The organism is Kitasatospora sp. NPDC092286 (assembly GCF_044755565.1).
In the GTDB taxonomy this organism is placed as follows: domain Bacteria; phylum Actinomycetota; class Actinomycetes; order Streptomycetales; family Streptomycetaceae; genus Kitasatospora.
This window is the reverse complement of the sequence record NZ_JBIVRD010000032.1, coordinates 1-102826: the sequence shown is the minus strand read 5'-3', so window position 1 is coordinate 102826 and position 102826 is coordinate 1. Positions and strand designations below refer to the sequence as shown.

The 102826-nt window shown below is 73.0% G+C and carries 74 protein-coding genes and 1 pseudogene; 36 read left to right on the top strand and 39 right to left on the bottom strand.

Features of this window, described 5'->3' with window-relative positions; genetic code table 11:
- Positions 1–243 precede the first annotated feature (243 nt).
- Entirely contained in the window at positions 244–1617 is a 1374-nt protein-coding gene (locus ACIQIB_RS28260; protein WP_400761465.1) for an ATP-binding protein, read from the bottom strand.
- On the bottom strand, positions 1614–2300 hold the full coding sequence (locus ACIQIB_RS28255; RefSeq protein ID WP_363610137.1) for a response regulator transcription factor: 687 nt from the start codon (positions 2298–2300) through the stop codon (positions 1614–1616). Before ACIQIB_RS28255 ends, ACIQIB_RS28260 begins: the two co-directional genes overlap by 4 nt.
- Before the next feature lie 205 nt (positions 2301–2505).
- Here ACIQIB_RS28255 and ACIQIB_RS28250 point away from each other — a divergent pair, with 205 nt between their 5' ends.
- Genes ACIQIB_RS28250 through ACIQIB_RS28240 form a run of 3 tightly spaced genes read left to right on the top strand, consistent with a single transcriptional unit; the run spans position 2506 to position 4669 of the window.
- On the top strand, positions 2506–2661 hold the full coding sequence (locus ACIQIB_RS28250) for a hypothetical protein (protein ID WP_400761463.1): 156 nt from the start codon (positions 2506–2508) through the stop codon (positions 2659–2661).
- Positions 2658–3422 (top strand): DUF2993 domain-containing protein, encoded by a 765-nt coding sequence (locus ACIQIB_RS28245; protein ID WP_363610133.1) that lies wholly within the window; start codon positions 2658–2660, stop codon positions 3420–3422. The genes ACIQIB_RS28250 and ACIQIB_RS28245 overlap by 4 nt, the downstream gene beginning before the upstream one ends.
- A 20-nt stretch (positions 3423–3442) precedes the next feature.
- Positions 3443–4669, top strand: a complete 1227-nt coding sequence (locus ACIQIB_RS28240) for an alpha/beta fold hydrolase (protein ID WP_363610131.1) — start codon at positions 3443–3445, stop codon at positions 4667–4669.
- Positions 4670–4800: 131 nt separating this feature from the next.
- Here ACIQIB_RS28240 and ACIQIB_RS28235 read toward each other — a convergent pair whose 3' ends face one another.
- The 3 genes from ACIQIB_RS28235 to ACIQIB_RS28225 form a co-directional block, all read right to left on the bottom strand.
- Entirely contained in the window at positions 4801–5886 is a 1086-nt protein-coding gene (locus ACIQIB_RS28235) for a hypothetical protein (RefSeq protein WP_400761458.1), read from the bottom strand.
- Positions 5887–5900: 14 nt separating this feature from the next.
- The gene (locus tag ACIQIB_RS28230) at positions 5901–6848 is read right to left on the bottom strand and encodes an NAD-dependent epimerase/dehydratase family protein (RefSeq protein WP_400761457.1); all 948 of its coding nucleotides are present in this window, start codon (positions 6846–6848) and stop codon (positions 5901–5903) included.
- Between the two features lie 78 nt (positions 6849–6926).
- Positions 6927–8051 carry a DegT/DnrJ/EryC1/StrS aminotransferase family protein gene (locus ACIQIB_RS28225; protein WP_363610125.1) on the bottom strand — a complete coding sequence of 375 codons (1125 nt, stop codon included), beginning with the start codon at positions 8049–8051 and terminating at the stop codon, positions 6927–6929.
- 357 nt (positions 8052–8408) lie between these two features.
- Here ACIQIB_RS28225 and ACIQIB_RS28220 point away from each other — a divergent pair, with 357 nt between their 5' ends.
- The 7 genes from ACIQIB_RS28220 to ACIQIB_RS28190 all read left to right on the top strand — a co-directional run bounded on the left by ACIQIB_RS28220 (position 8409) and on the right by ACIQIB_RS28190 (position 17081).
- Entirely contained in the window at positions 8409–10598 is a 2190-nt protein-coding gene (locus tag ACIQIB_RS28220) for an MMPL family transporter (protein ID WP_400761454.1), read from the top strand.
- A 151-nt stretch (positions 10599–10749) separates the two neighbouring features.
- On the top strand, positions 10750–12036 hold the full coding sequence (locus tag ACIQIB_RS28215) for a sensor histidine kinase (RefSeq protein WP_400761451.1): 1287 nt from the start codon (positions 10750–10752) through the stop codon (positions 12034–12036).
- Positions 12033–12710, top strand: a complete 678-nt coding sequence (locus ACIQIB_RS28210; protein WP_400761449.1) for a response regulator — start codon at positions 12033–12035, stop codon at positions 12708–12710. Before ACIQIB_RS28215 ends, ACIQIB_RS28210 begins: the two co-directional genes overlap by 4 nt.
- 363 nt (positions 12711–13073) lie before the next feature.
- On the top strand, positions 13074–13529 hold the full coding sequence (locus ACIQIB_RS28205) for a hypothetical protein (RefSeq protein ID WP_400761447.1): 456 nt from the start codon (positions 13074–13076) through the stop codon (positions 13527–13529).
- Between the two features lie 53 nt (positions 13530–13582).
- Complete coding sequence (locus ACIQIB_RS28200; protein WP_363610115.1) at positions 13583–14521, top strand: hypothetical protein; 939 nt, start codon at positions 13583–13585, stop codon at positions 14519–14521.
- 166 nt (positions 14522–14687) lie between these two features.
- Positions 14688–15704 (top strand): alcohol dehydrogenase AdhP, encoded by a 1017-nt coding sequence (gene adhP / locus ACIQIB_RS28195; protein WP_400761445.1) that lies wholly within the window; start codon positions 14688–14690, stop codon positions 15702–15704.
- A 333-nt stretch (positions 15705–16037) separates the two neighbouring features.
- On the top strand, positions 16038–17081 hold the full coding sequence (locus ACIQIB_RS28190; protein ID WP_400761442.1) for a BadF/BadG/BcrA/BcrD ATPase family protein: 1044 nt from the start codon (positions 16038–16040) through the stop codon (positions 17079–17081).
- A gap of 16 nt (positions 17082–17097) precedes the next feature.
- On the opposite strand, the gene ACIQIB_RS28185 is transcribed toward ACIQIB_RS28190, so the two are convergent.
- Positions 17098–17820, bottom strand: coding sequence for a DUF4097 family beta strand repeat-containing protein (locus tag ACIQIB_RS28185; protein WP_400761440.1), 723 nt, complete (start codon positions 17818–17820; stop codon positions 17098–17100).
- 251 nt (positions 17821–18071) lie between these two features.
- On the bottom strand, positions 18072–18902 hold the full coding sequence (locus ACIQIB_RS28180; protein WP_400761438.1) for an SAM-dependent methyltransferase: 831 nt from the start codon (positions 18900–18902) through the stop codon (positions 18072–18074).
- A gap of 498 nt (positions 18903–19400) precedes the next feature.
- On the opposite strand from ACIQIB_RS28180, the gene ACIQIB_RS28175 reads away from it, so the two are divergent.
- Positions 19401–19667, top strand: coding sequence for a metal-sensitive transcriptional regulator (locus ACIQIB_RS28175; protein WP_363610377.1), 267 nt, complete (start codon positions 19401–19403; stop codon positions 19665–19667).
- Positions 19668–20099: 432 nt separating this feature from the next.
- Complete coding sequence (locus tag ACIQIB_RS28170) at positions 20100–21428, top strand: cryptochrome/photolyase family protein (protein ID WP_400761436.1); 1329 nt, start codon at positions 20100–20102, stop codon at positions 21426–21428.
- A 76-nt stretch (positions 21429–21504) separates the two neighbouring features.
- Here the strand turns inward: ACIQIB_RS28170 and ACIQIB_RS28165 are convergent, their stop codons facing one another.
- Positions 21505–22365 carry a DUF4328 domain-containing protein gene (locus ACIQIB_RS28165; RefSeq protein ID WP_400761433.1) on the bottom strand — a complete coding sequence of 287 codons (861 nt, stop codon included), beginning with the start codon at positions 22363–22365 and terminating at the stop codon, positions 21505–21507.
- Between the two features lie 362 nt (positions 22366–22727).
- On the opposite strand from ACIQIB_RS28165, the gene ACIQIB_RS28160 reads away from it, so the two are divergent.
- Positions 22728–23141 carry an SsgA family sporulation/cell division regulator gene (locus ACIQIB_RS28160; RefSeq protein WP_363610371.1) on the top strand — a complete coding sequence of 138 codons (414 nt, stop codon included), beginning with the start codon at positions 22728–22730 and terminating at the stop codon, positions 23139–23141.
- 148 nt (positions 23142–23289) lie between these two features.
- On the opposite strand, the gene ACIQIB_RS28155 is transcribed toward ACIQIB_RS28160, so the two are convergent.
- From ACIQIB_RS28155 to ACIQIB_RS28140, 4 genes are all read right to left on the bottom strand, one after another.
- Positions 23290–23778, bottom strand: a complete 489-nt coding sequence (locus ACIQIB_RS28155) for an ATP-binding protein (protein WP_400761431.1) — start codon at positions 23776–23778, stop codon at positions 23290–23292.
- Positions 23779–24022: 244 nt separating this feature from the next.
- A complete protein-coding gene (locus ACIQIB_RS28150) occupies positions 24023–24415 on the bottom strand; it encodes an STAS domain-containing protein (protein ID WP_363610367.1) in 393 nt (130 codons plus the stop codon).
- Positions 24416–24535: 120 nt separating this feature from the next.
- Positions 24536–25486, bottom strand: a complete 951-nt coding sequence (locus tag ACIQIB_RS28145) for an RNA polymerase sigma factor SigF (RefSeq protein ID WP_363610365.1) — start codon at positions 25484–25486, stop codon at positions 24536–24538.
- A 100-nt stretch (positions 25487–25586) separates the two neighbouring features.
- Positions 25587–26681, bottom strand: a complete 1095-nt coding sequence (locus ACIQIB_RS28140) for a mechanosensitive ion channel domain-containing protein (RefSeq protein ID WP_363610363.1) — start codon at positions 26679–26681, stop codon at positions 25587–25589.
- A gap of 318 nt (positions 26682–26999) precedes the next feature.
- Between ACIQIB_RS28140 and ACIQIB_RS28135 the strand changes: the two genes are divergently transcribed.
- The 3 genes from ACIQIB_RS28135 (at position 27000) to ACIQIB_RS28125 (ending at position 31235) form a co-directional block, all read left to right on the top strand.
- Entirely contained in the window at positions 27000–27446 is a 447-nt protein-coding gene (locus ACIQIB_RS28135) for an SRPBCC family protein (protein ID WP_363610361.1), read from the top strand.
- 284 nt (positions 27447–27730) lie between these two features.
- Entirely contained in the window at positions 27731–29173 is a 1443-nt protein-coding gene (locus ACIQIB_RS28130) for an endonuclease/exonuclease/phosphatase family protein (RefSeq protein ID WP_363610359.1), read from the top strand.
- Between the two features lie 85 nt (positions 29174–29258).
- Positions 29259–31235 (top strand): phosphocholine-specific phospholipase C, encoded by a 1977-nt coding sequence (locus ACIQIB_RS28125; RefSeq protein WP_400761427.1) that lies wholly within the window; start codon positions 29259–29261, stop codon positions 31233–31235.
- 244 nt (positions 31236–31479) lie between these two features.
- Here ACIQIB_RS28125 and ACIQIB_RS28120 read toward each other — a convergent pair whose 3' ends face one another.
- The 3 genes from ACIQIB_RS28120 to ACIQIB_RS28110 all read right to left on the bottom strand — a co-directional run bounded on the left by ACIQIB_RS28120 (position 31480) and on the right by ACIQIB_RS28110 (position 35245).
- Positions 31480–32712 carry an aromatic acid exporter family protein gene (locus tag ACIQIB_RS28120; protein ID WP_400761424.1) on the bottom strand — a complete coding sequence of 411 codons (1233 nt, stop codon included), beginning with the start codon at positions 32710–32712 and terminating at the stop codon, positions 31480–31482.
- A gap of 84 nt (positions 32713–32796) precedes the next feature.
- Entirely contained in the window at positions 32797–33531 is a 735-nt protein-coding gene (locus ACIQIB_RS28115) for a polyprenol monophosphomannose synthase (protein ID WP_363610353.1), read from the bottom strand.
- A gap of 133 nt (positions 33532–33664) precedes the next feature.
- A complete protein-coding gene (locus tag ACIQIB_RS28110; RefSeq protein WP_400761421.1) occupies positions 33665–35245 on the bottom strand; it encodes a N,N-dimethylformamidase beta subunit family domain-containing protein in 1581 nt (526 codons plus the stop codon).
- A gap of 288 nt (positions 35246–35533) precedes the next feature.
- Here ACIQIB_RS28110 and ACIQIB_RS28105 point away from each other — a divergent pair, with 288 nt between their 5' ends.
- Positions 35534–37504: an amino acid transporter gene (locus tag ACIQIB_RS28105; protein ID WP_363610349.1), complete on the top strand. Its 1971-nt coding sequence runs from the start codon at positions 35534–35536 to the stop codon at positions 37502–37504.
- Positions 37505–37527: 23 nt separating this feature from the next.
- Here ACIQIB_RS28105 and ACIQIB_RS28100 read toward each other — a convergent pair whose 3' ends face one another.
- The 5 genes from ACIQIB_RS28100 to ACIQIB_RS28080 all read right to left on the bottom strand — a co-directional run bounded on the left by ACIQIB_RS28100 (position 37528) and on the right by ACIQIB_RS28080 (position 42228).
- Positions 37528–37797, bottom strand: coding sequence for a GlsB/YeaQ/YmgE family stress response membrane protein (locus ACIQIB_RS28100; RefSeq protein WP_363610347.1), 270 nt, complete (start codon positions 37795–37797; stop codon positions 37528–37530).
- A 121-nt stretch (positions 37798–37918) separates the two neighbouring features.
- Positions 37919–39097 carry a sn-glycerol-3-phosphate ABC transporter ATP-binding protein UgpC gene (locus ACIQIB_RS28095; protein WP_363610345.1) on the bottom strand — a complete coding sequence of 393 codons (1179 nt, stop codon included), beginning with the start codon at positions 39095–39097 and terminating at the stop codon, positions 37919–37921.
- A 61-nt stretch (positions 39098–39158) separates the two neighbouring features.
- Positions 39159–39992, bottom strand: coding sequence for a carbohydrate ABC transporter permease (locus tag ACIQIB_RS28090; RefSeq protein WP_400761418.1), 834 nt, complete (start codon positions 39990–39992; stop codon positions 39159–39161).
- On the bottom strand, positions 39989–40903 hold the full coding sequence (locus ACIQIB_RS28085; RefSeq protein ID WP_363610386.1) for a sugar ABC transporter permease: 915 nt from the start codon (positions 40901–40903) through the stop codon (positions 39989–39991). The genes ACIQIB_RS28090 and ACIQIB_RS28085 overlap by 4 nt, the downstream gene beginning before the upstream one ends.
- 50 nt (positions 40904–40953) lie before the next feature.
- Complete coding sequence (locus ACIQIB_RS28080; RefSeq protein ID WP_400761415.1) at positions 40954–42228, bottom strand: ABC transporter substrate-binding protein; 1275 nt, start codon at positions 42226–42228, stop codon at positions 40954–40956.
- A gap of 305 nt (positions 42229–42533) precedes the next feature.
- Between ACIQIB_RS28080 and ACIQIB_RS28075 the strand changes: the two genes are divergently transcribed.
- A complete protein-coding gene (locus tag ACIQIB_RS28075) occupies positions 42534–45653 on the top strand; it encodes a phosphocholine-specific phospholipase C (protein ID WP_400761412.1) in 3120 nt (1039 codons plus the stop codon).
- Positions 45654–45762: 109 nt separating this feature from the next.
- On the opposite strand, the gene ACIQIB_RS28070 is transcribed toward ACIQIB_RS28075, so the two are convergent.
- Positions 45763–45966 (bottom strand): hypothetical protein, encoded by a 204-nt coding sequence (locus ACIQIB_RS28070; protein WP_363610337.1) that lies wholly within the window; start codon positions 45964–45966, stop codon positions 45763–45765.
- A 270-nt stretch (positions 45967–46236) separates the two neighbouring features.
- Between ACIQIB_RS28070 and ACIQIB_RS28065 the strand changes: the two genes are divergently transcribed.
- Together ACIQIB_RS28065 and ACIQIB_RS28060 are read left to right on the top strand one after the other, a co-directional pair.
- Complete coding sequence (locus tag ACIQIB_RS28065) at positions 46237–48357, top strand: MMPL family transporter (RefSeq protein ID WP_400761467.1); 2121 nt, start codon at positions 46237–46239, stop codon at positions 48355–48357.
- A gap of 76 nt (positions 48358–48433) precedes the next feature.
- On the top strand, positions 48434–48943 hold the full coding sequence (locus ACIQIB_RS28060; protein WP_400761410.1) for a MarR family transcriptional regulator: 510 nt from the start codon (positions 48434–48436) through the stop codon (positions 48941–48943).
- Between the two features lie 79 nt (positions 48944–49022).
- Here the strand turns inward: ACIQIB_RS28060 and ACIQIB_RS28055 are convergent, their stop codons facing one another.
- The 4 genes from ACIQIB_RS28055 to ACIQIB_RS28040 all read right to left on the bottom strand — a co-directional run bounded on the left by ACIQIB_RS28055 (position 49023) and on the right by ACIQIB_RS28040 (position 55066).
- Positions 49023–49394, bottom strand: coding sequence for a nuclear transport factor 2 family protein (locus ACIQIB_RS28055; RefSeq protein WP_400654951.1), 372 nt, complete (start codon positions 49392–49394; stop codon positions 49023–49025).
- Positions 49395–49448: 54 nt separating this feature from the next.
- A complete protein-coding gene (gene car, locus ACIQIB_RS28050) occupies positions 49449–52850 on the bottom strand; it encodes a carboxylic acid reductase (RefSeq protein ID WP_400761407.1) in 3402 nt (1133 codons plus the stop codon).
- Between the two features lie 124 nt (positions 52851–52974).
- Complete coding sequence (locus ACIQIB_RS28045; RefSeq protein WP_363610329.1) at positions 52975–54171, bottom strand: cytochrome P450; 1197 nt, start codon at positions 54169–54171, stop codon at positions 52975–52977.
- Between the two features lie 148 nt (positions 54172–54319).
- A complete protein-coding gene (locus ACIQIB_RS28040; RefSeq protein WP_400761405.1) occupies positions 54320–55066 on the bottom strand; it encodes an SDR family oxidoreductase in 747 nt (248 codons plus the stop codon).
- Between the two features lie 407 nt (positions 55067–55473).
- Between ACIQIB_RS28040 and ACIQIB_RS28035 the strand changes: the two genes are divergently transcribed.
- Entirely contained in the window at positions 55474–56562 is a 1089-nt protein-coding gene (locus ACIQIB_RS28035; RefSeq protein ID WP_363610325.1) for an NADH:flavin oxidoreductase, read from the top strand.
- 96 nt (positions 56563–56658) lie between these two features.
- Here the strand turns inward: ACIQIB_RS28035 and ACIQIB_RS28030 are convergent, their stop codons facing one another.
- From ACIQIB_RS28030 to ACIQIB_RS28000, 7 genes are all read right to left on the bottom strand, one after another.
- Positions 56659–75726: an SDR family NAD(P)-dependent oxidoreductase gene (locus tag ACIQIB_RS28030; RefSeq protein ID WP_400761402.1), complete on the bottom strand. Its 19068-nt coding sequence runs from the start codon at positions 75724–75726 to the stop codon at positions 56659–56661.
- The gene (asnB, locus tag ACIQIB_RS28025; protein WP_363610322.1) at positions 75723–77717 is read right to left on the bottom strand and encodes an asparagine synthase (glutamine-hydrolyzing); all 1995 of its coding nucleotides are present in this window, start codon (positions 77715–77717) and stop codon (positions 75723–75725) included. Before asnB ends, ACIQIB_RS28030 begins: the two co-directional genes overlap by 4 nt.
- Positions 77718–77728: 11 nt before the next feature.
- Positions 77729–77980: an acyl carrier protein gene (locus ACIQIB_RS28020; protein WP_363610320.1), complete on the bottom strand. Its 252-nt coding sequence runs from the start codon at positions 77978–77980 to the stop codon at positions 77729–77731.
- Between the two features lie 3 nt (positions 77981–77983).
- Positions 77984–78829: an ACP S-malonyltransferase gene (gene fabD, locus ACIQIB_RS28015; protein WP_363610318.1), complete on the bottom strand. Its 846-nt coding sequence runs from the start codon at positions 78827–78829 to the stop codon at positions 77984–77986.
- Positions 78830–78937: 108 nt separating this feature from the next.
- Positions 78938–79921, bottom strand: coding sequence for a LysR family transcriptional regulator (locus ACIQIB_RS28010; protein ID WP_363610316.1), 984 nt, complete (start codon positions 79919–79921; stop codon positions 78938–78940).
- A 531-nt stretch (positions 79922–80452) separates the two neighbouring features.
- The gene (locus ACIQIB_RS28005; protein WP_400761398.1) at positions 80453–82342 is read right to left on the bottom strand and encodes a hypothetical protein; all 1890 of its coding nucleotides are present in this window, start codon (positions 82340–82342) and stop codon (positions 80453–80455) included.
- Positions 82343–82408: 66 nt separating this feature from the next.
- Positions 82409–83941: an SDR family oxidoreductase gene (locus tag ACIQIB_RS28000; protein ID WP_400761396.1), complete on the bottom strand. Its 1533-nt coding sequence runs from the start codon at positions 83939–83941 to the stop codon at positions 82409–82411.
- A 361-nt stretch (positions 83942–84302) separates the two neighbouring features.
- On the opposite strand from ACIQIB_RS28000, the gene ACIQIB_RS27995 reads away from it, so the two are divergent.
- Together ACIQIB_RS27995 and ACIQIB_RS27990 are read left to right on the top strand one after the other, a co-directional pair.
- A complete protein-coding gene (locus ACIQIB_RS27995) occupies positions 84303–84929 on the top strand; it encodes a CBS domain-containing protein (protein ID WP_363610310.1) in 627 nt (208 codons plus the stop codon).
- A 118-nt stretch (positions 84930–85047) separates the two neighbouring features.
- A complete protein-coding gene (locus tag ACIQIB_RS27990; RefSeq protein WP_363610308.1) occupies positions 85048–85698 on the top strand; it encodes a beta-glucanase in 651 nt (216 codons plus the stop codon).
- Positions 85699–85743: 45 nt separating this feature from the next.
- On the opposite strand, the gene ACIQIB_RS27985 is transcribed toward ACIQIB_RS27990, so the two are convergent.
- A complete protein-coding gene (locus tag ACIQIB_RS27985) occupies positions 85744–86115 on the bottom strand; it encodes a hypothetical protein (protein WP_400654975.1) in 372 nt (123 codons plus the stop codon).
- A gap of 150 nt (positions 86116–86265) precedes the next feature.
- On the opposite strand from ACIQIB_RS27985, the gene ACIQIB_RS27980 reads away from it, so the two are divergent.
- Positions 86266–86601, top strand: coding sequence for an SHOCT domain-containing protein (locus ACIQIB_RS27980; RefSeq protein WP_400761394.1), 336 nt, complete (start codon positions 86266–86268; stop codon positions 86599–86601).
- Positions 86602–86775: 174 nt separating this feature from the next.
- On the opposite strand, the gene ACIQIB_RS27975 is transcribed toward ACIQIB_RS27980, so the two are convergent.
- Complete coding sequence (locus tag ACIQIB_RS27975) at positions 86776–89352, bottom strand: SdrD B-like domain-containing protein (protein ID WP_400761392.1); 2577 nt, start codon at positions 89350–89352, stop codon at positions 86776–86778.
- Between the two features lie 369 nt (positions 89353–89721).
- On the bottom strand, positions 89722–90132 hold the full coding sequence (locus ACIQIB_RS27970; protein ID WP_400761389.1) for an organic hydroperoxide resistance protein: 411 nt from the start codon (positions 90130–90132) through the stop codon (positions 89722–89724).
- A 113-nt stretch (positions 90133–90245) separates the two neighbouring features.
- Here ACIQIB_RS27970 and ACIQIB_RS27965 point away from each other — a divergent pair, with 113 nt between their 5' ends.
- The 3 genes from ACIQIB_RS27965 to ACIQIB_RS27955 all read left to right on the top strand — a co-directional run bounded on the left by ACIQIB_RS27965 (position 90246) and on the right by ACIQIB_RS27955 (position 92424).
- Positions 90246–90722: a MarR family transcriptional regulator gene (locus ACIQIB_RS27965; protein ID WP_363610299.1), complete on the top strand. Its 477-nt coding sequence runs from the start codon at positions 90246–90248 to the stop codon at positions 90720–90722.
- 287 nt (positions 90723–91009) lie between these two features.
- Complete coding sequence (locus tag ACIQIB_RS27960; protein ID WP_363610297.1) at positions 91010–91609, top strand: sigma-70 family RNA polymerase sigma factor; 600 nt, start codon at positions 91010–91012, stop codon at positions 91607–91609.
- The gene (locus ACIQIB_RS27955; RefSeq protein ID WP_400761386.1) at positions 91606–92424 is read left to right on the top strand and encodes a hypothetical protein; all 819 of its coding nucleotides are present in this window, start codon (positions 91606–91608) and stop codon (positions 92422–92424) included. The genes ACIQIB_RS27960 and ACIQIB_RS27955 overlap by 4 nt, the downstream gene beginning before the upstream one ends.
- Before the next feature lie 149 nt (positions 92425–92573).
- Here ACIQIB_RS27955 and ACIQIB_RS27950 read toward each other — a convergent pair whose 3' ends face one another.
- Both ACIQIB_RS27950 and ACIQIB_RS27945 read right to left on the bottom strand, forming a co-directional pair.
- Complete coding sequence (locus ACIQIB_RS27950; RefSeq protein ID WP_400761384.1) at positions 92574–92879, bottom strand: hypothetical protein; 306 nt, start codon at positions 92877–92879, stop codon at positions 92574–92576.
- Positions 92858–93217 carry a hypothetical protein gene (locus ACIQIB_RS27945; RefSeq protein WP_400761381.1) on the bottom strand — a complete coding sequence of 120 codons (360 nt, stop codon included), beginning with the start codon at positions 93215–93217 and terminating at the stop codon, positions 92858–92860. Before ACIQIB_RS27945 ends, ACIQIB_RS27950 begins: the two co-directional genes overlap by 22 nt.
- Here ACIQIB_RS27945 and ACIQIB_RS27940 point away from each other — a divergent pair.
- The 7 genes from ACIQIB_RS27940 to ACIQIB_RS27910 are packed head-to-tail and all read left to right on the top strand — an operon-like array spanning position 93200 to position 100928.
- Positions 93200–94021, top strand: coding sequence for an ABC transporter substrate-binding protein (locus tag ACIQIB_RS27940; protein ID WP_400761379.1), 822 nt, complete (start codon positions 93200–93202; stop codon positions 94019–94021). The two genes, ACIQIB_RS27945 and ACIQIB_RS27940, sit on opposite strands and share 18 nt — an antisense overlap.
- Positions 94022–94027: 6 nt before the next feature.
- Positions 94028–95989, top strand: coding sequence for a S9 family peptidase (locus tag ACIQIB_RS27935; protein WP_400761376.1), 1962 nt, complete (start codon positions 94028–94030; stop codon positions 95987–95989).
- A 60-nt stretch (positions 95990–96049) separates the two neighbouring features.
- The gene (locus ACIQIB_RS27930) at positions 96050–97426 is read left to right on the top strand and encodes a serine hydrolase domain-containing protein (protein ID WP_400761373.1); all 1377 of its coding nucleotides are present in this window, start codon (positions 96050–96052) and stop codon (positions 97424–97426) included.
- Between the two features lies 1 nt (position 97427).
- On the top strand, positions 97428–98597 hold the full coding sequence (locus ACIQIB_RS27925; RefSeq protein WP_400761370.1) for a M20 family metallopeptidase: 1170 nt from the start codon (positions 97428–97430) through the stop codon (positions 98595–98597).
- Complete coding sequence (locus tag ACIQIB_RS27920; RefSeq protein ID WP_400761367.1) at positions 98594–99508, top strand: GNAT family N-acetyltransferase; 915 nt, start codon at positions 98594–98596, stop codon at positions 99506–99508. The genes ACIQIB_RS27925 and ACIQIB_RS27920 overlap by 4 nt, the downstream gene beginning before the upstream one ends.
- Positions 99505–100611, top strand: coding sequence for an o-succinylbenzoate synthase (gene menC, locus ACIQIB_RS27915; protein WP_400761364.1), 1107 nt, complete (start codon positions 99505–99507; stop codon positions 100609–100611). Before ACIQIB_RS27920 ends, menC begins: the two co-directional genes overlap by 4 nt.
- On the top strand, positions 100608–100928 hold the full coding sequence (locus tag ACIQIB_RS27910) for a hypothetical protein (RefSeq protein WP_400761362.1): 321 nt from the start codon (positions 100608–100610) through the stop codon (positions 100926–100928). Before menC ends, ACIQIB_RS27910 begins: the two co-directional genes overlap by 4 nt.
- Here the strand turns inward: ACIQIB_RS27910 and ACIQIB_RS27905 are convergent.
- Positions 100925–101125: pseudogene (locus tag ACIQIB_RS27905) on the bottom strand (IS630 family transposase); the annotation flags it as partial. The gene ACIQIB_RS27910 and the pseudogene ACIQIB_RS27905 sit on opposite strands and share 4 nt — an antisense overlap.
- Before the next feature lie 84 nt (positions 101126–101209).
- Between ACIQIB_RS27905 and ACIQIB_RS27900 the strand changes: the two are divergent.
- Positions 101210–101500 (top strand): transposase, encoded by a 291-nt coding sequence (locus ACIQIB_RS27900; protein WP_400761360.1) that lies wholly within the window; start codon positions 101210–101212, stop codon positions 101498–101500.
- Entirely contained in the window at positions 101497–102132 is a 636-nt protein-coding gene (locus ACIQIB_RS27895; RefSeq protein WP_400761357.1) for an IS3 family transposase, read from the top strand. The genes ACIQIB_RS27900 and ACIQIB_RS27895 overlap by 4 nt, the downstream gene beginning before the upstream one ends.
- Here ACIQIB_RS27895 and ACIQIB_RS27890 read toward each other — a convergent pair.
- Positions 102104–102826: IS30 family transposase (locus ACIQIB_RS27890; RefSeq protein WP_400761354.1), on the bottom strand; the 723-nt coding region annotated here is incomplete at its 5' end. The two genes, ACIQIB_RS27895 and ACIQIB_RS27890, sit on opposite strands and share 29 nt — an antisense overlap.

Here is a 102826-nt window from a genome sequence, read left to right as displayed (position 1 = left end):
CCGTTCCGTCAGGAACCGACCCGATCTGGTGATCCGTCAGCGAGCTCATCAGTGTCTCCCTTGATCAGGGTGTCCACCTGATTCATGACACTCCCGAGCACAACGCTTGACACCTACAGGAGGCCGGGGCAGCCGGCGGGCAGGAGCCCGAACGTGTGGAGCACGTGGATCGTCCGGGCCGCGTTCGCGGCGCCGAGGTGAGAACAGGCGCACCGGCTTCGGCTTTCCTCCGTCGTACAGCGGTCAGACCCCTTCAGGGAGGGTGATGGTGAAGTGGGCGCCGCCTTCGGGGCCGTGGCCGCGGAGGGTGATGACGGCGCCGAGTCGTTCGGTGAGGCGGTGGGTGATGGCCAGGCCGAGGCCGGTACCGGTGGGGCGGGTGGCGGTGTAGCGGTCGCGCAGGGTGCCGGGCTGGAAGGCGATGCGGACGTCGTCGTCGGTGAGGCCGGGGCCGCCGTCGCGGACCTGCAGTTCCGCCCGGCCGGTGTCGGTCCGTCGCAGGGCCAGCACGACGGGTGCGCCGGGCGGCGTGTGGCGGACGGCGTTGGCGAGGAGGCCGTCGAGGAGCTGGCGGACGCGGAACGCGTCGGTGGCCGCGATCACCGGTTCGTCGGGGTGTTCCAGGCTCAGGTGCAGCCCCTGCTGCCGCGCCTGCTGGGTCCAGGCTCGCGCGGTCTCCTGGACGAGGGCGCCGAGGTCGGTGGGTTCACGGGTGATGCGGAAGTCGTCGGCGTCGAGGCGGGCGAGTTCGAGGAGGTCGGTGACGAAGCGGTCCAGACGCCTGGTCTCGGCCAGGAGGATCCGTCCGACCTCCTCCTGCTGTCCGGGTTCGACCACGCCGTCGGCGAGGGCCTCGGCGTAGCCCCGGAGTGCGGTGAGGGGGGTGCGGATCTCGTGGGAGACGGACGTGAGGAACGCACGCTGGCGGCCCTCGCTGTGTTCGAGGGCGGTGCCGAGGGTGTTGAGGGCGCGGGCGACCTCGCGGGCCTCGGCGGGGCCGTGTACCGGGCAGTGCAGGGCGCGTTCGCCGCCCGCGAGCCGGTGGGCGACGGCGGCGGCGCCGACCAGGGGCCGGGCGATACGCCGGGCGAGGAGGGTGCCGGCCAGCGCCGCCCCGAGCAGCCCGGCGATCAGGGGGACGGTGAGGCCGGCGCGGATGCGGTCGGCGGCGGCGTCGACCTCGGTGAAGGGCTGGGCGAGGACCACGGCGCCGTCGCGTGCCGGGCGGCCCTCCACGAGGACCCGCACACCGCTGAGCACGGCCGTGGTGGAGATGTCCTCACCGGCCAGCAGGGCGTCCCGGTCCCTCGGGGTGACGGCCTCCGCCGATGGGCCCGCCACCTGGCCGTCGGGGGCGATCACCGCGACCCGGACACCGGTGGCGCCGGTCAGCCGCTGCGCCTGGTCGAGCAGCAGCACGGAGAGGTTGGGGGCGACGGACAGCACGGCGGCCTGCCGGGTGAGCCGTTCCCGGTACTGGGCCTCGGCGTTGGAACGGGCCGTGCGCCAGGCCGCGAACCCGGCCAGCAGCACCGCCACGGTCGCCACGACGGTGGTGAGCAGGACCAGGTTGCCGGTCAGCGAACCCCCGGGAGCACGGACGGACGGACGCCTCATCGGCCGCTCTCCTGGGCGCTGTAGCCGACGCCGCGTACGGTCCGGATCGGGCTGGCGTCGCCGAGCTTGGCGCGCAGCTGGGAGACGTAGACGTCGACGACCCGGCTGTCGCGGTAGTCGGCGTACCCCCAGACCTGGGAGAGCAGTTGATCGCGGCCGAAGACCTGGCCCGGCCGGGCCAGCAGGTGGGCGAGCAGGTTGAACTCGGTGGTGGTCAGTTCCAGCGGCTCACCGTCGCGGTGCACGGTTCGGCGCAGCGAGTCCAGACGCAGACGCCCCACGCTGTGCACGCCGGCTGTCTGCGGCCCCGCGGTCCGGCGCAGGACCGCCTTGACGCGGGCGACGAGTTCACGCGGTGAGAACGGCTTGGTGACGTAGTCGTCGGCGCCGAGCTCCAGACCGAGGATCCGGTCGGCCTCCTCGTCGCGCGCGGTGACCAGGATGACCGGTGTCCAGTCCTCGGCGGCGCGCATGCGCCGGCAGAACTCGGTGCCGTCCAGACCGGGCAGGCCGATGTCGAGGACGACCGCCACCGGCCGGAGCCGCCGCACGGCGGCGAGACCGGCCGCGCCGTCGTGCTCGGTGTGGACGCCGAAGCCCTCACGGGTGAGATAGAGGCGCTGGAGGTCGGCGATGTGACGCTCGTCCTCCACGACCAGGACGAGGCCCTTGCTTGGTGTCATCGCAGTTTTCTCCCGTGCCCGCCACCGCGCACGCTCCGGCCGTGGTCTCGAACTGTTCGATGCTAACGCGCGCGATGAGCCGGCCCCGGGCGGCGGCCGTGATCCTTACACGCCCCGAACAGAAGCCGAACCTCCCACTTGCAGCCCCGGTGCAGCCTGCTTCCGGGCCCGCCGACCGGCGGGCCCGGAACGAAGGAGGGCACCGGTGGTCACGGACCCGACGGCGCTCGTGGTCGCCGGCGCCGCCGTCACGGCCGTCCTGGTCACCGCCGCCGCGGCGCTCCTCGCCCGTACCCGCACCGCGACACCCGCCGAGCCGCGGACCGTCAGCCGCCCCGAGCCCACCCGAGGAAGACCATGACCCGCCGCCCCGTACCGGCCCGCACACCCGCCCGCCCGCCGAGCCGTCCGCGCCGCCTCCTGCGCCCGGCCACCCGGCGCGGCCGGATCGTGCGCGCTGTCGCAGTGCCCGTGGCCGCGCTCCTGGTGCTCGCCGCCGGGGCGGAGGCCGTCGCCGGGCACGTGCTGGAGAGCCGGATCACCGACAGCACGACGAAGGCCCTCGGCACTCAGGTGAAGGTCGACACCGGCAGCGGTCCGGCCCTGCTCAAGATCCTCGACCGGCACCTGGAGCACGTCACGCTGAGCGCCGACAATGCCCGCCTCGGCGGTCTGAGCGGCGCCTCGGCGCGCATCACGATGAACGACGTGCGCATCGCCGAGCCCGCGCCCAGCGCGGCCGACGTGAAGGCGGACATCACGATCCCCGCGGACGCCCTGGCGGCCGCCGTCCGCGACGGGGGCCAGAGCCTGCCCGTCGGCACCGCCCGCACCGACCCTGCCGCCGGCACGATCGAACTCGGCCTGGGAGCCGGCGGCACCGGTCGACTCACCCTCAAGCCCGCACTCACCGAGGGCCGCGTCACCATCACCGCCACCGCCCTCCAGTTTCTCGGCCGAACCGTCACCGGACCCCAGCTCGACCGGATCAACGAGCGCCTCACCGCCAAGAAGCAGTCCGCCGACTACCCGCTCGGCCTCAAGCCCACCGCCCTCACCGTCACCCCGGCCGGCCTCGCTCTCACCCTCACCGCCGGCCCCACCACCCTGAAGCACTCATGAACCGGGAACCGTCACCAGCCATGCCCCGCGACCACGCCCCGCACGAGCCCGTGTCCGCCGTGCCACCCGAGCCCCCCGCTCCCGGCCCGACCGCTCCCGGCCGCCGAACCCGCCGTTCCCGGCTGCGCCGGCGCCTGTTGGCCGGCCTCGCGGGCGCCCTCGTCCTCGCGCTCGGCGCCACCGCTGGCCTGCTCTGGCTGGCCGCGGGCAGACTCGTCCGCCCCATGGACGACACCCCGCTCAACACCCACATCGTCGCCTCCGCCCCGGGCACGGTGACCCTCCCCGCCACCACGGACAGCCGCTACGCCGGTACCTACGGCCTGATCTGGCAGGACAAGGGAACCGACCAGCGCCACCACGGCACCCTCGGGCCCGTCCTCGCCTCCGACGGCGACACCGTCACCCGCGCACTCACCGCCGGCACCCCGCCCACCCCGGGCGCCAAGGCAAAGATCATCGTCACCGTCTGGGCCACCGACCCCCGACAGGCCATCGGACTCGGCTACCAGGACGTCACCTACCCCGGCGAACTCGGCCCGATGCCCGCCTGGTTCCTTCCCGCCACCGGTACCACCTGGGCCATCCAGGTCCACGGCCTCGGCGCCGGCCGCGCCGCAGGACTGCGCACCATGCCCCAACTGCACGACCTCGGCCACCCCGTCCTCGACATCACCTACCGCAACGACCCCGGCGCGCCCCAGGACAGCAGCAACACCCGGCATTTCGGCGACACCGAGTGGCGCGACCTCGACGCCGCCGTCCGCTACGCCCGCGACCACGGGGCCACCGGCGTCGTCCTGCTGGGCTACTCCATGGGCGGAGGCATCGTCGAGACCTACCTCCAGCGTGCCGCCGACACCAGCGCCGTGCGCGCCGTCATCCTCGACTCACCCGCCCTCGACTACCGCGCGGCCCTCGACACCATCGTCACCGGCCTTGGCCTGCCCTCACCGGTCGCCGCCCTGGAAACCGTGATCGTCGGCCTGCGCGCGGACGTGGACTTCCGCGATGTCGACGTCCTGGCCGCCAACCGGCGCACCGGCGGCCCCAAGCAACCGGTCCTGCTCTTCCACGGCACCGGCGACACCGTCGTGCCGTACGCCACCAGCGCCGAATTCGCCCACGACTGGCCCGACCAGGTCAGACTCGTCACCGTGGAAGGAGCAGGCCACACCGGCTCCTGGAACGCCGACCCCGACGCCTACAACGCCGAACTCGCGGCCTTCCTCCAACAGCACACCTGACGGCGTGGCCGTACACCTCGTGCAGCCGAACCGGCCCACGGCGTCACCGGAAGAATTGCCATGACCACCGAGCTGAAGCGGCGCCCGTCGGTCTCAGCGGTGTCGTGCGGTGCCGGACCGGGCGTCCCCCGCTACTCCGCCGCCAGGCCCACCCGTTCCAGGGCCGCCGCGAAGCCCGTCCGCCAGGCTTCGGGGGAGGCGCCGGGTGACGGGGCCGGGGCGGGGCGGGCCAGGGCGGCGAGGGCGCTCCGGACGACCTCGGCGGGGCGGGCGGAGGTGACGTCGGCGTGGCCCAGCTCCAGTTCGTGCTGCAGGTTGTCGCGGCCGTGGCCCTGGACGACGTCCAGCAGCAGCAGGCGCCGGCCCAGTGCGCGGGCCTCGCTGCAGGTGTCGCCGGAGCTGGTCACCACCAGGTCGGCGGCGGCCATCAGGGCGGGGATCCGGTCGGTGTACCCGAACGGGTGCAGACGGGGGCGGCCGTCGGCGGCCCGGCGCAGCCGGCGCTCCAGCTCCCGGTTGCGTCCGGCCACGGCCAGCACGTGCGGCCCGGCGTCGGCGAGAGCGGCCGCCGTGCGGGCGAGCGGGCCGAGGCCCCAGGAGCCGGACATCAGCAGCACGCACCGGGCGTCCGCCGGCACGCCCAGCCCGGCCCGCGCCGCCGCCCGCCCGGGCGGGCGGTAGAACGGCGCGCGCAGCGGTGCCGGCAGTACGGCGATCGCCGCGTCCGGCCGGTAGCGCCGCACCGCGCACGCGGCGACCTCGGAGGTGACCAGGAACAGGTCGGTGCCGTCCTGCACCCAGAGCCGGTGCGGCGTCACGTCCGTGCAGAGCACCAGATGCCGGAACCCCCGCCCCGGCAACCGGTTCACCGCCGAGCTCGCGGTCGCGAACACCGACACCACCAGCTCCGGGCGCTGCCGCGCGACCAGCTCCCGCAGGGCCGGCACCAGCCGGGCCCGCGCCGCCGCGTCGGCCAGCAGCGCGAGCCGCGCGCCCGGCCGCAGCGCCGAGAAGTGGAGGGCGTCGTACACCCCTGGCAGGTCGAGCAGCCGCCGGAAGACCGCCTCCCCGGCCGCGCCCGCGCGCTGCCCGAGCAGCGCCATCGCGTCGACCGTGGACGTCGTCCAGCCCCGGGCCCGCAGCGAGTCCGCGCACGCCTGGGCCATCACGTCGTGCCCCTGGCCGAGCGAACCGGAGACCAGCAGGGCGTGTGGCACGGCGGCGCCCCGGCTCAGGACGGGTCGGGCCCGGTGCCGGTGGTGTCCCGGTACCAGTCCGCGTACCGCCGCACCCCGTCGGCGAAGTTGGTCCGCGGTGACCAGCCGAGCAGCCGCTTCGCCTGGGCGGACGAGATGCGGCGCCCGGCGTAGTCGGCGGCGCGCGCCTCGATGTGCGAGATGGTGACCGGTCCGAGCAACCGGTCGACGGTGTCGGCGATGTCCCGGACGGAGACCGCGGCCGAGCCCTCCAGCGCGAAGGTCTGGTCCTCGGCGGCGGGGGAGAGGGCGCGGACGTGGGCGTCCGCGAGGTCCTCCACGTAGACGAAGTTGCGGCTCTGCCGGCCGTCGCCCGCGATGGTGATCGGCCGCCCGGCCAGGGCCGCCTGCACGAACCGGGCCACCACCAGCTCGTCGCGCATCCGCGGGCCGTACGGGATGCCGTAGCGCAGGATGGTGAAGTGCCGCCCGTACAGCTCCCGGTAGCTGTGCACCAGCATCTCGGCGGCGAGCTTGGTGGCGACGTACAGGTGCCCGCTGCGCTCCAGCTCGACCGGGACGTGCTCGTCCACCTCCTGCTCCTCGCCCTCCGGCCCCTCCCCGGCGAGCGCGGCGCCGTACACCCAGACGGTGCTGGCCAGTACGGTCCGGCTGAGGCCGCTGCGCCGGGCCGCCTCCAGGACGGTCGCGGTGCCGTCGATGTTGGTCCGCACGGCCCGGACCGGGTCGGCGGAGACCTGTTCGACGTCGGCCATCGCGGCGAGGTGGAAGACCACCTCGCTGCCGTCGAGGGCGGTGGTCAGGGCGGGCAGGTCGAGGACGTCGATACGGGAGTGCTCGGCGTCGGGGTTGAGGTACTTGTCGGTGGCGTCCACCGCGAGCACCTCGTGCCCGGCCGACAGCAGCCGGTCCACGACGTGTGAGCCGATGAATCCGCATCCCCCGGTGACGGCTACGCGCACGTTCTCTCTCCTAGTCCGGTCTCTTCGGTCGGTGCGGGCGGCCGGTCCCGGGCCTGCCGGGGACCGGCCGCCCGGGGGTCATCCCGCGAACCGGCGGTGGACGGCCGAGACCGCCTCGATCACCTGGTCGGTCTCGTCCGCGGTCATGTCGGAGTGCACCGGCAGGCAGATCTGCCGCGCGCAGAGGTCCTCCGCCACCGGTAGCGGCGCCGTCCGGTAGGGCGCGAACACGGGCTGCAGGTGCAGCGGCAGGTCGTACACCTCGCCGGAGAGCCGGACGCCGTACTCCTCGGCCACCGTCCGCTTGAACGCGGCGCGTTCGACGCCGTGCGGCAGCAGCGCCACGTACTTGTAGTAGTTGCCGCGGCAGCCGGCCGGTTCGGCCACCGTCCGCAGCCCGTCCAGCCCGGCGAGCGCCGCGTCGTACCGCTGGGCCACCGCGCGCCTGGTCTCCACGAACTCCTTGAGCCGGCGCAGGTGCACCGCGCCGGCGGCCGCGTTCAGCTCGCTCATCCGCCAGGACGCGCCGAAGCGGACGTGGTGGTTGGTGGTGAACGAGCCCTTGCCCTGGTCGCGGTAGATCCGCGCCTCGTCGCGCAGCTCGGCCGACTCGGTGAGGATCATGCCGCCCTCGCCGCTGGTGACGACCTTGGTCGGGTAGAAGGAGAAGGCGCCGGCCAGGCCGAACGACCCGGCGGGCCGACCCTGGTAGCTGCTGCCGTGGGCGTGGGCCGCGTCCTCGACCAGCGGGATGCCCCGGCGGTCGCAGACCGCGCGCAGGGCGTCCGCCTCGGGTGTGATCAGCCCGCCGATGTGCACCAGCACCACGGCGGCGGTGTCCGGGGTGAGGGCCGCCTCCAGGGTTTCGGGGCTGAGCGCGAAGGTCGCCGGGTCCACGTCCGCGAGGACGGGCCGGCCGCCCGCGTGGACGACGGCGCCCGCGGTCGCGTAGAAGGTGACGGCCGGGACGACGACGTCGCGGTCCCGGACGCCGACGGTGCGCAGCACCACCTCCAGGGCCGCCGTGCCGCTGGCCACGGCGACCGCGTGCGAGGCGCCGTGTTCGGCGGCGAACGCCTGCTCGAAACGCTCGGTCCACGGGCCGAGCGTCAGCGCGCCGGTGGCGAGGATCTCCGTCACCGCGTCCGCGACGGCCGTACGGTCGCTCTCGTCGAACACGATGCGAGCGGCTGGAACCCCCATTGGGCCACCTCCGGCAGCGGGATGAGCACATCATCGAAAAGGGTCGGATCTGGACGGACCGGACAAAAGGGTCAGGCCAGGCACATCACGCTACTTCGCCCGGTCGCCCACGGCCCGTCGTCACCGCCCGCCCGGGTGACGCGACCGGGGGCGCGGCGCCGTAGGGGGAGGCCCGCCGTACTCCGTTCGGGACCGCTTCCTACTGCATGCGCAGTACGGAAAGTGTCTGCGGAGCGAGGACGACCCGACGGCCCCGGCCGACCGAGGATGGCCATGCTGCGGGCGACCCGGGCCGCGAGGCCACCGGGGGCGCCCCGGCGCGCACTGTGATCGTCCTTCGAAGGAGTCTGCTCTTCCGTGGCCACATTCCTGTACCGCCTGGGCCGATGGGCCTTTCTCCGGCGCCGCCTGGTGACCCTGCTCTGGGTCGCGCTGCTGGCGACCGCCGGTGTCCTGGCCGCCAAGGCGCCGGCCGCCCCCGACGACGGCTTCGCCATGCCGGGCACGGAGGCGCAGAAGGCCTTCGACCTCATGGAGGAGCGCTTCCCCGGCGCCAAGGCCGACGGGGCCTCGGCCCGCCTGGTCTTCGTCGCACCGTCCGGGCAGAAGATCACCGCCACCGCGAACCAGCAGGCGGTCGAGCGGACCGTCGCCGAGCTCGCCCACGGTGAGCAGGTCACCGGCGCGGTCAGCCCGTTCCAGGCCGGCGCCGTCTCCGAGGACGGCTCCACCGCCTACGCGACCGTGGGCTACGACGCCAAGCCCGGCGCGCTGTCGACGGCCGCCACGGACGCCCTCGAACAGGCCGCGCAGCACGGCCGCGACGCCGGCCTCACGGTCGAGATCGGCGGCAGCGCGCTGCTGCCCAAGTCGGAGATGGGCGGCAGCAGCGAGGCCATCGGCATGGCGCTGTCCGCCCTCGTCCTGCTGATCACTTTCGGCTCGCTCGCCGCCGCCGGACTGCCGCTGCTGACGGCGGTGGTCGGGGTCGGCCTCGGCATCGCCGCGGTCACCGCGCTCGGCAGCACGCTCGGCCTCTCCAGCACCACCAGCACCCTGGCGATGATGCTCGGCCTCGCGGTCGGCATCGACTACGCCGTCTTCATCGTGTCCCGCTACCGCGCCGAACTCGCCGAGGGCCACGAGCCCCGGGAGGCCGCCGCGCGGGCCGCCGGCACGGCCGGCTCCGCCGTGGTCTTCGCCGGGCTCACCGTCGTGATCGCGCTGGCCGGGCTCTCCGTGGTGGGCATCCCGGTGCTCGCCAAGATGGGCATGGCCGCCGCCGGGACGGTCGTGATCGCGGTGCTGGTCGCCCTGACCCTGGTGCCGGCCCTGCTCGGCTTCCTCGGCCGCCGCGTCCTGCCCCGCCGGATACGGAACGGCGGCACGGTCCGGCAACGGGCCAACGGTGGCGCCCGGTGGGCCCGCTTCGTGCTGCGCCGCCCGGTGGCCGTACTGGTGGGCGGCGTGCTGGGCCTCGGCATTCTCGCCGCGCCCGCCCTCGACCTGCGGCTGGGGCTGCCGGGCGACGAGTCCAAGCCGACCTCCACCACCCAGCGGCGCGCCTACGACCTGCTCTCCGACGGTTTCGGCCCCGGCTTCAACGGCCCGCTGAGCGTCCTGGTGGACGTCAAGGGGGTGGCCGATCCCAAGGCCGCCGCCGACCGGGTCGCCAAGACCGTCTCCGGTCTGCCGGGCGTCGTCTCGGTCACGCCCGCGATGTTCAACCGGACCGGTGACACCGCGGTGCTCACCGCCGTGCCGTCCACCGGGCCGGCCGCCGCCGAGACCAAGGACCTGGTCCACGCCATCCGCGGCAAGGCGGCCGACCTGAAGACCGCCACCGGCGCCACCGTTCTGGTGAGCGGTGCCACCGCGATGAACATCGACGTCTCCCAGAAGCTCACCGACGCGCTGGTGCCCTACCTCGTCGTCGTCGTCGGCCTGGCGGTCGTCCTGCTGCTGGTGGTCTTCCGCTCCGTCCTCGTCCCGCTCAAGGCGGCGCTCGGCTTCCTGCTGTCGGTGGCCGCCGCGCTCGGCGCGGTCGTCGCGGTCTTCCAGTGGGGCTGGCTGGCCGGGCTGATCGGAGTCGATCAGACCGGTCCGGTGATGAGCATGATGCCGATCTTCATGGTGGGCGTGGTGTTCGGCCTGGCCATGGACTACGAGGTCTTCCTGGTCACCCGGATCCGCGAGGCCTACGTCCACGGCGAGGAACCCGGCGAGGCCGTGGTCACCGGCTTCCGGCACAACGCCCGGGTCGTCACCGCCGCCGCGTTCATCATGATCAGCGTCTTCGCCGGCTTCATCGGGATGAACGAGCCGATGATCAAGATGATGGGTCTCGGCCTCGCCGCCGCCGTCGCCTTCGACGCCTTCGTGGTCCGGATGGCGATCGTGCCGGCCGCCCTGGCACTGCTCGGGCGCAGGGCCTGGTGGCTGCCGCGTAGCCTGGACCGGATCCTGCCCGACATCGATGTCGAGGGCGCCCGGCTCCAGACCCCGGCGCCCCGGCCGGAACCGGTTCGGCACTCCGTCGGCGTCTAGATCGTTCCCCTCCCGTCCGGGGGCCGTCGACCAGCGCGCCGACGGCCCCCGGCCTGCCGGTCACCGCCCCGCGGCGGCGGCCGGCGACCGTACTGGCAGAACCCCGGCCAAGGGTGCCGCCAGGGCATCCCTGGATTCGGAGAGCACGAGAATGACCGACCTCTGGCAGCGCGTGCGGCGCCGCCACCCCCGCTTGCTGGACACCCTGGCCGTGATCGTCCTGACCGCGCTGACCTGCGTGAGCACCATGGTCGACCGCGCCGGCCACTACGGCCCGCCCGACCCGGTGGCCGTCGTCCTCGCGGCCGTGTCCAGCCTCACCCTGCTCGCCCACCGCCGCTACCCCCGCGCGGTGACCGCCGTCACCCTCGGCTTCGGCATCCTGCTCACACTGACCGGCCTCCGGCTCACCCCCGCCCTGGTCGGCCCCGTGGTGCTGGCCCTCTACTTCCTGGCCGTGCGCACCGACCGGTCCACCGCGCGCAACGCCACGGTGATCGCCGCCGTGCTGCTCAGCACCACCGCCCTGGCCGTCCAGTCCGGTGCGCCGCTGAGCGACAAACTCGGCGTCATCAGCTGGGTCCTGCTGCCCGGCGCCATCGGTGACGCGATCCGGACCCGCCGCGCCCACCTGGCCGCGATCGAGGAACGCGCCGAGCGCGCCGAGCGCACCCGCGAGGAGGAGGCCCAGCGACGGGTCGCCGACGAGCGGATCCGGATCGCCCGCGACCTGCACGACGTGGTCGCCCACCACATCGCCCTGGCCAACGCCCAGGCCGGCATCGCCGTCCACCTGATGGACACCCACCCCGCCCAGGCCCGCGAGGTGCTCAGCCACCTCACCGAGGCCACCGGTTCGGCGCTCCAGGAGCTCAAGGCCACCGTCGGCCTGCTGCGCCGCGCCGACGACCCGCAGGCGCCGCTGGAGCCGGCCCCCGGGCTCGGCGAGCTCCCGCGCCTGATCAACTCGTTCGAGCGCGCCGGGCTCGCGGTCCGGCTCGCCGTCGAGGGCGAGCCGCGTCCGCTGTCCCCGGGGGTCGACCTGACGGCCTACCGGATCGTCCAGGAGTCCCTGACCAACGTCGCCAAGCACGCGCACGGTGCCACCGCCGACGTGACCCTCGCGTACTCCGGCAGCCGGGTCGCCCTCACCGTCGCCAACGGCGCGTCCGCCGTCCGGCGCCCGGGGGCGCCCCGCCCGCCGGGCCCCCGGCCCGCGGCCTCCCGGCCCGCCGCCCCGCGATCCGCGCCCCCCTGGCCCGCGATCCCCGGCCCGGCGGCCGACGCGACCGGCTACGGCCTGATCGGCATGCGCGAGCGGGCCTCCGCCGTCGGCGGGCGGCTCCACGCCGACCGCCGCCCGGACGGCGGCTTCCTGGTCTCCGCCGAACTGCCCCTGCGCACCGCCGCCGCCCGAGAGGACAAGGACCAGTCATGACCATTCGCGTACTGCTCGCCGACGACCAGGCACTGCTGCGCGGCGCGTTCCGGGTGCTGATCGACGCGGCCGAGGACATGGAGGTGGTCGGGGAGGCCGCCGACGGCCGCGAGGCGGTCGAACTCGCCCGGGCCACCCGGCCCGACGTCGTCCTGATGGACATCCGGATGCCCGGCGTCGACGGCCTGACGGCGACCGCCGCCATCTGCGGCGACGAGGAGCTCACCGGGACGAGGGTGCTCATCCTCACCACCTTCGAGATCGACGAGTACGTGGCCAAGGCCCTGCGGGCGGGCGCCGGCGGCTTCCTCGGCAAGGGCGCGGACCCGAAGGAACTGCTCGCGGCGCTGCGCACGGTGGCGGCGGGCGAGGCCCTGCTGTCGCCCGCCGCCACCCGGGCCGTGATCGACCAGTTCCTGGCCCAGCCCGACCCCGCCCCCACCGGCACACCCGAACGGCTGTCCGTCCTCACCGCCCGCGAGCGGGAGGTGATGGCCATGGCCGCCACCGGCCTGACCAACGAGGAGATCGCCGAGCGGATGTACGTCAGCCCCTTCACCGTCCGCACCCACGTCCACCGCGCCATGGCCAAGCTCGACGCCCGCGACCGGGCCCAACTCGTCGCCATCGCCTACCAGTCGGGCCTGGTCCGCGGTGGGCGGCCGACGCCCTGACCCGGGCCGCCGGCCCCGCTGCCGGGGTCTGCCGTGCCACCCGCTCGGCGGACAGACGGAACGTGTGCGAACGGGTAGCGTGCGGCGGGGCGGACCGACCGGCCCCGCCCGTGCTCTTCTCGTCCCTGGATGGGGGACCGCATGCCCGGAACACCGCGAACCGCACCGCGCGGCGCAGCAGGAGGACCGGTCCGGTGGCTTCTGGCGGCACTGGTGGTATCGACGCTCGCGGCCTGCTCCGGGGGCGGCGGTGCCGGGCCCGCGTCCCCGGCCGCATCGGCCGGGGCGTCGGGAACGGCCGAGCCCGAGTCCTCGCCGCCCGTGGAAGGCGGGGGGCGGCAGCCCTCGGAGAACCGGACCTCGGTGGGTGGGAACCAGGGCGGGTTCAATGCCGCGGGCGAGGTGTCGGCGAGCGCCAGCGGCATCTGGCCGACGGTCCGCGTCTTCCTGGAGAGTTCGTCCCGGAGCACGTTCACCACCGAGATCAGCCAGGTCGTCGACTGCACCGGGAACACCAGGTCCGCGCCGGCGAGTCCGCGAAGCCGGACGGTCACCGTGGTCGGCGGCAGCAGCACCACGGTCACGTTCACGCTCCCGGGGCCGAGGCCACCGGCCGGCAGTGAACGCGTCATCTGCCTCACCGTGACCGTGGGCGGCTCCAGCCGGAACGCCACCGCCTCGGGCCACGTCGTGGTCGAGAGCGCGTCGGAGGGCCAGAGCGGCAGCCCGGGCTCCGCCTCGCCCGGGGGCGGCAGCTCCTACCCGCCGGCCACGCCCGGGGCGCCCGGTGGCGGAACAGCGTCTGCGAGCACGCCCTGAGGCCTGCGGAGCAGGAGCCGCCCGGAGGCACCGGGGCCGGCGGTCCGGAGCCGGTGGCGCCCGAACCGGCGGCCCCTGAACCGGCGGCCTCCGCACCGGGGAGCCCGTCGCAGGAGGGGCCGCCGCAGGAGGCGCCGGCGGCGCGGCCGGAGACCTGGAGCGGCTGGATCGGCCGGATCGCCTCGTGGATCGCCCCCACCACCTTCGTCACCGCCCTGCTGCTCTTCTTCGGCTACGCCTACACCGACGCGCTCTACAGCTTCTTCGGCGTGGACGCCGCGACGCTCGGCTTCGCCACCCAGGACTACCTGCTCCGCAGCTCCGCCGCGCTCTACCTCCCGGTGGGAGCCGTCCTCTGCGGAGCCCTCCTCGCGGCGCTGGCCTACCACTTCGCGACCAGCGCCGTCCGCGACGACCCGGGTGCCTCCCGGGCCGTCCGCCGCTTCTGCCGCGTCATCGGGCTCCTGGCCGTTCCGCTCCTGGTGCTCGGCTTCCTCGCCGGATTCCAGACCATCGACGCGGGCGCGATGGGCACGCCGCTCCTGCTGGGCGGCGCCCTGCTGCTGGCCGTCCTCGCCCGGCTGCTGGCCGTGCGGAGCGCCGGCGCCCCCTACCCGTTGCCCGGGGAGCGGGCGGCGCTCGGCATCAGCGTCGCGATCATCGCGCTCTGCTCGTTCTGGGCCGCCGGGGGCTACGCCCACGAGAAGGGCACCAGCGACGCGCACCGCCTCGCCGGCAACCTCGCCCTGCGCCCCGCCGTGATCGTCGACACCACGGAGCGTCTCTACCTCCAGTGGCAGGGCGTGGACGAGCGGGCACTGCCGGACCCGGGGCCGGCCCAGCGCTTCCACTACCGCTATCGCGGCCTGCGTCTGCTGGCCCAGTCGAACAACCGGATGTTCCTCATTCCGTACACCTGGACCTGGAACGAGGGCAACGTGCTGATCCTGCCCGTCGACGCCGACGTCCGGGTGATCTTCCACCCCGGCTGACCCGGGCCGGGGTCTGGCCGGGGGCGACCTTGGCCGGGGCGACCTTGGTCAGGGCGGGCGGGGACCATCGGCCCGGGTGGGTGGGTCCTCTTCGGCCCTTACGGGACGGGCGCGGTGGGCGTGGGATGGAAACAGCCCAAGTCCTCCCGCTCGAAAGGCAGAGACCATGAAGGCCGCCGTCGTCCAAGACTTCGCCCAGCCGCTGGTGATCGAGGACCGCCCGGTCCCGACGCCCGCGCCGCACCAGGTGCTGGTCCGCCTGGAGGCGTCCGGGATCTGCCACACCGACATCCACGCCGCCCATGGTGACTGGCCCGTCAAGCCCAGTCCGCCGTTCGTGCCCGGCCACGAGGGTGTCGGCATCGTCGAGGCGGTGGGTGAGCAGGTCCGCCACACCAAGGCGGGGGAGCGGGTGGCGATCGCCTGGCTGGCCGACGCCTGCGGGCGCTGCGACCACTGCGTCTCGGGCTGGGAGACGCTCTGCCTCGGCCAGCACAACAGCGGCTACTCGGTGGACGGCGCCTACGCCGAGTACGCGCTCGCCCACGGTGACTACGTGGTGCCCGTCCCCGACGGCATCGACCCGCTGGACGCCGCACCGCTCACCTGCGCGGGCGTCACCACCTACAAGGCGCTGAAGGTCTCCGGCGCCCGCCCCGGCACGCGCGTCCTGGTCTCGGGCATCGGCGGCCTCGGCCACCTCGCCCTGCAGTACGCCCGCGTCTTCGGCGCCGAGACCATCGCCGTCGACATCACCGACGACAAACTCGCCCTCGCCCGGGAACTCGGCGCCGACCACGTCCTCGACGCCCGCACCCAGGACATCACGGCCGAAGTCCAGAAACTCGGCGGCGCCGACACGGCCATCGCGCTCGCGGTGAGCAACGCCTCCTTCCAGGCCGCCTACGCCTCGCTGCGCCGCGGCGGCACACTGGTGCTGGTCGCCCTGCCCGCCGGAGGGAAGCTCGAACTCCCCGTCTTCGAGACCGTGCTGAACGGCACCAAGGTGACCGGCTCGATCGTCGGCACCCGCCAGGACCTCGCCGAGGTCTTCCGCCTGCACGCCCTCGGCCGCACCCGCGTCATCCGCGAAACCCGCAAACTCGACGACGTCAACACCTGCATCGAGGAGGTGCTGGCCGGCAAGGTCTCGGCCCGCCTGGTCTTCGACCTCCGCTCCTGAGCCGCCACCAAGCCGTCACCGCGCCGCGCGGGGCCGTTCCCGGCTCCGCGCGGCGGTCTGCCCAGAGGTGACTGGACCTCAGATGCCGGTGTCCCCGCCGGCCGCCCGGACCCTGGGCAGGCGCGGCGCCGTGACAGGCGGCGGTGATGGCGCGGCAGAAGTCCACGTGCGCCCGGGTGGTGAGGGCGGCGGCACGGTGTACGGCGCGGCCTCCTTCCCGGGGCGGTGATGGCACACTTCGGACACACCTGAGGTTGACACCCGTCGGGATGTCGAGGCTTCTCGCACAGAAGTCTCGGGATGTGGAAGAGCAACATCACTGGGAGGAGTGCTGTGGACCGGACATCGGCCCAGGCCGAAGCCGCCGGAGGCTCCTGGGTGATCGGCATTGACGTCGGAGGCTCCGGCATCCGGCTCGCCCTCGCCCCCGACGCCTGGCCCGCCGACCTGTCCCGGGCGCGCACCGTCGAACTCGCGAGCCCTGCCCGGATCTCCGGCGCCGGCCACGACGCGGACGCCCTGCTCGGCCGGCTGCTCCCCGCCCTCGGCCCGCTGGCCGCCTCGGTGCGAGCGGACGGGCGAGCGGACGGGCGAACCGGTGGGTGCGTCAGTGCCGTTGCCATCGGAGCCACCGGGATGGCACTGCTCGGCCGCGACCTGGCGGCGAAGCTGCCCGCCCCGCTGGCCCGCGCCACCGGAGCGGGCCGGCTGGTCCTGGCCGGCGACGCGATCTCCGCCTACGCGGGCGCGCTCGGGGCGCGGCCGGGCGTGGCCGTGGCCGCGGGCACCGGCCTGGTGGCGATCGGCTTCCACCCCGACACCGGCTGGCGACGGGCCGACGGCTGGGGGCAGTTGCTCGGCGACTGCGGCGGCGGCGCCTGGATCGGCCGGGCCGGTCTGGAGGCGGCCCTGCGCGCGTACGACGGCCGTGCGGGTGGCTCGCCGGCCCTGCTGGAGTCGGCGGAACGCCGCTACGGCCCGGTGACCGGCCTGCCCGCCGCGCTCCAGCCGCGCCCGGACCGTGCCGCCCTGCTGGCCGCGTTCGCCCCGGAGGTCGCCATGGCGGCGGAGGCGGGCTGCGTGGTCGCGGGCGGGATCGTCCGGCGGGCGGGGGAGGAGATCGCCGTCAGCGCGGCTGCTGCTGCCGGAGCCGCCGCGCTGACGGAGCCTCAGATCGCTTTGACCGGAGGCCTGTTCAACCTACCATCGGTTCGCGGGGCCGCCGTGGCCACCCTGGCAGCCGTCCTGCCGGCCGCCCGCCCGCGTCGGCCCGACGGCCCGCCGCTGCTCGGCGCTCTCCGCCTCGCGGCCACGGCCGCCGCCCCGCCCTGGCCGCTCGACCCGCCACTTCTGGACGTGCGGACCTGGACCGGGTGAGCTCCCGGCCCGGCCGTCAGGAGGTCCGGACGGTGATGCCCCCGTTGGAGGTGCGGAGGTCGAGCCGGTACCGGCCGTTCGGGTCGTTGCCGACACCGATGTTCTTGCTGCCGTTGTCGGTGTCGGCCGAGACCTTGTAGGCGTCGGCCGGGACGGTGAGGGCGATGCCGCCGTTGGAGGTCTTCGCCTTCACGTCCTGGGCCCTGACCGGGGTGAGGTCGATCCGGCCGTTGCTGGTCTCCGCCTGGACGTGGTCGCCGTTCAGCCCGGTGCCCTTGATCGCGCCGTTGGTGGTCCTCACCTCGGCCGGGCCGGCCACGCCGTCCAGGGTGATGCCGCCATTGGTGGTGGACACGTTCACCTGGCCGACCTGGGAGAGGCTGATCGCCCCGTTCGAGGTCTGCCCGCTGATCGGCAGCCCGGCCGGGAGCTCCACGGTGTAGCCGACCGAGCAGTGGCGTCCGCAGCCGTGCAGGACCAGCGCGCCGTTCTCCACCGTGACGGTGGTGCCGGGCTTGTCGCCGGAGTAGTCGACCGAGCGGTGGACGGAGACCGTGTCGGCTCCGGCCCGGCCGTGCAGGGTGACGCTTCCGGTGGTGCTGTCCAGCCGGACGGAGGTGATCTTCTCCGGGATCGCGGAGTCGTCCTTGAAGTTCTTGTCGGGTGAACAGGCGCTGAGTCCGCCCACGGTGATCCCGGCGAGCACGACGGCTCCGACGTAGCGGCGCTGCTGGCGCATTCCTCTACCCCACATCTGAGAAAGTCGCTGGTGAAGGCCCCCCCTGTGGAGCCGGTTCGAGTACGGTATCCCGGTGCTGACGGTCCGGGGCATGGGGCTAACCCCCCGATCCCCGCTGGGGATTACTGGCGCGTTGGGGTGGTGCGGAGTGCACCGGCTGGACGGCCTGTCCGACGGCTTCGGCGGGGCCTCGCCGCGCGCCGCTCGGGGCCCCTACCGCTCAGGCCCCTACCGCTCGGGGCCCGTGCCGCCTACGCCTTGCGCGCCAGCGCGCCGTACATGCTGACCCGCTCCGCGCCCTCGCCGGGAGCGCCGTCCGGCCGCCAGAGCGGGACGGTGACGACTCCGGGGTCCAGCACCTCGAGCCCGTCCAGGAACGCCTGGACCTGCTCCCGGCTGCGGCCGACCAGTGGGGCGGTGGCCCTGTCGTAGACCCCGGTGACCCGGTCGCGGACCTCGGCGGGGATGAAGTCGGCCGTGCCGTGCGACAGGATCAGACAACTGCCGGGCGCCAGTGCGTCGAGCAGCGTGTGCACCACCTCGTACGGCCGGTCCTCGTCCGGCAGGAAGTGCAGTACGGCGGCGAGGACCAGTGCCACCGGGCGTCCGAAGTCGAGCAGGTGCTCGGCCTTGGTGGCGGAGAGGACGTCGGCCGGGTCGCGCAGATCGGCCTGGAGCACGGCGGTCCGGCCGAGGGGCGTCCCGGCCATCAGGGCGCGCGCATGAGTCAGCACGATCGGGTCGTTGTCCACATAGACGACCCGCGATCGCGGATTGACGGTCTGCGCGATCTCATGGGTATGGCCGGCCGTGGGGATGCCGGTGCCGATGTCAAGGAACTGGTCGAGGCCGAGGGCCGCCGCCGTCCGCACCGCCCGGTGCAGAAAGGCCCGGTTGGCCCGTGCGGTGGACCGGAACTCGGGGTTCGCCGCCAGCGCCCGTTCGGCGGCGGCGCGGTCGGCGGGGAAGTTGTCCTTCCCTCCCAGGTAGTAGTCGTACATCCGGGCCGGATGCGGGATCTCGGGGTGCAGATCGGCGGGGACGGAGGGCTCACCGTGCTCCCGCATCGTCTCGTACTCCACCGTTGCCTCCCCGCACCTATGATCTGATGATCTATTGGCGGACAGCCTAGGTGTTCAGGTGGATCCCCGTGCACGGATGGTCACTTCACCCGCTGTTGTGCGGAAATGGCTCACTTGCCTCATATGTGACGCCCCTTCAGCGGCCACCGGGCGCCGGGCGTCGGTGATCGGCCCACCGTCGGGGACGGTCACGCGCGGGCGCGGCGGCTCGTCCGCGTTCTCGGGGTGGGCGGGACGTGCGCCATGGATCGTGGATGTCATGAGTGGTCCTCCCTGTCGATCCGGACGCCGGGCGGCCCGGATGTGCGTTCGGGTGACTCAAGGTAGATCGACTGTCGCTCTCCGCGCACGCGATTTTTCCGCTTTCACCTGATCGGGTGAGCCCGTGCTCGTCGGGCGAGCCGGGCCCTGCCCGGAGCCGGTCCTTTGCCGCAAGGGCCGCGATACCCCGCGGGGTACACTGGGGGACTGGTCATCACCATGAAAGGCGGCCCGGACATGCAGGTGGACGAGGAAGCGGTCGGAGCGGTCCTGAACCGCCTCCGCCGGGCGCAGGGCCAGCTGGCCGGAGTGATCGCGATGATCGAGGCCGGTCGGGACTGCAAGGACGTCGTCACCCAGTTGGCGGCGGTCTCACGGGCCCTGGACCGGGCCGGGTTCAAGATCGTGGCCAGCGGCATGCGTCAGTGCATGGCGGCCGCGGACACCGACGCCCCGCCGATGAGCGAGGCCGAGCTGGAGAAGCTCTTCCTCACCCTGGCCTGACCCGGCCCGCCCCGGGCGCCGGCCCCGCATCCGCCGATCCGGACCGGCCGGTACACACCCGGCCGGTCCGTCTGCGGTGACCACCGTGCGACGGGCTCGGTACAGGGGGCGGCGGCCCCCGGTGCCGGTGCGGCCCGGGGAGGTCATGGCCGGACGCCGCCCGGCCGAGCTGCGCCCGCCCCCGCAGGGGCCCGCGACGACGAGACGACCGCCGCCGTTCCGGCAGACCCGTCCGCACCGTCGCCGGCTCCGAACAACCGCCGGACGACGGCCCGGTACCGGCCCGTCGTCCGGCGCGCCGCCCTGCCGTGTGCCCGGCCGGGTGACAGGCTCACATGCCTCGCCGTGGCGCCCACCCAGGGCGCCGTCCCCGCCGACCCCCGACCCCGACCCTGTTCCGGAACCGTCACCACAACCACCGGGCCGCCACTGATGACCGTCTCCATCGCCCTGTTCACCCAGGACCTGCGCCTGCACGACAACCCCGTGCTCCGGGCCGCCGCCGACGCCGCCGACGAGGTCGTGCCGCTGTTCGTCCTCGACCCGGCCGTCGCCGCCGTGGGCTTCGCCCCGCCCAACCGGTCCGCCTTCCTCGCCGACTGCCTCACCGACCTGGACGCCTCGCTGCGCCCGCTCGGCGGCCGGCTGGTGCTGCGCGGCGGCCCCGTCGCCGCCGAGACCGCCCGCCTCGCCGCCGAGGTGGACGCCGTCTCGGTCCATGTCGCCGCCGGTGTGAGCGGCTTCGCGCACCGTCGCGAGCAGGCCCTGCGCGAGCGGCTCGGCGAGCGGCTGCGTGTCCACGACGGTTCCCTGACCGTGGCCGTGCCGGGCGCGGTGACCCCCGAGGGCAAGGACCACTACGCCGTCTTCACCCCGTACTTCCGGGCCTGGCAGCAGACCCCGCGCCGCACCCTGCACCGGGTGCCGAGGGTGCTGCGCACGCCCGACGGGATCGCGAGCGAGCCCGTCCCGGTCGCCACCCCCGACTCGCCGGGCCTGCCGCCCGGCGGCGAGAGCGCCGGGCGGCGGCGGTGGCAGGCCTACCCGCTCGAACAGTACGGGGACCTCCACGACGACCTCGCCGCCGACGGCACGTCACGTCTCTCGCCCTACCTGCACTTCGGCTGTCTCTCGGCCGCCGAACTGGTCGCGGCCGCCGAACGCCGGGGCGGCAGCGGCGCCGAGGCGTTCGTACGGCAGCTGGTCTGGCGGGACTTCCACCACCAGGTGCTCGCCGCCCGCCCGGAGGCCGCGCACCGCGACTACCGGCCCCGGGGCGACCGCTGGCTGCCCGACGACGAGGAGTGCGAGGCCTGGCGCCAGGGCCGGACCGGCTTCCCGCTGGTGGACGCCGGGATGCGCCAGCTCGCCGAGGAGGGCTGGATGCACAACCGCGCCCGGCTGGTCACGGCGTCCTTCCTGGCCAAGACCCTCTACAAGGACTGGCGGATCGGGGCCCGCCACTTCCTGGACCTCCTGGTCGACGGAGACCTGGCGAACAACCAGCTCAACTGGCAGTGGGTGGCCGGTACCGGCACGGACACCCGGCCCAACCGGGTGCTCAGCCCCCTCGCCCAGGCCGACCGGCTGGACCCGGACGGCGCCTACGTCCGCCGCTGGGTGCCCGAGCTGGCCGGGCTCGCGGGCCGAGCCGCCCACCGGCCGTGGCGCCTCGACCCGCCGCCCGCCGGCTACCCCGCCCCGATCGTCGACCCGGACGCCGTCTCCGCCCGTCTGCGACACGCCCGCGGACTCGGCTGAGCCCGCCCGTGCCGCCGGCCCGCCGCGCCGGCCGTCGGACACCCCGGGGCGTTTGCGGCGGAGCCGCGGTCCCGGCTCAGCGCGGCGGCTCGGCGGCTGTGGGGCCGGCGGCGGCCGCCCCTGCCGTACCGACCCCTGCCGTACCGACCCCTGAGGTATCGGCCGCCGTGGGGCCGGTCGCCGCCGCCACTCCGTGCCCCGCGACCGCCCTGGCCGCCAGGGCGGCGGCGAACGGATCGATCATCGTCCGGCGGGCCTGCTGCATCGAGGTCAGCCGGTGGACGACGACGATCGCCAGCACGGCTGCCACCAGGCTGATCGTCTCCCCGACGGCCTCCAGGAGGACCGCACCGCGCACGATGTCCAGATCGGACGAGTCCGCGAGGGTGTTCGAGATCCGCCCGATCACCAGGGAACCGACCCAGGCCGACCACCACAGGGTCAGGACGGTCTGCGGCATCGTGCGCCGCCGGCCGTCCGCCGCCGGCGGGGCGCTCGCCTGCCAGCAGTCCACCATCAGCCGCCAGGGGAACCACAGGTGGACCAGCGGGGTGATCCAGGCGCCGATGGTCCAGCCCTTGCCGAGGCGGTGCCCGTTCGGAGTCAGCAGGTCGGCGTTCTGCCGCACCCGGTAGAACCAGATGACGAACACCACGGCGGTGGCCACCATCGCCAGGGCGGCGAGCCCGCTCAGCCCGTCGGACAGGGTGCTCAGGGTGTCGAGCAGGCCGCTGTCGACGTCGTCCGTCCCGTCGATCAGACGGCCGTAGAACGTGTGGGCCCAGAGATCGGTCGCGACCAGCCCCAGGGAGATCAACCCGTCGAGGCCCAGCAGAACGAAGAGCGCCACCGCCAGGCCGTGCGGCGAACGGTACGCCGCGGGCCACTCCGGCGCCGCCTCCGCGCAGCCGAAGCAGCGCCAGTTCCCACTCGCCACGGGGCGCACCCCGCAAGCCACACACATCATCAGACCGTCAACTCCTGGACCGTCGCGCGCTCTCGACGCGCGAACCGGTGAGACCATCGCCCCGACCGGGGCGGGCCCGCCGACTCTATGGGGTTGCTGCACTTCGGTGCCATCGAGAATTCCCAGCTCAGCGGCGGTATCAACGCAAGTCCGACAGATCGCGCCCGACACCGGGCGGGCGGGTCCGCCGCCGGCGGCGGACCCGCCCGCCCGGTTCACCTGACGCTCCGCCGAGGCGCCGCCGGACGGGAGGGGTGGCCGCACGCATGCTCCGCGGCCCCGGGGGTAGCCGGGCGGGCAGCGGATTCACGACCAGGGAGGGCGGGCGCACCGTGGCCCAGATCATCGAGGACTTCATCGAGGCGTGCATCGTCGGGCCGCGACCCCGGCCGGTGCTGATGGCCGTGCGGTACGACCCCGGCGACCCTTTCGCGCTCTCGCTCGGCTTCGGGGCCAACGCCTCGGCCGAGCCGGAGGGTTCACTGTCCTGGACGGCCGCCCGAGAGCTGTTCGGTACGGGGCTGCGCGCGCCCGCCGGTCTGGGCGACCTCCGGGTCGGGCCGTGGTCGCCCGACCTGGTCGGCGTCGAGTTCCACGGGGACGAGGGCTGCGCCGTGGTGGTGCTGCCGGCCCGGGACCTCGCCGATTTCCTCGCGCGGACGTACGACGAGGTCGCGCCGGGCGCCGAGCACCGGCTCGTCCGGTGGCCCGACACGGTGGCCGAGCTGGTGGGGGAGTCCGGCTGAGCGGCCCCGGAGGACGGCCGTGCGGCCCGGGGCCGGTGACCGCCCCGGGCCGCCTCGGCGTGCGCTCCGTACGAGCCCGAGCCGCCCAGCCCGAGCGCGCCCCGAGTATCCGGTCGGAACACCCGCCCCGGGTGTCCTGACCGTTCGTTCAGCGGCCGACCGCCAGGCCCGGGGCCAGCCGCCGGGCCTCGACCTCCGCCCAGACCGCCTTGCCCCGGGCGTGCCGATCGGCGCCCCAGCGGTCTGCGGTCCGCTGCACGATCAGGAGCCCGTGGCCGCCCGGCAGGCCGGGCCGGTGCGGCAGCTGCGGCTCCGGCAGCGCGGCCTCGCCGTCGCTCACCTCGATCCGCAGGCGTTCGCCGGTGGCGTCCAGCAGGAGCTCCAACGGGCCGCCGCCGTGCATCATGGCGTTGGCCACCAGTTCGGCCACGAGCAGCATGACGTCGTCGACCACGTCGGGGTCGGCGCCGTCCTCCGGAGTCAGCCACGACCAGTCGGCGAGCGCCTGCCGGGTGAACGCCCGGGCACGGGCCACCGGTTTGGGGAGCCCGGCCAGCAGCAGCCGCCGTCGCTGGCCGGCCGCCGGCGGGCCGACGCCGGACCGGCTGTCGTCCAGGGTGCCCCGGCCCCTCGTCATATGCGGTTCACCCCTTCGTGCTCTTCGCGGTGAGCGTGCCTCGCGACGGGTGTCCTCCGCACTGGGTGCTCTCCGCCGTGCATGCTCTTCGCGGTCGCAGGTCGTCTGGTCGGATTCCCGGGTGGCCCGGAGTTATTCCTGGAGCGGCTGATTCGATCGCCGCCCGCCCGGCGGCGAACCGGAGCGGCGCGGTGGCACCTGCCGAAGGGCCCGGGCGCGACGCGACCGGGCAGCGTCCCGCCGTTCACGCGGCGAGCGCCGCGCCGACCGACTCGTGGATCGAGAACACGGCGCCGGCACCGGTCAGTTCCAGGACCCGGGCGACCGGCGGGGCGATCGCCGCGAGCCGGAACCCGACCCCGGCCGCGTCGGCGGCCAGACGGGTCTTCAGCAGCAGATTGAGGCCCGAGGAATCACAGAAGCCCACGGCCTCCAGATCGACCACCACCAGCGCCGGGCGCTGCTTCACCAGCGAGGCCAGCGCCTCCTCGGCGGGGGACAGGCTGTCGATGTCGAGGTCGCCCGCCACCGCGCAGACCGCCGCCTCGGCCCCGGTGTGCCGGACCTCGACGGTCAGCGCGGCCGGTACGACGGGCGCGGCCGTCGCCGTCGGGTACTGCTCGTGATCGACTGGCATGGTTGTCGTCTTTCCCCTCCAGAGAGTGCCCTCCGACCTTACGCGGGGGAAAGCCGGCGGCCAAGGCGCGGGGGCCGCCGGACGGGCGTCCCGGCCGCGAGGCGGCCGGGACACGTTCGTTCAGTCCTCGTCCAGACCGTCGCGGAGCCGCTTCAGCGTCCGGCTCAGCAACCGGGAGACATGCATCTGGGAGACCCCGAGCCGGGCACCGATCTCGGACTGGGTGAGTTCCTCGACGAACCGCATCGAGAGGATCAGCCGGTCGCGATCCGGCAGCGCGGCGACCAGCGGCTTGAGCGAGACCAGGTCTTCGACCTTCTCCAGCCTGCTGTCGTCGTCACCGAGCCGGTGCAGCAGGGAGCCCTTGGAGTCCTCGGACGGGTCCGTGCTCATGTCCAGCGAGCCGACGGTGTGCCCGTTGGCGGCGGTGAGTCCCTCGATCACCTCCTCCTGGGAGAGCGAGAGGTGCCCGGCCAGCTCCGCGACGGTCGGCGCGCGGTCGAGTCGCTGCGACAGCAGCTCCTGGGCCTTCGCCAGGGTGAGCCGCAGCTCCTGCAGCCGGCGCGGGACGTGCACGGCCCAGGTGGTGTCGCGGAAGTGCCGCCGGATCTCGCCGAGGATGGTGGGCAGGGCGAAGGTGGTGAACTCCACCCCGTGCTCCGGGTCGAACCGGTCGATCGCCTTGATGAGGCCGATGGTGCCGACCTGGACGAGGTCCTCCTGCGGTTCGCGGCTGGAGCTGAACCGCCGGACGGCGAAGCGGACCAGGGAGAGGTTGAGCTCGATCAGGGTGGCCCGGACGTAGGAGTACTCCCGGGTGCCCTCCTCCAGCCCGCCGAGCCGCCGCATCAGTGTGCGGGTCAGCGCGCGTGCGTCGGCCGGCGCGACCTCGCGCGGCGCCGTGATCTCCGCGATCTCCGGAATCTCCGCTGTTCCGGGCGTCCTGGGCGTCCCGGGGCTCTCGGGCCTCGGTCCGGGCACTCCACCGCCCGGACCCGCGTCCCTCGTCCGGGCCTGGCTTTCGGCGAACGAGTGCGCGGGGGCGAGGAGGGCATCACTGGGCGCAGCCATGTCGGTCCTTTCATCGGTTCCGCGACGGTCCGTGCCCCTGTACCCGCGATGTCCGAGGTGATTCCTCCCGGCGGTGTGACGAAGTCGTGAAGGAGATTTGTCACATTCCGGGGCGCGGGCCCTCACACTGGTCGGCCGCCGTCGGGCACGGCTCCCCGGGCCGCCCGGCGGCGGGCGCCACCGGCACCCGCGGGAGCGCGTGCGGATGGTGTTCGTGGACGTGCGCGACCAGGTGCTCGCGGACCTGGCAGCGCAGCTCGAAGGCGTCGTCGGCGTTGGCGGCGGTCATCAGGGCGCGCACCACGATGGTGGTCGGTGTGGTGTCGACCACCTGGAGGGCCCTGCCCTCACCGTCCCAGAGCGCGTTCTTGGCCAGGAAGTCGTCGAACACCATGCGCAGTGCGGCCACCGGAGCGCTGTGGTCCAGGTGGATCAGTGCCGTCCCGGTGATCCGGCTGGTCCGGCGGGACCAGTTCTCGAACGGCCGGCCCGCGAAGTAGGACATCGGCATGACCAGCCGTCGCTGGTCCCAGGTGGCGACCACCACCGAGGTGAGGGTGATCTCCTCCACCGTGCCCCACTCCCCGGCCACCACCACGACGTCACCGATCCGGACCAGATCGCCGAAGGCCATCTGGACGCCCGCGAAGAGGTTGGCGAGGGTGCTCTGCGCCGCGATCCCGGCGACCACACCGACCAGTCCGGCGGAGGCGAGCAGGCTGGTCCCGAGGCCGCGGACGGCCGGGAACGTCATCAGCATCGCCCCCAGGGCGACCACCGCGACGGCCGCCTGGCAGATCCGCCCGAGCAGTCCGGCCTGGGTCCGGGCCCGGCCCGCCCACGCGGGGTCGCGCCGGCGGACGGCGAGGTGCAGCGCGCCGTCCACCAGCAGCCGCACCAGGCGCGCGGTGAGCCACGCGCAGGAGGCGATGGCGGCGAGCACCAGCAGATGCCGGACGGCCCCGTGGACCGCCGGGGCCGCGCGCACCCACGGCTCTCCGGCGAGGATCAGCCCGCAGGCGGTGGCCGCGAGCAGCGGCGGACGGCAGCCGCGCAGGAGGGCCGGCACCCGGCCGGTGTGTCCCCGCGCGGCCAGCAGGCGGGCGACCGCCTCGGACGCCAGGTTCAGGACGTAGGCGGCGATGGCCGCCGCCGAGGCGACGGCGAGCAGGCGGACGAGGCTCCACCCCTCCACACGGATCCCTCCTTCGGACGCGCTCGGGATGCTCCGGGTGGCCCGCCCGCTCCGCAGCCGCCGCGGGGGAGCGGCCGGGCCGGGCGTCCGCCTGCCCGCTGCGCCGTCGTTCACGCCGGTCCGGCCGGAAGTCCCGGTCCGGCGGGCCGGTCCGATGGACCGTCCGGAGCCGGTCAGCCTCGGTGCCGGTCCGTTCCGCGGCCGGGCACGCCGAAACCGGGTACGCCGAAGCCGGGCATGGTCCGGCCCGGGCGGGGCAGGCGGTTCGGCGAGCGGCCGCCGGACGGTGGCCGGTACCTCGGGAGGAAGGGACGCACGATGACGAAGATCGAGGAGTCGGTCCAGGTCGACGTGCCGCTCTCGGCGGCGTACGAGCAGTGGACCAGGTTCGAGGAGTTCCCCCGGTTCATGCGGGGTGTGGTCAGCATCGAGCGGCGGAGCCCCGGGCTGACCCGCTGGGTGGTCGGTGTGGCCGGGGCACAGCGGGAGTTCGAGGCCCGGACGACGGAGGTGGTGCCGGACGAGCGGGTGGCGTGGGCCACCGTGGCCGGCGAGGTCCGTCAGGCCGGGGTGGTGACCTTCCACCGGATCGGCGAGGGCACCACGAAGATCATGCTCCAGCTGGACGTCGAGCCGCACGGACTGCTGGAACGGATCGGCGAGGCACTGGGCTTCGTGGACCGTCAGGTCATCGACGATCTGCACGACTTCAAGCGGTTCGTCGAGGAGGGGCGCGGTCACGGCGGTCCGGCCCCGGCCGGCTGACCGGCGGCCGCCGACCGGTGCCGGTCCACCCGGTCCACCGGACCCACTTGGTCCACTCCGCCCGGCCGCGTCCCGTCGGCCCGGCCGGGCCGGAGTTCCCGCACCGCCCGATGTTCCGTCACACCTCGTTCATGTCCTGGTCGCCGGCCTTCGGATGAATGGGGCCCGCCCCCAGTTGTACAGCCAACTGCGGGCAGCCCTACCCAGCCTCCGTGACCAGCCGCGGACGGGCCCCGGTCCCCGCCCCCCGCGGACCGGCCTCCCGAGCGGCGGACAGGACAACCGTGGCCACAGGCAGCGCCCTGGCGCTCACCTCCTCCGCCAACCCCTTCGAGGGCGACAAGCTCACCTTCCACTGGACGACCGACGCCCCCGACGCCAAGAACTGGGTCGGCATCTACGACGGCACCCGCCGGCCCGGCAACGGCGGCTCGCTGCTCTGGAAGTACACCGCCGCGGCGTCCGGCGACGTCCAGCTCGACACCTCCGCGCTGACCGGCGGCCCCTACACGGCCTACCTGCTGGCCAAGGACGGCTACGGCATCCTGGCGCAGACGGCCCCGTTCAGCTTCCGGCCCAAGCCCGTCGTGGTCCGCCCGCACAGCGCGGTCGACGCGCTCACCACCGCCCCCGCGGCCCCCGGCGCCGCCGTCACCGTGAAGCTCGGCGGGCTCTGGTCCCGCCCGGCCGGCAACCCGGCCGGCACCGCCGCGTTCCGCAAGGTCAGCGGCCCGGCCTGGGCCTCCGTCGGCGCCGACGGCACCCTGACCGGCACCGCCCCCGCGGCATCGAAGAACCCCGAGGTGGTGGTCGTCGGCGTCAAGGACAGCGCGGGTGCCACCGACACCGTCACCGTGCAGATCCCGGTCGCCGACCCGGCCGGGCCGCTGCTCCTCAAGGCGGCCGGCTGGAACCTCTGGGACGCCGGCACGCACTCCACCGACGCGCTGGAGAAGCAGCTGCGCGTGGTGCTCGCCCAGGGCCTGGACGTGCTCGCCCTCCAGGAGACCGGTGGCACCGCGGCCCGGGCGCTCGCCGACGCGCTCGGCTGGTACGCCTACCAGAGCCCGGGCAGTGTGGGCATCCTCAGCCGCTACCCGCTCACCGCCGTCACGCCCGTCACCGCCGCGCTGCCCGCCGCCGGTGTCACCCTCCAGCTGCCCGGCGGGCGGACCGTCCGCTTCTGGGCCGCGCACCTGGACGAGGCGAACTACGGTCCCTACGCCGTCCAGGACGGCCAGAGCGCCGCCCAGGTGACGGCCGCCGAGAACGCCTCCGTCCGCCTCCAGCAGGCCAGGGCGCTGGCCGCCGCCGTCCGGGCCGACGCCGCCGGGCGCACCCCGGTCGTCCTCGCCGGGGCGCTCTCCTCGCCCTCGCACCTGGACTGGACGGCGGCCACCGCCACCGCGCACGGCGGCGTCGGCCCGCTCGCCTGGCCGGTCACCACCGTGCTCCAGGCCGCCGGACTGACCGACACCTTCCGCGAGGAGAACCGCAACCCGGTCAAGGCCCCCGGCTTCACCTGGTCGCCGGTCCGCAAGCAGCGCGGCGGCCGGCCCGAGCCGCAGGACCGGATCGACTACGTCCTGTACACCGGCCCGCTGAAGCTGGTCGAGGCGCACACGCTGGTCGCCGACTGGCCCGCCACCGGCACCGACCCGGACGCCGTCGCCGCCAACCAGTGGCCGTCCGACACGGCCGCCGCCGTCGCCACCTTCCGGCTCTGAGTACTCCGCAGCTCTGACCGCCCACCCGGCACGGCCGGTTCACGCGGCCCAGCCGGTTCCCACAGCTTCGAGAGGCCAGTTCGTCATGTCCGATCTCTCCCGCCGCACCTTCGTCGGCGCCACCGCGGCCGCGGGTGCGGCCGCCGTCGTCGGCCTCCCGGCCGCACCCGCCGGCGCCGCACCCACCGCGGGCCGGCTCACCGGCACCATCAAGGACGTCAGGCACGTCGTCGTGCTGATGCAGGAGAACCGCAGCTTCGACCACTACTTCGGCACACTGGCCGGCGTCCGCGGCTTCGGTGACAAGCAGGCGCTCCGCTTCCCGGACGGCGGCGACGTGTTCCGCCAGCCCGACGCCCGCCGCAGCGACGGCGGGGTGATGCTGCCGTACCGGATGGACACCTCCAAGTACAACGCGCAGAACGCCGGCGGCCTGCCGCACGACTGGGCCACCGGCCACCAGGCGATCAACAACGGCGCGATGGACAAGTGGATCGCCGCCAAGGGCGAGCGCACCATGGGCTACTTCACCCGGGACGACATCCCCTACCAGTACGCCCTGGCCGACGCGTTCACCCTCTGCGACGCCTACTTCACCTCCCTCGCCGGGCCGACCGACCCCAACCGCCTCTATCTGTGGACCGGTACCGCCGGGCCGGGACGGGACGGCACCACCGGCCCGTGGATCGACAACACCCCGGTCACCGACAACCCCGTCGCAGACTGGACGACCTACGCCGAGCGGCTCCAGGAGGCGGGCGTCTCCTGGCGGGTCTACCACAACCCCAGCAAGGACGACCGCACCGGCGACTACGACGACAACGCGTTGTCGTACTTCAAGCAGTTCCACAACTTCCCCGCCACGGACCCGCGGTACATCAACGCGATGACCAGGTTCGACCCGGCCGCCTTCGACGCCCACTGCAAGGACGGCACCCTGCCGACCATCTCCTGGCTGGTCGCGCCCTACCTGTTCTCCGAACACCCGGAGGCAGGCCCGGCGTACGGCGCGCACTGGGTCAACACGGCGCTCCAGTCGCTGATGTCCAACCCGGAGGTGTGGCAGCACACCGTCTTCCTGGTCATGTACGACGAGAACGACGGCTACTTCGACCACATGGTCCCGCCCACCCCGGAGCCCGGCACGCCCGAGGAGTTCACCCAGGGCCGGGCGATCGGCCTCGGCAACAGAGTCCCGCTCTGGGTCATCTCCCCGTGGTCGCGCGGCGGTTGGGTCAACTCCCAGGTCTTCGACCACACCTCGGTGCTGCGCTTCATGGAGCTGGTCACCGGTGTCACCGAGCCGAACATCTCGGGCTGGCGCCGGGCCGTCTGCGGCGATCTCACCAGCTGCTTCGACTTCGCCGCACCGGACCTCTCGATACCCGGGCTCCCCGACACCAACGCGCTGATGGCCAGGGCCGACGCGGGCACCAAGCTGCCGGGCGTCGCCCTGCCCGCGGCCGGCGCCCAGTCCATGCCCGTCCAGGAGCGCGGCGAACGCCCGCACCGCCACCTGCCGTACCAGCCCTGGGCCGACGTGGACGTGGACCGCAGGACCGGCAGGGTCACCTGCACCATGAGCAACGACGGGACGGTCGCCTTCCCTTACACCGTCTACCCCAACATCCTGCTCCCGTTCGCGGGCACGCCCTACACCGTGGCGCCCGGTGCCACCGCGACCCACGTCTGGGACGCCGCCGGGACCAACGGCCGCTACGACTTCACCGTCCACGGCCCGGACGGCTTCGTCCGCCGCTTCGCCGGCACCGTCGTCCGCGACGGCCAGGACGGCCAGAACGACATCGGCGTACCGATCGTGACGGCCGACCTCGCCAACTCCTCCCGGCTGACCCTCCAGTTGGTCAACGACGGCCTCACCGACCTCGGCTTCACCGCCGCGCCCAACGACTTCGCGGGCACCGCGCAGACCGTCTGGGTCAAGCCCGGCAAGCAGGTCAACCTGGCCTGGCCGCTGGACAAGCAGGGCCGCTACGACGTCGTCGTGACGGCCGCCACCGGCCTGCGCTTCACCCAGCGCTACGCGGGCTGGGTGCACTGAGCACGGCCACGGCCGGGGGCGCCGAACGCGGTGACCCCCGGCCGTGGCCCGGCCGCCCGGCCGTGGCCCGCCGCCGGCGTCGAAGCCATGCGGAAGATCACCAGCCCCTGCCCGCCGCCGGACTCGCCGACGCCGAGGCCGGCTGGTCGGTGGTGCTCTCCAACCTGAGGGCCTGCCTCGAAACCGGCCGCCCCTCCCGCAGGAGCCGTGGCCGATGCCCCGGTCGGACCGACCCGAGGTGCCGTCATCGCCTCGCCCGGGCCGGCCGCAGCCGCTCGCCGCGGACGATCCGGCGCAGCCAGGCGAGTCGGGAGAACCGCTCCCGGCTCGCGACCGAGGCCCGGTCCAGTTCCTCCATCAGCCGCCGGCTGCGGTGTTCGAGGTCGAGTTCGTCCAGGATCCGGTCGACCTCGGCCAGTATCGCGCCGTGCAGCTGCCAGGCCTCCGGGTGGTCCTGGACCTTGCGCAGCAGCATCTGGGCCACGTTCTCCCGGCAGGCCCAGGCGGCGGCCAGCTCGGCGCCGAGCCGCTGCTCGGCCTCCTCGGCGTTGCGGCTCACCTGGGTGGTGACCAGCACCGCGAAGCTGACCAGCGCGCCGCCGACGTGGTCGAGCAACTCCTCCAGCCCGACGGCCACTTCCTGCGGGAACAGCCGTTCGCCCGGAGCGCGCCGCTTGGCCAGATCAGTGAGCGAGCGGGCCAGCACCCGGATCACGACCACGCAGATCTCAAGCGTGTCCAGTCCGGTACGCAGCACCAGCCGGGAGAGCAGGCCCTCGCTGATCCGGGGGTTGAGGCGCAGGCTGTCCTCCGCCTGCCGCAGCGCGCCGTCCACGTCCGCGATGGCCTGGTCGAGCCGGCGGGCCTCGTGCAGCCGTTCGGCCGCGCGCTCCACCGGGGTGGGCCGGCCGAGCTCCTCGGCGATGCCCAGGAGCAGATGGCGGGCGCGCCGGGCCAGGTCCTCGATCGACTCGCCCGCCGTGTCCACCCAGACCGGCGGGGCGAACAGCAGGTTGAAGAGCAGACCCACCGCGGCGCCGATCACCGTCTCCAGCACCCGGTCCCAGGCCTGCGAGGCCAGCCGGGTCACCCCCAGGACCAGCATCGCGCTGATCGCGACCTCGTTCACGAACTCGTCCACCCGGACGAACTGGCCGATCGTCAGCGACGCCAGGACGATCAGCCCCAGGCTCCACCAGGAGAGCCCCGTCACGGTGCTGAACCCGATCGCGATCAGCACCCCGACCACGACCGAGTTGACCCGGCGGATGCTGGTCGTCAGCGTGGAGTAGAGGGTGACCTGGACGACCAGCAGCGCGGTGAGCGGCGCGGTCAGTGGGGCCGGTTCGCTGCTCAGCCGCACCGCGACCGCGTACGAGAGGGTCGCGGCCACCGTGGCCCGGACCGTCAGGACGACGGCGGGTTCCCTGGCACGGCGCCGGACCGCGGTGACGACGGGTTCCGGGAGAACGGGCATGCCGCCCTTCTTTCCCGCTCACCGCGCCTTACACCGCGGATCGGCCGACCGGTACCCGAATGCCCCGGCCGTGGCCCGCGTCGGTCAGCGGCGGCCGTCGCGCAGCAGCCTCCAGGGCGCGAGCGCCGACTCGACCTGCACCCCGAGGCTCATCTTGGACGCGCCCTTGACCCGCTCCTCGAACCGGATCGGAACTTCCCGGATCCGCAGCCCCCGCTGGACGGCGCGGTAGTTCATCTCGACCTGGAACGAGTACCCGTTGCTGTTCACGGACGGCAGGTCGATCGCCCGCAGCGTGTCGGCGCGCCAGGCCTTGAACCCGGCGGTGGCGTCCTTGACGCCCAGGCCGAGTATCGCGTTGACGTAGAAGTTCGCCCAGGCCGACAGCGCCTTCCGGTGCCACGGCCACTCCTCGGCGGTCGAGCCGCCGGGCACGTAGCGGGAGCCGAGCACCACCGCGGTGTCGTCGGCGAGCAGGGTCTCCACCATGACCGGGAGCACCGAGGCCGGGTGGGACAGGTCGGCGTCCATCTGGATCACCACGTCGGCCCCCTCCGCGAGGGCCCGGCCCATGCCCGCGAGGTACGCCCGCCCGAGGCCGTCCTTCCCGGTGCGGTGCAGTACGGCGATCGTGCCGCCGGAGTCCGCCGCGAGCTTGTCGGCGACCTCGCCGGTGCCGTCCGGCGAGTTGTCGTCGACCACCAGCAGGTGCAGGTTGGGCAGTTCCAGCTCCGCGAGCAGGCCGGCGAGGACCGGCAGGTTCTCCCGCTCGTTGTACGTGGGTACGACCACAACGACCTTGGGGGAGGCCTCGACCATGTTCTGTCCCTCGCGCGATCTCCGGCCGGGGCCCTCGCCCCGTCGGACGGTTGTCCACTACGGCCGTGCGAGTCTAAGGCGTGTCCGCGCCACGGCCGCGCGTGCCCCGTCCCGGCCCTGCCCCCGGCCGGTCTCACTCCCGGCCGTACACGGCCCGGACGTTGTCCCGGGCGGGGCGGGCGGATCCGGCCGGGCCCGCCGCGAAGGCGCGCAGCACGTTCTCGGTGACCTTGCGGACCAGGTCGCCGGCCCGGGCGTCGATGCCGTGGTCGGCGCTGCTGCCGCCCGGCCCCCGGGCGTCCAGGGCCTCCACCCAGCGCATCGTCCCGGTGGCGAACACCCCGGCGCCGCCCGGCAGGGTGGAGTAGGCGGTGTCGGCGAACGAGCGCCTGCCCTCGCAGACCACCGGGGAGTGCGCGAGGATCTCGATCGGACGCGGCGTCGGGAAGGCCGTGTTCACCCGGTCGTACTCGACGCCGACCAGGTGCGGGAAGGACGTCCCGGCGGCGGCGCCCGTCCCCTCGAAGACCCAGTGCCCGGGGGAGCCGACCACGTACGGGGCGTCCACCGGGTAGCCGTCGTAGATCACGCCGAGCATCGAGCTCTCCGGGTCGGCGCCCGGCCCCGCCCGGAAGTCCGTGGTCGCCGGCGCGCCCGCCCGGTAGCCCGGATCCTCCTGCCAGGCGTCCTTGTAGCAGACCACCACCCGGTCCGGGCCCAGCTCCGACGGCTCGAAACGGACCCGGCGGTAGCAGCAGTTGGCGCCCAGGACGGCCAGGTTGGTCCCGGCGTCCCGGGCCGCGGTCACCTGTGCGCGCTGTTCGGGGGACCAGTACTCGTCGTGGCCGAGCGAGAGCACGGCGGTGGCGCCGCGCAGCAGCCCGGGCTCCCGGGCGACGTCGATCCCGGTGGTGTACGCCAGCGGGATCCCGAGCCGTTCGGCGAGCGCGATCAGCGGCGCCTCGTAGACCAGGAAGAGCCCGGCCCCGTGGTCGTAGTCGTACGGCCGGTCGAAGGTGACGCGCAGCGAGCGGGTGGCCAGCCCGCCGGTCGGCCCGTTGTAGAGGCTGTGGCCGCCCCACTCGTTGTACGCCTGCCAGGTGGCGGGCGCGCTCATCACCACCGTCCGCCCGGCCGTGGCCGCCGAGCGGACGGTGAGCGGGACGTACCGCTGCCCCGATCCGTCCTCGGCGTCCAGCCGGAGCAGATAGGCGCCCTCGGGCCAGCCGGCGGTGTCCACCGCGAGGGTGCGCCGCCAGCCGGTCAGCACCGTCCTGGTCGGGCCGTCGACCCGGGGCGCGGCCTGCCGGGCGCCGGGCACGTGTGCACGGCGCCAGACCAGCCGGGCCCGCGCACCGCCGTACCAGCCCATCCGGTACGCCGACACCGTGAACGCGGCGGCCGCGGTGGAGACATGCAGCCCGAAACCCTCGCCCGGCAGCACGCTCACCCGGTCCGCGAACCCCTCGATCGCGTGGGCCGGGCCCGGGTTGGTGACCTCCCAGTCGGCCGAGCCTGGAGCCGAGTTCTCCGACGGGAGGCCGGTCCGCGCGGGCTCGGGACCGCTGCTCGGTGAGCTGGCCGAGGGCTGCGGGTCCGGGTCCGGCCGGCGGGTGCCGCATGAGCAGACACCGGCCGCGGCGGCCAGTCCCAGCCCCAGAAAGTGCCGCCTGCTCCCGGGCGTTCGCCGCTCCGCCACTACCGTCTCCCTCATGTGCGCGCTCACCCGGCCGGGCCGCCCCCGCCGACCCGCGCGGTCATCCTTGCCGGTCGCGGCTCCGGCCGGAGCCCGCCGCGCTCCGGCGCGCCGAAGGTTCAGCACACCGTGTCACCGCACCGTTCCCGGCCCTGCCGTGACGGCCGTTCAGGGCACCGCGGGCGCGACGCGCGCGGACGCCCTCCGCCGGACCGGTCGCCCCGTCACATAGCCTGACCGGGCCGTCCGTACGGCGGCCAGGTGGTCCGGAGCCGTGGGCGGCCGGAGTCGTGGACAGGGGTGTACGTGGGCTCGTCAGCTTCGGCCGATCCGGGGGGCACTCCGTCGGGACGGCAGCGTCTGCGGGCGTGGCTGCTGGAGGGCCTGGTCGACCTGGCCAAGCAGCACCCGGGCCCGCACGCCGAGGCCCCCGCCGCGCACCGGGGCCAGCGCTGGTGGCGGGTGATGTGCCTGACCGGTCTGGACTACTTCTCCACACTCGGCTACCAGCCCGGCATCGCCGCCCTCGCGGCCGGTCTGCTCTCCCCGGTGGCGACGATCGTGCTGGTGGCGGTCACCCTGCTGGGAGCGCTGCCGGTGTACCGGCGGGTGGCCCAGGAGAGCCCGCACGGTCAGGGCTCGATCGCCATGCTGGAACGGCTGCTGTCGTTCTGGAAGGGCAAGCTCTTCGTCCTGACGCTGCTCGGGTTCGCCGCCACCGACTTCATGATCACCATCACCCTGTCGGCGGCCGACGCCACCGCCCACCTGGTGGAGAACCCCCATCTCAGCGGCGTCCTCGGCGGCAGACAGGTGCTCATCACCCTGGTGCTGATCGCGCTGCTCGGCGGGGTCTTCCTCAAGGGCTTCAGCGAGGCGATCGGCCTGGCGGTGTTCCTGGTCGCGGTCTACCTGACGCTGAACGTCGTGGTGGTGGTGACCGGTCTCTGGCAGGTGCTGCACGCCCCGCACGTGGTCACCGACTGGAAGAACGGGCTCACCGCCGAGCACGGCAACGCGATCGCGATGATCGGCGTCGCGCTGGTGGTCTTCCCCAAACTGGCACTCGGCCTCTCCGGCTTCGAGACCGGGGTCGCCGTGATGCCGCACATCGAGGGCGACCCGGACGACACCGAGGAGCGCCCCACCGGCCGGATCCGGGGCGCCCGCAAGCTGCTCACCACCGCGGCCCTGATCATGAGCGTCTTCCTGATCACCACCAGCTTCATCACCACCTTGCTGATCCCCGCCGACGCCTTCAAGGCCGGCGGCCCGGCCAACGGCCGGGCCCTCGCCTACCTGGCCCACGAGTACCTCGGCAGCGCCTTCGGCAGCGTCTACGACCTCTCCACCATCGCCATCCTCTGGTTCGCGGGGGCCTCGGCGATGGCCGGGCTGCTCAACCTGATGCCCCGCTACCTGCCGCGCTACGGCATGGCGCCGCAGTGGGCCCGGGCGGTGCGCCCGACCGTGCTCGTCCTCACCGCCATCGCCTTCCTGGTCACCTGGCTCTTCGACGCCAGCGTGGACGCCCAGGGCGGCGCGTACGCCACCGGCGTGCTGGTGCTGATCAGCTCGGCCGCCATCGCCGTGACCATCGCCGCCCGCAAGGCCCAGCAGCACCGCTGGACCGCGGCGTTCGCCGTGATCGCCACGGTCTTCGTCTACACCACGGCGGTGAACGTGGCCGAGCGGCCCGACGGGGTCAAGATCGGAGCCTGCTTCATCGCCGGGATCATGCTGCTCTCGCTGCTCTCCCGGCTCAAGCGGGCCTTCGAGCTGCGCGTCACCGACGTGGTGCTGGACGAGGTCGCCGAGCGCTTCGTCCGCGACTACACCCACCGCCCGCTGCGGCTGATCGCCAACGAGCCCAACAGCCGGGACCTCGCCGAGTACCGTGACAAGAGCCGCCAGATCCGCGCCGACAACGACATCCCCGCCGACGACGACCTGGTCTTCGTCGAGGTCACGGTGCTCGACCCGTCCGACTTCGAGGCCGAGCTGACGGTCCGCGGCGAGGTGCTGCACGACCGCTACCGGGTGCTCGCGCTGCAGAGCTCCAGCGTCCCGAACGCGCTGGCCGCGCTGCTGCTCCGGGTGCGGGACCTCACCGGCCAGCGGCCGCACATCTACTTCGAATGGACCGAGGGCAACCCGCTCGCCCAGTTCCTGCGGTTCTTCCTGTTCGGCCACGGCGAGGTCGCGCCCGTCACCCGCGAGGTGCTGCGCGAGGCCGAACCGGACCGGGACCGCCGCCCCCGCGTCCACGTCGCCTGAACCCGGCGGAGGCGGCCGGGGCGCTACCGGCGGGGGTGTGACTTGCTCCAGGCGGGGGCGACGAATGCCACCAGGGCGACGGCGAAACCGATCTGGAGGAGGTGGCGGATCCAGTCGATGCCCGAGGTGTGGCGGACGCCGATCCAGCCGGACACCGCGTTGCCGAGCCAGGCCCCGGCGGCGCCGAGCAGCATGGTCAGCCACCAGGGGATCGACTGCGGTCCGCGGAGGATCAGTTTGGCGAGCACACCGAGCACGAAACCGATGAGCAGGATCCACAGGAGCTGGAACATCGCATTCCACCCTTTCCGGGCTTTCCGGGACGGAGCACCGACCGCGCGAGGGCGCGCGGTTTCCCCATGATCGCCCGGATCGGCCGTTCGGGCATGTCGGCGGCTCCGCCCGCCGGCGTACTCAGCCCTCCGGAAGGGTCAGGTTGGCGCCGCTGTCCGGGTCGAAGACGTGCAGCCGGTCGGTGTCGATCCACAGCTCCAGCGGGCCGCCCTCGACGGCCCGGGTCGCGGTGCCGATCCGGGCGACCACCTCGCGCCCGCGCGCCCCGGCCCCGGTGTCCTTCCGTTCGGCCGCGAACTCCTCCAGGGCGCCCGGGGTGAGGGCCTCGCCCTCCGCCGTGAAGTGGACGTAGACGTCCGAGCCGACCGACTCCAGCACCTCGACGTCCACCGTCGCCGTCCGGCCGCCGTGCGGACGCTCCAGCAGGGCCGCGTCCTCGAAGTGCTCGGGCCGGATGCCGACGATCACCCGGCGCGGCGCGCCGGCCCGGGCGAGCCGGCGCCGGACCGGGTCGGCCATCGCCAGGTCGCCCAGCGCCGTCCGCAGGGTGTCCTGCTCCACGGTGGCGTTCAGGAGGTTCATGCCCGGGGAGCCGATGAACCCGGCGACGAAGAGGTTGACCGGACGGTCGTACAACTCCTGTGGTGCGCCGATCTGTTGGACCAGGCCACCGCGCATCACCACCACCCGGTCGCCGAGCGTCATCGCCTCGACCTGGTCGTGGGTGACGTAGACGGTGGTGGTGCCGAGCCGGCGCTGCAGCCGGGAGATCTGGGTGCGCATCTGCACCCGGAGCTTGGCGTCCAGGTTGGACAGCGGCTCGTCCATCAGGAAGGCCTTGGGGGCGCGGACGATCGCCCGGCCCATGGCGACCCGCTGGCGCTGGCCGCCGGAGAGGTTGGCGGGCTTGCGGTCCAGGTGCTCGGTGAGGTCGAGGATGCGCGCGGCCTCCTCGACCTTGCGGGCGATGACGGCCTTGTCCGTCCTGGCCAGCCGGAGCGCGAAGCCCATGTTCTGGCGGACGCTCATGTGCGGGTAGAGCGCGTAGCTCTGGAACACCATGGCGATGTCCCGGTCCTTGGGCGCGCGGTCGTTGACCACCTGGCCGCCGATCCGCAGGGTGCCCGCGGTGATGTCCTCCAGGCCCGCGATCATGTTGAGGGTGGTGGACTTCCCGCAGCCCGAGGGGCCGACCAGGATCACGAACTCGCCGTCCGCGACGGTCAGGTTGAAGTCGTGGACGGCGACGGAGCCGTCCGGGTAGCGTTTGGTGATCCCGTCGAGGACGATCTCGGCCACGCTCTGCCTTCCCGGTCCGCCGGCCGGCGGACCCATCCCTGGACGCGCCCGCCGACCGGGCTCATCCCTTGACTGCGCCGGCGGTGAGGCCGGCCACGATGCGGCGCTGGAACAGCAGCACGAACACCACGATCGGCACCGTGATCACCACGGCGGCCGCGGCGATCGAACCGGTGGGCTGCTCGAACTGCGAACTGCCGGTGAAGAAGGCGATCGCCGCCGGGACGGTCCGCGCCGCGGTGGTGGAGGTGAGCGAGATCGCGAACAGGAAGTCGTTCCAGCAGAAGACGAAGACCAGGATCCCGGTGGTGAACACACCGGGCGCCGCCAGCGGCGCGATCACCAGCCGGAACGCCTGCGCGGGCGTCGCACCGTCCACCTTCGCCGCCTTCTCCAGGTCCCACGGGATCTCCCGGAAGAACGCCGACAGGGTGTAGATCGCCAGCGGCAGCGAGAAGGTCGTGTACGGGATGATCAGGCCGGGCCAGGTGTCGAAGAGGCCCAGCAGCCGCTCGATGTCGAACAGCGGCGAGACCAGCGAGATCGGCGGGAACATCGCGATCAGCAGCGACAGCCCGATCAGCAGACGCTTGCCGGGGAAGCGCAGCCGGGCCACCGCGTAGGCGGCCATGGTGCCCAGCACCACGGCGATGGTGGTCGCGATCACCGCGATGCCGATCGAGTTGACCAGCGCCCGGGTGAACTCCGAGGTCCGGAAGATGCCGCGGTAGTTCGCGAGCGTCCACTGGCGCGGGACGAAGGCCCCGTCGCCGAGCGTGCCCGGGTCCTTGAAGGAGAGCGCGGCGATCCACCAGACCGGGAACAGCGCGTACAGCACCACCAGCAGGTTGACGGCCCCCCAGCCGGTGAGCGTCCTGGTGCGGCGGGATGTCATCGGCGCTCCGTTCCGCCACCGGGCGCCGCGGCGCCGAACACCTTGATGAAGACCAGCGCGATCACGGCCACGCAGAGGAAGATCAGCACCGAGATCGCCGAGCCGATGCCGAGGTTGAGCGCGGTGAACAGGTTGTCGTAGCCGAGGATCGACACCGAGCCGGTGTCGTTGGAGCCCCCGGTCAGGATGTAGATGTTGTCGAAGACCCGGAACGCGTCCAGGGTCCGGAACAGCAGGGCGACCAGGATGGCCGGCTTCATCAGCGGCAGGATCACCAGCCGCAGCCGTTGCCGGAAGGTCGCGCCGTCCACCATCGCGGCCCGGACCGTCTCACCGGGGACCAGCGCCAGCCCGGCCAGCAGCAGGAGCGCCATGAACGGCGTGGTCTTCCAGATCTCGGCCAGGATGATCAGGCCGATCGCCTGCCAGTGGTCGGTGAGCGGCGCGCTGCCCGCCGGGAGCAGGGCCGCCAGATAGCCGGTGCCGGGCGTCCAGGCGTACTGCCAGGAGTAGGCGGCGACGACGGTGACGATGCCGTACGGCACCAGGACGGCGGTGCGTACGGCGCCCCGGCCGAACGCCGCCCGGTGCATCACCAGGGCCAGGGCGAGACCGAGGACCAGCTCGATCGTCACCGAGACCGCGCTGATCAGCACCGTCACCCGGAGCGCCTGCCACCAGAAGGAGGAGGTCAGCACGGCGGCGTAGTTGTCGAACCAGATGAACTCCGCCTGCTGCGGGAACCGCAGGTCGTAGCGGTGGAGGGAGAGGTAGACGGCGTAGCCGACCGGATAGGCCGTCACCGCGGTCATCACGGCCACCGCCGGGGCGCAGAGCAGCCAGGCGAGCCGGCGCTCCTGGCGGGAGCCCGCGGAGAGCCGCCGCTCCGTCGCGGTGGGAGTGGTGGGCACGGTGGGTGCCTTGGGTGTTTCGGGCGTGGTGGGTGCGGTGGGCGGCCTGGTCACGGGATCAGCCCCTTCGAGGCGAGCGCGTCCTCGATCTGGCCGGACAGCGAGGAGACGGTGCTCTCGGGGTCGATCGCCGAGGGCGGCGAGAGCGCGTGCGAGATGGCGATCGAGACGTTCTGGTAGGCGGGTGTCCGCGGCCGGACCGAGGCGGAGTCCAGGGCCGTCAGCACCTCGGCGGCGAACGGGTAGCTCGCCGTCAGCTCGGCGGCGGTGTAGAGGCTGCGCAGCGACGGCGGCAGGCCGCCCCTGAGCGCGTTGACCAGCTGGTTGTCGCGGTTGCGCAGGCAGAGGGTGGCCTCGTGGGCCAGTTCGGGGTGGCGGCCGTAGGCGCCGACGGCGAGGTCGATGCCGCCGATCGTGACGCTCGCCGGGCGGTCCGCGGTCACCGCCGGGTAGGGCGCCCAGCGCAGGTGCGGGAACAGCGCGGGCCGGTTGGCCTTCATCGACGGGTAGACGAAGGGGTAGTTGAGCTCGAAGGCGGCCGTCCCGGACTCCATCGCCAGCCGGTTCTGGTCCTCCATCTGGTTGGCGAGCGAGGGGTCGGCGGCGGGGGAGTGCGCGAGGTCCCGGATGATGCCCGCGGCGGTGACGGCGGGCGCCCCGAGCGAGGGGGCGGAGGCGTCCGGGGTGAGGATGGTGCCGCCGGCGCTGGTCACCAGGGTGTTGAACCAGACCGTCAGCCCCTCGTACTGGGCGCCCTGCACCTCGACATGGTGCGGTTTGCCGGCCCTGGCCAGGGCCTCGGCCTGGCCGAGCATCTCGCCCCAGGTGCGGGGCGGGCCGGCCACCAGGTCGTCGCGGTACCAGAGCAGTTGGGTGTTGGAGTTGTACGGGACGGCGTAGAGCCGGTCCTTCCAGGTGGCCGTCGTGAGCGCGGCCGCCAGGGTGTCGGCGCGGGCCTGCTCCTTCAGCGCCCCGGTCCACTCGCGGATCCAGCCGGCCTCGGCGAACTCCGGTGCCCAGGTGACGTCCAGGCCCATGATGTCGACGCCCGCGTCGTGCGCCGCGAGCCGGCGGACCAGTTGCTGGCGCTGGCCGTCGGCGGTGCGCGGCAGTTTGTTGTAGCGGATCTCGTAGCGGCCGCCGGAGGCCTGGCCGCAGGTGTCGGCGGCCTGTTGGAGGGCGCCGGAGTCGTCGGGGAAGTTGTACCACTCCAGGACGGTCGGGCCGGTTCCGCCGCCACCGCCGCCACAGGCGGCGAGCGCCAGCACCAGTGCGAGCGCGGCCGGCCGGGCGGCCCGGCGCGGGCTTCTGCGGCTCCTCGGCATCTCACTCCCGAACTCGGCGTCCTGCGGGAGGACACGCTAGGGGGTGGCGCGTACGCGGAGTGTGACCTCGGGGGTGACACGCCGGGCCGGGGTCCGGTGGCGGAGGGGGGACGGCTGCCGTCCGGGGCCGGTCAGGGGCGGTGCGGGGGCCTGTCCGGTCGTCAAGTTGTCTGGACAGCTTGGAGTCCACGGGCCGTCACCGAAGCGCCATCCAACACGCCGGTCCCGTCCATCTGGGGCGCATAGACATAACGGGTCTGGGCCGAACGGTGGCCCAGCGCCCGCGAACAAGGAGTCACCCCCCGATGAGTCCGATGCCCGAACTGTCGCGCCGCACCCTGCTCGGCGGCGCGGCGGCGGCCGCGATGCTGTCCGCCCTCCCGCTGAGCGTGCGCGAGGCGCTCGCCGCGCCGGCCCGGCCCGGCCGGCTGGCGGACATCCAGCACGTCGTGGTGTTCATGCAGGAGAACCGCGCGTTCGACCACTACTTCGGCACACTGCCCGGCGTGCGCGGCTTCGGCGACCGGACGGCGGTGCGCGGGGTCAACGGGCGCTCGGTGTTCCACCAGCCCGACCCGGGCCGCAAGGAGGGGCACCTGCTGCCGTTCCCGATGAACGCCGCACACACCAACGCGTACCAGCAGGGCGCCCCCGCCTTCGGCTTCGTCGACTCGATGAAGGCCTGGAACGACGGCCTCGCCGACGGCTCGGTCACCCGCCGCGCCAGCGGCTGGCTCGGCCAGGGCTACTACGAGAGCACCGACATGCCGTTCTACAACGCGCTCGCCTCGGTGTTCACCACCTGTGACGCCTACTACGCGTCGGTGCAGTGCAACACCAACACCAACCGCGAGCACCTGATGACCGGCACCAGCGGCGGCACCGTGCGCGACACCCCGGTGACCGACAACACCGAGATCCCCGGCGGCTACGAGTGGACCACCTACGCCGAGCGGCTGGAGCGGGCCGGCGTCAGCTGGAAGACGTACCAGGCGCTGGACAACTTCGACGACAACGCGCTGGCCTGGTTCGCACCCTTCGTCAAGGCCAAGCCGGGCGAGCCGCTGTACGAGCGCGGCATGCGCGCCGTCGGCGACCCGGCGAAGAAGAACGACCCGTTCGCGATGGGCGACGCCCTGGTCGAGGCGTTCACCGCCGACGTCCAGGCGGACCGGCTGCCGCAGGTCTCCTGGCTGATCGCGCCCGCCGCGCTCTCCGAACACGCCAACTACGCGCCGCCGAACGGTGAACACCTGACGGCCCGGCTGCTCGCGGCGCTGGCGGCCAAGCCCGAGGTGTGGGAGAAGACCGTCTTCATCCTCAACTACGACGAGCACGGCGGCTTCTTCGACCACCAGCTGCCGCCCGTCCCGCCGCTGGCGGCCGGGCGCGGCAAGTCGACCGTCTCCGTCGACGGCGAGGTGGTGGTCCGGGTGAGCAAGGGCGGCTCGACCTACCACCGGGTGGTCGGCCAGGACGGCAGGTACCGGGTGAAGGCCGCCGACGGCTCGCTCACCTGGTCGGACACCCTGCCCGCCGGGGAGACCGTGGTCTCCGGCCCGTATCCGATGGGCCTCGGCGTCCGGGTGCCGATGGTCGTCGTCTCGCCGTGGACGCGCGGTGGCGTGGTCGACTCCACCGTCTACGACCACACCTCGGTGCTGCGCTTCCTGGAGCAGCGCTTCGGCGTCCAGGAGCCCAACATCAGCCCCTGGCGGCGCGCCGTCTGCGGCGACCTCACCAACGTCTTCGACTTCTCCGGCCGCAACCCGGTCTGGCCGGAGCTGCCCGACACCAGCGGCAACCGGCAGAAGGTCGTGGACACCGGCAAGCTGCCCGCCCCCACCGTGCCCAGCCCGCAGGTCCTCCCGCAGCAGCAGCGCGGCACCCGCACCGCCCGGCCCGCGCCGTACAACCTGCTGGTCAAGCCGAAGCTCAAGGGCAACGAGCTGACCGTCGACTTCATCAACCAGGGCCGCCAGGGCGCCGTCTTCGCCGTCTACCCCGAGCCCGGCAGCGCGCCCCGCCACTACACGGTGGGCGCCAAGAACCGGCTCTCGGACGTCTGGACGGTCGGGCCCGACGGCTACGACCTGCGCGTCCACGGCCCCAACGGCGCGCTCTGGCACCTGCGCGGCGACGCCGCCGCCGCGTACGAGGTCTCGCTCTCCGAGGAGCGCAACGGCAAGGTGCTGGAGGTGGACGTGATCAACCGCTCGCGCACCGCCCAGACCTTCCTGGTCGGCGACCTCGCCTACGGGGACGGGCTGCGCGAGGTCAGGGTCGCGGCGGGCGACGACAAGACCGTCAACCTGACCGTCGGCCCGGAGGGCTGGTACGACGTCGCGGTGGCCGTCCGCGGCGACCTCGCCTTCCGCCGCCGGATCGCCGGCCGCTTCCCGTGGGACGAGCGGACCGTCACCGACCCGGCGCTGGGCCTGTCCGACCCGCTCGCCCTGGAGGTCGCCCTCAGGGCCGCCTCCACCACCATCGACGAGGCCGTCCTGCTGCCCGGGCGGCCCGCCCGGATCAGCGCCCGGTTCACCGCCGCCGCCGCGCTGAGCGCGATCGAGGCACAGCCGGTCGTCCCGGCCGGCTGGACGGTCACCGCCGTCACCGCGCCGCCCGCCACGCTCGCGGCGGGCGCCACCGGCACCGCCGAATGGGACGTCACCCCGCCCGCCCAGCTGCCCGACGGTGCCACCCACCGCGTCCTGGTCACCGCCCGGGCACTGGCCGGGAACCGCTTCGCCGTCGCCGACGGCGAGATCGCCGCGCGTACCGCCCCCACGATGGCCGGCCACCTGCTCGGCGAGGACTTCGAGTCGCTGGCCGGGGCCCTCCAGCCGCTGGACGGCGTGCTCGGCTGGACCCCGCAGGCCCCGCAGGGCTGGTCGGTGGTCAACGCGCCGGGCATGCCGCAGGGCACCGTCCGGCTCCAGGGCTGGACCTTCCACACCAAGCGGGCCTGGTCCACCCCGGCCGGCCAGGACCGGGGCAACTTCACCCGCGGTCTGGGCGTCCTCGCGGTCGCCGACCCCGACGACTGGGACGACACCGGCGCGCCGTCCCGCAAGGGCGTCTTCGACTCCACCCTGGTCTCGCCCGCTGTCCAACTCCCCTCCGGCGCGAGCACGCTGTACCTCGCCTTCGACTCGCACTACCGTCAGGAGGCTCCGCAGAAGGCCGCCGTGACGGCCGTCTTCGACAACGGCACCGAGATCCGCCTGCTCAGCTACAGCAGCGACGCCACCGGCAACGACAACGCCGGCAAGGACGTCCAGAACGCCTTCGTCACCAAGCAGTTCGCCGTTCCGGCGGGCGCCCGTACGGTGACCCTGAAGTTCCGGATGTACGACGCCGGCAACAACTGGTACTGGGCCGTCGACCACATCCGCCTCGACACCGGGCCCATCGCCGGCTGACCCCCACCGCCGTGCCGGCCCGGCCTGCGCACCCACCGGGGTGCGCGGGCCGGGCCGGGCGGGGCGACGGCCCCGGGCCGGAGCCCGGGGCCGTCGGTGCCGCGAGGGCTCAGAGGAAGTAGATCGCGTCCACCTGCCCGTCCGGGCGGTAGGAGAACCCGAACTCCCCGGCGCCCTGGGCGGGCGCGAGGTTGACGAAGGTCACGGCGTCCTGGACGGTCGCGAACGTGAGGGAGTGCCACGTCTTGACCTGGTCGACGGTCACGGCGAGGGCGGACTTGAGGGTCTTGGCGTCGGCGATGGGGAGGGCCATGGGAACAACTCCTATGGTGAGGGTGTGAGTTGAGGCTGATGGGTCAGCCATGGACTAGTGTGTCCGGGCCGATTTGTTTCTATGCGCACCAACCGCCACTCGATCGGGTGAATCTGCGTGTCCGGATCCCGGAGGCCCTCGGCGGGTGCGCGCTCCCGGTGGCCGCTCCGCCGACGGGGCGGGAGGCCTCTCGACGGTGAAGTCTCTCGATCATCGAGAGATATGATCCCGCTGTCCGTGACCCGCCCCCGCGCGAAGGGCGTTCCCGCCATGCTCACCGCCCCCCCTGCCGTCCGGCGCCGCACCAGGCTGCTGATCCCGCTGGCCCTGCTCGTCGTCTGGCTCGGGCTGGGCGGAGTCTTCGGCTCCTACGCCGGAAAGCTCTCCCAGGTCGCCACCAACGACCGGGCCGCCTTTCTGCCGCGCAGCGCCGAGTCGACCGAAGTGGCGAGGCTCGGACGGGAGTTCCAGACCGGGGCCGCGATGCCGCTGATCGTGGTCTGGGAGAGCCGCACCGGAGCCGTGGACGACGCCCAGCGGGCCGCCGCCGAGCGGGTGCTGCGCGCGGCCGCCGGCGTCACCGGTGCCACCGGGCGGGTCTCGCCGGCCGTGCCCGCCGAGGACGGCCGGGCCCTGCAGGGCGTCGTCCAGTTCCGCTCCGACCTCGGGAGACAGACCGGCGACAGCGTCCGGGCCGTCCGCGAACTCGCCGGGCAGGTCCCGGACTCCACGGTCGGCCTGACCGGGCCGGCCGCGATCCTGGCCGACCTCGGCGGTGCCTTCGCCGGGATCGACGGGCTGCTGCTCGGTGTCGCCCTCGGGGTGGTGCTGCTGATCCTGCTCGCCGTCTACCGCAGTGTGCTGCTGCCGCTGCTGGTGATCCTCGGCGCGGTGTTCGCCCTCGGCATCGCCTGCGCGCTGGTCTACCTGCTCGCCGACCACGGCGTGGTCCGGGTGGACGGCCAGGTGCAGGGGCTGCTGTCGATCCTGGTGATCGGCGCGGCCACCGACTACGGGCTGCTGCTGTCGGCCCGCTTCCGCGAGGAACTGCACCTGCACGGCGACCGGTTCGCCGCGATGCGCACCGCCTGGCGGCAGTCCGTCGAACCGGTCGCCGCCTCCGGGGCGACCGTCGCCCTCGGCCTGCTGGTGCTGCTGATCTCCGACCTGACCAACAACCGGGCGCTCGGGCCGGTCGGCGCGATCGGGATCGGCTGCGCGGTGCTCTCCGCGCTCACCTTCCTCCCGGCCGCGCTGGTGCTGCTCGGCCGCGCCGCGTACTGGCCGGCCCGCCCGGCCGCGGACGGGCGGGCGCCGGTGCACGCCGTCTGGGCCGGGGTGGCCGGGCTGGTCGGCCGGCGGCCGCGCGCGACCTGGGCGGTGAGCCTGGCCGTCCTCGCCGGGCTGGCGGCCTTCGCGCCCACCCTGGACGCGGGCGGGGTGCCGCAGACCGAACTGTTCATCAAGGCCCAGCCCTCGGTGGCCGGCCAGCGGCTGCTCTCCGCGCACTTCGCGGGGGGCTCCGGCAACCCGGCCGTGGTGATCGCCGCCGCCGGGCGGGCCGAGGCCGTCACCGCGGCGGCCGGTGCCGTCCCCGGGGTGGCGGCCGTCCGCCCGTACACCGGCGGGGCGCCGGGCGGGCCGGCCAAGGAGGTGGACGGGAAGGTCCGGCTGGACGTCACGCTCGCCGACCCGGCCGACAGCGACGCCGCGATCGCCACCGTGCGGAGCCTGCGGCAGGCCGTGCACGCGGTGCCGGACGCGGACGCGCTGGTCGGCGGGTACACCGCGCAGCAGTACGACACCCGCGTCACGGCCGAGCGCGACCGGACGCTGATCATGCCGGTCGTGCTGGTCTGCGTCCTCGCCGTGCTCGTGCTGCTGCTGCGCTCGCTGCTCGCCCCGGTGCTGCTCGCGGCCACCGTGGCGCTCTCCTACCTGGCGACGCTCGGGGTCAGCGCGCTGGTCTTCCCGCACGTGTTCGGCTTCTCGGCCACCGACCCCTCGGTGCCGCTGTACGGATACGTGTTCCTGGTGGCGCTCGGGGTGGACTACAACATCTTCCTGATGACCCGGGTGCGCGAGGAGGCGCTGCGGGCCGGCACCCGGGAGGGGGTGCTGCGCGGCCTGACGGCGACCGGCGGGGTGATCACCTCGGCCGGGGTGGTGCTCGCCGCGACCTTCGCCGCGCTGGGCGTGATCCCGCTGGCCTTCCTCGCCCAGATCGCCTTCATCGTGGCGTTCGGCGTGCTGCTGGACACCCTGCTGGTGCGCTCGCTGCTGGTGCCCGCGCTGGTCCGGGACCTCGGCGACCGGGTCTGGTGGCCGGCCCGGCCGCGTCCGGTGACGGTCCGCCAGGCCGTCCGGGAGCCGGTCGCGGACCAGGTGTGAGCGGCCGGCGGCCGCGTCCGGCGCTATCCCGGCCGTTAGGCTGAACGGGTAGGAACGCCGTCCGCGACCGGAGAAGATGACCTTGTCGGAGCAGGAGCCGATCACGACCCCGCCGCCCCCGGGGCCGTCCGACACCCCGGTACTCGGCCGGCTGCTCCAGGACCTCGCCTCCGAGATGAACCTGCTCGGCCACGGCTTCGCCGCCGCGAGCGGGCTGCACGCGACCGACGTCCAGGCGCTGCTCGCCGTCATGCGGGCGGCGCCCGGCCCGGCCGGCGGGCCGGGCGGGATCACCCCCGGCCGGCTGGGCGAGGAGCTGGCGCTCAGCTCGGGGGCGGTCACCGCCGTGCTGGACCGGCTGGAGCGGGCCGGGCACGTCCGGCGGACCAGGGACGCCGCCGACCGCCGGCAGGTCCTGGTGCACTACCTGCCGGGGGCGGGGCGGATGGCGGCCGAGTGGTTCGCCCCGGTGGCGCGCCGGACCGAGGCGGTACGCGGCGAGTTCACCGCGGCGGAGCTGGCCGCGGTGGCGCGCTTCCTCGGCCGGATGACCGGTGAGCTGGAGGAGCTGCGCCGGTCGCGCTGAGCGGTGCCGGACGCCGAACGGGCGGCATGGACGGCACGGTTGCGACCGGCTGCCGCGCGGCCACCTGGCCGCCGCCCGACTATCCCGGCGTGCCCGCCGGCACGGTGTAGACGTACTCCTCGATCCGGTCGATGAGGCCGCCGTCGAACCGGAAGTACACCGCGGTGTGGAGTTCGCTGCGGGACCCGTCGGCCATGGCCAGGTGAAGTACTTGCTGCTGGAGCACCTCGTTCGGATTCTGGAACTGGCGGATCACGTCGTACCGCAGCGAATCGAGGGTGGTGACGAAGGACTTGAACTGTTCCAGTCGCTCGTCGATCGCCTGCTCCGCCTTGCCGTCGTTCTGCCACACGGTGGCCCCGTCGGTGCACATCGCCCGGACGCCGGCGAAGTCGTACTCCTCCAGCCGCCGCAGACACCGGATCGCCGTCTCGCTGATGTTCTGTTCCATGCCGGGTTCTCATTTCGTTCTCGTGACGCCACCGCCAACGGGCGGGACCAAGCCCTAGAGCAGGCCGAGTCGGCGCAGGTCGGTGACGTACTTGCGGATGAGGGCCGCCGACAGGTGGGGGATGTCCTCGCCGGGGCCGATCTTGGCGGCTCGTACGGCGGCGTGGAACCGCTCGGCGGGGACCGCCGGACCCGGGCCGCCTTCCTGGGGTTGCGCGAAGGCGTGCAGCAGGGGCAGCAGCGAGTGCGGACGCTGCCTCTCCGGCAGGGCGCGGACCGCGGCCGTGACGCGGGCGAGCCATTCGTCGTAGTCGTCGATCCGCTGGATCGGGTGGCCGGCCTCGGTGAGCCAGTCGGTGAAGGTGTCCAGCGAGATGCCGTCGTCGTGCGGGTTCAGCACGTTGAAGGTCCGGTAGCCCTCGGTGGCCCGCGCGCCCAGCGAGGCGATGGCCTCGGCGGTGAAGTCGACCGGCAGACCGTCGTAGTGCGCGCGGGCGCCGGTCCGGTAGAACGAGCCCGGCGCGATGCCGGTGGCGACCAGGCTGAGCAGCAGCCGGGTGAACATGTCGGGCACGTTCACCTGCCCCGCGTACCGGCTGTGCGCGAGGATCATGTCCGACCGGAAGACGGCGACCGGCAGGCCGCACAGGTCGTGTGCCTCCCGGAGCAGGACCTCGCCGGCCCACTTGCTGGTCGCGTACCCGTTGGCGTAGCCCTGATCGAGCCGCCGCACCGGGCTGGTGCCGCGGATGTCGGCGTCCTCGTCGAGGGCCGCAGCCGCGGCTCCGGCCTGCACGGCGACGCTGGACACGTAGGTGACGGGCTTGATCCGCGTGGTGAGCGCCAACCGGATCAGTTCGGCCGTGCCGACGACGTTGGGTCCGAACAACTGGGTGTACGGCAGCACGTGGTTGACCAGGGCGGCCGGATGGACGATCAGGTCCACGGTGTCGGCCAGCCGGTTCCAGGCGTCCTCGCCCAGGCCCAGGTACGGCTCGCCGATGTCACCCGCGAGCACTTCCAGGGTCCCGTCGGCCAGCTCCCGGTACCGCCGGAGCAGTTCGGCGTCGCCGCTGTCGAAGGCCTTCTCGAGCCGCTTCGCCGCTGCGACCGCGTCGCTTCCGCGGACGACGCAGATCAGCCTGCCGCCCGAGGGCGCCAGCCGCTCCAGCCATTCCAGGCACAGGAACCGGCCGAGGTAGCCGTTGGCCCCGGTCAGCAGGACGGCCCGCACGGCACCGTCGGGGCGGGGCAGCGCCGGGGCGGCGGCGAGCGTCGGCGCGTCGACGAACTTCTCCAGGGTGAGGTCGCCGGCGCGGACTTCGGAGCCGTTCCCGCCGTGGACGGAGGCGAACGTGGGCCGCTTCGCCCCGGACTCGCGCTCCGCCTCGATGTACCCCGCCAACCGCGCCAGGTCGTTGGTCGGGCTGATGACCACCCCGACCGGAACCTCGATGTGGAAGATCTCCTTCATGAGGCTGGAGAAGGACAGCGCGGACAGGGAGTCCCCGCCCAGGGCGGTGAAGTGCGCGTCGGCGCGCAGCTCGGTGTCCGGGCAGCCCAGCAGTGCCTGGGCGGCCCGGCCGACCGTTTCCAGCACCGGCTGGTCCGGCCCGGCCTGCCGCAGTTCGCGCAGTCGCCTGGCCTGCCCGTCGGCGAGTTCGGCGTAGAGCCGTTCGAGGGCCTCGCCGTAACGCTCCCTGAGCCTGGGGCGCAGCAGTTTGTGGCTGTCGGCGAGCAGGCCGTTCGCGGAGCTGAAGGGTTCGGTCTCGATCACGAAGTCGCGGGGGATCTCGTACGAGTTGAGCTCGGCCTCCCCGGCGATCCGCTGGAGCGACGCGCTGAGCAGCGGCTTGAGCGACTCGACGTCCCCGCCGCTCCTGGCCAGCGCCTCCGGGGTGGGCACCACCACCGCGAGCAGGTAGGCGCGTTCACTGTTGCCGTACACGAAGATCTGCCGGACCAGGGGGCCGGCGACGAAGAGGGCCTCCAGGCGGGAGACGGCCACGAACTCGCCCTGGGACAGCTTCAGGACGTCCTTGGTGCGGTCGACGTAGACCAGCCGGTCGGGCCCGAGCTCGGCCATGATGTCGCCGGTCCGGTAGTAGCCGTCCTCGTCGAAGATCTCGGCGGTGACCTCGGGCCGCTGGTAGTACCCGGGAATGACGCTGGCCGTCTTGAGCAGCAGTTCCCCGCGCGGATACGGGAGGTCGGTTCGGAAGTAGCCCAGTTCCGGGACGTCGACCAGCTTGTAGTCGATCACCGGCGGGCGCTGCACCACCGTGTCGAGCAGCACCCCGCCGGCCTCGGTGGAGCCGTAACCGGTGTACAGGTGGAGATCCAGGCAGGACTCGACGAAGGCCGCCAGCTCGGCGGAGATCGGGGCGGTCCCGACGAAGGCCTTGGCGACGCGCCCGCCCAGGAAGTTCTCCCGCAGCTCCCTCCTCACCGCCGCCTCGACGTCACCCGGCTCGCCGGCCCGCCGGTCCAGCTCGCTCCGGTACTGCTGGAAGAGCATGTCGCACACGCGCGGAACCATGGTCAGCTCCGTGGGGCGGACCAGCGCGATGTCCTCGAACAGGGTGGAGAGGTCGCTCCTGGCGGTGAAGTGGCCGACACCGCCCCGGGCGAGCGAGCCCATCAGCGAATAGCGGCCGGCGAGGTGGCTCTGCGGCATGTAGTGGACGACGATCGCGGGCACGTCCGCCGAGCCGTAGGTGAACCCGTTCCACGCGGTGCCGACCAGCCGCTGGGTGTACATGGCACCCTTGGGGGTCCCGGTGCTGCCGGACGTGTAGATGAGCAGGGCCAGCGGATCGTCGCCGGCGTCGGCGGTGAACAGGGGAGCGGGCGGCAGGCGGGTTCCGCGTTCGATCACCGCGGCCAGCGATTCGACGACCACCGGGCGGCCGGCTTCGGCCAGGCGCCGCCGGGTGGACTCGAAGGCCTCGCGCTGGTCCGCGACCTCGGGGCGGTAGTCGAACACGATCACGCGCTGGATCGACGTTTCCCCGAGAACGGCTTCGACGGCGGTGTCCAGGCGCTCGGTGCTCGCGGCGAGGACGCGCGGCCCGGTCTCCGCGATGATCGGCCGCAGCTGGGACAGCGGCGCGCTGGACTGCAGCGGCACGGACACGATGCCCGAGTGGATGCAGGCGAGGTCGAGCGTCGCGTAGTCGGTGCTGCTGAAGCCCAGGATGCCGATCCGGTCGCCCGCGCCCAACGGATACTCCGGGTCGTGGTACCAGGTGCCGGCGACCGCACGGACGCGTGTCCACAGTTCGCGGTAGCTGATGGTGCCGAACCTCGGGAGCAGGCGCCCCGTCGAAGGTTCCCTGACACGTTCGCCGAGGGCCGGCCGGTCCCCGTAGCCCTCCATGACGGCCGCCATGACCTCGGCAAGCCCCTTGCCCGGGTCATGCACCGCCGCAGTGATCGCCTCCAGTGGTTCGGCCATGGTCAGCCCTCCCGTAGCGTCCCGGTGATGTCGGCGAGTCGTGCAGGTCGGACTGGGTACTGGTCGAGGGGCAGGGGACGCGGGCGACGACAGCCTCCGGCGGCCCTTCCCGCCGGTGAGAGCCTCACCAGCTGACCGGCAGCGCGGCAGCCCCGCGGATCAGGCGCTCGGTCCGCCAGGACACCTGGTCGGCCGGCACCGCGAGGCGCAGACCGGGCAGGCGGCGGACCAGGGACTCGAGCACCACGCGCAACTCCGTCCTGGCCAGCTGCGCGCCGAGGCAGTAGTGCACGCCGTGCCCGAAGGTGACGTGCGGGACGTTCCCGCGGTGGAAGTCGATCTCCTCGGGGCGGTCGAACACCTCGGGATCCCGGTTGGCCAGGGCCAGTTCGGCGACCACGGCGTCGCCGGCGCGAACGGTTCGCCCGCTCAGTTCCACGTCCTCGGTGGCGATACGGGTGAAGCCGGCCAAGGCGCTGATCGGGATGATCCGGGAGAGCTCCTCGACCGCACCGGGCACCAGGCCGGGATCGGCGACGAGCTCCCGCCAGAGACCGGGCTCGGTCAGCAGCGTGTAGACGAAGTTGCCGAGCTGGTTGGCGGTGGCCTCCTGACCGGCGGACAGCAGGCTGACCCCGAGGCTGACCAACTCCTCCTCGCTGAGCCGGTCCCCCTCGTCCCGCACGGTGACCAGCTCGCCGAGCAGGTCGTCGGTGGGGGCGGTACGGCGGAGGGCGACCAGACCGGCGAGGTAGTCGTTGAGGTCTTCGCGGGCCCGCGCGGACCGGGCCGGATCGGACAGCATCAGCAGGCCGTCCACCCAGACGCTGAACCGGTCGCGGTCGGCGACGGGCACGCCGAGCAGTTCGCAGATCACCGTGAGCGGCAGCGGCCAGGTCAGCGTCCGAGTCAGGTCGGCGGGCGGTCCCGCGGCGATCATGGTGTCGATCAGGCCGTTCACGATCTGCTCGATGCGCGGGCGCATCGCCTCGACACGGCGCAGCGTGAAGGCGTTTGCCACCGGGCGCCGCAGCCGGCTGTGTTCCGGCGGGTCCATGCTCAGCATGGAGGTGCTGGGCAGCCCGGCGGAGACCGTGCGGGGCACGTCCTCGCCGACCGCGGCGGCCCGGCTGAAGCGGGGGTCGGCCAGCACCGTCTTGACGTCCGCGTGCCGCGTGACCAGCCAGCCGTCGCCACCGTAGGGCAGGCTCACGCGCAGCACCGGCTGTTCGCCGCAGATCTCGGCCAGCTTCGGGTCCACGTCGAGCCGGTCGGCCGGACCGAACGGATAGGCCGGCACCCCGTCCTCTGTCGCGGTCATCGTGTCCGTCCTTCCCGTCCTGGCAAGCGGTTGTCTGTGCGTCCGTGGTTACTGGGCATACGTGGTGACTGGTCCGGCCGGAGTCCGTGATCCTCGGAGTTCGCGGGTCTGCGGCCGATGCCGGATCCCGTCGGGTGTCAGCCGCTGGTCACAGGGCCGTGGTCCGCCCGCCGTCGATGACGAGATTGCTGCCGGTGATCCACGAAGCGCGTCGGGAGACCAGAAAGCCGACCGCATCGGCGATGTCCTGGGACTGGCCGATCCGCCCGAGCGGAATTTCGTCGGCCCACTCCTCGGACTTGCTGCCGAGATAGTCGACGATCTTCTCGCGGGCCTCGTCCGCCCCCGGTGTCATCACGTTCCCCGGAGAGACGGCGACGACGCGGATGCCGTGCGGTGCCAACTCGGCCGCGAGCCCCTTGTTGTACGTTTCGAGCGCGGACTTGGCGGCGGCATAGTGCAGGATCATCGGATAGGACGAAATGGTGGCGATGGACGAGAGGTGCACGATGACCCCGCCGCCGTTCGCGCGCATGGACGGCACAAGTGCGGAATTGAGCCGGACGGCGGCCAGGAAGTTGATGTCCACCGTGTACTGCCAGTCGTTTTCAATGTCCAGCGCGTTCTGAAAGGCCCGACAGCCACCCGCGTTGTTGACGACGATGTCCACTCCGCCGAGATTTTCCAGCGCGGCGGCCGCGAACCCGCGCACACCGTCCGGCGTGCTGAGATCGGCCCGCACGAACGTGGCCGCGGACGGGGTGTGCTCGGTCGGGTTGCGGGCGGAGGTCACCACGGTGGCGCCGGCGTCGAGCAGGTTCTGTACGATCGCGGCGCCGATACCGCGGCTACCGCCGGTAACCACGGCCCGCTTGCCTTCCAGCCCGTCGGGCATCCTTGCGGTAAGGCGACTTTGGCTCACCCTGGGTTCTGCCCCCTTTTCCTGCCTCGACAACCCTGTCCGCGACACGGATCAGCAGGGGAAATCAATTCTCCGGTCGCGATTTGCCGTGGGAGTTTCGCTTCGGCCGATCATGGCGGTGCGGAATCACTACGACCACTATCAGCGATCTCGTTGACACGGTCAAGCTGATTATGTCGATGCACTGGATCGCATCAGGCAATCCACCGGCGGCGCAGCCGTCACCACCGGCTGGACGTTTGCGGTCGGAAAGGGCGATAATCATGCGCTGCCCGTGCGGCCACAAAACTTTCCGAACAGCCTGGAAGCGCTTTGCCGGGTTGGGGGAAAGGCGCACACGGGGCGTCTGTCCAAGTAGTGCCGACCATTCGGGAGGAACAATGGCAAGCCTTGACGAGCCGTTCACCGTGGGTGATCTCAGGCTCCCCAACCGGATCGTGATGGCCCCGATGACCAGGATGCAGTCCCCCGGCGGGGTGCCGGGCCAGGACGTGGCGGAGTACTACGCCCGCCGGGCGGCCAACCAGGTCGGGCTGATCATCACCGAGGGCACCTACGTCAACCGCGCTGCCGCCGCCGCGTACGAGAACGTGCCCCACTTCTACGGTGAGGAGTCCCTGGCGGGCTGGGCCCACGTGGTCCGGCGGGTGCACCAGGCCGGCGGCAGGATCATCCCGCAGCTGTGGCACACCGGGGTCGCGCGGACCGGGACCGAGCCGCCCGCCGAGGGCCCGTCCGGGCTCGGGCTGGACGGCGCCCCGACGGGGAGGGCCATGACCCAGCAGGACATCGACGACACGGTGGCCGCCTTCACGGAGGCCGCCGTGGCCGCCGAGCGGCTCGGGTTCGACGGCGTCGAACTGCACGGCGCGCACGGCTACCTGATCGACGACTTCCTGTGGAGCGGCACCAACCGGCGTACCGACCGCTACGGCGGCGACCCGGCCTCCCGCGCCCGCTTCGGCGCCGAGATCGTGCAGGCCGTCCGCGCGGTCGTCAGCCCGGGGTTCCCGGTCTTCTTCCGGCTCTCCCAGTGGAAGGTCAACCAGTACGGGGCCCGCATCGCGGAGAGCCCGGACGAGCTGGCGCAGCTGCTGACCCCGCTGGCGGACGCCGGTGTCGACGTGTTCCACGCCTCGACCCGCCGCTACTGGCTGCCCGAATTCGACGGCAGCGAGCTCAACCTGGCCGGCTGGGTGCGCAAGCTCAGCGGCAAGGCCACCGTGACGGTCGGCTCGGTCGGCCTGGACCGGCAGTACGGGGAGGGCGAATTCGCCCAGGGCTTCACCCGGCAGGCCGGCGTGACCGGCATCGACGAGCTGGTGGCCCGTCTGGAGCGCAACGAGTTCGACCTCGTCGCCGTGGGCAGGACGCTGCTGGCCAACCCGGACTGGGCGGCGAAGGTGCTCCGCGGTGAGCTGGCCCAGACCGTCCCCTACGACCCGGCCGTGCTCAGGACCCTGGCCTGACCGTCACGTTCGGGCGAGCCACGGCATCCGGGCCGCGACGACCGTCGCGGCCCGGATGCCGTGCGGCGCCCGGCGTCGCCGGGGCGCGACGATCCCTTATCGCAGGCCCAGCTCACTCTGAATGATCGAATACCACTCGTCCGTCATACGGCGCGCGGTGGCTCCACTGAACGCATTCGCGTCGTACTTGAGGAACATCTTGTACCCGTCACCCTCCCGATAGAATTCCGCGGAGAGTACATATTCCCCGGTGTACGGCAGGTCGTCGAACAGCCGCAGGTCCAACTCGCCCTGACCGGCCGGCGAGTCGTTGGTGAGCAGTTCCGCGCCGTCGAAGTTCTGGAACAGGAAGTTCGTCAGGACCAGCGGTTCGTCGTCCGTTCCCAGCGCGCGGGTGATCTCCCGCAACGGGTAGGCGCCGTGCTCGATGCCGGCGACCATCTTGCGCTGCACGGATTTGAGCAGTTCGGGGAAGCCGTCGGTGACCGTGCAGCGGATGGGCAGGCAGTTCGCGAACTGGCCGACCACGCCCTGGAACCGCTCCTCGTGGCGGGCGGCCGTGGTCATGCCCAGGACCAGGTCGTGCTGCCCGGTCAGTTGGTGCAGGAACCGCACGTACGTCGTGAACAGCACGGTGGCGACACTGACCCGGTGTTCCCTCGCCTTGTCGGCAAGCGCGGTGACCAGCGCCGGCGGCAGCCGGACCGTCGCCACGTCCACGCGGGGCAGCCGCTTCGGGTCGTACGGACGGTCGTAGGGCAGCGCGAGCGTGGCACGCGGCCCCTCCAGCTCATGGACCCAGTAGTCCCGGTGCTGCTGTGCCCGCGGACCGGCGAGCATCGCCTCCTCCCAGGCGACGAAGTCGCCGTAGGTGGCCAGGACCGGACTTCCCTTGCCCTGGTAGGCGTCCTTGAGCGTGCGGATCAGGACCGCCGTCGACGTGCCGTCCAGCAGGATGTGGTGCGCCGTGATCAGCAGCAGCCGTCGTCGCCCGGCCAGGGAGACCAGGTGTGTCCGGACCAGCGGGCCCGCCGCCAGATCGAACGGGACGTCGACCAGGTCCCGCAGCCTGGCCAGTTGCGCGACGCGCGAGCCGGCCGCGATGTCGACCCGGTCGAACGACGGGGCCCTGGTGGGGTCGATGTCCATGTACGGCACGCCGTCCCGCTCACCGAAGACCGCGCTCAGCACCGGGTGGATCTCCGTCTGGGCGCGGATCGCCCGCTCCAGGGCCGCCTCGTCCAGGTCGCCGTGGATCTCGAAGAGGATCGGCAGGTTGTAGGCGGTCGACTCCGGCCGGCGCCGCTGGTCCCGGTACATGGTCAGCTGGCCGCGCGAGAGGTTCCACCGTTCGCCCGCCGTGCCCGCGAAGTGGGCGCACAGGCCGTCGACGGATTCGATGTCGAAGAGCAGGGTGGAGGAGACGTCGTCGCCGAAGTCCTCGCGCAGGGCGTTGGTGAGCTGGAGGACCAGGATGGAGTCCAGGCCGTAGCCGATGAGCGGGGCCGAGGTGTCGATCCGGTCGGCCGGGATGCCCAGGACAGTGGCGGCTTTGGCCAGGATGAGCGCGGACAGGTCGGATTTCGTCGCCGGCCCGGAGGAAGCGGAAGGAGCGGGCTCGGGGCTCATGGCCGCGGGCCGGGGCACGGGGATCGGGGTGGCCTCGGGGCTCATGGCCGGGGGTCGGGGCGCGGGAACCAGGGCGGGCGTGGGCTCCGGTCGCCGGGCCGGCACCGGCCGCTCCGAAACGCCGGCTCCCTGCCGCGCGGCTCCCGCCGGCCTGACCCCGGCCCCTTGCCGAGCCACCCCGTCACTCTCCGCCGCGATGACCTGCTGCCCCAGCGGCAGCGCCTGCGGCAGCGGGAACACGACCGTGCCGAAGCCCTCCCCGGCCAGCACGTCCCGCCAGCTCTCCGGTGACAGCGCCGGCGAGCCCGGGATCCGCAGCGACCGGTCGTCGAACAGCCACCAGCCTTCGAGCAGCCCGAACGTCAGGTGGCTGAACAGGTCGAACGCCGACAGCTCGTTCAGCAGCAGCCACCCGCCGGCCCGCAGGGCGGCCTTGGCGTTGCGCAGGGTGGTGCGGGTGTCCCTGGTCGCGTGCAGCACGTTGGCGGCGATCACCAGATCGAAACCGCCCTCGGCGATGTCCTGCCCGGCCAGCGGCTGTTCGATGTCGAGCAGCCGGCAGTCCAGGTACGGCACGTCCGGCCCGTACGTGGTACGCGCGTGGTTGAGGAACGCCTTGGACAGATCCGTGTAGACGTAGGTCTCGATGCTCTCCCGGTACGGCGCGAGCGCGGCGAACATCCCGGCGCTGGTGCCGCCGGTACCGGCACCGATCTCCAGAATCCGCAGCCGGGCACCGGGTTCCCGGCGCAGCCGCTCCGACACGACGCCGACGGCGGCACGGGCCATGGCACGGTTGAACAGGTCGGCGACGTGGTTGTCCCGGTAGCAACCCTCCACCAGTTCCACGGAACCGCGCGGGAACATGACGTCGGTGGGCCTGGTCCGGCCGGTCAGGATGGACGGCAACGCCCTGAGCGTGGCGGAGACCAGACGCAGCTCGGCCGTGCGGTCGGCGTCGGCCGACCACAGTTCGCACCGCCGGTCCCACTGCCCGAGCACGACGTCCACCGGCTCGACGGCCGACGACCCGAGGACTCGCCTGGCGTGCTCCAGCCAGTCGGCGTACAACGGCAGGATCGTGGCGTGGTCGACGGAGGCCAGCTGCGCCGCCAGAACCCTGGCCAGCCACGGATCCCGCTCGGTCCGGCGCCACCGCACGACCTCGTCCAGGAGGCCGTCCACTCGGTCGGACGTGATCAGCAGCTCACCGCGAACCCGGGACGGCGTCCGATCGTGCACGGTGACCCTGGTGGCACGATCGAAGTTCGCCAGGGTGTTGTGCTGGTCGGTCTTGACGAACGCGAGCTGCCGCTGGTCCCCACCGAGCAGTGAGTCCAGGGCGACGAGCCCCTCGCGCGGTTCGATCGACACCAGCCCGACCCGGCTCAGCTGCTCCCGGTAGAACTCGGACGTGACGCTCCCGAGGTTGCCCCACCACCCCCAGTTCATGACCCTGACCGGTGTCTCCCAGTGCTGTCCGAGCGCGTGTGCGTAGGCGTCGCTGAAGGTGCACCCGGCCGCGTAGTTGCCCTGGCCGGCCGCTGTCGTGAAGGACTGCATCGACGACAGCAGCACGGCGAAGTCCAGCTGCTCGCCGTCGAAGACCTCGGCCATCGCGGTCGTGACGTCGACCTTGGCCGCCAGCCCCGCGCGGAGCGTGGCCTCGTCCATCCTGGCGAAGGTGGAGTCCCGCAGCACGAGCGCGGCCTGTACAACCCCGTTGACCCGCGGGTGGCGCTGCTTGATCTCCGTCAGGGCACGGCGCAGCGCGGCCGGATCCCCGGCGTCGGCGCTGAGGTAGCGGACCGTGCCGCGCCCCTTGACCGTGCGAATCCTCTCCTCGATGGACGAATCGTGGGCGCTGCGGCCGATCCAGATGACGTGCGCGCCGAAGTGCCGCACCACGTGCTCGGTCCACGCCGTGCCCAGACCGCCGGCACCGCCGATCACGACGTAGACGCCACCTTCGCGGTACACCGGTTTCGCCGGTGCCTCGCACGGCGCCCAGTGCCGGGCGAGCCACTGGCCGGCCCGCCGGACCCAGGCGTCATCGGGCGACCGGGCGGGCAGGGCCGTGAGATCGGCGGGCCACTCGGGGCCGTCGAGGTCGACGCGGCGAACGGTCCACTGCTGGTACTCCCGCCCCAGCGACCCGAACAGGCCGTGCAGCCCGGCGTGCGCCGGCTGGACGGGGTCGCCGGCGTGGGTGGCGAGCGCGCGGGCCGTGACCAGCGTGATCCCCAGCGGCCGGGCGTCGTACCCGGCACCGATCAGCGCCTTGATCATGCGGAACGCCGCGACGACGCCGTCGTTCTGGGCGGCCACGTGGCCGGCGGCGTCGGTGGGCTCCAGTTTGGTCTCGGGCGCGGTCCAGACCAGGTGGTCGATCGGTCCGAGGCCACGCAGCGCGGCGGTCACCTCCTCGACGGACGCCGACGGCGGCAGCGGCCAGGTCAGGGTGGTTTCGAGCGCCGAAGGCCCGCCGACGACCAGTACCCGGTCGGTACGGGAGGGCACGTGCGCGTCGACCGCGGTGATCGGGTCCCACACGGGAGCGAACAGCGCGGGCCCGGTCCGGGCCGTGCGGCGCGAGGTGTATCCGGTCAGCCGCACGCAGACCTCGCCGTCGGCGTCGACCAGGTCGATGTCCAGCTTGCTGAGCGGCCCGGACTCGCCGCCCCGCACCACCGCCCACATCGTCGGCGTGCACGGGGCGAACAGGTCGAGCTGATCCAGGGCGAACGGCACGGCGGTGTCCCGCATCCCGGTGAGGTGGGCCGCGACCGCCGCCTGGATCGCCGAGTCCAGCATCGCGGGCGTCAGCGGCCCCGGCTCCGCCGACCCGGGCAGCACCAGTTCGGCCAGCACGATCCCGGAGCCGACGTGGGCCTGCCGGATCGCCCGGAGGGTCGGGCCGTGGTCGATGCCCATCGACACCAGGGCGTCGTGGATCCGGTCGGCGGAGACGGTTTCCCGGCAGCCCACGCTCAGTGCGGCGAGGTCGACCCGGGGCGGGCGCGGGGCGTCGGACGGCGCGATGCCGCCTTCACAGCAGACGGTTCGGCCGGTGGCGATCTCGAACCGGTGACCGCCCTTGCCGGTCGCGCGCACATCGATCCGTACGTCGACCGGACTGTCCGCAACCTCCAGCGGCTGTACCCACGTCACATTGCGCATCCGCACCGTGACGGCGCCCAGCGCCTTGCGCGCCAGTTCGAGACAGGCGACCGCGGGCAGGATGTGGCGGCCCTGCACCACATGGTCGCGCAGCAGGCCGTCCGCACGGGTCAGCGTCACCTGGTCGCGCGGCGGGCCGTCCGTACGGGCCGGCGTCACCCGATCGTCGCCGGTCGCGGGCCAGTGCCGGTCGCGGGCGAATGGGTAGGTCGGCAGCGGGATGCGCCGGCCCTGGGCCGGGACCCGGCCGTCCTCGGGCAGCCGGGCCGGGACCGTGCCGTCGAGGACCTGGAGCAGCTCGTCACGATCGCGGACCACGCAGGCGAACCGGTGCGCGAAGCGCTCCCTGCCGACGGCCAGGGTGTACGCGAGGTCGCCGAGGTCGATCGACGCGTCGGCCCGGACGTGTGCCGCCAACCGGCGCTTCTGTTCGACGAGTTGCCGCTCGCTCCGGGCCGACAGCACCACCGGGTGTTCCGCCGGCGGCGCACCGGTTCGCGCAACGGGCGGAGCCTCTTCGATCACGAGGTGCGCGTTGGTCCCGCTGGCGCCGAAGGAGCTCACCACACCGCAGCGCGGGACGCCGGGCGGTGAATTCCAGCCGTGGGTACGGGTGCTCAGGTAGAACGGGCTTCCCGCAAGGGGAATCGCCTCGTTGGCGGTCTCGAAGTGCAGTGAGGCGGGGATCTGCCGGTGCTTCATCGCCAGCAGCACCTTCAGCACGCCCGCGATGCCGGCCGCGAACTGGGTGTGGCCGATGTTGGTCTTCAGCGAGCCGACCGCGCAGTACTCCGTCCTGTCGGTGCGGGCACGGAACGCGCGGTTGAGCGCCTGGAACTCGATGGGGTCGCCGAGCCTGGTGCCGGTGCCGTGCGCCTCGACGAGTCCGATGCGCTCCACGTCGACACCGAACCGCTCGTACACCTCGCCGAGCAGGCTCTCCTGGGACACCGAGCTCGGCGCGGTGATGCCGTTGGTGGCGCCGTCCTGGTTGACCCCGCTGGCCTTGATCACGCCGTGGACGTGGTCGCCGTCGGCCAGCGCGTCCTCAAGCCGTTTGAGCACAACGACTCCGACGCCCTCACCGGGCACGAAACCGTCGGCGCGGTGGTCGAACGTGTGGCAGCGGCCGGTCGGCGAGAGCATGCCGGCGCGGTCCGCGAGCGCGTACAGCCGCGGTGTGGACTGGAGGAACACCCCGCCCGCCAACGCCATCGAGGTCTCACCGGACCAGAGGTCCTTGCACGCCAGGTCGATCGCCACGAGCGAGCTGGAGCACGACGTGTCGACGGCGATCGCCGGGCCCTTGAGGTCGAGGAAGTAGGACACCCGGCTCGGGATGACCGAGGTCATGTTGCCCCACAGGGTCTGCGCCGGTGCGTCCCGGTCGAGCAGCCCCTGGTAGTCGCCCGCCCAGGCCCCGACGTAGACGCCGCAGCGCCGCCGGCCCATCCGGCCCGCGTAGCCGGCGTCCTCCAGCGCCTTCCAGGACTCTTCGAGCAGCAGCCGCTGCTGCGGGTCCATCACGGCGGCCTCGGTGCCGGAGATGTTGAAGAACATCGCGTCGAACTCGTCGATGCGGCTGAGGAAGCCGCCCCGGGTGCAGATGCTCACGCCGTCGAGGTCGAACCGGGCCGTCCCGGTGACCAGGTCGTCGCCGTCGGCCAGGTGCGTCCACAGTTCGTCGAGCGAGTCGGCGCCCGCGAACCGGCCGCTCATGCCGATCACCGCGATCGGTCCGCGCTCCCCGTCCACGGAACGGCGTCCCCGGTGCCCGATCCCCACGGGTGCGGGTTCCACGGCCGGTCCCGGGACGGTTTCCGGCGCCGGCACGGGCACCGGCGCCGCCGCCGTCTCCGGGACGCCTTCCGTGTGGACGATGGTGTCCCTGTACTCGGCGAGCAGGTGCGCGGCCAGCCGGTCGGCCGTGCTGAAGTCGAAGACCACGCTCGTCGGCAGGTCCAGCGACAGCGCCTCGTTGAGCTGGTGCACCACACGGATCGCCAGGATCGAGTCCAGGCCGTAGTCGGCGAACGCCAGCCCGCCCTCGACCTCGGCGACCTCCAGCGCCAGCGCGCGGGCGATCTTCTCCCGCACGACGGCGGGCACGAGCTCGTCCGGACCGCGCCGCACCGCGTCCGGACTCCGCCGCACGACAACGGGTTCGACGACCGGAGCCGCAACCGGCGCGGGCATCGGCCGGGTCAGGTCACCGATCCAGAACCGCTCCTTCGCGAACGGGTACGTGGGCAGCGACACCACCCGGCGCGGCGCCCCCCGGTGCAGGCGCTCCCAGTCCACCTCGACGCCCGACACCCACAGCGCCGCGAGCCTGGACAGCTTGCCGGCGGCGATCCACCGCTGGACCAGCAGCTCCTGGAGATCGCTGTCGCCGGTGATCTCCGCGAGCAGACCACCGGAAGCCCCGACGGTGCCCCGGTGTCCCCGGCCGGCCCGCAGGCCGGTCCTCAGCTCCGCGGTCGACGACACCGCGACCGCGTACCGCTCGGCCATCGCCTCCCGTCCGACCTGGAGCGTGAAGGCCAGGTCGGCGAGGTCGGTGTCCGGGTTGCGGTCGAGGAACCCGGCCAGCCCGTCGACGGCCGCGGTGAGCTGCTCGGGAGTCCTCGCCGAGAGGACGACGACCTGTTCGGTGCCGCTTGTCGCACCGTCAGTGGGCTGCACGGGATACTCCTCGACGATCACGTGCGCGTTCGAGCCACCGGCACCGAAGGAGGACACCGCCGCGATCCGCGGGCCGTCGGAGTGCCACGGGCTCAGTTCGCGCTGGACCCGGAACGGGGTCCGCTCGAAGCTGATGTTCGGGTTGAGCTGTTCGGCGTGCAGGCTCGGCACGAGCTGCCGGTGCTTGAGCTGGAGCAGGACCTTGGTCAGGCCGGCCACCCCGGCCGCGGCCTCCAGGTGGCCGATGCCCGACTTCACCGAGCCGATCGCGCAGTACTGCCGGTCCGCGGTGTCCTGCTCGAACGCCGTGGTCAGGCCGGTGATCTCGATCGGGTCGCCCAGTTCGGTGCCGGTGCCGTGCGCCTCGACGTAGCCGATCTGCCGCGCGGAGACCCCGGCCCGGTCCAGCGTCCGCCGGATCAGATCGGCCTGGGCGACCGGGCTCGGCACGGTGTAGCCGGTGGTGCGGCCGCCGTGGTTGACGCCGGAGCCCCGGATCACCGCGAGCACGCGGTCCCCGTCGGCCACCGCCCGGGACAGCGGCTTGAGCAGCACGCATCCGACGCCCTCACCGGGTACGAACCCGTGGCCGCCGGCGCCGAAGCTGCGGCAGTGCCGGTCGGGCGAGAGCATGCCGGAGCGGCACAGCTCGACGTAGTCCAGCGGGTGCGTGTAGAGGTTCACGCCGCCGGCGATCGCCACCTCGCACGCGCCGCGCCGGAGTTGTTCGCACGCCTCGTGGATCGCGGTCAGCGACGCCGAGCACATCGTGTCGATCGTCAGGCTCGGTCCGCGCAGGTCGAGCAGGTAGGAGGCGCGGGCGCTCAGCGAGGCGAACGACAGGCCGGGCACCACGAGCTCGCCCGAGGGCAACCGGCCCACGCCGTGCCGGGCGTGGCCGATCTTGGTGACGCCCGCGAACACCCCGATCCCGTGGCCGTGGCGGTCGGCGAGGCGTGCCCTCGTGTAGCCCGCGTCCTCGAGGACCTCCCACGCGGCCTGCACGAACAGCCGTTCCTGCGGGTCCATGGCGTACGCGTCGCGCGGGGCGATGCCGAAGAACCTGGGGTCGAAGGCCGCGAAGTCGTCCAGGAAGCCGCCCCACTTGCTGTAGCTGCGACTGGTGGCGACCGCCGTGTTGCGGTCCGGTTCGAAGAAGCCGTCCAGCGGCCAGCGGTCCACCTCACGGACGCAGTCACGGCCGGCCCTGAGGTTGTCCCAGAACTGGTCCGGGTCGGCGGCGCCCGGGTAGCGCCCGCTCAGCCCGATGATCGCGATCGGCTCGTCGGTGCCGACGGTCGGCTGTTCGACGGTGGCGGCCGGCTCGTCGGCGGTGGCCACGGGCTGCTCGGTACTGATGGTCGGCTTGTGGGCGGTGGCGGTCGGCCGTCGGCGCGCCGGTTCCGGCCGGCGGCCCGCGAGCTGGTCGGCCACCGCCCGCAGGGTCGGCTGCTCGTAGAAGATCGTCGAGGAGACATCGGGATGGCTCTTGACCAGCTCCCGGTTCAGCTGGAGGACCAGCACCGAGTCCAGGCCGATGTCGATGAGCGGGCGGTCGGGGTCGACCGAGCCCGGCGCGAGCCTGGTGACCTCGGCGAACAGGGTGACGAGGTGGTCGAGGACGTGCGGGTCGCCGGCGGGTTCGGGAGTCGCCGCCGGCAGCGGCGGGGCCGGCGTTCCCGTCCGCGCCCGCTCCGGGTCGCCGTGGTGCACCCATACCTGGTCCGCCCCCGCGTTCCAGGCGTCGGTCAGCGCCGTGAACCCCGCCTCCGTGGGCATCGGCGACAGCCCCCGGTCCTCCCACAGATACGCCCGGGTGCTGTCGCCGACCCGCATGCCGCCGTCCTCCCACAGCGGCCACGCGACGGACAGCGTGCGCCCACGGCGGTGCCCGTCCGCGACCAGGGCGTTGCGCACGGCGGCGAACCCGTCGAGGAAGGCGTTGGCGGTCGCGTAGTCGGACTGCCCGGGGTTGCCGGTGATCCCGGCGCCCGAGGAGAACGCCAGCACGAACTCCAGCGGACAGTGCGTGGTGGCCCGGTCGAGGTGCACGAGACCGTCCACCTTGCTCGCGAGCACGTCGTCCCACTGCTCGACGGTCTTCTCCGCGAGCAGCGAATCCCGTACCACGCCGGCGGAATGCACGATCCCGGTGATCTCGCCCGCCTCGGCGACGAGGTGCCGCACCTCCTCCCAGCGGGAGACGTCGGCGCGCACGTACCGCGCGACCGCGCCGGCCTGCCGCAGCTCGGCGAGCAGGCTCTCGACCCGGTCGTCACCCGGCGACCGGCCGGCCAGCACAATGGTCGGCCGCCGCACGTCAGCGGCGATTCGGCGGGCCGTCAGGGCGCCGATACCACCGGCACCGCCCGTGATCAGATACCCGCCACCGTCTCGCCAGGGCCTGCCGGACGCCGCTCCCCGGGGCGCGGCCGGGGCCCAGGTGCGGGTGTGCCGGACACCGTTACGGTAGACGATGAGGTCGTCGGTGGCACCGGCGTTCTCCGCCACGACGGCGGCCACGTCGACACCGCCGTCACCGCCGTCACCGTCGACACCGATGACCTGGCCGACGATCCGCGGGTTCTCCTTGGTGACGGTCCGCAGCAGACCGGCCAGGGCGATGTTCTCCGTGATCACCTGGACCAGGGTGGTGCCGTCCTGGGCACCGAGGCCACGGATGCTCTCCAGCACCTGCCAGGACAGATCACGGAACCGGCTCTCCGGCCGCTGCTTGTCCGTGTCGAGGCGGATGGCCCCGGGCACGGACCCGTCGACCCCGCACAGCAGGACAACGCGACGGTCGTACCAGCCGGTCGCGGCGGCGGGCGTCGGCGTCCACCGCGGAGTCAGCAGCGTCGTGCCGGTCTCCTTCGTGGTGCCGGGAAACCAGAACCGGTCCCGGGCGAAGGGGTATCCGGGCAGCTGTGCGCGCCTGGGCGGCTCGCCGCCGGACAACGAGCGCCAGTCGACGGTGGCACCGCCGATCCACCGCCCGATCGGGTCCCCGCTGACACCACGGTCGCCGGTGGTGACGAACGCCCGCAGCCTGTCGACGAGTTCGGCACGCGAGGAGACGACCCAGCCGACTCGTTCCGCCATCTCCTCGCGGCCGACCTGCAGACTCCACGCGACGGACCGCAGCGGGACCTCGTCCGACGTCTCCAGGTAGGACAGCAGATCCCGGGCGCGGTCGGTCAACTGCCGCGCGGTGCGTGCCGACAGCGGCACCGCGACCGTCCCGGCGGCCTCCTCGGTCAGGTCGCCGGGAACGTATTCCTCGACGACGACATGGGCGTTGACGCCACCGAACCCGAAGCTGCTCACCCCGGCACGCCTCGGCGCGGGGCTGCCGTCAGGGTTGCGGGGCCGCGGCCAGGGCTCGTTCTCCCGCACGAGGTGGAACGGACCGCCGGCCAGTTCGATGTACGGGTTGACCTGCTCGACGTGCTGAGTCGCGGGCAGCACACCGTGCTTGAGCGCGAGCAGCACCTTCAGCAGTCCGGCGATGCCCGCCGCCGACTCCAGGTGGCCGATGTTGGTCTTGACCGAACCGAGGCCGCACGCACCGTCGTCGCTGCGCCCCAGCCGGCGGAACGCCGTGCGCAGCGCGCGGACCTCCACCGGATCGCCGAGGGCCGTGCCGGTGCCGTGCGTCTCGATGTAGCCGATGGTGTCCGGGTCGAGGCCGCCGACGGCGGCCGTCACGAGCTCGGCCTGGGCGTCGGCGTTCGGCGCGGTCAGCGAGTTCGCCCGGCCGCCGTGGTTGTACGCGCTTCCCCTGAGCACGCCGAGGATCGCGTCACCGTCGCGCTCCGCCGCGGCCAGCGGCTTGAGCACGACCGCCCCGACGCCCTCGCCACGGACATAGCCGTTCGCGCCGGCGTCGAAGGTCTTGCACAGGCCGTCCGGGCTGAGCATGCCCGCGCGGTGCGCGCTGACGAACGTGTCCGTGCTGAGCAGCACGTTCACCCCGCCCGCGACGGCCATGTCACACGCGCCGGAACGGATCGCCTCGATCGCGCGGTGCACCGCCACCAGCGAGCTGGAGCAGGCCGTGTCGATCGGTTCGCTCGGGCCGCGCACATCGAGCAGGTACGAGATGCGGTTGGCCAGGATCGAGTGCGTCGTCCCGGTCGACGTGAACGCGTCCGGCCGCACGCCGAACGTGGTGAGCAGCGTCGCGTAGTCGTTGCCCGTGACGCCGATGAACACTCCGGTGCTGGTCGGCAGGTCGGCCGGCCGGTACGCGCTGTCCTCCAGCGCCTGCCACACCGTTTCCAGCGCGAGGCGGTGCTGCGGGTCCATCAGCTCGGCCTCGCGCGGCAGGATGCGGAAGAAACCGGCGTCGAAGGCGTCGATGTCGTCCAGGGCCCCGATCCGCTTGGGGAAGTCCTGGGCCTCGATGGTCCTGCGGTGGTTCTCGTCGTACCGGTGCAGCGGGAACGCGGTGACGGAGTCCTTGCCCGCCACCAGGTTCGCCCAGTACTCGTCCAGGTTGCGGGCGTCCGGGAACCGCCCCGCCGCGCCGATGACGGCGACCGGCATGCGCGGATCGGACTCGACACGGACCGGCTGCGGCCGTGGTTGTGGCTGCGGCTGGACCTCGACGGTGGCACCGTGTTCGTCGGCCAGGTGGGCGCCCAGCGCCTCCAGCGTGCTGACGTCGAAGAAGACCGCCGGACTGACCGTGACACCGAGCCGCTCGTGGATCTCCTGCGCGAAGGTCACCAGCGAGATGGAGTCGAAGCCGAACGCGTCCAGGCCGGTACCCGGGTCGAGTTCCTCCGGCTCGAACTTGAGGATGCCGGCGGCGATGGACCGCAGAGTGTCCACGACGGCCGGTACGGCCGGTGCGACCGGCTTCGCGCTCACCGGGACCCGGTCGACCGGGATCAGGGCCGGGCCGGCCTGCGGCACCGTCCGGTCAGCCGGCGTTGTCCCGCCGACCCCGCGCCGCACGCCGCTCAGCTCTCCGACGATCTCACCCGTGCCCCCGACCAGGACGATCCGGTCGTCCCCGAACACCACGTGGGTGACCGGCGAACCGGCCCGCACCCGGATCTCCCCGACCCGGTTGAGCGCGACCCGGGTCCAGTCCGGCACCCCGGCGTGCTTGGCCTCCCACTGCACGCCCTGGGCGATCACGGCGAGCACGAACGGCTCGATGGTGACGTTGCGCCGGACATGGTCCTGTTGGAATCCGGGCCGGCCGACGCCCAGCACGGTCCGACCGTCCGGCGTGCGGAACACGCCGTCGGCCGCGCACGACGCGGGCTTGTAGTCCAGCCCGCCCTCGGCCAGCTCGGCCAGGAACCGTTCCCGCGTGAGGACGCGCCGCAGTCCGCTCAGATCGACCCGGCCGGACGGTGCCGTGGCGGCCCGCACGGTGAACTCGACGGCCGCCGAGCCGTCCTCGGTCCGTACGGTGCCGTGACCGTCGGTGAACTCCGTGACGAGCCGCTTGGCCGTGGACCAGTCGACCGGCCGCAGCACACGGAGGTCGTGGACCGACGCCTCCGCGGCGAACCCGCTGACCCTGGCGGTGGCCAGCGCGAGATCCACGGCGAAGGTGGACACGACGGCCGGCACCTTGTCCAGGCGGTAGCCGTAGTCGAGCAGGTCGGCGAGGTGGACGTCCAGGCCGTAGCGCAGGCCGCGGACATCGGATTCGTTGCGCCCCAGGAACGGGTGCAGCCGCTCCCGCAGCGCCAGCGGGGCCAGCACGGACGGCGCGCCGTCGGTCTGCTCGACCCAGCAGCGCACCTTCTCGAACGGGTACGCGGGCAGCGACACCCGGCGCGCCGTCGGCAGCTGGTCCCAGTCGACGCTCCGGCCGGCGACCCAGGCCGTCGCGAGTTCGTGGGCGGGCAGATCCCGTCGGCCGGCCAGGTATCCGTCGACGGCCGCCAGCGCGGACCGCTGGTCACCCGCCACGAACGCCCAGCGGGTGGGCAACTCGTTCTTGCCCACCCGCAAGGTGAACGCGATGTCGGGAAGGTCGGCTTCCCGCACCCCGGCGAGGTGGTCACGGAAGGCGGCCAGGTAGCGCCCGAGCGCGGCCTCGTTCATCGCGGAGAACACGAACAGCTGCTCGCCGAACGGCTCCCGGCGCACCGGACGTTCGGGATACTCCTCAAGAATGATGTGGGAGTTCATGCCGCCGGCGCCGATCGACGTGATGCCGGCCCGGCGGGGGTGGGTGACCTGCCGGCCGTCGACCACGGTGACCGCCGGCCGCCAGTCGGCGAGCGACTGCTGCACCCGGAACGGCGTGTCGGCGAAGTCGATGTCCGGGTTGAGCTCCGTGCTGTGCAGGGACGGCACCAGCTTGCCGTGCCGCAACTGGAGCAGCACCTTGGCCAGGCCGATCATGCCGGCCGCCGCGAGCAGGTGTCCCATGTTGGCCTTGACGGACCCGAGCGCGCAGAACTGACTGTCCGGGGTGTACTTCCGGTACGCCGACGTCAGCGCGCGGACCTCGATCGGGTCGCCCAGCGCGGTGCCCGAGCCGTGCCCCTCGACGTAGCTGATCGTCCTCGGGTCGACCCCCGCGTCGTTGATCGCCTTCTCGATCGCGTGCGCCTGCATGCCCGGACTCGGCACGGTGAAGCCGTTGCGGGCACCCGCGTTGGACAGGGCGGTGCCCCTGATCACGGCGTACACCTGGTCGCCGTCGCGCTCGGCGTCGACCAGCGGCTTGAGTACCACGGCGCCGACACCCTCACCGAGGATGGTGCCGTCCACACCGTGGCCGAAGCTGCGGATCACATCGGAGGTGCCGGTGGTGAAGTGCTCCTCCGACGAGGTGATCAGGTTGTACGGGTGCAGCATCAGATTGACGCCGCCCGCGACCACCATCCGGCACTCGCCGGCCCGCAGCATCTGCACGGCCTGGTGCACGCACGTCGACGAGGCCGAGCACATGGTGTCCAGGAAGATCGACGGCCCGGTCAGACCGTAGAAGTAGGACAGCATGTTGGGGAGCGTCCCGGTGTAGCTGCCGCTCTGCGGCGCGCCGCGGGTGAGGCTGTTCTGGAAGCCGTACAGGTTGTAGTGGTTGCTCATGGTCCCCACGAGCACGCCGACGTCACCCTGGTAGCGGCGGTGGATGGTCTCCCGCGAGTAGCCGGCGTCCTCCAGCGCCTGCACGCCGGCCTGGAGGAACAGCCGCACCTCCGGGGACATCTGTTCGGCCTCGCGCTTGGAGATGCGGAAGTAGCGGGGATCGAACTTGTCGAGATCGCGGAGGAAGGTGCCGGTCCTGATCACGCTCTTGCCCGGCACGGCCCGGTCGCTGTCGTAGACGGCCTCGTGGCCCCAGCGGTCGGCGGGGATCTCCTCGAAGGTGTGCCGGCCGTTCTCCAGCAGCTCCCACAGCTCGTCCATCGTGTCGGCGCCGGGGTAGCGCCCGGACACGCCGATGATCGCGATGTCGTGCCGGTCGTCGCGCCCGGGTTCGCGGACTTCGGTGGCGGCGGACCCGGCCGGGTCTTCGAACCGGGTGGCCGGGGCCTCCGGCTGCGCGGCCGGTGTGCCGGCCCCCTCCGTCGCCCCCAGCACGGCTTCCAGCTGCTCCCGCCGCGACTCCACGAAGTGCGCGGCCACGTCCGCGAGGTTCAGGTACTCGAAGAAGATCGTCTTGGACAGCGGCCCGAACAGCTTCTCCAGCCGGGCGGTCACCTCCAGGATGCTCAGCGAGTCGATGCCGTACTCGATGAGGTTGCTGGTCGGCCGGATGTGCTCCGGGGCGTGCCGAAGGACCTCGGCGACGACCCCCCTGAGCAGGTCCTCGGTCCGCTCCAGCAGGTCGCCCGCCACGTCGCCACCGGAGGGCGCCGTGACATCACCGGGCGACGCCGTGAGGCCGCCGGAGGACGCCACGGGGGCCGGTACCGTTCGGCGCCGTACGGCGAGGGTGGCCTCGGCGCCGTAGGCGACGACGATGTGCGCGGGGGCGTCGGCGAGCAGGGACCGGCCGAAGGAGCGCAGCCCGTCCTCGGTGGGCAGGGCCTCCCACCCGCGCTCGCGGCGCATCGACTCGCGGGTGACCTCGTCCAGCGTCATGCCGCCGTCGGCCCACAGCGGCCAGCTGATGGCGACGGTCCTGCCGTTGCGCTCACCCGCGTCGACCAGCGACTGCCGGTGCCGGGCGAACGCGTCCAGGAACGCGTTGGCCGCCGAGTAGTCGGACTGTCCCGGGTTGCCGTAGACACCGGCGACCGAGGAGAACAGCACGAAGAAGTCCAGGTCGAGGTGGCGGGTGGCGGCGTCGAGGTTGAGCGTGCCACGGACCTTCGGCGCGGTCACCAGCCGGACGTCGGTGAGGTCCTTGCGCAGCAGGTACTGGTCGCGCAGCACACCGGCCGCGTGCACGACGCCGTCGAGCGAACCGTGCTCCCGCAGGATCGTCCCGACCGCGGCTCGGACGTCCTCGGCGTCGGCGACGTCGACCGGCAGGTAGTGCGCGTCGACGCCCTCGGCGCGCAGGGACTCGGCGGAGCCGGCGGTGGATCGTCCGCTCAGGACGACCGTCGCCTCCGCACGGCTCAGATAGCGGGCGATGTCGGGGCCGATGCCACCCAGGCCACCGGTGACCCAGTACACGCCGCCCGCCCGCAGTTCCGGCACCCGCGGACCGGCGCCGAGCCGCGTCTCGACGGGCTCCAGCACCTGCCGGGTGCCGTCGGCGGAGTAGCGGACCTCCGTGTCGGCGGAGTCGTCGGCGCACTCCTCCCGCACGATCCGCGCGACCTGTGCGGGGGAGGCCGAACCCAGGCCGGCGACCCGGACCACACGGCCCGAGACGAGCGGGTTCTCCAGCGTGACCGTTCGGAACAGGCCCGCCAGCGGTTCGTGGAAGTGCGCCGGCGTCCGGCCGTCGACCAGCACCACGAACCGGTGCCCGGCCCGGGGACCGGACGCGAGCAGCCGCTGGACCTCGGCGAAGACCTGATCCGTCATGGCGTCGATGCCGTCGGCCGGATCCGCCGGAGTGATCTCCGGCAGGGTCACGGTGTGCGCGGTGCGGGAGCCACCGTCCGGGTTCAGCGGCCTGTCGATCCACCGCGAGGTCGCCGTGACGACGCGCGGGCCCGCGGCGGTGGTGCGCTGGGCGAGCCCCCGCAGACTGGCGCTGATCACGCCGTCGCGGTCGCACAGGTCGATGTCGAACGTGGCGAGCGCTCCGGAGTCCCCGCTCCGCCGGACCCACGCCCAGGTCTCGGACGGGCAGGGCCGGTACACCTGGAGCTCGTCGAGGGCGAAGGCCAGGGTCGGGCCGGCCGTCTCGTCCATCAGGAGCACGGAGGTCTGGAAGGCGGCGTCCAGGACACTCGGCGGCAGCACGCACCCGTCGGTTTCGGTCGCCAGGATGCGGGCGATCGCCTCGTCCCGGCCGACCCGGACCCCGCGCAGCGCGCGCATGGCCGGCCCGTACTCCAGGCCCTGGGCGCGGAACCGGGCGTAGATCTCCTCGGTGCCGCGCGTGGTACGGCAGGACGCGCGCAGGGCGTCCAGGTCCAGTGGCGACGGCTCCGGCACCGTGACGATCTCGGCGGAGCCCGTGCTGTGGATCGTCTCGCCCTGGCGGAACTCGAACGCGATGGAGTCACCACGCGGCGTCAGTCCGATGGGGACATCGACCGGTTCGTCGACGACGATCGGCCGCATCCAGGTGACCTCGCGCAGCCGGACCGACCCGTCCCGGGTGGCCGCGAACTCCACGGCGGCCCGTGCCATCTCCAGGTACGCGACCGCGGGCAGCACCCGCCGGCCGCGGACCTGGTGCGAGGCGAGGAAGGGCTCGGAGCCTGTGAACGTGGAGGTGTAGCGCTGTTGTGCCAGGTCGGAGGTGTTGCGGTGGACGAGCGGGTGCAGCGTAGCGGTGCCCGGAGCCTCGGTCCGCGGCGCGGCATACCAGTGCCGGTCCCGGGCGAACGGGTAGGTCGGCAACCGCACGCGACGGGCCCCGGGCTGCCGGGGCCAGTCGGCGGTTCCGCCGCGCACCCACGTTTCCACCGCCGCCACCACCTCCGGGCCGGCCCCGGCGGGGTTGCCCACCTCACCGGCCACCTCACCGGCCACCGCGGACTCCAGTGCGGACTCCAGCGCGGCGACGAGCTGGTCCCGGTCCGAGACGACGAACGCGACCCGGGCCGCCATCGGCTCGCGGCCGACCTGGAGCGTGTGGGCGATGTCGGCCAGCGACTGGCGTGGCCGCAGCGCGTTCTCCGGTGCCAGCAGGTGGTCCAGCAGCCCCTGGGCCAGCACACGCAGCCGCTCCGGGTTCTTCGCCGAGAGCGGGACGACGTACGGCCCCGGCGCCTCGGCAGCGGGCGCCTCGCCGCCGTGTTCCCGGCCGACGTGTTCCTCAAGCAGCACGTGGGCGTTGGTCCCGCCGAACCCGAACGAACTGACGCCCGCCCGGCGCGGTACACCGTCGCCGCCCGGCCACGGCCGGGTGTCGCCGACGATGTAGAACGGGCTGCCGTCCAGGTCGATCAACTGGTTCTGGGTCCGGAAGTTGACCGTCGCCGGCAGGATCCCGGCGGCCATCGCGCCGATCACCTTCACCACGCCCGCCACGCCCGCGGCCGATTCCAGGTGGCCGATGTTGGTCTTGACCGAGCCGATGCCGGTGCTGTCCGGCCGCGGCCTGGTCCCGTTGGTGTCGTGCAGACTCTGGAAGGCGCGCTTGAGGCCGACGATCTCGATCGGGTCGCCGACCGGGGTGCCCGGCCCGTGGGCCTCGATGTAGCTCACGGTTTCGGGCGCGACCCCGGCGCGGGTGTAGACGTCCTCGATCAGCGCGGCCTGCGCGGCCGGGTTGGTCACGGTCAGCGAGTTGGTCCTGCCACCGTGGTTGGTGCCGACCCCCTTGATCACCGCGTACACGGAGTCGTTGTCCGCCAGCGCCCTGGCCAGCGGCTTGAGCAGCAGGACCGCGCCGCCCTCGCCGCGGACGAACCCGTCGGCGTCCTGGTCGAAGGCGTGCGACCGGCCCGTGGGCGAGAGCATGCCGGCCTTGCTGAACGCGACGAACAGCTTCGGCGACCAGCACAGGTTCACGCCGCCCGCCAGCGCCAGGTCGCAGTCGCCGTTGTGCAGTGCGGCGACGGCCTCGTAGACCGAGACCAGGGAACTGGAGCAGGCGGTGTCGTTGGTGATGCTGGGGCCGTGGAAGTCGAAGTAGTAGGACAGCCGGTTGGCGACGATCGAGTACGCCGTGCCGGTCGGGAAGTAGGCGTCGGTCGGTACGTCGTCGCGTTCGATGAGCTCGGCGTAGTCGGCGTGGCACAGGCCCATGAACACGCCGGTGCGGCTGCCCGCGAGCTCGCCCGCCCGGTATCCCGCGTCCTCGATCGCCTTCCAGGCCAGCTCCAGCGCGAACCGCTGCTGCGGGTCCATCGTCTCCGCCTCGCGCGGAGAGATGTTGAAGAAGGCCGCGTCGAAGCGGTCGGCGTCCTCGACGAACCCGGCCCAGACGCTGTTCGTCCGCTCCTCACCGCTGCGCGGATCGCCGAAGTAGCGTTCCTTGGACCACCGTTCCGCGGACACCTCGGTGATCAGCGAGCGCCCCGCCGCGAGGTGGTCGAACAGCTCGACCAGAGTGTCGGAGCGGGGGAAGCGCAGGGCGAGACCGGTGATCGCGATGTCGTCGGCACTCATCGGCTCTCCCTCGCTCGCCGCACGGCACGGCGGTTGTCCACGGTCACGCGCAGGTTCGGCGCGGCGGTCGGCGGCGTGGCCGGCCTGCTCTCGTCGCCCAGTACGAACTGCTGGTTGAGCACGGCGGTCGTCAGCAGGTAGAGGAAGGTCTGATCCTCCTTGGTGCTGATCTCCTCGACCGGCGACGACATGATCTTGTTGACCAGGCGGCGGGCGAACTTCTGGTCCACGCAGCCGATTCTGGCCAACTCGTGGTCGGACAGCAGCAGTTCCAGGTAGTCCGGGCGGCTTTCCTTGAACGCGGCGCTGCCCGGCGCGCGGTAGGGCTGCTTGGGTCGGCTGGTGGTCCACTCCGGGAGCTCGGCGCGGAACGCCTTCTTCAGGATGGCCTTCTCGATCCGGCCGTCGTCGTAGCGCAGGTTCACCGACGCGGCCGCGCGCACCACGGCCGGGTCGAGGAACGGGCAGCGGTTCTCCACGCTGTGCGCCAGCGCGGCGCGGTCTCCCTGCGTGGACAACAGGAATCCGGGCAGCAGCGTCTTGTACTCCAGCCACTGCGCCTTGTGCACCGCGGGCATGTCCGCGTAGCCCGGGGTCCCGGCGACGAGGTCGAGCAGGTCGGCGAACGGGTCGAGGCGGTCGGCGAGCAGCCGGGCCGCGAACCTGCCGTTCTGGTAGCGCATCTCGTGGGAGAACAGGCCCGGCAGCCGTTCCACCGAGAACTGCTGGTACAGGCCGAGCAGGTGGGCCTGGTGGGCGGGGCCGAAGTGATCCAGCTCCGGGTGCAGGCCGGCCAGCCCGCTGCGGCGCTCGTCCTCGGGGAGCTCGTTCCACCGCCGGCGCAGCAGGGTCTCGCGGAACAGCGAGTAGCCGAGGAACGCCTCGTCGGAGCCCTCGCCGCTGAGGACCGTCTTGATGCCGGCGTCGCGGACGTGCCGGGACAGCAGGAACATCGGCACGAAGGAGGTGCGGAAGGTGGGGACCTCGGCGTGGTACACGGCGGTCTGGAAGTTGTCGGTGATGTCCGCGCTGGTGATGGGAACCGTGGAGTGCAGGGTGCCCAGGTGCTCGGCGACCAGGCGCTGGCTGTCGGACTCGTCGAAGTTCTTGTCCTGGAACGCCACGGAGAACGTGCGGACCCGGTGCGGGGAGAGCTGGGTGGCCAGCCTCGTCACCACCGAGGAGTCCAGACCGCCGCTGAGGTAGACGCCGACCTCGACATCGGTCCGCAGGCGCAGCTCCACGCTGGTGCGCAGGGTCTCCCTGACGAGGTCGATCGCCTCGGCCTCGGTGCCGTCGAAACCGGGCACGTCGAAGGTGAGGTCCTCGTAGGAGCGCAGCGAGCGGCGGTCCGGGTCGATGGTCAGCACGGAGCCCATCGGCAGCTGGCGGATGCCCCGGAACGGCGTGCGGTCGGGCAGCGGCGTCCACACGGCGTAGGTGGTGGCCAGCTCCCTCGGGTCGAGTTCGAAACTAAATCCGGGAAAGGCGCGGAACGCCTTCATCTCGGACGCGAACAGGAAGTCACCGCCGTGGTCGGCGTAGAACAGCGGGCGTTTGCCGTAGCGGTCCCTGGCGAGGACGAGTTCGCCGGTCGCCGCGTCCCTGATGGCGACCGCGAAGGCGCCGTTGAAGCGTGTGAAGCAGGCCGCTCCCCACTGGATCCACGCCTGGAGCACCACTTCGGTGTCGGAGTGGTCGGTGCGGAACGGGCGGCCGAGACGTTCCAGTTCCGCGCGGAGCTCGATGTGGTTGTAGATCTCACCGTTGAAACAGATCCAGTAGCGCTGTGACGGGTCGGACATGGGTTGCGAGCCATCGGGGAGATCCACGATGGCCAGCCGCGCCGCCCCCATGGCGATGCCGTCGTCCAGGTAGTAGCCGGCCTCGTCCGGCCCGCGGTGGCGAATGTTCGACAGCATCGAGGTGATGACCTCGGCGGTGGCACCGGGGTGCAGCGAGGTCGAGAGGAAACCAGCCAGCCCGCACATGATCCGTCCTTCTAGTTCGCGGAGATCTTCCCGTCAACGAATCCGGCGATATCGGTGAGCGACACAAAGACGTTCATGAGGATGTCCTCCGAGACGATCTCGACGGAGAACTCGGACTCCAGGAACTCCATCATCCTGACGTAGCCGAACGAGTCGATGACACCCGCCTTGAAAAGGTCGGTGTCCGGGGTGATCGCATCGTCGAACTCGAAGAGGAAGCGGTCCTCCAGGTACTGCCGGATCGTTTCTTTCGTCGTTGCCATCCGTCACACTCCAGACCTGATCTTCTGCACCATGTGGGTGAGGGCAGAGCCCCCTATTTCGGTGAATTCCAGCCCGTCGTCGCCGTCGAGCAGGGTGCGGACGCTGTCGGTCCAGCGCACCGGGGTCACCAGCTGTTCCGTGAGCATTCGGGCCACCTGTCCCGGCCGGTAGGGCCGGCCCGTGACGTTGGAGACGACCGGTACGGCGGGTTCGGCGAAGCTGAACCGCTTCAGGAACTCGGCGAAGCGCACCCGGGCCGGCTCCATGTACCGGGAGTGGAACGGCGCACTCACCCTGAGCCGCACGAAACGGATTTCCCGGCGTTTCAGGCAGGCGTGCGCCACGGCCAGTACGGGTGGTGTGGCCGCGATGACGATCTGCGAGGCGGTGTTGAAACCGGCGATGTCGACGCCGTCGACGCCGTCGTCCGCGAAGATCTTCAGGAGGTGTTCCGCCGGTGTGTTCAGCACCGCGGTCATACCGCCGTCGGAGGCCGCCGCCATCAGTTCACCGCGCTTGGCGACCAGCCGTAGTCCCGTTTCGAAGTCGAAGACGCCGGCCGCGAGCAGGGCGTTGTACTCGCCCAGACTGTGGCCCAGGTAGAAATCGGCCGGCCGGTCCTCGCGGTGAACCCGCTCGAAAGTACGCAGCGCGTTGACGACGTAGAGCGCCGGCTGGGTGTACTCGGTACGGGCCAGCAGTCCGTCCGGATTTTCCGTGCACAGCGAAACGAGGTCGTATCCCAGCGTGTCCGACGCGAACTGCACCAGCCCCGGGTAATACCCGAAGACCTCGGCACCCATCCCCTTTTCCTGACTTCCCTGACCTGCGAAGATAACCGCCAGCACAACACTCCTCACCTACGGTAACCCGTGCCGGGCAGCCGTCCGGCAGAAATATGCAAAACGCTGGTACCGGGGAATGGAACCCGGTTTCGAGCCCGACCGGAACCGCGCTCAGGACGGCCGCGTGCCGGCGGTCGCGCCGAGGGGTCTCCCGGGTCGCGCAAGTGAATTCATGCCGTAGCTGATCGAAACCGCTGATCTGAGCACGTCCAGGAAGGCGTCACCGCGGCTGCTCATGGCCAGCTCGGGCATCATGGCGACACCGAGGGACGAAGAAGGCGTATCGCCGGTGATCTCGACGGCTCGAACCTTCCCTCCGTCCAGAGTCGTCATGTTCGAAGCGCGTTGATACATCAACGTGAACCCGGAACCGGCGGCCACCAGACCGCGCATTGTCTCAAGGCTCGTTGTCGTCATCACCTGCGGCATGGGGACGCCGGTGTCGGCGAACATCGTTTCGAAATGGCGGAGAACGGCCGGGATGTTCAAAGTGACGAGCGGTCGGGCGGCCAGCTCCGCCAGATTGACCGGGCCGGCCCTGCCGATCGGGTCGCCATCGGCCACCAGGGCATGGACGGGCAGGTCGACCAGCGGGTGGAACGTGGAATCGCCCGACAGGAAATCATATGTCACAGCCAATTCGCACCGGCCGTCCTGCAGAAACTCCAGAAGCCGGTCGGCGGATTCCTCGTGAACGTTCAACTGCAGCGCCACGGACCGCTCTCTGGTCATTCGGCAGACCAGGGGCAGCAGAAACGGGGCGACCGGGAAGAAGAACCCGACGTCGAGCCGGCCGGCCGTGCCGCTCGCCAGGGCGTCGCCCTGGGCTTTGAGACTCCTGGCCTGCCCCAGCAGGGTTCGTGCCGCTCGCAGCAGGTGCCGACCGCTCGGGGTGAGGGTGACCCCGCGGGCGTGATGGCGAAGAAGCAGCTGAACACCGAGCTGACGTTCCAGCCGCATCACGGCCGACGAGACCGTCGACTGTGATGCGCACAGCTTCTCTGCCGCCTCCGATATGTTGCCGAGCTCGGCGGATACCACAAAGTAGCGCAATTGCGTCAGACTGAAGCCCAGGTGGTCGGTCGTAGTGAACATTCGGGGACCTTTTCCCGGAGTGCGACCATGCGGATTTCACGTTCGACGGCGTCACGGCCGGGATGTCATCCTGGGCGGTGACCGGACCGGCATCGGTCCAGAATTAACGGACTGTTCACCGGAATTTCGACCTGGCTTGGTCTGTGCGAGGCCGCCGGGGGCGGAAAATCGGACGGGAAGCGTGTCCGGTCCACTCTTGTCTGCCGCGGCTGTCGAAATCCCGAAAATGTTCCGGGTGGGCGAGCGGTGGGAACATGCGCGATGACCATGATGACACTCTCCTCAGCTCCGATCGGCGATGAGCAGATATCGGGCGGGATGCCGCGGTCCGGGTTTTACCTGGCGGGATCAGCTCACTGAACAAGGAGTCCGAAGTGGACGGGCCTTCGATGAGCCTCTGTCCGGGCCACCCAGCGTGAGGCTGCATGTCATGCACAGATCAAAGTGGACCGCGTGTCACACAGTAACCGATTGGTCGCCGGTTAACAAGGCGGGGCAGGCAGGCGAATGGATCAAGCTCGGACGGTACGGCTACCGCATCGGCGTGATCCTGGCGCCGCCGTCCAGCAGGGCCTCGACCGAGACGGCGGCCCGGGCCGGGCGCTCCACGGCGAGGGTCCGGTCGGGGACGGGCCGGTCGGCCGACCAGTCCGGGCCCTTGACGGTGATCCGGCCGACCCGGCGGCTGCCTGCGGCGAGCAGGAACTCCGTGCCCTGCGGGGAGCGCCACCACGTCCAGCCGACGGTGTCCTGCTCGAACCGGCTGCACGCCCGGCCGGGGCCGCCGCCGGTGCGCTGCGGGCCCCGGGCGCCCGGCAGCAGGACGGCGGTGGCGGCGCTGCCCTCGCCGGCCCAGCGGTCGGCGCGCAGGCAGACCCAGGACGCCGCGCCGGCGTTCTGCGGGAGCTGCTGCACCGCGAACGCCCAGAGGTTGAGCCGTCTGACGCCGGGAGTGCCGTCGGGCACGGCGCAGCCGCCGCGCGCCCAGGCCTGGAGGGCGTCCGGGGTGACCGCCTCGCGGGGCGACCGGGCCGGCTGGGCGCGGTCCGGCGCCGGGGTGTAGGTGAGATGGGCCGGGACGAGGCCGCCCAGATCGGCGAGCAGGAAGGCCTGCTTCTCGGCGATCACGGGGGAGGAGCGCAGCAGGAGCAGGGCGGCGCCCTGGCAGTCCGCGACCGTTCCGCCGGGGGCCCCGCCGGGCGTCGCGGCGGTGACGCCGTCGGCACGGTCCAGCGGACGGGCGGGCGCGTCCGGCTGGTCGATCCGCCGGGTCTCGGCGGTGTCGATCCAGGGGGCGAGCAGATAGCGGGCGGCGGTGCCCTGGCGGCGCAGCACCACCGCGCCCGCCGTGGTGACGTCGGAGCCGTCGGCCCGGGCGAGGTCCAGCCCGCCGCCGCGCCCGTCGGTGTACCGGGCGAGCAGCCACCCGTCGTACAGCACCACCACGGGGGTGTCGTCGACCGTGCCGGCGAACAGCAGCTGCGGCTCGCCCCGGGGCGGGGCGGGCGCGGTGCCCGGTTCGGCCCTGCTCCGCGGGCCGGCCCCGGTCCAGGCGGTGAGCGCCCGGCCGAGCAGGGCGGTGTCGTCGCGGCGGTCGCCGCGCGCGGGCCAGGCGGAGAAGTCGACCCGGCTGGTGTGCTGCCACTGGTCGGCGGCCACCCGGACCAGCCGGGCCGGGTCGGGCGGGGGCGCCGTACCGCCGGGCGGCCGGGGGAGTGGCGTGGCGCCGGGGGCGCCGCCGTCCGGGCCGGTCAGGACGGCGGCCGTGGTGGTGAGCGCGAGCACGGCGACGGTGAGGGAGGCGCCGAGCGCGCGGCGCCGCCGCAGCAGGTCGGTGGGCTGCACCCGGACCGCGCACGGATCGAAGGCCGGCCGTCCGGGTTCGGGCCCGGCGGAGAGCCGCCCGGCCGCGTCGACGGCCTGGTCGGGGCGGTCCGCACCGGCCCGCTGGAGCACCTCGGCGGCCACGGCCGGCGTCAGCTCCTCTGCGGCCAGCAGGGCGAACGCGGCCCGGGCGGGCGCGTCCAGACCGGCCAGCGCGCGGTCCAGGGCCGCGTCCTCCTCGCCGCCGCCCGGGGTGAACAGCCGCAGCCCCCAGACCCTGGGCGCGAGCAGCCGGTGCGCCGGGCACGGCCGCAGCGTGGCGCGCAGCACCCGCAGGCGCAGTGCGGCGTACACCTGCTCCCCGTCCGCGGCCGCCGGGTCGATCCGGCGGGACCAGTGCGTCCAGCGGGACGGCAGGGCCCGCTGGACGGCGGCGTGCGCGGCGAGGACCCGGCTGTGCCGGTCGCGGTCGGCCGGCAGGGCCAGGTAGGCGAGCCGGACCAGGCGGCGGTAGTGGCGTACGAGAGCCGCCTCGGCCAGCGCCACCGGGCGGGCCGGGCGCGCGGCCCGGTTCGCGGCTGGTTCTGTGCCGTCCATCCGTCCTGCCAACGGGCCCTCCCCGGAACCGAGCGTTCTGTCGTGACGGACGGTCCAACGAGTCGATCATGTGATGGTTGCGCCGTCCGGGGAGGTTTCCCGGGGCTCGGCCGCGGCGCGTTCGGTGATCCGGCGAGCCATGCCGCCGAAGACCACCGCGTGGAACGGTGCCACCGACCACCAGTAGGCGTGTCCGGCGAGCCCGTGGGGGTGGAACAGCGCCCGCTGCCGGTAGTCGCTGCCGCCCCGCCCGTCCGGGGTGACGGTCAGCTCCAGCCAGGCCAGGCCGGGCAGCCGCATCTCGGCGCGCAGCCGCAGCAGCCGACCCGGCTCGATCTCCTCGACCCGCCAGAAGTCCAGCGAGTCGCCGACCCGCAGCCGGGCCGGGTCGCGCCGGCCCCGGCGCAGGCCGACGCCGCCGGCCAGCCGGTCGAGCCGGCCCCGCAGCGCCCAGGCGAGCGGGAAGGAGTACCAGCCGTTCTCGCCGCCGATGCCCTCCACCACGCGCCAGAGCGCGGCCGGGGAGGCGGCCACCCGGCGCTCCCGGACGTCCTGGTAGAGGCTGCCGCCGGCCCAGTCCGGGTCGGTGGGCAGCGGGTCGCTCGGCGCGCCGGGCAGGGAGGCGGACGACCAGCGGGTGGCCACCCGGGCGTCCCGGATCCGCCGCAGGGCCAGCCGGACCGCCTCGTCGAAGCCGGTCAGGCCGCCCGGCGGGTCGGGCACGTACCCGGCGATGTCGTGCTCGGCGCAGACCACCTCGTGCCGCAGTGACTCCACCAGCGGCCGGGCGAGCCGGTTCGGCACCGGCGTGACCAGGCCCACCCAGTGGCTGGAGAGGCGGGGGGTGAGCACCGGCACCGGGACGATCAGCCGGTGCGGGAGCCCGGCGACGGCGGCGTAGCGTCGCATCATCTCCCGGTAGGTGAGCACCTCGGGGCCGCCGATGTCGAAGGCCCGGTTCACCTCCGGTGGCAGCGACGCCGCCGCGGTGAGGTAGCGGAGCACGTCCCGGACGGCGATCGGCTGGATCCGGGTGCCCACCCAGCTCGGCGTGACCATCACCGGCAGCCGCTCGGTCAGATAGCGGAGCATCTCGAACGAGGCCGAGCCGGAGCCGATGATCACGGCCGCCCGCAGCTCGGCGGTCGGCACCCCGCTCGCCCGCAGCGCCCGGCCGACCTCGGCGCGCGAACGCAGGTGCGGCGACAGGTCCCGGGCCGGTACCCCGGTGGGGTTGAGCCCGCCCAGGTAGACGATCCGGCGGACCCCGGCCCGGGCGGCCGCCTCGCCGAACGCCCGGGCGGCCGAGCGGTCCGTCGCCTCGAAGCCGCGGCCGGTGCCCAGCGAGTGCACCAGGTAGTACGCGACGTCGATGCCGGCGAACGCCCCGGTGAGCGTGTCGGGCCGGGTGACGTCCCCGGCGGCGGCCTCCACCCGGGCACGCCACGGGTGGTCGCGCAGCCGCCCGGGGTCACGGACCAGGCAGCGCACGGAGTGCCCGGCGGCCAGCAGCTCCGGGACGAGCCGTCCGCCGATGTAGCCGGTGGCGCCGGTGACCAGACAGCGCAGCGGGACGGCGGGGGTGCCGGGTGCGGTCATGGGAACTCCAGGGGCGTCGGGCGCGGCGGGGCGGCGCGGTGGCCCTGTGGCGGACTTCGCGGGGGTGCCCCGCCGGTGTTCTCCGACAGCTTCGCCCGTTGCCGGCGGGGGCGCCACGGCACGGCCCCGGCCCGTGCGGACGGGTGCGGTGCGGCCCGCGGTCCGACGCGGCACGGCCGGCCGTCGTCGGGGGCGTGTTCGGCGGCAGGGCCGTTGGTCCCGGGTTTTCAGCCCCTTGGCCCCTGGCGGTGCGAGCCGTCAGAGGCGATGCTCCTGGTACCAGCCGGACGAGGGCTGTCCGGTCTAACGACGCTCGCGGACGAGGTGAACCGGCGTGCGCCACGCCACCGTCGAATCAGTGATGACCAGTCCCGTGGTCCGGGTCGCGCCCGAGACCGGCTTCCGGGAGATCGTCGCGCTGCTGGCCGAGTACGACATCACCGGCGTGCCGGTCGTCGATGCCGACGGCCGGCCGCTCGGGATCGTCTCGGAGGCGGACCTCCTGCGCACCCTGGCCGCGCAGGAGGACCCGGGCAGCCTGCTCCCGGCTCCGGAGCTCCCGGCGGGCGGTTCGGGCGCCGCCACCGCGGCCGACCTGATGACCGGCCCGGCGGTCTGCACCACGCCCGGCACGAGCGTGGTGGGCGCGGCGCGGCTGATGAGCCGGCACGCGGTGAAGCGGCTGCCGGTGCTGGACGAGGAGGGGCGGGTCTTCGGCATGGTCAGCCGCGGCGATCTGCTGCGGGTGTTCCTGCGCGAGGACCGGGTGATCCACCGGGAGATCGTCGAGGAGGTGCTCGGCCGGATCGAGGGCGTCAGCCCGGCCGAGGTCGGCGTGGAGGTGAACCAGGGCCGGGTGGTGCTCAGCGGCACCGTCCCCGAGCCGCACCTCGTCCCGATCGTGCTGAACCTCTGCCGCTCGGTGGACGGCGTGGTCTCGGTCACCGACCGCCTCGGCAGCGGCGGCCGGCCCGCTCCCGTCGGCTGATCCGGGCCGCCTCGGACCCGGAAGGTCCGCTTCGCATACTGCGGAACGTACCGGGTAAGTCACCCTGTGTGTTCGGCGGCGCCGGGTCGCCGGGACGCGGGGCTCCCAGGAGGCGGCCGTGGCAGTCGTGTTCGACGCGGACTTCACTTCGACCAGGCAGTGGACAGCGGGCCGGAGCAGCGCCTATCCCCGGATGGGGCCGACCAACCGGGGCGATCACAAACTCGACTTCCTCAGCCGCGCGTACTGCCCAGGCGGGCTCTTCACGGCCGTCCGCCGGCCGGCCGGCGGACTGTGGACATGCAGCCTGCTCACCACCGAGGGGAGCCCGGACGGCTTTCAGCTCCGCTCCGGGGACGCGCTCACCGCGCAGGTCACCCTCCCGGTCGGGCTGGGCGCCTGGCCGGCCATCTGGACCTGGCGGGACGGGGGCAACGAGGTGGACGTGTTCGAGTACCACCCCGACAACCCGGACCTGCTGGAGCTGTCCAACCACGTCCGGGGCGGCTTCCGCTACTGGCACGGGGCCGCCGCCGGCATAGCCCCCGGCTCGACCTTCACCCTGCGGACGGTGCTCGGCACGTACTCGGTCGACTGGTACGTCGACGACACGCTGGTGTACGCGGACCGGCACGGGGTCGGGCCGGACTGGCGCGCCTATCTGATCGTCAACCTGTCCGTGGCGGACGGGACGTACCACCCGCGGCCGCCGGAGAACGGGCCGGGCGTGCTCGGCTGGACCTGTCACAGCCTTCGCGTCGACCGCTGAGCGCGATCACCGGCCGCCGGGAGACGGCAGGGGCGGGTGGGGGCGTCACGAGTCGGGCGGGAACGTGGCGGTGATGTGCCCGCGCGGTCCGGTGCGCTGGAACCAGACCACCCGGCGGTACGGCCCGATGTGGGCCGGGTGGGTCACGTACAGGTCGTCACGCGGGGCGCTCTCGTTGCCGGGCGCGAGGGCGGCGTCCGCCGCTTCGGCGGCGATGGCGCGCAGCAGCGCGTGTGCGGTGGCGGTGGCCGCGGCCGGTGCGATGGCGAGGGCGGTGAGCTCCGTCCAGAGCCGGGTCGAGACGTAGCTGATCGGCGAGTGGGCCAGGGCGGGGTGCGGGAGCCCGTCCTCGTACCGGCGCAGCACCCCGGCCGCCACGAGCTGCTCGCGGTCGTCGGTCGGCGGATGGGGGTTCATGGGGCGCAACGCTACCCGGTGGGCGGGGCCGGTGTGGCCGGGGCCTTTTCTCGGAAACTCTTCAGCCCGTTCGGTCGGTCGTGAGCGCACGATGGTGGTGGAGGCGCCGATCATCTCGGCGGGTCCCGGCGGGGGGCGGAGGAGGAGGTCATGATGAGGCACTGGTACGGGCACGGCCACGGGCATGTCCTGGGCGGCTGGGGCGCCGGCCTGATGGTCGTCGTGGGGCTGCTGGTCCTGGCGGTGCTGGTGATGGCCGCCATCGCGCTGTTCCGCTACGTTTCGCGCTCGTCGCGGCCCGCCCCGCAGGGTCCGGCGGCGGCCGGCTCCGCCGGGGCCCCGGGGCGGGCGGCGGTGCCGACGCCCGAGCAGCTGCTCGCCGAACGCTTCGCCCGCGGTGAGATCGACGCGGAGGAGTACCGGCACCGGCTGGACGTTCTCCGCTCGGTGAACGGACCGGGGGAGCCGGGGCCCGGCGGCGGCTGAGAGGCTGTCGGGTGGGCGTCCGGCGCCTCGGCCGGGAGGTCCGGATCCCGGCCGGCCTCGATGCGGACCTGTCGTCGGTCGGTCGCACGGTCGGGCGGGTTCGCGGACCACTGGTCCGCGAACCCGCCCGACCCGGCCCGGAGGGTCACCGGTGCCGGCTGCCCCGCTCGGGGGCTACCAGTGCTGGGAGGGGGGCGGCAGCGGCCGGTTGACCGCCGTCACCGAGACCCCGTTGTCCAGGTTGTCGGGGGTCAGCACCAGCGGCCCGAACGCCCTCTCGTCCGGTGCGGCGTATCCCGGGGGCGGGCAGACCTCCTCCCAGTAGTACGTCCCCGGCCCGCCGGTGCCCCGGCAGATGCCGTCGGTCCCGGTCGTGCAGAGGTCGCCGACCTTCGTGTCCGCCCACTTCGTCCTGGTCTGCGTGCCACCGGAGCCTTTCGTCCCCTGCCACGTCTTCCACAGCTGGAACTTCGCCCCGGCCAGCGGCCTGCCGTCCGGGTCCTGCTTGATCAGGCTCAGCACGCCCTTGTGCTGTTTGCAGTGACGGAAGCCGAAGTCGTAGGTGTGGTTGTTCTCTCCCGGCCCGCCGGTGGTCAGCGCCCGCTCCGGGAACGTCCCGCCCGGCGGGACGATGCCCTTGGAGTTGATGAAGGGGTTGTCGCCGACATCCGGGACGGTGGGTACCCACTGGTGGAGCGGACCGCCCTCGGCGTAGTCGGCCGGGTTGTCCAGGCGGATGGTGTACCCGGTCCTCGGCTTGAGGCCGCCGGTGACGTTGGAGTCGTCGAAGTAGTACTCACCACGGGCCGTCGTCTTCGCCGTTCCGACCAGCTTCTCCGACGCGTCGTACAGGTTGACGGTCACGCCCGCGACCGGGTTCTGGCCCGGCTTCTGGATGCCCTTGCGCTCGGGGTCGTACCAGACCCGGTTGCCGATCTGCAGCGGGGCCTGGTCGCAGAGCACCTCCAGGTCGCCCATCGAGGCGCCCTTGCCGAACGGGGCGATGCCCCCTGCCGGGTTGAGGCGCAGGCCGTACCTCGGGTCCTGTCGGCCGTCGCGCTGGACGAAGGCGGTGCCGTACCCGAAGGCGGTGCTGTTGGGGTCGAAGCTGGAGGTCGCGATGGTGTTCTCGACCTTGGAGAGCGCCATGCCCGCGTAGGCCGCGTTGTGGTGGAAGGTCATCCGGCTGTTGTCGAAGAACCGGGTGCCCCGGGGGGAGAGTCCGCAGCCGTTGTTGGTGTCCATCACGTACATCCCGTCCGCCGGGCACGCCTTGTCCAGGTCGCCGCCCGACAGGACGGCGGCGACCGATTGGGGCGTGGGGGAGGCCGGAGAACGGTCGGCGAAGCGGTCGCGGAAGTCCAGCAGCATCGAGCCGTCGGTCTCGAAGCCGATCTCGCCCAACTCCGGCTCGGGCTGGGCCAGATTGGCCTGGCAGGCCTGGCCGTTCTGGGAGGTCGGGAAGGTGTCGGTCCAGGGGAACCAGCCGGCGCCGTCGCACGGGCCCGAGCCGACGGTGGACTGGCGCGGGTAGTCCAGCGGCTGGTCCAGCACCGGCTTGTGGAACGCGCCGGTGTGCGGGTCGAAGGGCAGGACCACCGCGCGCAGGTCCGAGGCCCTCCCGGTGGACTCGCCGGAGCACACCCCGCCGAGGTAGCCGACGCCGTCCTGGAGGCCGAGGCCGAAGGGACGCCAGTCCCCGGCCGCCGGGCAGCCCGGGGCCGGGATCGGGTAGACGGCCTTCGGCGCCGCCGCGGTGGGCACGGTGGCGTCGTAGCGGTAGAGCCGGCGGTCGTTGAGGTTGACGACGAACAGGTCCGCGCCGTCGTCGGTGACCTTGATGCCGCCGAGGCTCTCCTTGCCGGGTACGGCGAGGAAGGCGTCGTCGGTGCCGCCGCCGTGGGCGGTCGTCCCGGCGTCCGGGACGGTGGCGAACAGCGTGGTCCTGTTCTGGGCGAGGTCGGTGACGTAGATCGCCCCCGCGCCGCCCGGGCCGTAGTCCGTGGACCGCTTGGCCAGCGCCGAGGAGAACACCCGCTTGTCGGCCTTGTTCCACGCGATGCCGAACAGCGTGCCGGTCTCCGCGTCGGTGGCGATGTTCGTGACGTTGACGTCGACGCCGTCCTGGCCGCGCGCGCTGTACGGGAAGGACACCAGCGTGCGCTGCGACCCGCCCTCGCGAGTGGCGGGCTGGCAGGTCGTCACCAGCGGGGCGTTCTTCTGGCAGTAGTCACCGGGGCTCCACAGCCCGGTGGTGTACGCCACGTTCTTGCCGCCGGAGAGGTCGACGAACTCCTCGTTGCTGCTCAGCTGGTTGGGCGCGCCGTCCAGCCCCTGGCGTGAGGCGAAGGCCGGGAAGAGCACGCCCGGCTTCGGATTCCTCACCTGCACCCGGTACTTGCCGCCGGTCGCCGTGCTCGTGGCCGGGGCCAGCGTCACCGTACCGTCGGCCGCGGTCGCTCCCTCGATGCTGACCCCGGCGTCGTCGGTGAGGGTCACCCGGACGCCCGCGATGCCCGGTTCCAGCGCGGGCGTCCACACGCCGCTCGCGTCCACGGCCCGGATGACCCGGACCGTCACCGATCCGTCGCCCGCCTGCGGGTACGCCGCTGGGGCCGCCGCCAACGAGAGGCTGCCGATCCCCACGGTGAGAGCCGCGACGCCGCCGACCGCGCGGCGGCCGATGGAACCCGACCTCCGCCGACCCGGTTCGCGCGCGGCGTCGTCCGATTGTTCGTTCGTAGCTGTCATCTCCTGCTCTCATCCTTCAGAAGGGGCGGCTGCCCAACCGTGTGAGGGAGTACATAGAGATGGCGGAGAACCGCCCTGTCAGCGAAGCGTAAAGGGGATTTGTGAAAGGTCGTGGCAGAATAACGAATTTGACCTGCACCAAGATTTTACGGAATCGTTTCTTCTCGTATGAATGTTCAGCTCGGCGATTCTGTGTGCGAATGTGGAATGCGCCAGTCGTGCGCGTTCTTGCTGGAAGGCGTTGCGGATGTCGCGGGTTGACGCCCGCCGGTGCCCTGGTCGGGTACGGGCGGGTTCATCGGTGGCGGGCGGGCGGCGGGCCCGCCGCGCGTGCGCGCGGCGGGCCCTGCTCGTCCGGGTGGGGCCGGGTTACTCGACGACCAGCTCCACCGGGATGTTCCCCCGGGTGGCCCGGGAGTACGGGCAGACCTCGTGCGCCTGCCTGACCAGCAGCTCGCCGCTCTCGCCCGCGAGCGTGTCGGGCAGCTCGACGCGCAGCACGACCGCGAGACCGAAGCCCGCGCCGTCCTTGCCGATGGAGACCTCGGCCGTCACCGAGACCTCGCTGGTGTCGACGCGGGCCTGGCGGCCGACCAGGCCGAGGGCGGAGGCGAAGCAGGCCGCGTAGCCGGCCGCGAAGAGCTGCTCGGGGTTGGTGCCCTGTCCGTTGCCGCCGAGGGCGGGCGGCATGGCCAGTGCGAGGTCCAGTTGTCCGTCGGAGCTGACCGCCCGGCCCTCCCGGCCGTTCGCCGTGGCCACCGCGGTGTAGAGCACGTCCATTGGTCGGTTCCCTTCCGTCTCGGCGGCCGCCCGGGCCGCCCTTCGCCCACAAGTGAAGCACGCAATTCAATTGCGCACAACTGAATGGCGTGCGTGATCGGTACCATGGGGACATGACCACGCTCCCCGAGCTCCCGGACGAGGAACTGCTCCGCCTGGACCAGCAGATCTGCTTCTCGCTGAACGCCGCCTCGCGCGCCTTCGGCGGCGTCTACCGGGTGCTGCTCAAGGACCTCGGCCTCACCTACCCGCAGTACCTGGTCATGCTGGTGCTCTGGGAGCACGGCGAGCTGCCGGTGAAGCGGATCGGCGGATACCTGCGACTGGACTCCGGCACCCTCTCGCCGCTGCTCAAGCGGCTGGAGGCGGCCGGCCTGGTGCGCCGCGAGCGGAGCCCCGAGGACGAGCGCTCCGTCACCGTCGGCCTCACCGGGGCCGGCTCGGCGCTGCGCGAGCGCGCCGGGCAGGTGCCCCGCCGGCTGCTCGCCGCCACCGGCCTGCCGGTCGAGGACCTCGCCGCCCTGCGGGCCCTGCTGGACCGGGTGACGGGCGCGCTGGACTCGGCCGTGCTGGAGGCCGCCGAAGCCTGAGGCCCGAGGCCGGGGTCGGAGTGTCGTGGGGAGGGGTGTCCTGGGCCGGGTTGCCGGCCGGGCTTGGCTGTGATCTGCGTCACCCTTTTGGCGGTGGCGGGGCGTGCGCTCCCGTGAAGCGCCAGGTCAGCAGGGGTGTGCGAAAACGAACAGAAGCGATCGCCAATTGTCGGCGGGATCGGGCTAACAACCCCCGGCCACCGGACGGTTACAGCACAAGCCCCCAAAGGGCCGTCGGCCCGCCACCCGGTGGGCCGGCCAGCTGACCCACGGAAGGGGGGAGGCGTGTGGTGAACACCCCCGGGCCGGGCGAGGAGCATCGCCTGCGGGCGGATCCGCTCGACGGGCTGCCGGTCGACTTCGCGGCCTTCTTCACCCAGGAGAACCCCGGCTACCTCCGCTACGCGCAGCAGCGCCTGCGGCACCGCGAGGACGCGCAGGACGCCGTCCAGAACGCCGGAGCCGTGCTGTACAAGAACTGGCGGCGGGCGCTGGCCAGTGCCGACCTGAAGGCGTTCGCGTTCAAGGTCGTCAAGGACGCGGTGGTGGACGTCCTGCGGGAACGCCGCCGCTCCGAGCGCAAGCGCCTGCGGGTGCTCGCCCAGCGGCGGCCCGACACCAGCCAGGACGAACTGGACGAGCTCGCCGAACTCGACGCCCTGGACTGGGCGATGGAGGAACTCGCCCGGGCCGCGCCGGTCCAGGCGGACGTGGTCCGGCTGCGCCAGGCCGGCCTCTCCTACCCGGACATCGGCCGGGCGGTCGGCATCGCGCACACCACCGCCCGGACCTACTACAGCCTCGGCCGCCGCCACCTCGAGTACCTGCTCGACCACGAGGGCGCCGGCGAGGGCGCCCGCGACGGCGGGGAGAGGCGGCCGGGATGAACCTGACGGAGCTGCTCCGCGCCGACGCCGACGGACTCGAACGGGACTTCGGCAACCACGACCCGGTGTCCTTCACCCGGCGGCTGGCCGAGCTCCTCACCACCGGTGCGCGCCCGGCCGCCCGGCGGACCACCGGCCGCACCGAACGCCCCCCGGCGGCCGCCCGGCGGCAGGCGCTCCCGGCGGCCCGGGACGGACACCTGCCACGCCAGCGCGCCGAGAGCCTGGCCGCCGGGGCGCTGACCGTCGGCGGGCGGGCCGAACTCCGGCGCGATCTGCGCCACTTGTGCGGCGGCGTCGCGGGGGCGGCGGACGTCGGCGAACTCGCCCTCGACCTGGAGCTGGCCGACAAGGCGGCGTTCCGCACCCTGGGCTGCCTGCTCTACGGCATGGGCCGTCCGGCCGACGCCGTCTTCTGGTGGCGGATCGCCGCGCAGTTCGGCGACCCGCTGGCCGTCCACTGCCTCGCCGTCCACTACGCCGCCGAGGGGGAGCGGGGCGACGCGGCCCGCTGGGGCGCCCAGGCGCAGGACCTCAGCGCCCCCGACCGGCTGCCCGCCGTCGCCCTCGGTGCCGGGCCCGACGGGGCCGCCGAACTGGCCCGCGCGCTCACCGAGGGATTCGACGGAGAGATCGTGCTGACCCTGCGGGCGAGCGTCGCGACGCGACCGCGCCCGCGTCCGCGCGGCGCGACCGCGTCGGCCGGCGCGGTGGTCGGCGGCGCGTCGGGCGGTGGCGGGCCCGGATCGCCGCCCGCCGAGGCGATCGCCCCGCGAGCCGTCCGCGGCCGGGGTCCGTCGGCCCGGATCCGATGAGGCGGCGGCCGGGCGTTCGCGGGCACGGCCGCCCGGCCGCCGCCGGACCCGGGTGACGGGTGGACCACCGGGCCGGCGAACGCGCCCGTCGGTGCGGCCGGGCGGTCGACCCGCCGTGTCGACGGTCGGCCGACCGAGCGCCGGGCGTCCTACCGGGCGCTGTTCGAACTCGCCGTCGGCGGCCCGTCGACCGCAGGGTCCTGGCCGTCGTCGCGGCGCGTCCGCGAGAACATCATGGCCACCGTGCTCAGCCCCAGGGCCGTGAGCGCCATGGAACCGAGCAGGACGTAGCCCTGCCAGCAGGCGGCGGCGGTGCCGGTGGCGGCCGCGGTACTGAGGACCGGGAGGATGCGCCGGCCGGGGCCCGCCGTGTTCCAGGTGGTGGCGAGGAGGCCGCCGGGGCGCCAGAACTGGCGCAACCAGACCGCCGCCATCACCGGGTAGACGAACGCCACGGGGCCGCTGAACCGGTCTCCCGGGTGAACGGGGCGCCGGCCTCGCCACCGGAGAGCAGGACGATCCCGAGCACCAGCATCACGAGGCCGGCGGCGGCGAAGATCCCCCCGACCACGCGGACCAGCGGCAGCATGCCCGCTCGCTCCGGGCGTTCGGGCCGCCGTCGCCACGGCGGGAGGCGCCGCGGGCCCGCGCTCGATGCCTCGGTGCCGCGCAGGAACCACCGGGCGAAACCGCGGAAGTCCGTGACGAGCAGGCCGCCCAGGACCGTGGCCAGGATCCCGAACCCGAGGGTGAACGCTCCTCCCGCAGCCGCTTCATGGCCTGCCGACGTCATCCCTGCCTCTTCTCGCGCGTTCTTCGTGCGGGAACAGGTTCCCCGGCCATCGGCATCCTCGGGGACGCGAAGCGATCGGACAAGATCTTCTCCGAACTCCCGCACGCCGTCCGCCTCCTGCCGACCGCGCTGGTCCCGGTGCCCGCCGCGCTGCCCGGTCGGGGTGCCGGGTGGCCCGGCCTTCGCCCGGTGGGTCCGTCTTCGGACGGGGGCACCATGTGCCGCCGGGTTTTTCGTTCCCCGCGACCATCACCGGCCCGGCGGCCGCTGCCTACTGTTCATCAACTCGTCCACTCGCCCCCCACCCGCCGGACGGCACCTGAGCCGGGCCGTCCCGCGCGTCCGTCCCCACCACCCGGCCACCCCCCACCCACCGCCCGGCCCTCGACCGGCCGGTGGACGGCCAGCAAGGAGAGACAGCATGACCCCACGAAGGAGGGCCACCGGGCGGCGGCGGGCAGCCTGTACCGCCGCCGTGGCCGCGGCGGGGGCCGTGTCGTCGACGACCCCCTGGTGCACAGCGCCGCGGACGGCTCGATGGCGCCCGGGGTGGCCGAGACCTGGTCGGTCGAGGGCGGCACCGCGCGGTTCACCCTCCGCGAGGGCGTCACCTGTGAGGACGGTGCCCCGCTCACCGCCTCGGACGTCGCCGCCGAGTACAACCACATCGCCGACCCCGCGAACAAGTCACCACTGCGGCCAAGCCTCCTGAGCCACCGATGGCAACCCCGTGAAAGCCACACCCGACACCCCTGGGTGAGCCAAACCCCACGAACGGCTCGCTCGACCCGATCAAGAAGGTAGGACCCCGTGACCGCGACCAGGCCACTGATCGTCGAGGACCTGTACCGGTTCGCCGTCCCGGGCCAGCCGGCCCTCGCCCCCGACGGCGGGCAGGTCGCCTACACCCTGACCACCCAGGACGCCGAGCACGACCGCCCGGTGAGCTCGCTCTGGCTCGTCCCCGCCACCGGCGGACCGGCCGCCCCCCGGCGGCTCACCCACGGGCCCGCCGACAGCGCGCCGCAGTGGTCGCCGGACGGCACCGCCCTGGCGTTCCTGCGCGCCGGACAGCTCCACCTGCTCCCCGCCGGCGGCGGCGAGGCCCGGCCGCTCACCTACCGCGAGCACGGCGCCGGCCTCCCGGTCTGGAGCCCGGACGGCGGCCGGATCGCCTTCGCCGCCGTCGTCGGCCGCCCGGGCCCGGCGGAACCGCTGGTCGTCGACCGCCTCGGCAAGGCCGACGGCGAGGGCCTGCTGGGCCCGCAGCGCACCCACCTGTTCGTGGTGGAGGTGGACTCGGGCCGCACCACCCGGGTGACCGGTGGCGACGTCCGGATCACCGGTCTGCCCGCCTGGTCGCCCGACGGCACCCGGCTGGCCTTCCCGGCGGCGGTCGGCCCGGACGCCGATCTCACCGGAGCCGTCGGGGCCTTCCTCGTCGGGGCCGAGGAGGAGGACGCCGTCCCGCGGCCGGTCGGACCGGCCGGCGGCCTGATCCGGACCGTCGACTGGTACCCGGCGGGCGACGCGCTGCTGCTGGCCGGCCGCACCACCCTCGCCACCGGTCATGACGCGCTGCTGCGCCAGCCGCTCGACGGCTCGGCGCCCACCGCGCTCACCACCGCCCTGGACCGGAACGTGATGCCCGGAGGGCCCGGCTACCCGGGCGCCCTGCCGCAGTTCCACGGCGAGAAGGGCGGGCAGATCGTCTTCTGCGCCCGCGACCGGGGCGCCACCCGGCTGTACGGGCTGGGCCCCGGCGACGGCTCCGGCCCCGGCGACGGCTTCGGCTTCGGTGAGATCGTCGAACTTCCGCTGCCGCCCGGCAGCGGTGTGTCCGGCTGCTCCGTCGCCGCCCGGGCCGGAGCGGGCGGCAAGGCCGCGCTCGCCGTCGCCGACCGCTCCTCCTTCGGCGAGATCGACCTGCTCGACCTCGCCACCGGCGAACTCACCCGGCTCACCGCGCACATGGCCCAGGCCCTCCCCGAGGTGACCCTGCACCCCGTCACCGAACGGGAGTTCACCATCGCGGACGGCACCCGGGTGCACGGCCTGATCACCCGCGACCCGCAGGCCCCCGCCCCCGGCCCGCTGCTCGTCGACCTCCACGGCGGCCCGCACAACGCCTGGGCCCCGCACGCCACCCCCATCCACCTCTACCACCAGGAACTCGTCAGCCGGGGCTGGACCGTCCTCACCCTCAACATCCGTGGCAGCGACGGCTACGGCGAGGACTTCTTCACCGCCGCCCTCGACGCCTGGGGCGAGAGCGACGAGCAGGACGTGCTGCAACCCGTCGCCGCCCTCGTCGCCGAGGGCCTCGCCGACCCCGGGCGGATCGGGCTCACCGGCTACAGCTACGGCGGCTACCTCAGCTGCTGGCTCTCCGCCCGCAGCGACGTCTTCGCCGCCGTCGTCCCCGGCGGCCTGATCGCCGACCTGCCCGCCCTGGCCGCCACCTCCGACGAGGGCCACGAGATCGGTCATGCCGAAATCGCCGACGCCGCCCGGCAGCGGGAACTCTCCCCGCTCACCCACGTCGACGGCGTCCGGGCGCCCACGCTGATCCTGCACGGCGCCGCCGACGACACCTGCCCCGCCGGCCAGGCCGAGCAGTGGTTCCACGCGCTGCGGACCAGGGGCGTCCCGGTCCGGATGGTCTGTTACCCCGGGGGCTCGCACCTGTTCATCCTCGCCGGACGCCCCTCGCACCGCGTCGACTACAGCCGCCGCCTCGTCGACTGGGTCACCGAGCACACCGCCCGCTGACCGCACCACTCGCCCCACCACGCACCACCTCCCGATCCCACCGCGAACAGGAGCCGCACCATGACCGCACCCCAGAACCGCTCGCTCGACACCGCCCACTGGGCCGGCCGCCTCGCCGAACTGGCCGCCCGCCACTCGGTGCCCGGCGCGAGCCTGGCCATCTGGCACCACGGCCGGCAGATCGAGGCCGCCACCGGCTTCGCCAACGCCGACGCCCGGATCGAGGCGACCACCGACACCCTCTGGCAGATCGGCTCGATCTCCAAGGTGTGGACGACCACGGTCGCGATGGCCCTGGTCGAGGAGGGCGTGCTCGACCTGGACAGCCCGATCGTCAAGGTCCTGCCCGAACTCCGGCTCGCCGACGAACACCTGACCCAGAACGTGACCCTGCGCCACCTGGTCACCCACACCAGCGGCATCGACGGCGACTTCTTCGCCGACACCGGCCGGGGCGACGACTGCCTGGAGAAGTACACCGAACTGCTCGCCGACGTCTCCGTCAACCACCCGCTCGGCGCGACCATGTCCTACTGCAACGCCGGGTTCTCGCTGCTCGGCCGCGTCCTGGAGCGGGTCACCGGCGTCCAGTGGGACGAGCTGATGCGCGCCCGCCTCTTCCGCCCGCTCGGCCTGACCCACACCGCGACCCTGCCCGAGGAGGTGCTGCGCCACCGCGCCGCCGCCGGACACCTCGGCGACCCGCTCAAGGTCGCCGCGCACTGGTCGCTGATGCGCTCCGCCGGCCCGGCCGGCCTGATCTGCGCCACCGCGAGCGATGTGCTGGCCTTCGCCCGCCTCCACCTCGCCGAGGGCGTCACCGAGGACGGCACCCGGCTGCTGAGCGCCGAGTCCGTCCGCGCCATGCAGACCCCGCAGGTCGAACTGCCCGACCGGCACCTGTTCGGCCACGCCTGGGGCCTCGGCTGGATCCTCGCCGAGTGGGACGGGCGCCCGGTGTACGCGCACGACGGCGGCACCATCGGCCAGAGCGCCTTCCTGCGCGTCCTGTCCGGCGAGCGGCTCGCGATCTGCCTGCTCACCAACGGCGGCAGCACCAGGGACCTGTACGAGGACCTGTTCCGGGAGATCACCGCCGAACTCGCCGACGTGACCATGCCCGGCCCGATCCGGCCCGCCGAGGGCCCGGTGGCGACGGACCCGGCCGCCATCACCGGCGTCTACGAGCGCGCCTCCTCGCAGATCGAGATCCTCGAACGGGGCGGCGAGCTGATCATGGTCAGCCGCTTCACCGGCGAACTGGCCGACCTGGTCGAGCAGCCGGAGCAGGAGCACCCGATGCGCCCGCTGGAGCCCGGCACCTTCGTCGTCCAGCGCGACGGCGCGGCCGGCTGGTTCCCGGTCGTCTTCTACACCCTCGCCGACGGCTCGCGCTATCTGCACCACGGCGGCCGGGCCAACCCGAAGGTGAGCTGACATGCCGCCGACCACGACACCCCCGCACACCGCCTCCCGGCGCTCGGCCGACCCCTCGGCCGTCGCCCGGCTGGAGGCCCGGCTGCCCGAGCTGGTCGCCGACATCGAGGCGCTCGTCACCGCCGAGTCCCCGACCGCCGACCGGGCCGCCGTCGCCCGCTGCGCGGACCTCGTCGCCGAGCTCGGCACCCGTCTCACCGGCCGGGCCCCGGAACGGCTGGAGACCGCCGGCCGCCCGCAGCTGCGCTGGCGCTTCGGCGCCGGCGACGGCGTCCTGCTGCTGGGCCACCTCGACACCGTCTGGCCGGTCGGCTCCCTGGCCACCCACCCCTTCGGCGTCACCGACGGCAGGCTCACCGGCCCCGGCTGCTTCGACATGAAGGCCGGACTGGTGCAGCTCTTCCACGCCCTGGCCACCCTCGACGACCTCGACGGCGTCACCGTCCTGGTGACCAGTGACGAGGAGACCGGCTCCGCCGACTCCCGCGCCCTCATCGAGGCCGAGGCCCGGCGCACCCGCGCCGTCCTGGTCCTGGAGGCCGCCGAGGACGGCGCCCTGAAGACCGAGCGCAAGGGCGCCTCCCTCTACGACCTGGCGATCACCGGCCGCGCCGCGCACGCCGGGCTGGAGCCCGAGCGCGGCATCAACGCGACCACCGAACTCGCCTGCCAGGTCCTCGCCCTGGCCGCCCTCGCCGATCCGGACGCCGGCACCACCGTCACCCCGACCGTCGCCATCGCAGGGACCACCCGCAACACGGTGCCGGACACGGCGCTGCTGCGGATCGACGTCCGCGCCCGGACCGCCGCCGAGCAGCAGCGGGTCGACACCGCCCTGCACGGACTCGCCCCCACCCTGAAGGGCGCTGCGCTCGCCCTCTCCGGCGGGCCCGACCGGCCCCCGCTCCCCGCCGACTCCTCGGCCGGGCTGTTCGCCCGCGCCCAGCGGCTGAACGACGCCCTCGGCCTCGGGCCGCTGCGCGGCGCGGCCGTCGGCGGCGGCTCGGACGGCAACATCACCGCCGGTGTCGGCACCCCGACCCTGGACGGGCTCGGCGCCGTCGGCGGCGGCGCCCACGCCGACCACGAACACGTGATCGTCGCCGAACTCCCGCGCCGGGCCGCCCTGCTGGCGGCCCTGGTCGACGAGCTGCGCGGACGGCCGGCATGACCGCCCCGCACCCGGCCCCGCACCCCGTCCGGCCCCCGGGGCCGGCCGACCTCCTGCGCGGCGCGCGCCGGGCCGCCGAGCGGGCCGCGCTCGGCAGCGGTGTCACCATCGGCGAACTGCACGGCCTCGACGCCATGCGCGAGGCCTGCGACCTGCTCCACCGGGTCTGGCGGCCCGAACCGGGCAACCCGATGATGACCCCCGAACTGCTGCTGGTCTTCGCCCACTCCGGCAGCTACGTCGTCGGCGTCCACCGGAACGGCCGGATGATCGGCACCTGCCTCGGCATGCTCGCCGCCGTCGGCCTCCACTCGCACATCGCCGCCGTCGTCGACGACGTCCGGGGCCGCAGCGTCGGCTACGCCGTCAAACTCCACCAGCGCGCCTGGTCGCTGGAGCGCGGCATCACCACCGTCACCTGGACCTACGACCCGCTGGTCAGCCGCAACGCCTACTTCAACCTCGCCAAACTGGGCGCGGTGCCCGCCGAGTACCTCGCCAACTTCTACGGCGCGATGCGCGACGGCGTCAACGCGGGCGCCGACTCGGACCGGCTGCTCGTCCGCTGGGACCTCGCCGGCGAGCGGGCCGCCCTGGCCTGCGAGGGCCACCCGCGCACCGTCGACCCCGCCGCGCTGCGCCCGCCCGCGGCGGTCGCCCTCGACCTCGGCCCCGACGGCCGCCCCGTCGCCCGGCGGCTGCCCGGCGGCGCCCGCGACGGCACCGTCCTGGTCCGCGTCCCGCCCGACATCGAGGCGCTCAGACAGACCGACCCCAAGGCCGCGGGGGAGTGGCGCCGCGCCCTGCGCGACGTCCTCGGCGGCCTGATGGACGACGGCCGGCACACCGTCACCGGCTTCGCCCGGGACGGCCGGTACCTCATCGAACGACGTCAGGAGAACAGAGCATGAAGCCCGTCGGAGTGGAACTGCGCCGGATCGCGATGCCACTGGTGTCGCCGTTCCGCACGTCGTTCGGCACCCAGACCACCCGTGAACTCCTGCTGCTGCGGCTGGAGACCACCGAGGGCGAGGGCTGGGGCGAATGCGTCACGATGACCGACCCGGTCTACTCCTCGGAGTACACCGAGGCCGCCGCCGACGTGCTCCGCCGTCACCTGCTGCCCGCCCTGTTCGCCCAGCCGCACCTCGACCCCTGGACGGTCGCCCCCGCCCTCGCCGCCTTCAAGGGCCACCGGATGGCCAAGGCCGCCCTGGAGACGGCCGTCCTGGACGCCTGGCTGCGGGCCCGCTCGATCTCCTTCGCCGAATGGCTCGGCGCCACCGCCGACCGCGTCCCGGCCGGGGTCTCGGTGGGCATCATGGACGACATCCCCGCCCTGCTCGACGCCGTCGAGGGCTACCTCGCCCAGGGCTACCTGCGGATCAAGCTGAAGATCGAGCCCGGCTGGGACATCGAGCCCGTCCGCGCCGTGCGCGAACGCTTCGGCGACGGCATACCGCTCCAGGTCGACGCCAACACCGCGTACACCGTGGCCGACGCACAACACCTCGCCCGGCTCGACGAGTTCGGCCTGCTGCTGATCGAGCAGCCGCTCGACGAGGAGGACGTGCGCGGCCACGCCCGGCTCGCCCGGCAGCTGCGCACCCCCATCTGCCTGGACGAGTCGATCGTCTCCGCCCGCTCGGCCGCCGACGCCCTCGCCCTGGGCGCCTGCTCGGTCGTCAACGTCAAGCCCGGCCGGGTCGGCGGCTACCTGGAGGCCCGGCGGATCCACGACGTGAGCGCCGCGCACGGGGTGCCCGTCTGGTGCGGCGGCATGCTGGAGACCGGCCTCGGCCGGGCCGCCAACGTCGCGCTCGCCGCCCTGCCCGGCTTCACCCTCCCCGGCGACACCTCCGCCTCCGGCCGCTACTACCGCACGGACATCACCGAGCCCTTCGTCCTCCGCGACGGCCACCTGGACGTCCCCCGGGGGCCGGGCCTCGGCGTCTCACCGGTCCCCGAACTGCTCGCCGAGGTCACCGTGTCGAACGAATGGACCGCCCGATGAACACCGCTCGCCCCGCCCTGCGGGCCGTCTTCGAGGAGGCCGGCGTCCGGGGCCACGTCTTCGCCCGCGACATCGACGGCCCCGCCGCCCTCGGACTCGACGAGGACACACCGGTCGTCCTCGCCTCCGTCTTCAAGATCCCGGTCGCCCTGGCCTACGCCCGCGAGGCCAAGTGGAGTCCGTGCGGGTTCGTGAGGGGACCGCGCGGGTGGCAGAGGTGCAGTTCAGCAGGTCAACGCGGTGCTTCCACCTCGAAGACGAGCGTGGGGGATTCTGCTACTTACTCCTGGATTTCAGGAGTGACACATGTAATCTAGTGTCCTGCACCAGGAATTCGTTCAAGATATGAGGCGAGTCGTTCGAGGATTTCGTCGGCGGTCTTGGTCCAGGTGAACGGGCGGGGGGCCTCGTTCCAGGTCTTGATCCAGGCCCGGATGTCCTTCTCCAGGGCCTGGACGGACTTGTGGACTCCACGCCGGAGTTGCTTGTCCGTCAGCAGTGCGAACCAGCGCTTGAAGTTCCACCCTCGGCTCGGACACCTGGACACTGGGACATGTGAGCCCGGAGGAAGCAGTTTCAGGTGGGAACCAACAGCAACATGAGTAAGCGGTACACGGCGGAGTTCAAGCGGGACGCGGTCGCGCTCGTCCGGTCCTCTCCGCACCGGAACGTCACCGAGATCGCCCGTGAACTGGGGGGCAGCCCGGAGGGACCGCGGGGCTGGGTCAAGCAGGACCGCACCGACCGTGTCGAGGGCCGGCCGGGCGAGCTGACCAGTGCCGAGCGCGAGGAGCTCACCCGGCTGCGGCGGCAGACGGTCGAGCAGCAGAGGACGATCGAGATCCTGCGCAAGGCAGCCGCCTATTTCGCGGCCGAGACGACACGGTGATCCGCTTCCGTTCCGTTGAGGATCACCATGGCGCCTGGGGCGTCAAGCGGATCTGCCGTGTCCTGGGCATCGCCCGGTCCTCGTTCTGCGACCGGCGGGCCGGCGAGCAGGCCCGTCGCGCCCGCCAGCGGGCCGAGGACCTGCTCGCCGCCGAGATCGCGGTGATCCACCTGTCGTCCAAGGGCGCCTACGGCGTCCCGCGCGTCCACGCGGAACTACGGCGCCAGGGCCGAGCGGTCAACCGGAAGAAGGTGGAGCGGATCATGCGCGAGCGCGGGATCACGGGTATCACCCGTCGCCGGCGCCGCTGCCTGACCCGCCAGGCCCGCAAGCCCGTCTTCGCCCCGGACCCGATAGGGCGCGACTTCACCGCGCCCCGTCCCGGAGTGCGACTGGTCGGCGACATGACCTTCCTGCCGACCGAGGAGGGCTGGCTCTACCCGGCCACCGCGATCGACCTTGCCACCCGCGAGGTTGTCGGCTACGCGATGGCCGACCACCACCGCGCCGAGCTGCCGGTGGCCGCGCTGCGGATGGCCGCCGGCCGAGGCGGCCTGGAGCGCGGCTGCGTCTTCCACACGGACCGCGGCAGCGAAGGCGGATTCAACCAGTCGTTGCAACACCGGCTCTGACCGGTGACATTAGCTGATCGGCGAGGGATTCGGCAGGAGTTCTCCAGTCGAGGGTCCTGCGTGGTCTGCTGTTGAGGGTGGCAGCCACTGCGTTGATCTCGTCGGCGGTCCATCGGGACAGGTCCGTTCCTTTCGGAAAGTACTGTCGCAGCAGCCCGTTCGTGTTCTCGTTCGTGCCGCGCTGCCAGGGGCTGTGCGGGTCGGCGAAGAACACCTTCATCCCCGTGTCCGCGGTCAGTTGGACGTGCTGGGCCAGTTCCTTGCCGCGGTCCCAGGTCAGCGAGCGGCGCATATGTTCCGGCAGCGTCTCGAAAGCGGCGGCAAGTGCGTTCCGGACGGCTTCGGCGCCGTGTCCCGCAAGCGCCGGACCGTTCTTGACGCGTGCTTCGACGCCGTATCCCTCAAGGCGGGGCAGGTGCAGCAGCACGGTGAGCCGGGTGGTGCGTTCCACGAGGGTGCCGATCGCGGACTGGTTGGTGCCAATGATCGGGTCGCCCTCCCAGTGGCCGGCGACGGCGCGGTCGTCGGCCTCGGCCGGCCTCTGGGCGAGTACGGTCTCGGGGGTGACGTGGCCGAAGGCGCGCTGCCTGGAGCGTGCCCGGGGGGCCCTCAGTGCCCGTCCGGTCCGCAGGCAGGTGACCAGCTCGCGGTCGAGCGCTCCGCGTCCTTGGATGTAGAGCGCCTGGTATATCGC

Bases quoted from the DNA above. Each gene is read 5' to 3' on its own strand.
- ACIQIB_RS28260 (WP_400761465.1), bottom strand. From the start codon at position 1,617: ATGAGGCGTCCGTCCGTCCGTGCTCCCGGGGGTTCGCTGACCGGCAAC.
- ACIQIB_RS28255 (WP_363610137.1), bottom strand. From the start codon at position 2,300: ATGACACCAAGCAAGGGCCTCGTCCTGGTCGTGGAGGACGAGCGTCAC.
- ACIQIB_RS28245 (WP_363610133.1), top strand. From the start codon at position 2,658: ATGACCCGCCGCCCCGTACCGGCCCGCACACCCGCCCGCCCGCCGAGC.
- ACIQIB_RS28240 (WP_363610131.1), top strand. From the start codon at position 3,443: ATGCCCCGCGACCACGCCCCGCACGAGCCCGTGTCCGCCGTGCCACCC.
- ACIQIB_RS28225 (WP_363610125.1), bottom strand. From the start codon at position 8,051: ATGGGGGTTCCAGCCGCTCGCATCGTGTTCGACGAGAGCGACCGTACG.
- ACIQIB_RS28215 (WP_400761451.1), top strand. From the start codon at position 10,750: ATGACCGACCTCTGGCAGCGCGTGCGGCGCCGCCACCCCCGCTTGCTG.
- ACIQIB_RS28210 (WP_400761449.1), top strand. From the start codon at position 12,033: ATGACCATTCGCGTACTGCTCGCCGACGACCAGGCACTGCTGCGCGGC.
- adhP (WP_400761445.1), top strand. From the start codon at position 14,688: ATGAAGGCCGCCGTCGTCCAAGACTTCGCCCAGCCGCTGGTGATCGAG.
- ACIQIB_RS28185 (WP_400761440.1), bottom strand. From the start codon at position 17,820: ATGCGCCAGCAGCGCCGCTACGTCGGAGCCGTCGTGCTCGCCGGGATC.
- ACIQIB_RS28175 (WP_363610377.1), top strand. From the start codon at position 19,401: ATGCAGGTGGACGAGGAAGCGGTCGGAGCGGTCCTGAACCGCCTCCGC.
- ACIQIB_RS28170 (WP_400761436.1), top strand. From the start codon at position 20,100: ATGACCGTCTCCATCGCCCTGTTCACCCAGGACCTGCGCCTGCACGAC.
- ACIQIB_RS28155 (WP_400761431.1), bottom strand. From the start codon at position 23,778: ATGACGAGGGGCCGGGGCACCCTGGACGACAGCCGGTCCGGCGTCGGC.
- ACIQIB_RS28150 (WP_363610367.1), bottom strand. From the start codon at position 24,415: ATGCCAGTCGATCACGAGCAGTACCCGACGGCGACGGCCGCGCCCGTC.
- ACIQIB_RS28145 (WP_363610365.1), bottom strand. From the start codon at position 25,486: ATGGCTGCGCCCAGTGATGCCCTCCTCGCCCCCGCGCACTCGTTCGCC.
- ACIQIB_RS28135 (WP_363610361.1), top strand. From the start codon at position 27,000: ATGACGAAGATCGAGGAGTCGGTCCAGGTCGACGTGCCGCTCTCGGCG.
- ACIQIB_RS28125 (WP_400761427.1), top strand. From the start codon at position 29,259: ATGTCCGATCTCTCCCGCCGCACCTTCGTCGGCGCCACCGCGGCCGCG.
- ACIQIB_RS28120 (WP_400761424.1), bottom strand. From the start codon at position 32,712: ATGCCCGTTCTCCCGGAACCCGTCGTCACCGCGGTCCGGCGCCGTGCC.
- ACIQIB_RS28115 (WP_363610353.1), bottom strand. From the start codon at position 33,531: ATGGTCGAGGCCTCCCCCAAGGTCGTTGTGGTCGTACCCACGTACAAC.
- ACIQIB_RS28110 (WP_400761421.1), bottom strand. From the start codon at position 35,245: ATGAGGGAGACGGTAGTGGCGGAGCGGCGAACGCCCGGGAGCAGGCGG.
- ACIQIB_RS28100 (WP_363610347.1), bottom strand. From the start codon at position 37,797: ATGTTCCAGCTCCTGTGGATCCTGCTCATCGGTTTCGTGCTCGGTGTG.
- ACIQIB_RS28090 (WP_400761418.1), bottom strand. From the start codon at position 39,992: ATGACATCCCGCCGCACCAGGACGCTCACCGGCTGGGGGGCCGTCAAC.
- ACIQIB_RS28080 (WP_400761415.1), bottom strand. From the start codon at position 42,228: ATGCCGAGGAGCCGCAGAAGCCCGCGCCGGGCCGCCCGGCCGGCCGCG.
- ACIQIB_RS28075 (WP_400761412.1), top strand. From the start codon at position 42,534: ATGAGTCCGATGCCCGAACTGTCGCGCCGCACCCTGCTCGGCGGCGCG.
- ACIQIB_RS28070 (WP_363610337.1), bottom strand. From the start codon at position 45,966: ATGGCCCTCCCCATCGCCGACGCCAAGACCCTCAAGTCCGCCCTCGCC.
- ACIQIB_RS28065 (WP_400761467.1), top strand. From the start codon at position 46,237: ATGCTCACCGCCCCCCCTGCCGTCCGGCGCCGCACCAGGCTGCTGATC.
- ACIQIB_RS28060 (WP_400761410.1), top strand. From the start codon at position 48,434: ATGACCTTGTCGGAGCAGGAGCCGATCACGACCCCGCCGCCCCCGGGG.
- ACIQIB_RS28055 (WP_400654951.1), bottom strand. From the start codon at position 49,394: ATGGAACAGAACATCAGCGAGACGGCGATCCGGTGTCTGCGGCGGCTG.
- car (WP_400761407.1), bottom strand. From the start codon at position 52,850: ATGGCCGAACCACTGGAGGCGATCACTGCGGCGGTGCATGACCCGGGC.
- ACIQIB_RS28045 (WP_363610329.1), bottom strand. From the start codon at position 54,171: ATGACCGCGACAGAGGACGGGGTGCCGGCCTATCCGTTCGGTCCGGCC.
- ACIQIB_RS28040 (WP_400761405.1), bottom strand. From the start codon at position 55,066: ATGCCCGACGGGCTGGAAGGCAAGCGGGCCGTGGTTACCGGCGGTAGC.
- ACIQIB_RS28035 (WP_363610325.1), top strand. From the start codon at position 55,474: ATGGCAAGCCTTGACGAGCCGTTCACCGTGGGTGATCTCAGGCTCCCC.
- ACIQIB_RS28030 (WP_400761402.1), bottom strand. From the start codon at position 75,726: ATGAGTGCCGACGACATCGCGATCACCGGTCTCGCCCTGCGCTTCCCC.
- asnB (WP_363610322.1), bottom strand. From the start codon at position 77,717: ATGTGCGGGCTGGCTGGTTTCCTCTCGACCTCGCTGCACCCCGGTGCC.
- ACIQIB_RS28020 (WP_363610320.1), bottom strand. From the start codon at position 77,980: ATGGCAACGACGAAAGAAACGATCCGGCAGTACCTGGAGGACCGCTTC.
- ACIQIB_RS28010 (WP_363610316.1), bottom strand. From the start codon at position 79,921: ATGTTCACTACGACCGACCACCTGGGCTTCAGTCTGACGCAATTGCGC.
- ACIQIB_RS28005 (WP_400761398.1), bottom strand. From the start codon at position 82,342: ATGGACGGCACAGAACCAGCCGCGAACCGGGCCGCGCGCCCGGCCCGC.
- ACIQIB_RS28000 (WP_400761396.1), bottom strand. From the start codon at position 83,941: ATGACCGCACCCGGCACCCCCGCCGTCCCGCTGCGCTGTCTGGTCACC.
- ACIQIB_RS27995 (WP_363610310.1), top strand. From the start codon at position 84,303: ATGACCAGTCCCGTGGTCCGGGTCGCGCCCGAGACCGGCTTCCGGGAG.
- ACIQIB_RS27985 (WP_400654975.1), bottom strand. From the start codon at position 86,115: ATGAACCCCCATCCGCCGACCGACGACCGCGAGCAGCTCGTGGCGGCC.
- ACIQIB_RS27980 (WP_400761394.1), top strand. From the start codon at position 86,266: ATGATGAGGCACTGGTACGGGCACGGCCACGGGCATGTCCTGGGCGGC.
- ACIQIB_RS27975 (WP_400761392.1), bottom strand. From the start codon at position 89,352: ATGACAGCTACGAACGAACAATCGGACGACGCCGCGCGCGAACCGGGT.
- ACIQIB_RS27970 (WP_400761389.1), bottom strand. From the start codon at position 90,132: ATGGACGTGCTCTACACCGCGGTGGCCACGGCGAACGGCCGGGAGGGC.
- ACIQIB_RS27965 (WP_363610299.1), top strand. From the start codon at position 90,246: ATGACCACGCTCCCCGAGCTCCCGGACGAGGAACTGCTCCGCCTGGAC.
- ACIQIB_RS27955 (WP_400761386.1), top strand. From the start codon at position 91,606: ATGAACCTGACGGAGCTGCTCCGCGCCGACGCCGACGGACTCGAACGG.
- ACIQIB_RS27940 (WP_400761379.1), top strand. From the start codon at position 93,200: ATGGCCTGCCGACGTCATCCCTGCCTCTTCTCGCGCGTTCTTCGTGCG.
- ACIQIB_RS27945 (WP_400761381.1), bottom strand. From the start codon at position 93,217: ATGACGTCGGCAGGCCATGAAGCGGCTGCGGGAGGAGCGTTCACCCTC.
- ACIQIB_RS27930 (WP_400761373.1), top strand. From the start codon at position 96,050: ATGACCGCACCCCAGAACCGCTCGCTCGACACCGCCCACTGGGCCGGC.
- ACIQIB_RS27925 (WP_400761370.1), top strand. From the start codon at position 97,428: ATGCCGCCGACCACGACACCCCCGCACACCGCCTCCCGGCGCTCGGCC.
- ACIQIB_RS27920 (WP_400761367.1), top strand. From the start codon at position 98,594: ATGACCGCCCCGCACCCGGCCCCGCACCCCGTCCGGCCCCCGGGGCCG.
- menC (WP_400761364.1), top strand. From the start codon at position 99,505: ATGAAGCCCGTCGGAGTGGAACTGCGCCGGATCGCGATGCCACTGGTG.
- ACIQIB_RS27910 (WP_400761362.1), top strand. From the start codon at position 100,608: ATGAACACCGCTCGCCCCGCCCTGCGGGCCGTCTTCGAGGAGGCCGGC.
- ACIQIB_RS27900 (WP_400761360.1), top strand. From the start codon at position 101,210: ATGAGTAAGCGGTACACGGCGGAGTTCAAGCGGGACGCGGTCGCGCTC.